Raw genomic sequence first — 104,626 nt, 5'->3', positions numbered from 1 at the left:
AGGGGTTTGGGGCGGGGTCTTTGTCCGGCGCGGACCGGGCAGAAAAACTAACGCCGCCCGGAGGCGGCGTTAGAATGTCGTGTGATAGGAAGAATCAGAACTCTTCCCAGCTCTGTTCGGCCGGAGCGGCATTGCCGCCGAAGGCGCGGGCGACCTTGGCGATCGCCCGGCGGGCGGGCGAAGCAACCGGCCTTTGCGGCTCGTTGCGGACGAGCGCCACAGGTGCCGGCGCATCATCCGACAGTTTGAAGCGGGCAATAAGGCGCACCAGGCCACCGGCTTCGGCTGAAAGCCTGTGCGTGGCGGCGGAGGTCTCTTCCACCATCGCGGCATTCTGCTGGGTCACCTGGTCCATCTGGTTGACGGCGGTATTGACTTCCTTGAGGCCGGTCGACTGCTCGGTCGCAGCGGTGGCGATCGAATGGATATGGTCGTTGATGGCGATGACGCGGGTGCCGATTTCGGCCAGCGCCTCGCCGGTCGCCTGGACCAGCTTGACGCCGACCTGCACTTCGTTGCCTGACTTAGTGATCAGCGCCTTGATGTCCTTGGCGGCCTTTGCCGAGCGCTGGGCGAGTTCGCGCACTTCCTGGGCGACCACCGCAAAACCCTTTCCGGCATCGCCGGCGCGGGCCGCCTCGACGCCGGCGTTCAGCGCCAGCAAGTTGGTCTGGAAGGCGATCTCGTCGATGACGTTGATGATCTGGCTGATTTCGCGCGAGGCCTGCTCGATGCGGCCCATGGCCTCGACGGCATTGCCCACGACGACGCCGGAGCGGCCGGCATTCTCCTTGGCTTCGGACACCATGATGGTGGCTTCATGCGCCCGCTCGGTGGAATTCTGGACGACGGCTGTAATCTCGTCGAGCGCTGCCGAGGTCTCTTCGAGGGCGGCTGCCTGCTGCTCGGTGCGCTTCGACAGGTCGTCGCTGGCATTGCGCAGCTCGGCGGTGTTGCCGTTCATCGCTTCTGTCGTCTCGCGCACTTCGCGCATCGTCGCCTGCAGGGTGACGAAGGTATTGTTGACGTTCTGCTGCAGCTCGGCGAAGGCGCCCTGGAAGTTGCCGCTCATCGTCTGGGTGAGATCGCCTTCGGCAAGGCTTGCGATGACGCGGCGGGTCTCGCCGATGCCGGCATCGACGCTCGATAGCAGCATGTTGATGTTGCCGGCGAACTGGTTGAGGTTGTCGTCCTCGTAGTCCTTGCTGATGCGGTGGCCGAAATCGCCGGCCGCAGCCGCAGCCACGACGACGGACATGCTCGACTGCAGGTCGTCGCTCTTGGCGCGCATCGCCGCCTCCTGGGCGTTCAGGCGCTTGACGGCCAGGCCGTTCGCTTTGAAGACCGCAACAGCTGCGGCCATCTCGCCGATTTCGTCCGGACGGCCGGCAAAGGGCACCTCGGCGTCGAAATTACCATTGGCGACTTCGTTGATCGCATGGGTGACGCGTTTGATCGGGCGGCTGAGATGGCTGGTGCCGATATAGAAGCCCATGCCGATGCCGACCGCAATGCCGATGCCGGTGATGCTGAGCACGAGCATCAGCACCCAAGAGCGGAAGCTCTCGATCTCGGCATTCACGGTCTCCAGCGCTGCCTTGTCGGTGGCGACGACGGCGTCGATTTCCGCCTGGAACGCCTTGCGGTTGGCGCGGTTGGCGTCGTTGTTGCCCTGTTGGCCGGCGGCTTCGGGGCCGACTTCCGTGCCGAGGCGGGCCGTTTCCGTGCGGAAGGTGCGGAATTCCGCGGCACGGGCGACGAGCTTGGCAAAATCGGCCTTCTGGCTCTCGGGAACGAGCGGCGCCCAGCCCGAGATGACCTTGTCGATCTCGTCGAGGCCGGCCATCAGCCCCTTGGCGAAGTTCGGCGTATCCTTGATCGTTTTGGCGGCATAGATGCCGCGCGCCTCCATGACCACCGCCGTGACGAAACGATTGAGGCGTTCGCCCGCATAGGCGCGGCTGGCGGCATGCTCATAAGCCGTCAGGTTGCGACTGTATTCGTGCATGGCGGACAACGCCGTTGCGCCGATCAGAAGTGCCACCGCGCCCATCACGCAAACCAGCAGGTTAATTTTGCCCCGGATCTTCAATGCAATGCTCCTAGCTACGCCACTGCCTGGAAAGCAAATTCCCAGTCGATGCATTGAATATCGGCGAAATTTATTAAAGTTAGATTTCTAATATTTACGATTGTGGCTTCGGAAGTGATCCATGCCGAATGCGGCGAGGACGCTTAAGCGCCTGAAAACCGGGGCTATCGATCTGCCTCGGCGAAATTTACAACCACTCGGGGCAGGGCCTAATTTATTAACACCAGAGTGCGAAAATACTTTCCGAGCCAGCAGCGCAGAGTGAAATTATCCAGCATAATTGACTTTTATGGGCTTCATCCTTATAAGCCCGCGCACGTCCGGTCACGCAAGCCTTTCATGGCCCGCCCGTTCGAAAAACAACGCTCCTTGCATTATGCAAATTCAAGAAGGGCCGCACTCCGCGGTGTTTAAAATAAATGAAGCGTACCTACCAACCATCCAAGCTTGTTCGCAAGCGTCGCCACGGTTTCCGTGCCCGCATGTCCACGAAGGGTGGCCGCAAGGTCATCGCAGCCCGCCGCGCGCAGGGCCGCAATCGTCTGTCGGCGTAAGCCGGGTTGCCCGGTAAAAGATGGCGGGCGAATTGACGATCAGTGAGAAGAAACACACTGTCGGGCGGCTGAAGAGCCGCCCGCAGTTTCTTGCCGTGCGCGAGGGCGAAAAACGCCGGGGCGGCTTCTTCCTTCTCGAAGTCCTCGACCGGAAGGAACCCGACAGCCAGGCACGCGTCGGTTTTACAGTCACCAAAAAACATGGCAACGCGGTCGAACGGAACCGTATGCGCCGCCGCCTGAAAGAGGCGGTGCGGCTTCATGCGGGGTTTGCAATGCAGCCCGGACACGACTATGTGGTTGTCGCGCGCAGGGACGTGCTTGACGCGTCCTTCCAGGAATTGGCCGCGGAACTGAAATCCCGCGTGGAAACCAGGCCGAAACACCGGCGCTCCGGAGACGGACGCCCCAGGAACGTATGATGGAAAACAACCGCAATTATTTCATTGCGATCGCTCTCTCGGTGCTGATCGTCCTCGGCTGGCAGTTTCTCTATATGAATCCGCGCATCGAGGCCCAGCGCAAGGCGCAGGAAGCCCAGAAGGCGCAGCAACAGACCGAGCAGGTGCAGCAGCCGGCAGCCGGCGGCGAGACGCCGGCCCAGCCGAGCGGTACGGCCCCTTCCGGCCAGGCAGCCGCGACAGCGACGCTCGAGCAGGCGCTGACAAAGACCCCGCGCGTCGCCATCGATACGCCGGCACTTTCCGGCTCTATCAACCTTGCCGGCGCCCGTCTCGACGATCTGAAGCTCAAGGGTTATCACGAGACCGTCGACGACTCGAGCCCGATCATCACGCTGTTCAGCCCGGCCGAGACCAAGGACGGCTATTTCACCGAACTCGGCTATATCGGCAGCGACGCGACAGGCGCCGTTCCGGGTGCCTCGACGCTCTGGACCGCGCCCGAGGGCGCCAAGCTCACCGAAAAGACGCCGGTGACGCTCTCCTACACCAATGACAAGGGCCTGACCTTCACCCGCACCATCTCCGTCGACGAACGCTACATGTTCACCGTCGCCGACAAGATCGAGAATACCGGCCAGGCGCCCGCATCGCTGTCTTCCTACGGCCGGGTGACGCGCTACAACAAGCCGACGACGCCCTCCGTCTACGTGCTGCATGAAGGCTTCATCGGCGTGATCGGCGACGGCCTGATCGAAACCAAATACAGCGCCGTCGAGGAGGAAGCCGTCACGCCGGCGAAATCCACCGGCGGCTGGCTTGGCATCACCGACAAATATTGGGCGGCGACGATCGTTCCACCGCAAAGTGCCGCCTATGAGGCGCGCTTCTCGCACTTTGCCGATGGCCAACCGCGCTATCAGGCCGATTACAAGGATGATGCCTTCACCGTTGCGCCGGGCCAATCGCTCGAGCTCAAGAACCTCGTCTTCGCCGGCGCCAAGGAAGTGCCTGTTATCGACGGTTATGAGGCCAGCTACTCGATCCCGAAGTTCGACCGGCTGATCGACTGGGGCTGGTTCTATTTCATCACCAAGCCGATGTTCAAGCTGATGGACTTCTTCTTCCGCTACTTCGGCAATTTCGGCGTGGCGATCCTGTGCACGACCATCGTCGTCAAGCTCCTGTTCTTCCCGCTCGCCAGCAAGCAGTACGCTTCGATGGCGAACATGAAGCGCATGCAGCCGAAGATGGAGGAGTTGAAGGCAAAATTCGGCGACGACCGCATGGGGCTGCAACAGGCGATGATGCAGCTCTACAAGGAAGAGAAGATCAATCCGATCGCCGGCTGCTGGCCGGTGGCGCTGCAGATCCCGATCTTTTTCTCGCTCTACAAAGTGATCTACATCACCATCGAAATGCGGCATGCACCCTTCTTCGGCTGGATCAAGGACCTTTCGGCGCCCGATCCGACGACGATCGTCAATCTGTTCGGCCTGCTGCCTTTCGAGGGGCCGGCGCTGCTGCACCTCGGCGTCTGGCCGCTGATCATGGGCGTCACCATGTTCGTGCAGATGCGCATGAACCCGACGCCGCCCGATCCGACACAGGCGATGATCTTCAACTGGATGCCGCTGGTGTTCATGTTCATGCTGGCAAGCTTCCCGGCCGGCTTGGTCATCTACTGGGCCTGGAACAACACGCTCTCGGTGGCGCAGCAGGGGCTGATCATGAAGCGCCACGGCGTCAAGGTCGAACTCTTCGACAATCTGAAGGGTCTGTTCCGACGAAAAGAAGCGCCGTCGAAATGACGCTTGCCAAGCCCCGCTCCGGCGGGGCTTTTCATTTCCGGGCGGCGGACGAAGGAAACAAGGCATGCCGCGCAGGCGCCCGTCAAAGCTTGACATCCGCCCACAAAACCACGAAGCCCGGTAAAAGACCGAACCCAGAGATTGCAGAACCCGCATGTCCGACATCGAAAAGCCGCTCTTCGGCCACCCATGGATCTTCATCCGCGGCGTGCCGTCCCTGAATTTCCTGCCGCCGGAAGGGCCGCTGGAAGTGGCTTTTGCCGGTCGCTCGAATGTCGGCAAGTCCTCGCTGATCAATGCGCTGGTCGGCCAGAAGGGCTTGGCGCGCACCTCGAACACGCCGGGACGCACGCAGGAACTGAACTATTTCGTTCCGGATGGTTATTCCGGCGAAGGCGGCGACCTGCCGCCGACGGCGATCGTCGACATGCCGGGCTATGGTTATGCGCAAGCACCGAAGGAGCAGGTCGACAAGTGGACCAAGCTCGTCTTCGATTATCTGCGCGGCCGCGCGACGCTGAAGCGCGTCTATGTGCTGATCGACAGCCGCCACGGCATCAAGAAGAACGACGACGACGTGCTTGATCTGCTCGACAAGGCCGCCGTCTCCTACCAGATCGTGCTGACCAAGACCGACAAGATCAAGGCGGCCGGTGTGCCGAAACTCATTGCCGAAACGGCGGAAAAGATCCGCAAGCGCCCGGCCGCCTATCCGGGCGTGCTGTCCACCTCGTCCGAAAAGGGCGATGGGCTGGACGAACTGCGCCAGGCGATCGCCGAAACCGTCGGCATCGCCCGCTGGAAATAGCTCTCTGGAAATAGAAGGGGCGCCCGGAAGAGCGCCCCAATGCGTCTGCCGATACGGGCGGGCTTACATTTTCGGCAACAGCACCTTGTCGACGACATGAATGACGCCGTTCGACTGCTTGACGTCGGCGATCGTCACATGGGAAACGCCGCCATTTTCGTCGGTCAGGGTGATCTTGCCCATGTTTTCCTTGGCTTTCAGCACGCAGCCGCCGACGGTCTTGATGTCGTGCTCGCCACCATCATCCTTGATCATCTTGGCAACGGTCTTGGCCATCGCATCGGCGGCAACGACGTGGCAGGTCAGAACCTTGGTCAGCGTCGCCTTGTTTTCCGGCTTCAGCAGCGTATCGACAGTGCCCTTCGGCAGGGCGGCGAAAGCGTCGTTGGTCGGCGCAAAGACGGTGAAGGGGCCCTTGCCCTCGAGCGTGCCGACGAGGCCTGCTGCCTTGACGGCGGCGACCAGCGTCGTGTGATCCTTGGAGTTCACGGCGTTCTCGATGATGTTCTTGCTGTCGAACATCGCAGCACCGCCAACCACCGGGTTCTTGGCGGCGGCAAAGGCGACGGCGGACATGGCAGTGGCGAGCGCGAAGCCGCGCAATACGGACTTGATCATGATTTTCTCCTCACCGGACACCATCCGCGGGCTTTATGCCTGAGCGTCGTCCGGACATTTCGAACTACGGAGAGCCGCGCCGAAGAGTTTCAGAAAGCCGAAGAGTTTCAGAAAGGAGACATGATTTATGGCCGGCACGATTACGGCCGGTGAGATTATGGCCGGTGCAGGGGGCCGCTTGCGATCACCGGACCAGTCGCCTGGCCGGTCGGCGAACCGCCGAAAGGTTCGAGGCTGACGGCAAGCGTTGCGCCATCGGCTATCATGCTGCGCAGTTCGGCGGGAATGACAAGTTCACCGCTTTCGCCCGGCTGGAAGACGCCGAGCGATCTCGTCATGCCGCTGCCCGGCACCAGCCAAAGTTCCAGCGACTTCTCCTCCGGCTTGCCGGCGGCGACCGGCACGATCTTCAGCCGGCCGCTCTGAAGCTCATAGGAGGCGAGAAGATTGATGGTGCTGTTCTGGCCCGAAAGCGAGGCTACCAGTGGTGCAGGCCCCTGCGGCTCCGGCACCACGCCGGAGGCGAAGATGACGGCGCTGGCGGCGACGACGATGCAGGCGAAGCTCAGCGAGCGCCAGAAAACGGCGGAATTCCAGAGCCCTTGCGAAAAGGAGGGGGGCTTCTGGCCATCGCCGAACAGCCGCGCCTCGATCTGCTTGAAGGTTTCCCGGTTCGGAGCAACGCCTTCGTACTCGTCGTTGAAGGCGGAGAGGTTGGTTTCCCAGCGGCTGACGATTGCAGCGAAGGGGCGGTCGTGGCGCATGCGCTCTTCCACCACCTGGCGATCCTGCAACGACAGGACGCCAAGCACATATTCGCCGGCGAGAACCTCGTCGCGGGAGCGGTCTCCCTTGCTTTTGTCGGGCGATGTCATCGTTCCATGCACTCTCTCAGTTTCAAGAGGCTGCGCCTAAGCCAGGTCCGCATCGTGTTCAGCGGGACACCAAACTGATCGGCCAGTTCCTGATAGCTCAGCCCTTCGACATAAGCCCGTTTCACCGCGACCGCACGATCAGCTTCCAACTCTTCCATGCAGGTGTCAATCCGCCTTCCTTCATCCTTGGTCACCGTCTGCATTTCCGGGCCGGGTCCGGCATCGGCAAGATCGTAGACCGTGTCCAATTCGTCGGCGACGGGCTTGCGCGCTCGCAGCGCATCGATCGACCGGTTGCGGGCAATTGCGGCCAGCCATGCCGAGGACGAACCCGAGGAGACGGAGAAGCTGCGAGCGCGTTGCCAGATGCTGATATAGACTTCCTGCAGGGCTTCTTCGGCTTCCGTGCGATCTTTCAGGATACGCAGGCAGATCGAGAAAAGTTTCGGTCCGGTCTGATTGTAGAGGGCCAGGAAAGCCCTGCGATCGCCGAGTGCGACGCGGCCGATCAGGTCTGCGATCTCATCGCCTTGCATGCCGTTCCTCATCTTAAGCTTGCCTGCGCCAGACGCTAACGACGTCCGGCTCCGCGACAGATACGAAAAACTATTGCCCTCTGGATTATTCCCTCTGTCAGAAACTTGCGATAAAAGGCCGCGAACAATTCTGCGGGGTTCCCATGAACGAAACCGAAAGCGAAATGCAGGCACGGCTTCTGGCCAAGGCACTGCCCTTCATGCAGCGTTACGAGAACAAGACGATTGTCGTGAAATATGGCGGCCACGCCATGGGCAATCCCGAGCTCGGCAAGGCCTTTGCCAGCGACATCGCGCTGTTGAAGCAATCGGGCGTCAATCCGATCGTCGTTCATGGCGGCGGCCCGCAGATCGGCGCCATGCTGAGCAAGATGGGCATCGAATCGAAATTCGAGGGCGGCCTTCGCGTCACGGACCAGAAAACGGTCGAGATCGTCGAGATGGTGCTCGCCGGCTCGATCAACAAGGAAATCGTCGCGCTCATCAACCAGACCGGCGAATGGGCGATCGGCCTTTGCGGCAAGGACGGCAACATGGTCTTCGCCGAAAAGGCGCGCAAGACCGTGAAGGACCCGGATTCGAACATCGAGCGGGTGCTCGATCTCGGTTTCGTCGGCGAAGTGGTCGAGGTCGACCGGACGCTGCTCGATCTGCTTGCCCGCTCCGAGATGATCCCGGTCATCGCGCCCGTGGCGCCTGGCCGCGACGGCGCCACCTACAATATCAACGCCGACACGTTCGCCGGCGCCATTGCCGGTGCGTTGAACGCCACCCGGCTGCTGTTCCTGACCGATGTGCCCGGCGTGCTCGACAAGAACGGCCAGCTCATCAAGGAGCTTTCGGTCGCCGAAGCGCATGCGCTGATCGCCGATGGCACGATCTCCGGCGGCATGATCCCGAAGGTCGAGACCTGCATCGATGCGATCAAGGCCGGCGTGCAGGGCGTCGTCATCCTGAACGGCAAGACGGCCCATTCCGTCCTGCTCGAAATCTTCACCGAGCATGGTATCGGAACGCTGATCGTTCCCTGAACGAGGCTGCACCCTTTACCAGCGTGAGGGGCGGATCTTGCTGACACGGGAACAGGGAATCGAGGACAGAAATGCGCCTGACAGACTGCTATAATTTTCACGATTTCCGGCGCATGGCCAAACGGCGTCTTCCCGGGCCGATATTCGACTATATAGACGGCGGCGCCGATGACGAGGTGACGTACCGGCGCAATACCGCGGCCTTCGAGGCCTGCGATCTGGTGCCCGACGTCTTGCGCGGTGTGGCCGATGTCGACATGTCGGTGACCGTCATGGGGCAGAAGCTGGCAATGCCGGTCTATTGCTCACCGACGGCGTTGCAGCGCCTTTTCCACCACCAGGGGGAGCGGGCGGTCGCGGCAGCGGCGGCAAAACACGGGACGATGTTCGGCGTCTCCTCGCTCGGCACGATCAGCCTGGAGGAAGCGAGACAGATCAGCAACGGGCCGCAGGTTTATCAGTTCTATTTCCACAAGGACCGCGGCCTCAACCGCGAGATGATGGCGCGAGCGAAAAATGCCGGCGTGCAGGCGATGATGCTGACGGTCGACAGCATCACCGGCGGCAACCGCGAGCGCGACAAGCGCACGGGCTTTGCCATTCCCTTCAAGCTCAATCTTGCCGGCATGACCCAGTTCGCGATCAAACCCTCCTGGGCGATCGACTGGCTGACGCATGAGCGCTTCCGGCTGCCGCAGCTCGAAAACCACGTCAAGATGGATGGCGGCGCGCTGTCGATCAGCCGATACTTCACCGAGATGCTGGATCCCTCAATGTCGTGGGACGACGTGGCGGAGATGGTGCGCGAATGGGGCGGACCATTCTGCCTTAAGGGCATCATGTCGGTGGAAGACGCCAAGCGCGCGGCCGAGATCGGCTGCAGCGGCATCGTGCTTTCCAATCATGGCGGGCGCCAGCTCGACGGCTCGCGCAGCGCATTCGACCAGTTGGCCGAGATCGTCGACGCCGTGGGCGACCGGATCGACGTGATGATGGATGGCGGCGTGCAGCGGGGAACGCATGTTCTTAAAGCGCTGTCGCTGGGGGCGAGGGCCGTCGGGCTCGGGCGCTACTATCTCTTCCCGCTTGCCGCTGCCGGACAGCCCGGCGTCGAACGGGCGCTGGAGACGATGCGCACCGAGATCGAGCGCGGCATGAAGCTGATGGGCTGCACCTCGGTCAGCCAGCTCAGCCGGAGGAATCTGCGCTTCCGTTCCTGAGCGGAACGGGACTTCATTCCGGGCCGCAGCCCTTTCGCACCAGATCTGCGGCCCTCGGACTTTCGACGTCAGAGCGGGCTATAGATCGCCGCCGCCTCCTGTTTCAGCTTTTCCATCATCGACCGGTAAGGCCCCGGACCATAACTGACGCGGCCGACACCGAGTTTTGCCAGCGCCTTCACGTCCGGGGCGCCTGTCCGCATCATGATATTGACCGGCAGCGGCGATGCGACGCAAATCTTCTCGATCAAGGCGGGATCGATCAAACCAGGCACGAAAAAGCCGCTGCCGCCGGCCGCCGCATAGGCCTTGCCGCGCTCGATCGCCTCGTCCACCAGACCGGCATGTTTGGAAAGATCGCTCTCGGCCAGGAAGAGATCGGTGCGAGCGTTGATGAAGAAGGGAATGCCCTTACCTTCCGCCATGGCTCGAATGGCGCGGATGCGGGCCGCCTGCCTCTCGGCCGGATAAAGCCCGCCACCGCCGAGCACCTGATCCTCGAAATTGATGCCGATAGCGCCGACCTCCACCAGCTTGGCGACGTTGGCGGCCGCACCGTCAGGCTCAGCCGAATAGGCGCCTTCGAAATCCACCGAAAGCGGCAGGTCGATGGCAGCGGTGATGGATTTCGCCGTTTCGACCAGCACCGACATCGGCAGCTTCTCGCCGTCGGCGTAACCATGGGCAGCGGCCACCGACCAGCTTCCCGTCGCAAGCGCCTTGGCGCCGCCATCGGCGACGGCCTTGGCCGTGCCGGCATCCCAGATATTGTAAAGAACAACCGGGTCGCCCTTCCGGTGCAGCGTGCCGAACAACTCGGCCTTTTCAGTTTGGTTCATGCCGTCTCCTCCATGTTGGGTGCTTGTGCTCCGATCTTCTCTTCATGCCGCAGCAGCCATTGCTTGCGCCAGAGCCCGCCGCCATAACCGGTCAACGAACCATCCGCGCCGAGGATGCGGTGGCAAGGCACGATGATGGCAAGCTGGTTGGCGCCGTTGGCGCGACCAACCGCACGCACGACTTCCGGCCTTTCCATCTCCCTTGCGAGATCGCCATAGGCGCGCGTCTGGCCGGCGGGAATCTCCATGAGCTTTGCCCAGACATGTTTTTCGAAAGGCGTGCCGCCGAGCGCCAATGGCGTCTTGAAGACGGTGAGCCGCCCTTCGAAATAATCCCGGATCTCCGCCGCGATCTGGTCGATCGCCGGGGTGCGGCCGATCGCGACCGAGGAGCGGACGCGCTTCTGCAGCGCCTCGAGCTCGGTCGGCAGCGCCTTACGATCGTGGAATTCGAGAAGATGCAGATGCGTCTTGTCGGCAACGGCCACCATCGGACCGAGCGGGGTGTCGAACCAGTCGGCAAAGAGCAGTTCGCGGTTCTGCGACAGCGCCGGCGCCTTGCCGACCAGCCGCTGGAAAGCCGCCCGGAAACCGCTTGGGGAGTCATATCCCGCATCGAGCTGCGCATCGATGACGCGCGCGCCGTCGGCCAGTTGCCGGGCCGCCTCGCCCAGCCGGCGATATCGCACTATATCGTGGAACGTCATGCCGAGCCCGCGTTTGAAGGCGCGGCGCACGGTCGAGGGATCATGGCCGCGGCGCACGAGCTCATCCTCGCTCCAGCGCAGCTGCGGCTCGCGGTCGAGTGCAGCAAGCAGTTCGTCGACGATCGGCTCCCTGCCCGGCTGCTCCAGCGGCCTGCAGCGCTGGCACGGGCGGAAGCCGGAATGCATGCAGGCGGCGATCGTATCGAAGAAGAGCGTATTTTCCCGCTTCGGCTTGCGCGCCGGGCAGGTCAGACGGCAGAAGATGCCTGTCGTCTTGACGCAGACATAGGCCTGCCCCTCATAATCGGCGCTGCGGGCGATCAGGGCATCGTAAAGCGTATCGTCATCGGGGCGTTCGAAAAGCATGGCCGGTTTCTAGCATCCCATGCCCGCGCCGTCCGCCGAAAATCGGGCGTCTATTCTTTCTTGCCGATTTCCTTGGCGGATAAGCCGTGCCATAAGACCGCCATGAACAAGATCGATCGCACGCCTGATAGAGCCGATTTCCAACACATCACCGACTGGGTCTTCGACCTCGACAACACGCTCTATCCGCATCATGTCAATCTCTTCGCGCAGATCGACAAGAACATGACCGCCTATGTTGCGGCACTCCTGCAGATGGAGCGGGAAGAGGCGCGCAAGCTGCAGAAGCAATATTACCTCGAGCATGGCACGACGCTGCAGGGCCTGATGATCCATCACGGCATCGACCCGAACGATTTTCTCGAAAAGGCGCATGCGATCGACTACACGGCGCTGACGCCGCAGCCGGAACTCGGCGAAGCGATCAAGGCGCTGCCGGGGCGCAAGTTCATCTTCACCAATGGCAGCGTCAAGCATGCCGAAATGACGGCGGAGGCGCTCGGCATCCTCGAGCATTTCGACGACATTTTCGATATCGTCGCTGCCGACTACGTGCCTAAGCCGGCGCAGGCGACCTACGACAAATTCACGGCGCTGAAGCGGGTCGAAACCACCAAGGCGGCGATGTTCGAGGATCTGCCGCGCAACCTGACGGTGCCGAAGGCGCTCGGCATGCAGACCGTACTGCTGGTGCCGCGCAATCTGGAAGAGACGGTCGTCGAATGGTGGGAAAAGACCAGCGGCGATGAGGATCACATCGATTTCGTCACCGACGACCTCGCCGCTTTTCTCGGCAAGATTACCGGCTGAAGCATTACGAAGTTTTCACTCAGCTTACCGATGTTTAACTGGGTTTTCCAGGGCTGCGGCCATATCTTCTTTCGTGAAGGGACACCTTACGAAAGGCAAGTACTATGTACCGCAACAAGCTGATATTGGCAGCGCTTTCCTCCACCCTCATCTTCGGCGCAGCCGCCGGGGCAGGCTTTGCCGCACCGGGCGACGGACCGCGCCAGCATGCCGGCATGGGCCGACCCGGTCCGGGCGCCGCTGCCTTCCGCGAAATCACCTATGTCCGCATGCTGAAGCAGTTCGACACCAACAAGGACGGGCAGATCTCCAAGGACGAGGCGACCACAGGCATCGACAAGATCTTCGCTGCGATCGACACCAACAAGGACGGTTCGCTGACACCGGGTGAAATCCGTACGCACCGGCAAACGCAGATGCAGGCGATGAGAGATCAGCGCAAGCAGGAGGCCGGCAAAAACAAGGATGCGAACGCCGCACCCACGGCACCTGAAACCGCCGACAACAATGACCAGGGACGGCCGCCGCGCGACGGCCACGACGGTCATCGCTGGATGCGCCATGGTGGCAACTTCATGCGCGCCTCGCTGATGATGCAACGGATCGACACCGACCAGAACGGCCAGATCTCCAAACAGGAAGCCGAAGCTGCCTTCGACAAGTTGTTTGCGCGAATGGACCGCAACAAGGACGGCGTCATCTCGATCGACGACATGCCGGACCGGCCGCTTCTGTAAGGCCGCACGAACCGTTCCTCCCGCTCCCTCCCCGCTCCGGTGGGAAGGAGCGGGAGGAATTGTGAATGCGTGTCGTTCGGCCGAAGCGCCCGCTTGAGCCCCTACTCGCGGTGTTCGTAGAAATCCTGCACGATCTTCCATGCCGCTTCTGCCGTATCGACGAAGCTGATCAGCTTGACATCGTCGGGCGCGATCGTGCCGAATTCGGCCAATGCCTCGAAATTGATGATCCTCCTCCAGAACGTCTCTCCGAAGAGGATCAGCGGCAGGCGCTCCATGCGGCCGGTCTGGATCAGCGTCAGGCATTCGAAGAATTCGTCGAGCGTGCCGAAGCCGCCCGGAAAGACCGCGATCGCCTTGGCGCGCACCATGAAATGCATCTTGCGGATGGCGAAATAGTGGAAGTTGAAGCTGAGCTCCGGCGTCACATAGGCGTTCGGCGCCTGCTCGTGCGGCAGCACGATGTTGAGGCCGATCGACGGCGCACCCTCGTCGGCCGCGCCGCGATTGCCGGCCTCCATCACACCGGGGCCGCCGCCGGTGACGATGACATATTCGTGGAAATTCAAGGTGGCCGAATATTTCGAGCAGAGCCGGGCGAATTTGCGCGCCTCGTCATAATAGACCGACGCCGCCTCCAGGTTGACGCGCTGGATATCGTTGCGGGCTGCCCAGGCGCTCTGGCCGGGAGCGGGAATGCGGGCGCCGCCGAACATGACGACGGTCGACGTGATGCCGCGTTCGGTCAGCATCATCTCCGTCTTCAACAGCTCGAGCTGCAGGCGGATCGGCCGCAATTCCTCGCGGCAGAGGAAATCCTCGTCGACATAGGCAAGGCGATAGGCAGGCGACAGCGTCTGCGGCGTCTTCGGCACGGCTTCGGCGCGCTGCCTGTCGGTCGAGCTGCTCTTCAGCGGGTCCCATACGCCATCCTTGCGCCGCGAACCGCCGTTTCGTCCCTTCGCCATGTCGAAATGCCTTTCAGTATTGCCGGCTACGAAGCCGGATATGTCGCTATAACGCCTTGAATCCAGATATGATCTTGTCGGAAAAATCATTCCGTTCTACGGGTTCATGCTGTAGAGCAGGATACATCCCAGCCAACCGCATTCTGGAGACCCCGCCGTCTCCACGATAAAGATCGAAGTTTAAGGAATTCTCATGAGCGCCACCGACCTCGCATCCCTCGAAAAGATCATCGAAGCCGCCTTCGACAATCGCGACAATGTGAACACGTCGACGAAGGGCGAGGTTCGCGATGCGGTCGAAGCAGCGCTCGATCTGCTCGATGCCGGCAAGGCCCGTGTCGCCGAACGCTCCGCCGACGGCGCCTGGTCGGTCAATCAGTGGCTGAAGAAGGCCGTGCTGCTGTCCTTCCGCCTCAACGACATGGACGTAGTCAAGGGCGGCTCGGGCAACTCGACCTGGTGGGACAAGGTTCCTTCGAAGTTCGAAAACTGGGGCGAGAACCACTTCCGCGCCGCCGGCTTCCGCGCCGTGCCGAACTGCGTCGTGCGCCGCTCGGCTTACATCGCCCCGAACGCGATCCTGATGCCCTCCTTCGTCAATCTCGGCGCCTATGTCGGCGAAGGCACGATGGTCGATACCTGGGCAACGGTCGGCTCCTGCGCGCAGATCGGCAAACATGTGCATCTCTCCGGCGGCGTCGGCATTGGCGGCGTGTTGGAGCCGATGCAGGCGGGCCCGACGATCATCGAGGACAATTGCTTCATCGGCGCCCGTTCCGAGGTGGTCGAAGGCTGCATCATCCGCGAAGGCTCGGTGCTCGGCATGGGCGTCTTTATCGGCAAGTCGACCAAGATCGTCGACCGCGCCACCGGCGAGGTGACCTACGGCGAAGTGCCGCCCTATTCCGTCGTCGTCGCCGGCTCGATGCCGTCGGGCAATGCGACGATGGGCAACGGCCAGCCGGCGCCGCATCTCTACTGCGCCGTCATCGTCAAGCGCGTCGATGAAAAGACCCGCTCGAAGACCGGCATCAACGAGCTGCTCAGAGATTGATGACACCGGGACGTTGATCCGGTAAACAGACGGCGTCTTTTTACGCGAGGCGGCCCCGCCTTGCCATGTCTTTGCCATTCCCGCCGGATAGTTCGACCGCCATGACCGCTACCGACCCCGTCGCCAATCTTCAGACACTGATTCGCTGCCCGTCCGTGACGCCCGCCGAAGGCGGCGCGCTGTCGGCGCTGGAGGCGATGCTTACGCCGCTCGGCTTTTCGGTCGACAGGGTGAAGGCGAGCGAAGAGGGAACAGCCGACATCGAAAACCTCTATGCCCGCCTCGGCAAGGACGGCCCGCATCTGATGTTTGCCGGCCATACCGATGTCGTGCCGGTCGGCGACGAAGCCGCCTGGACGCATCCGCCCTTTGAGGCCGAGATTTCGAAGGGCGAGCTTTTTGGCCGCGGCGCCGTCGATATGAAGGGCGGCATCGCCTGTTTCGTCGCCGCCGTCGCCCGCCATATCGAGAAAAACGGGCCGCCGGCCGGCTCGATCTCCTTTCTCATCACCGGCGACGAGGAAGGCCCGGCGATCAACGGCACGATCAAGCTGCTGCAATGGGCGGCCGAGCGCGGCGAGCGCTGGGATGCCTGCCTTGTCGGCGAGCCGACCAATCCGGACAGGCTGGGCGACATGATCAAGATCGGCCGGCGCGGCTCGCTGTCGGGTAAAATCACCGTTCACGGCGTGCAGGGCCATGCCGCCTATCCGCATCTCGCCGACAATCCGGTGCGCGGCATGCTGCAGCTGACGCACGCGCTGATGAACCCGCCGTTTGACGGCGGCACCGACGATTTCCAGCCGTCGAACCTCGAAGTGACCACGGTCGATGTCGGCAATCCGGCGACGAACGTCATTCCGGCCAAGGCCTCGGCAAGCTTCAACATTCGCTTCAACGACAGCTGGACGGTCGAAACGCTGCGTGCCGAAATCCTGCGCCGTCTGGAAGCCGCCGCAGGCAACGGCGCGTTGCGGCCGGGCCGCAAACCGGTGGCCTACGATATCGTCTGGGCCGACCGGCCGAGCCATGTCTTCCTGACGCGCAACAATGCGCTGATCGCCTCGCTGTCATCGGCCGTCGAAAGCGTTTCCGGTCAGTCGCCTAAATTGTCGACCACCGGCGGCACGTCGGATGCGCGTTTCATCAAGGATTATTGCCCGGTTGTCGAGTTCGGCCTCGTCGGCCAGACGATGCACATGGTCGACGAACGCGTCGCTGTCGCCGATCTGGAGACGCTGACGGCGATCTACGAAACCTTCATCGCCCGCTGGTTCGCCAATGCCGGGCTTTAGGGAGGTTCAATATTATCTTGCCGGCCTCTGGCTGCTGATCCGGCTGGATCCGCGCGGCTTCCGCTACCTCGACATGTCGGAGCGCGGCGTCAACCGTTCGTTCTGGGCGATGCTCTGGTGCCTGCCGCCGATGGGTATTTCCTGGCTCTGGTGGCGACAGGCCTTCCTGCGGTCGATGCCGCCGAAAGCCGATGTCGATTTTGCCTTCTATATCAGGCTCGGCCTCGTCGAGGTCGCCAACTGGTTCGTGCCGCTGATCTTTGCCGGGCTGCTGCTGCTTGCCTTCCGCATGGGCGAGCGTTTCGCGCCCGTCGTCGTCAGCGTCAACTGGCTCGGCGTGCCGCTTTCCTACATCAACGGGCTGCTGCTGGCGCTGGTGTTCTTCCTGCCGGGATCCGTCGGCCTCGTCTCGCTGCTGCTGCTCGCCTTCATGCTGGCGCAGGTCTTCGTGCTGGCGCGCATTCTCCGGATGATCTGCCATGGTCATGCGCTCATGACCGGGGCGCTGACACTGGTGCTGCTCGTGCCATCGATGATCCTTTCGGAATATCTGCAGCACTTCCTCGGCATCTATCCCGTCTGAGCAGGTTTACGAGGGATCGTCAGCATTCCCGTCATTGGCATCGGTATCGGCGACCAGTCTTCGGCGATCGGGGATGACGTCGGGATAATCCACCTGCATGAAATAGAGCCCGTCCGGCGGCGCCACGGGGCCGCAGGCCTTGCGGTCGCGCGCTTCAAGCGCGGCCTCAACATCATCAGGCGTCCATTTGCCTTCGCCGGCGAGCTTCAGCGTGCCGGCGAAGGAACGGATCTGGTTGTGAAGAAAACTCTGCGCCGTGGCGCCGATCTCGATCAGCTCGCCATTGCGCGTCACATCCAGCCGGTCGAGCGTGCGCACCGGGCTGTTTGCCTGGCAATGGGCGGCGCGGAAGGTGGAAAAATCGTGCCGGCCGACCAGCCTCTGGGCGGCGGCATGCATGACCTCGTGATCGAGCACCTTCGGCACCCACCAGGCCTTGCCGGCTTCGAGCGCCAGCGGCGCCCGGCGGCTGACGATGCGATAGAGGTAATGGCGCCGCAGCGCCGAAAAGCGGGCATCGAAGAATTCGGCAGCCGCCTCGACGTCGAGAATGGAGACGCGCTCGCCGGCAAGCCTCAGATGCGCGTTCAAGGCATTCTGCAGCTGGTAGGGCGACCAGTCCTTCGAAAGATCGGCATGGATCACCTGCCCCATGGCGTGGACGCCGGAATCGGTGCGTCCGGCGCCGCGGACCGACACCGTCTCGCCGGTCAGCGACAGCACCGCGGCCTCGATCGCTCCCTGCACCGAGGGACCGTTCTCCTGCCGCTGCCAGCCGACATAGGGGCCGCCGTCATATTCGACGGTCATGCGGAAACGCGGCATCAGGAAAGCCTCGTGCCCGCCGCAAGCGGCGTGCCCCTGAGGAAATCGGCCGCCGCCAGCGGCTTGCCGCCGGCCTTCTGCAGCCTGGTGAGCCGCACAGCGCCCGAAGCGCAGGCAACCACGAGATCATCCGTCAGCGATTGCCCGGCTGCACCCTGACCTTCAGCCAGTTCGGATCCGAGCACCTTTACCCGCTCCGGCTTGCCACCAATCTCAAGCTCGAACCAAGCGCCCGGGAATGGCGCCAGGCCGCGGATGTGATTGTGCACATCCCGCGCATCGCGGGCGAAATCGATGCGGGTCTCGGCCTTGTCGATCTTGGCGGCGTAAAGCACGCCCTCTCCCGGCTGCGGCGTCAGCGGCAGGTCGTTCATTTCGAGTTTCACCATGGCCTCCGCCATCGCCTTGGCGCCGACGAGCATCAGCCGATCGTGCAGTTCGCCAGCTGTCATGTTTGGGCCGATCTCGACCTCGCGGGTTAGTGCGACGGCGCCGGTATCCAGACCCTTGTCCATCTTCATCACCATCATGCCGGTCTTTGCGTCGCCCGCCATGATCGCCCGCTGGATGGGAGCAGCACCGCGCCAGCGCGGGAGCAGCGAGGCATGGCCGTTGTAGCAGCCATCCCTTGTGCCGTTCAAAATCGCCTCTGGCAGCAGCAATCCGTAAGCAACGACGACGCCGACATCGGCCTTCAGGTCCCGAAACCTCTCGCGCTCCTCGGGGTCCTTGAAATTGACCGGGGTGAAGACAGGCAGGCCGAGCAGTTCGGCCGCCTGATGCACCGGCGATTTCTGCAGATCGAGGCCGCGCCGCCCGCCCGGCCGTGGCGGCTGCGTATAGACCGCAACGATCCTGTGGCCGGCATCGACGAGCAGGCGCAGGGTCGGAACCGAGAACTCCGGGGTTCCCATGAAGATGATGCGAAGAGACATTTTATCTCGCCAACTGAGGATCAACCGTCTTCAAACGGGTTTACGAGCTTGAGATCAAGCCCCTCGAAATCTCGGCTATTGCGGGTCGCAAGCGTCGCGCCGTTTGCAAGGCAGATGGCGGCAATCATAGCATCCTTCGTTTCCATCGGCCGCCCCGCCTTTCTGCGTTCGGCGGCCAACAGGCCGTAGCGATGTGCAGCACTCAGGGAAAAACCGAGTATGCGGCCGGCAAATTCCGACTCGATTCGATTGAAGTCGGACACCAGCGCTGTCTTTCGCCTGCCATCATCAAGGAGTTCAAGACCGTAACGCATTTCCGCGACGGCAATCGTCGTCAGGAAAAGCGTCTCGACGTCGTAGGCGTCCAGCCAGTTCAATATCCGATCGCTGTGGGTCCTCCCCTGCATTTCGGAAATCACATTCGTATCGAGAACGATCATGGGTCGAAGCGCGGCGGTTCGCGGTCGCGTTCGTGCCGAGATGCGGCTATGGCCTCCACTTCATCTTCGCTCAATCTTTCGTCACCCATCAGCGAGCGCAGGCGCTGGCCGGCGGAAGCTCCTGAGCGCTGCGCCGCAATCTGTCGGCGCATGATTTCGATCGCCTCTTCCGAAAGGCTGCGGCCATTGCGCTGCGCGCTTTCCTGAAGTTGCCGCTTCATCGCATCCGGAACGTCTCGAATAAGCAGGTCGCCCATTTCGGTACCTCCATCATGATATCAGTGATATCATAGTGCCTCGCCGTTGAATTTTCAACGCAGCGTCAGAGCGCCTTGGACTTCGCCGCCTTGGTGAACTTCTTGATCACCATCTCCCGCTTCAGCCGCGAAATGTAATCGATGAAGAGCACGCCGTTCAGGTGGTCGATCTCGTGCTGCAGGCAGGTGGCGAGCAGACCATCGGCTTCCACGGTCTGTTCCTTGCCGTTCCGGTCGAGATATTTGACCGAGACGGTGGCCGGGCGCTCGACCTCGGCATAATAATCCGGAATCGAAAGACAGCCTTCCTCATAGACGGAACGCTCGTCGGAAGATTTGACGATCTCCGGATTGATGAAGACCTGCGGCTGCTTTTCCTCGCCCTCGCGCGCGATGTCGATGACGAGCATGCGGCGCGGCACGCCGACCTGGATCGCGGCAAGGCCGATGCCCGGCGCGTCGTACATGGTTTCCAGCATATCGTCGGCAAGACGCTGCAGGTCGGAATCCACCCGCTCGACCGGCTTGGACAGCTGGCGGAGAACGGGATCGGGAAGAATGATGAGTGGCTTGATGGTCATGGCGTTCCCATAACCCATCTTTTCCGACTATGGAATTATCCGGCAGCCGGGGAATACGCTTTTTTGCATCCCCGCCTGGAATTTCGCCATAGAGCCTCAGGCCGCCCGTCGGGCAGCACCGGCAGAACGGCCCTCCGGCCGGGCGCGGAAACGCCGCAGCAGCTCGATCAGGGTCTCCACCTCGTCCTTCAGGCGGCGGGTTTCCGCCGAGGAGTGCTCGACCATGTCCGAATTCTGCTGGGTGATCGCACCCATGTTGCGGACGGCGATACTGACCTCGTTGACGCCGGTCGCCTGATCGCGGGCAGCGGCGGCGATATCGGCGACGAACCGGTTGATGATGTCGATGCGGCTGATCATGTCGTTCAGCGCCTCGCCGGTGCTGGAGACGATGCCGACGCCCTGATTGACCTGGGTCGAGCTCTGCGAGATCAGGTTCTTGATCTCCTTGGCCGCTTCCGCGGTGCGCTGGGCGAGCTGGCGGACTTCCTGGGCGACGACGGCAAAACCCTTACCGGCATCGCCGGCACGGGCCGCCTCGACGCCGGCGTTCAGCGCCAGCAGATTGGTCTGGAAGGCGATCTCATCGATGACGCCGATGATCTTGGAGATCCCGGTCGAGGATTTCTCGATGCCGGCCATCGCCGAGACGGCGCTGGTGACGAGTTCGCCGGAGTTCTTCGCCTTCTGCTGCGTCTCGCGCACGGCGTCCGACGCCTTTTCTGCATTGGCGGCCGTCTGGCCGACGCTGACGGACAGCTGCTGCAGAGCGGCCGAGCTCTCCTCGACGCCTGCCGCCTGCTGGGCAGTGCGCAGCGCCAGATCGTTGGTCGCATTGGAAATGACATCGGCGCCGCTCATGATATGGCCGGAGGTCTCGCGCACGGAGGCAAAGGACTGGCTTAGCGCCCTGACGGCGCGGTTGTAGTCCTCGGCCATCTGCCGGAAATTGCCAGGCAGGTCGGACGGCAGGGTGGCTTCGAGATCGCCGTTCGACAGCGCTTCGAGACCGCGGCGCAGCTGCTCCAGCGCGATCGCCTGATCGGATTCGGCCTGAGCACGCTCCTCTTCCAAGGCACGGCGCTTGGCTTCGAGCGTCTCGAGATAGACCGAGATGGAATAATCCATGTCGAGCATGCCAGCCTTGATGACGGCCGACAGTTTCTCGGCCAATGCCTTGCCCTCTCGGCGCGCGAAGATCGACGGCCACTGCTTCTCCATGATGCCCTTGACGAGCTCGGACATGACGATGGCGTAACCGCCAATATACCAGCGCGGCTCCAGCCCGATGCGGGCATGGGTGCGGCCGACCGCGGTCACGCCGTCGACATAGCTCTCGTCGAACGCGCCGCCGGCAAGATTGGCCCAATGATCCTGCTGGCGCTTCTTGGCATGGCCGACATGGGTCTTATCGGCGAAGAAGCCTGCGACAGCCGGGGTCTTGGCGATCTTGGCGTAGAATTTATCGAGGGCGCCGCCGATCAGCTCTGATATGACAGGGCGCAGATCCCGCATCGACTTGCGCGCCGCCTCATCCAGTTCGATGAAATCGAGGCGCTGCCTGAGGGCACTGTCGGTCTGCTGGGCGGTCATGGAGATCTCTGTACTTGGCGCGACGCACGTGGGAAGGAATTTCTGCGCCGCAGGTTTTGGCCAATATGGTTGAGCAATCGTTAAATCGGACGGCGATTTCTTCTCCCCGAGCGAGGAAGAGCGGTCGCTTGCGAGGATAATGAGGGCGGCTCATTCCGTTCACGTTTTGATCTATATATCGCCATTTCTTCTGTTATGCTTGCGACATGACCGTCCATTCCGAATCGCTCGCCCTTGCCCTTGCCTCGATCAACCCGGCCATGCTGGCGCTTGTCGGCGGCGTTCTCGCCGCCCTCGCCCTGCTGGTAATCGTGCTTCTGCTGCGCGGCGCCAGCCTTCGCCGCGAGCAGGCGGAGGAAGCGAGCTTTCGTGCTCAGGAAAACGAAGCGCGCATGGCCGAGCTTTTGAAGATCCAGGTGGAGATGCAGGGCCGCATCGCGGCGATGACCGAGGTCTTCGGCGCGCGGCAGAGCGAGCTCAACCAGACGATCAGCCAACGCCTCGATGGCATGTCGCAGCGCGTCAGCTCGACGATCACCGAGCAGACCAAATCGACGCATGAGAACCTCCAGCGGCTGCAGGAGCGGCTGGCGGTCATCGATGCCGCGCAGAACAATATCCAGACGCTTGCCAAGGATGTCGTCGGGCTGCAGGCCATTCTGTCCAACAAGCAGACGCGCGGCGCCTTCGGCCAGTCCAGGATGGAAACGATCGTCGCCGACGGCCTGCCGATGGGCGCCTACGCCTTCCAGCAGACGCTCAGCAACGGTTCGCGGCCGGACTGCACGATCCGTATGCCGAACGGCGCGCCGCCGCTGGTGATCGACGCAAAATTTCCGCTCGAAGCCTGGAACGCGATCCGCGACGCCGGCAGCCCCGAGGCCGGCAAAATCGCCGGCCAGCAGTTCCGCCGCGACATGGAGGTCCATATAAGGGACATTTCCGAGAAATATCTGATCCAGGGCGAAACCCAGGATACGGCCTTTCTCTTCGTGCCGTCCGAATCGATCTTCGCAGAGATCCACGAGAATTTCGAGCCGGTGGTGCAGAAGGCGCACCGCGCCCGCATCGTCATCGTCTCGCCGTCGCTGCTGATGCTGTCGATTCAGGTCATCCAGGCCGTGCTCAAGGACCAGCGTATGCGGGCGCAGGCGCATCTGATCCAGGGCGAGGTGGCGATTCTGATGGACGATCTCAGCCGCCTCGACGAGCGGGTGCGCAAGCTGCAAGGCCATTTCGCCATGGCGCAGAAGGATATCGACATGGTGGTCACGTCAGCCGACAAGCTCACCAGGCGCGGCGCCAGGATCGAAGCGCTGGAATTCGAGGCAGGCGGCGGCGAGGCCAAGCCCACCCGCGACGGCGAAGCCGCGGCCAAGTCGGTGGAAAGCCGCACCGGTCTTCTGAAGCTGCGGGTGGTTGACGAGGAGTGACCGGTTCGGGCAGGGTCGCGCCCGCATGAAACAGTAGGAGCATGATTTCGCCCGCATGCTCCAGAACAGGATTCAGATTTTAGGCCGGGTCGGCCTCAAATCTGAATCCTGTTCTACATTGTATCGTTAGAGCATGATGTCGTCCGAAAACCGCTCACACTTTTCGGCATCATGCTCTAGAAGACAGGACACATTCATGATCACAGTTTTCGGGTCCATCAACATGGATCTCATCGCCACGACCGAGCGCCTGCCGAAGCCCGGCGAGACGGTGGCCGGCAACGGCTTTGCCACGGCCGCCGGCGGCAAGGGCGCCAACCAGGCGCTGGCAGCGCGCCGCGCCGGCCGCTACGTGCATATGGCCGGCGCCGTCGGCAAGGATGCCTTCGCTGCGGAGGCGCTGGCCCTGCTCGATGCTGCAGGCACCGACCTTTCCCTGATCAAACATGTCGACGGTCCGACCGGCACGGCGCTGATCCTGGTCGGCGGCGACGGCGAAAACATGATTGCCGTCGTTCCCGGCGCCAATGGCCAGGTCACGCCTGCCGATGCCGAGACGGCGATCGGCCGCATGAACGAAGGCGATATCCTGATGCTGCAGCTCGAAGTTCCGGCTGCTGCCGTCGAACGCGCGCTGTCGGCCGCCCGCGCCAAGGGCGTCACCAGCATCCTCAACCTCGCGCCGCTGATCCCCGATGCGCCGCGTCTCGGCCGGCTCGCCGATATCGTCATCGCCAACGAGACCGAGTTCGAACGGCTCGCCGGGCAGGAGGGCATGGACGCGCAAGCGCGCGAGGCCGCCCTTACGCGCTTGCATACGGAGACCGGCCAGACGCTGATCGTGACGCTTGGCGCCGATGGGGTCATCGCCATTCGCGACGGGGCGATTTCACGAGCGCAGGGTCTCAAGATCGAACCTGTCGATACGGTCGGCGCGGGAGACACGTTCTGCGGCTATTTCGCCGCCAGCCTCGACGATGGCCTCGATTTTGTCTCGGCGCTGCGCCGCGCGGCGGTTGCCGGTTCGCTCGCCTGTCTCAAGGCCGGGGCGCAACCTTCGATCCCCTTGAGCGAGGAAGTCGCAGACAGGATATGAAATCTTGAAGGGATGGACGGCGACAGGCGCCGATGTGTTGTTTCGTATAGTGATGGGACCGCGGAGACTGTGGCCTGATGGGTCAACGCGGTGCCGGCAGCTCATCCGCCTGCCGGCACCGGGTTTGCTCGACAAGTTCCGCTCAGTCTCTTCAATGCAAAAGGCGCCTGGGAGACCCGGCGCCTTTTGCATTCGAGAATTAATGCGTTATCGCGCGACGCGCGTCAGGCAGCGTTCGACGTCTGCTCCTCGTTAAGGAAGGCATAGATCGCCGAGGCGGAATCGGTGGCGCGCAGCTTGGCCACCAGATCGTGATCGCGCAGCACGCGGGCGATACGCGACAGAGCCTTGAGATGATCAGCGCCCGCGCCCTCCGGCGCAAGTAGCAGGAACACGAGATCGACCGGCTGGTCGTCCAGCGCCTCGAAATCGACCGGCTGCTCCAGCCGGGCGAAGATGCCGACGATCGAATGGATGTTTCCCAGCTTGCCGTGGGGAATGGCGATGCCGTTGCCGACTCCGGTCGAGCCCAGGCGTTCGCGCTGCAGGATGACGTCGAAAATCTCCCGTTCGGAAAGCCCGGTGATCCTGGAGGCTCTTGCAGCCAATTCCTGAAGCAACTGTTTCTTGGAATTTACTCTGAGGGCGGGAATGATCGCATCCTGATGGAGCAAATCTGCCAATGCCATTTCTTTTTCCTTCTGTCGCCGGGATCAAATCTAAGGAGCGGCGGCAATACCGCCGCTCACCACCCTGATCTCAGCCTTTGATACTGGCTGAATCGATCCAGCCAATATTTCCGTCGTGCCGACGGTAAACGATGTTCAGATGTTCCTTGCCGGGGCTGCGGAACAGGAGAAGCGGCTCGTCGGTCATGTCGAGCGCCATCACGGCGGTCGCGACCGACATGGTCTTCAGCTGCTTCGTGCTTTCAGCGACGATCGCCGGAGAGAAATCGTCGGCGATTTCATCATCGTGATCTGGAACGGAATCCATGACCGTGTAGGAGACCTCTGCAAAACCATTCAGATGGCTTCCAGCGTGATGGTCCTTCAGCTTGCGCTTGTATCGCCGCAGCCGTTTTTCGATCCGCTGGGAGGCGGCGTCGAAAGCCAATTGCGGGTCGGTCGCCTCGCCGGCTGCATGCAGCACTACCCCGCTGTCGAGATGCAGCTTGCAATCCGCTGAGTAACGAGAACTCGCCTTTTCCACGGTCACCTGGCCGGAATATCCCCCGTCGAAGTATTTCGTGATGGCCATACCAATTTGGTCCTCGATCTTTTGACGGAAGGATTCACCAATTTCCATATGTTTCCCGGATACACGCACACTCATGGAGTTTCCCTTCTTATGGTCGTTTGCGGGTATCAGTTTACGCCAAGCCTCAGGTTCATCCAAGCACTTCGCACAATCTCAAGCAAGATCGGCTTAGGCCTGCGGGTCCTTGGTGCCCTTCTGATGCTGGGGATAACTCCAGACGCCGTTCACGGCGTCGATTGCGGCGGGCTTCTAGCCAGAGCTTGCCGAAAAGTCAATAGGGCGCCAAATCACCATCGGCAGCACTCGGTAAACGTGTGGCGGATACCTTGTTGGCCAGGGTATACCGCCGATCGTCACCCCATCCACTTTACGCGTTTCGCGCTTGCGTTGCGCCCCTTCTTGCGGGGATCGTCATGGCGGCGACACCTGATATGACGCAGACGAGTCCGATCCAGGCTGTCGGGCTCAGCCTTTCGCCGAGGAAGACGATGCCGATCGCAACACCGATCGGCACTCTGAGATAGGCTTGCGCGGTAGTTCCGACCGAACCCAGCGTCTGGACGAGGCGGAAATAGATCGTAAAGGCAAGCGCCGTCGAAAAGGCGGAGAGGGCCAGCAGCGCCAGCAGCGATGCCGCCGAAGGATCGAGCTCCCACGGCCGATCGACGACGAGGCTCATCGGCAAGAGAATGACCGCGCCTGAAATCAACGAGCCGGCCGCCGGCACTGCGGGATCGAGCCCCTTGAAGTTCTTGCTGAAAATCGCGGCACCTGCATAACAGATGGTCGCCAGGATGATGGCAAGCTGCGCCATCAGGTTTTCACCGAGACCGCCGAGCGCTTCGACGCCGATGACGAGGCAGATGCCGGCAAGCCCGGCCATGACGCCGAAAAGCCGTCGCAGCGTCACCTGCTCATGGCGGGTGATCAGCACCGCCAGCAGGAAAGTGAAGATCGGCGTTGCCGAATTCAGGATGACCGCCAATCCGGCGTCGACGGACTGTTCCGCCCAGGCGATCAGCGTGAAGGGGACGACGCTGTTCAGACCGGCCTGAACGAAGAACCGCCGCCAGGTCGCACGATCGCGCGGCAGACGAACACGCCGGTGGCGCAGGACGGCCAGCAGAATGCCGCCGGCAATCAGCGTGCGGGCGGCGATCAACGTTATCGGCGGGATCGTTTCGACGCCGATCTTGATGAAGCTGTAGGAGGAACCCCAGAGGGTCGCCAGCACCAGCAGCAGGAAAAGCTCCCTGGCAAGGTTGGAATTTTGCGGCTTCATGGTCGGTATTTCGATCTTCGTTGAAGACAATTCAAAGGGTTGCAGCGCCATTGCGCGTCTGAAAAGACGCGCGGCGCTGGAGAGGAATAACGGGATTTGCGGGCCGGATGCTTCGATCGAGGTCGAAGCATTGCTGCGTCAGAAGCCTGCGACCTTGGCGAGCGCCCGCTTCTCGCGGCGGCGCTGGACCGAAGAGGCGATGTTCATTGCCTCCCGGTATTTCGCAACGGTGCGGCGGGCGAGATCGACGCCGCCCTTCTTCAACATGTCGACGATATCGTCATCGGAAAGCACCGCCTCCGGGCTCTCCTGCAGGATCAGCGCACGGATCTTGTGACGCACGGCCTCGGCCGAATGGCTGTCGCCGCCGGCGACGGCGCTGATCGAGACGGTGAAGAAATATTTGAGTTCGAAGAGGCCGCGCGGCGTCAGCATATATTTGTTCGACGTGACGCGGCTGACGGTGGATTCATGCATCTTGATCGCCTCGGCGACCGTTTTCAGGTTCAGCGGGCGCAGGTAATCGACGCCGTGCAGCAGGAAGGCGTCCTGCTGGCGGACGATTTCGCTTGCCACCTTCATGATGGTTTTTGCCCGCTGGTCGAGGCTGCGCGTCAGCCAGTTGGCGCTCTGCAGGCAATCGGAGAGGAAGGCGTGGTCCTCGCCGTTCTTCGTCACACGGGAAAAATAGGACTGGTTGACCAGCACGCGCGGCAGCGTATCCGGATTGAGCTCGACCAGCCAGCCGCCGTCCGAGGCGGGCCTGACGACTACATCCGGCGTGATCGCTTCGGAAACACCCGCTTCGAAGCCGCTGCCAGGCTTGGGATTGAGCTGACGGATCTCGCCGAGCATGTCGAGAAGATCTTCCTCGTCGACGCCGCAGAGCCGCTTCAGCGTGGCAAAATCGCGCCGGGCCAGCAGTTCGAGGTTTTCGACCAGAGCCTGCATGGCCGGGTCGTATCGGTCCTTCTGCCTGAGCTGGATCGCCAGGCATTCGGCGAGGCTGCGGGCGAAAACACCGGGCGGATCAAGGCTCTGGAGGGTGGCGAGCACGCGCTCGGCCTGTGCGAGACTCGTGCCCAGCCTCTCGCCCGCCTCGACGATATCGGCCTGCAGATAACCGCAGTCGTCGAGCTGGTCGACGAAATTCTGCGCGATCAGCCGGTCGGCCATGTCAGGCAGGACGAAGGGGATCTGCTGAGCGAGATGATCGCGCAGCGACACCTGGCCGGCGACGAAATCGTCGAGATCGTAGTCGGCGCCCTCGCCGCTGCCCGGCATCGACTTCCACTGGCTGACAAGCTCCGGCGCATCGAGGCGCTGCGGGGCACCGTCATCAGGAAAGACATTGGTGTAATTGGCGTCGAGTTCGTCGTTCAGCCGGCTGGTGCTGGCGCTGCCGCCATTGTCATACCAGTCGCTGGAGAGCGCCTCGGCGCGGTTGTCATAGCCATCGTCGGAGCCGGCATCCTCGGGCTGATGAGCATACTCTCCATCTTCGGCATCGCCGCGTTCGCCGCCCGCCTCGCCGTCATTCGACGGAAATTCGAGCAGCGGGTTCTTCTCCACTTCCAGGGCGATGAACTGGTTGAGTTCGAAATGAGTCATCTGCAGCAACTGGATGGATTGCATCAGTTGCGGTGTCATCACCAGGGACTGGGTCTGGCGCAGGAAAAGATTGGCGGACAGTGCCATGACGGACGCGAAACTCCCCTCGATTCCTCCGGGAAACCGCGTCCGATCAAGGCTTCAGGCCACGGAAATCCAAGTTGGCCCAAAAATTGCTTTTTTATTGTATTTGGTCAAGCGGAACTATGACGGCACGGTGAATTTCTGCCGATCCGGCCTAAAATCATCCGGATCCGGCGTCAGAGGCTGAAATTGTCGCCGAGGTAGAGCCGGCGCACTTCCGGATTGTTGACGATGTCGTTCGCCCGGCCATGGGTCAGCACCTCACCGGCATGGATGATGTAGGCGCGGTCGATAAGGCCCAGCGTCTCGCGCACATTGTGGTCGGTGATAAGAACGCCGATGCCGCGTGCCGTCAGATGGTGAACGAGATTCTGGATGTCGGCGACCGAGATCGGGTCGACGCCGGCAAAGGGCTCGTCGAGCAGCATGAAGGTCGGGTCGGTCGCAAGCGCACGCGCGATTTCGAGGCGGCGGCGCTCACCGCCGGACAGGGCGACGGCGGCACTTTTGCGCAGCTTCTGGATATGGAATTCTTCCAGCAGCTCGTTCAGCTTCTGCTCGCGCTCGGCCTTGTCCTTCACATGCACTTCGAGGACGGCGCGGATATTTTCTTCCACCGTCAGGCCGCGGAAGATCGAGGCTTCCTGCGGCAGATAACCGACGCCGAGGCGCGAGCGGCGGTACATCGGCATGGTCGTGACATCGTTGCCGTCGATCTCGATCGTGCCTTCATCGACCGGCACCAGGCCGGTGATCATGTAAAAACAGGTGGTCTTGCCGGCGCCGTTCGGGCCGAGCAGGCCGACGGCCTCGCCACGGCGCACCACCAGCGAGACGCCGTTGACGACGCGCCGCGTCGCATAGGTCTTCGTCAGACCCCGTGCGATCAGCGTTCCCTGATAGCGGCTCTTGTCGGCAGCGCCCGCAGCTTGTGGCCCGGGCTTGCCGAACATGGTGGATAGCGATGATAATTTCACGTGGGAGGCCGGCTTCTCAGTTCTGCTTCTGCTGCTGCGCATTCGGCTGCGATTTCGGATCGAGCTGAATCTGGACACGCCCGCCGCAGCTTTCAAGCTGCGCCTGGCCAGTCTGCATGTGAACCGTCAGTTTGCAGCCGGTGAAGACGTTCGGCCCGTCCGACAGAATAACTTTATTCCCCTCATCCGCCGTGAGGATGAATGTCTGCGAGGCCATGTCGAAATTGCCATCATCGGCAGTCGCCGTCTGCGTGCCCGAGCTCAAAAAGACCTTGTCCGTCACCAGGATCTTGTCGATATCGGCACTTCCCGATGCAAGCGAGGCCGACTGCTGCGGCTGCGCTGCGGGCTGCGCGCCGTCAGCGGCCGGCTTTGCCGCCTTGTCCTTGTAATAGACGGTCATCTTGCCGGACTGCATCGTCGTCGTCCCCTGGACGACCTTGACATTGCCGGTGAAGAGCGCGGTGTGTTCCTGGTCGTGGATCTCCAGCTTGTCGCTTTCGATCTGGATCGGCTGGTCGTTGGACAGCTTCATGCCCGGCATCGTCGCCGTCGCCTGCGCGCCGGCGCCCGTGGCCGTCAGAATAAGGGCAAATGCGCCGGCAATGAATGCCATGCCTGTCTTGCAAGTGGAAATGCGACAATCTTTTGTCATGGATGACCCGGCTGGTTAAGTGCCCTGTTTATGGATGGTGGATGGATCGACATTCATGCGAACATTCCCCTCGAATGTGATCACCCGCCCCTTATCTGTTATCTGAAGCGTCTTCGCAACAATGGAGGCATTGTCCTTGGTGATGGTGACGGGGTCGTCGCTCCGCATGTTTCCGCCCTTGATGTCGAGTTGCGCGGACTGGAAATTCGCATTGAGGCCGCTGCTCAGCACCAGAGTGAAGGGAGCCGTCATATGCAGGTTGTCGGTGGCGCGATTGTAATCGGCAGTCGAGGCGACGACGCGGGCGATCAGACCGTCATTCATCGGGACGGCGGCCTTGATGGTTTCGAGGGTGATGAGATCGGGATTGCGGATATCCTGCAGCGCCCTTTCGGCCAGCATCGAATAATTGATGCCGTCGGAATTGCGGCCTGATATCGCCGGCTTTTCCATCACGACCTTGCCGTTCTCGATCTTGGCGCCTTCCATCTTGATGTTCTCGGGCAGATAGATGCTGACCAACGCCACCGCGGTGAGGCTCGCCGCGATGATGAGGGCTGCCACAGGCAGCAATATCTTCAGCCGCCGCACGCGGGCGGAATGGAACAACGCATCGCCATAAGCACTCCTGCCGGACCCTGAATAGGCGGCATGTCCGTTGTTCTTCAGGGTATCGAGCATAAGCCTCGTCCATGTGCGGTGATCGCCGCGCCTCGATAACAAAGCCGGCCGCCAATCACAGTTCGTTTCGCATTATTACATTGGCTTGCCAATATGGAATTTTTTCTGCAACAAGCAACAAAATGGAAAAACATTGAAAAGTGGCATTCGTACGGGCCGCTGCCACCCTATTTCACCGGATCGATCGGCGGCATGCCGAAGCCGGTGCCAGCGCTGGAGGTTTCTATGGACAGTTCGATGATCGCCGATCGCCGGCGGCTGCGCCGCAAGCTTGGCTTCTGGCGCCTCGTCGCAGTGGCCCTCGTCGTGGCACTTGGTTTCGCCTTCTACCGCTTTGCTCTCGGCGATGCCGGGACGCAGCGCCCGCACATCGCCCATGTGACGATATCCGGGCTGATCGTCGATGACGACGAGCTTCTTGAGCGGCTGAAGAAGGTCGAGACCAGCGACCAGGTGAAGGCAGCGGTGATTTCGATCTCCTCGCCCGGCGGCACGACCTATGGCGGCGAAAAAGTCTTCAAGGCGATCCGTGCGATATCAGCCAAGAAACCTGTCGTCTCCGACGTGCGCACGCTTGCCGCCTCCGCCGGCTACATGATCGCCACCGCCGGCGATACGATCATTGCCGGCGACAGCTCTATTACCGGTTCAATCGGCGTCATCTTTCAGTATCCGCAGATCCAGCCGCTGCTCGACAAAATCGGCGTCTCGCTGCAGGAGATCAAGTCCTCGCCGCTGAAGGCCGAGCCCTCGCCCTTCCACGAGGCGAGCGAGGAAGCCAAGGCGATGATCCGCAATATGGTGGTCGACAGCTATAACTGGTTCGTCGACCTGGTCGCCGACCGGCGCAAGCTGCCGCGCGACGAGGTGTTGAAACTGGCCGACGGCACGATCTTTACCGGCCGTCAGGCACTGAAGGCGAAACTCGTCGATGCAATCGGCGGCGAGGCTGAAATCCGCGCCTATCTGACGTCACGCGGCGTCGACAGCGATCTGCCGATGGTGGACTGGGACAAGAAGAGCAATACGCCCTTTCTGCTCGCTGGGGCTGTTTCTCGGTTGATTACGATCTTCGGTTATGATGATCTCATGAAAACCCAGGATATCAATGGAATCCTGCCCCCAAAGTTGCTTCTTGACGGGCTGCTTTCAGTTTGGCAGGTTGGCCACGATTGATAAGAAATCAATAATTTAAGGGGGCGAAAGTGATCAAGTCCGAATTGGTGCAGATTGTTGCGGCACGCAACCCGCATCTCTATCACCGCGACGTCGAGAATATCGTCAACGCGGTTCTCGACGAGATCACGGATGCACTGGCTGCGGGTAACCGAGTCGAATTGCGCGGCTTTGGCGCCTTTTCGGTCAAGAACCGCCCTTCGCGCTCCGGCCGCAACCCGCGGACCGGCGATACCGTCTTCGTCGAGGAGAAGTGGGTTCCCTTCTTCAAGACCGGCAAGGAGCTGCGCGAGCGGCTTAATCCCGGCCAGGCCGACGAAGAGGATTGAGCCGTCGCTGCCTGCGGCGAAACCGCACTTGAACTCGAGGGCCGTTTTCCTATTCTGGTAGCGCATCGTGCTTTCCGCGTCTTACAAAGATGCGTGGCGCTGCAAGCATGAAACGCGCCCTTCAAAAAGACCGGCGCAATCTGCCGCGTGGAGACCTCAAATGGCCAAGAAGATCGTCAACCTTTTGATTCTGCTGCCGCTCGGCGTCATCCTCATCGTCTTCTGCGTCGCCAACCGGCAGAGCGTCACGCTCGCCTTCAATCCGTTCCGGCCGGAAGACCAGGTGCTTGCAGTTTCCGCGCCCTTCTTCGTCTTCCTGGTCGTCGCGCTGATCACAGGCATGCTGATCGGGGCGGCCGCCACTTGGTTCAGCCAGGGCAAACACCGCAAGCGCGCCCGCACCGAGGCCAAGGAAGCCATCCGCTGGCAAAGCGAGGCCGACCGCCACAAGAACCGCGCCGAGGAAATCGCCGGGCAGCTGCCGGCGCGGTAAAACTGGTCGGTATTCGATTGGCTCGGGTTCGGCGGCCGGCTTTCGGCGGCCGTCAAACCGGAAAAAAGCTCAGTTCCTCATAGTCGCCCTCCGGCGACGCGCCGTTGCCGGTCACGCGGAAACCGTGGGCGAGGTAGAACGCCTTTGCCCGCCGGTTCTTCACCAGGCACTTCAGCCGATACCGGTGCTGCGGCCATTCCGGCAGGGCGTGCAGCAGCGCCGTGCCTGCGCCCTGACCCTGGAATTCCGGTTTTAGGTAGAGCATGTGGATGAAATCGTCCTCCGGCCAAAGCGACAGGAAGCCGGCGACGCTGCCGCTTTCATGCGCGCAGACGAAGACCGTTTCGCCATTGGTATGGGCTGCGAAATCCTGGCGATGGAATTTGCCCGGATCGACCCAGACGAATGTTTCGCGGCGCACGGAAAGGTAAATCTCCGCAAGCACGTCTTGGTCTTCCGCCCGCGGCGGCCTGATGGTCCACATTATGGTGCCGATTTAAACAAACCCTCCGCCCGCGCCAAGCCTAACCGGCCGCCATCTTCGCGACGACGGCGGCATTGAAATCCGAAAAGAACCCTTCGGCGAGCTTCTGCGAGGCCGAATCGAGCAGGCGGGCGCCGAGCTGGGCGAGCCCGCCGCCGAGTTCGGCCTTCGACCGGTAGTGCAGGATCGTCTCGGCGCCCCTTTCCTCAAGCACGATGTCGGCGCTGCCCCTGGCGAAGCCGGCAAGACCGCCCTTGCCTTCGGCCGATAGCGTATAGCTCTTCGGCGCATCGACATTGGAAAGCGTCAGCAGCCCATGGAAGGTGGCAGAGAGCAGGCTGAACTTGACCTTGATCGTCGCCTCGAAGACATCAGGCGACAGCCGCTCGATGCCCTGGCAGCCCGGAATGCAGCCGCGCATGATCTCGGGATCGTTGAGCGCTGCCCAGACGACGTCCCGCGGCGCGGCGATGCGTTCTTCGCCGGTGAAATCCATTCGATGGCCCCATCTTCGATTCGCTCATCTTATCCCAGCGGGAAAGCGCTTTGCCAAGGCGGCACGGGATGTTATCTGCCGGGTTGCGATCTGACACACATCTGACACACATAGGGGATGGGCCGATGAACGACAAACTGAAGCCCTGGAGCGTGACGGCAAGCCGCATCACCTATGAGGATCGCTGGATCCGCGTCCGGAGCGACGATTGCATCACCGCCGATGGAACCGTCGTCGCGCCCTTCCATGTGCTCGACTATCCCGACTGGATCAACGTCATCCCTGTGATGCCCGACGGACGCGTGCTGCTGACGCGGGAATATCGGCATGGCCGCGGCGAAATCGTGCTCGGCCTCGTTGCCGGCGGCCTCGAACCCGGCGACAGCAAGACCCGCGATGCCGCGATGGCGGCGGCCCAGCGCGAACTCCGGGAGGAGACCGGCTATCAAGCCTCGACCTTCGTCAAGCTGCTCACCTCCTATCCGAATGCCGCCAACCACAGCAACGTGGTGACGAGCTGGCTGGCGCTCGGTCTCAGCCGAGCCGGCGAACCGTCTTTCGACCCCGGAGAGAAGGTTGAGCTGCTGTTTGCGGATCTTGCTGCCATCCTCGCCGAGTTGCAGTCCGGCGCGGTCATCATGCAGTCTATGCATGTGGCAGCCCTCTACGCAGCGGAAAGCTGGCTTCGCACACAGGCCTCCGAGAGCTTGAAATAGGCGCCGCGCCGGGAAAACCCTGTCCGCTTGCCCGGGCTGGCCGGCAGCGCAGTTGATCCGCCCCGCTTTTCTGGGCTACTGCATATTCAAAGTGCCGCAGCGCGCTTTGCGCGTTTCAAAAGACGCGCGGGGCCTGCAGCCGACGCAAAGCCGATAAGACACCCCGACAGAGACGCGGAAGAGCACGTTGAAACAGAGAGAAGGCCGGCCGGGCCAGAAGAAAACATCAGGTCCTTCCGGTGAAAGCCGCAGGGACGATAGGGCAGGCCGGCCGCCGAAGCCGGTCGCGCGGCCCGCGGCAACCCGTGAGGTGGTGCGCGAGGCTGCTGTGCCTGCCGCCGTCGCGCGTCCTCTAATGATACGCAGCGGCGAGCGCCCGACCGAGCGCGTGCCCGTCATCCTCGAATCGCTCGGGGCCGGCGACTTCCATCTGATCGACAGCGGCAACGGCGAAAAGCTCGAGCAATACGGCCCTTATCGCATCATCCGCCCGGAAGCCCAGGCGCTGTGGCGGCCTTCTCTGGCGCCCCAAGTCTGGGAAAAGGTCGATGCCGCCTTCACCGGCGACACCGACGAGGAAGGCACCGGCCGCTGGCGCTTCCCGAAGGAGGCACTCGGCGAGACCTGGCCGCTCAACCTGCTCGGCGTCGATTTCCTCGGCCGCTTCACCTCCTTCCGCCATGTCGGCGTCTTCCCCGAACAGATCGTCCACTGGAGCTGGATGAAGGATCAGGTCGAAAAGGCCGGCCGGCCGCTGAAAGTGCTGAACCTCTTCGGTTATACCGGCGTCGCTTCGCTGGTTGCCGCCGCAGCCGGCGCCGAGGTTACCCATGTCGACGCCTCGAAGAAGGCGATCGGCTGGGCGCGGGAGAACCAGGCGCTCGGGCGCATGGAGAAGCTGCCGATCCGCTGGATCTGCGAGGATGCGATGAAATTCATCCTGCGCGAGGAACGCCGGGGCAGCCAGTACGATATCATCCTCACCGACCCGCCGAAATTCGGCCGCGGCCCCAATGGCGAAGTCTGGCATCTCTTCGAGCATCTGCCGTTGATGCTCGATGTCTGCCGCGAGATCCTGTCGCCGAAGGCAGTGGGCCTGGTGCTGACGGCCTATTCGATCCGCGCCAGCTTCTATTCGATCCACGAGCTGATGCGCGAGACGATGCGGGGCGCCGGCGGTGTGGTCGAATCCGGCGAGCTGGTGATTCGCGAAGCCGGCACCGACGGCAAGACGCAGGGCCGCGCGCTTTCCACCTCCCTCTTTTCCCGCTGGGTGCCGAAATGAGCAAGGACTTCCACGATCAGGGACCGCGCAGGGTCGGACAGGTGAAGGAAGTCACTTCGCTCGCCAATCCGATCATCAAGGATATCAAGGCGCTGACGAACAAGAAGTCGCGTGAGGAAAGCGGTACTTTCCTGGCCGAAGGACTGAAGCTCGTCATCGATGCGATCGAACTCGGCTGGGCGATCCGCACGCTGGTCTATGCCAAGGCCGCCAAGGGCAAGCCGCTGGTCGAGCAGATGGCGGCAAAGACCGTCGCCTCGGGCGGGCTGGTGCTCGAGGTCAGCGAAAAGGTGATCGCCTCGATCACCCGCCGCGACAATCCGCAGATGGTCGTCGGCATCTTCGAGCAGCGCTGGACGCCGCTGAAGGGTATCCGACCGAGCGAGGGCGAGACATGGGTGGCGCTCGATCGGGTACGCGACCCCGGCAATCTCGGCACCATCATCCGCACGGCCGATGCGGCAGGCGCTTCCGGCATCATACTTCTCGGAGAAACGACCGATCCCTTCTCGCTCGAAACGGTGCGGGCAACCATGGGCTCGGTCTTTGCCGTTCCGGTGGCGCGGGCGACGCCTGAGGAATTCATCGCCTGGAGGAAATCGGCCGGCGTTTCCGTCGTCGCGACGCATCTTGCCGGCGCGGTCGATTACCGGACGATCGACTACCGGAAAAAGCCCGTCGTGCTGTTGATGGGCAACGAACAATCCGGCCTGCCCGAGCAGCTGGCCAGGGAGGCCGACGCGCTTGCCCGCATTCCGCAGCAGGGCCGCGCCGATTCACTGAACCTCGCCGTCGCCACCGCCGTCATGCTTTTCGAGGCGCGCCGCCATCTCCTCTCACTTGCCGAGGGCAAATGACCGAACAGACGCATGCACGCTCGGCGCTGTTTTCGCGCCCGGCACCGATCCTCTTCTTCATCGTCGTCGCCGTTCTGATCGACCAGGCCGTCAAGATCGCCGTTGATCATTACCTGCCGCTGCAGGAGGCGGTGCCCGTCGTTCCGATGCTGGCGCTCTACCGCACCTATAATCTCGGCGTCGCCTTTTCGATGCTATCAGGCATGGACGGCTGGTTCATCGTCGGCATGCGGCTCATCATCGTCGCCTTCGTCATCTGGCTGTGGTACCGCACGGCGAAGGATCGCTGGATCGCCCATCTCGGTTATGCGCTGATCATCGCCGGCGCGATCGGCAATCTCGTCGACCGCTTCGCCTATGGGCATGTGATCGATTATATTCTTTTCTACACCGAGAGCTGGTCCTTCGCGGTCTTCAATCTCGCCGACAGTTTCATCACCATCGGGGCCGGCTGCGTCATTCTCGACGAGCTGCTTTTGCCGAAAAAAGCCGGCCGCTAAAATCTTATCGAAATCCTGAAGGCATTCGGAACGGGCCTCATGTTAGCCAGATAGCATGCAGAACCTGGGACAGTTGCAGGAAAGATTGTCCGCCGCCTTCGGTGGACCCGCCGCCAAGCCGCTTGAGAAGCGGATGGAGGTCTTTTCCCCACGGCCCATCGCAGCCGCACCCCGGGGCGCCGATGACCCCCAGCGCGGGCCGGCACCGACACGGCGCCTGCTGTTCTACTGGCTTGGCGGCGCCGGGCTTCTTGCCGCAACGATCCTGATGCTGCTTGCCCATGCCGGCGATCCGTTGCTGCTTTCTGGCGGTCTCGTCGTTCTTGGCCTTGCCGTCATCGCCAGTTATGCCCTGCTGTTGGTTCACTCGCGCAGGGCCGGGCAGCGTCCCGGTCAACCCATGCCGGATTGGAACGCCGGCGCAAAGCTGTTCGCCGACGTGCACGACGTGCTCGGCGACATCACAGTTGGCCGCACCATGGACCGGCGCATCATCTCCGCCAACGACACTTTTCGCCGCCTGACCGGGCGGCTGCGTCCGGAAGGACGCACCTGCGAGGAGATCGGGATTGCCTTCCGCCCCGGCCCGGTACCGCATTGCTACGATGTCGAGATTTCGACGCCGGAGGGCCAGCGCATCTTCCTCTGGCGCGATGTCGTCACCCGCGACCCGGCGAACGGCCGCCTGCTGCTGCAGAGCGTTGCCCGCGACGTGACCGACGAGCGGCTGATCGCGCAGGGCCGCGAGGAGGCCCGCCAGAAGGCCGAGTATAACAGCGCCGCCAAGTCGAGGCTGCTTGCCACCGTCAGCCACGAGGTGCGCACGCCGCTTTCCGGCATCCTCGGCATGACGCATCTGATCGCCGAGACGCGGCTGACGCAGGAACAGCAGAACTATCTCGCGAGCATCCGCCAGTCCGGCCATGCATTGACGCAACTCGTCGAGGATCTGCTCGATTTCTCCACCATCGAGGTCGGCCGCTTCGCGCTGCACCCGCGCTCGGAATCGCTGCGCAAGCTTCTGGAAAGCGTCGTCGAGATGCTTGCCCACCGGGCGCATGAAAAGGGTATCGAGATCGGCGCCACCGTATCATCCGACGTGCCCGAAAATATGAGCTTCGACCCGGCGCGGCTGCGCCAGGTTCTGTTCAACGTTATCGGCAACGCCGTGAAGTTCACCCAGGTCGGCGGCGTCTTCATCCGCGTGTCGCTCGACGGCGACGACCTCTCGATCACCGTGACCGACAGCGGTCCCGGCATGACGGCGGAGGAGCAGGCGCGCGTCTTCGGCGAGTTCGAGCAGGGCGGGAGCGTAGCCGACAAGAGCAGCGGCACCGGGCTCGGTCTTGCCATCTCCGCCCGCATCATGCGCGAATTCAACGGCGCGCTGACGGTTGCCAGCGAAATGGGCAGAGGCAGCGAATTCACCATCCGCTTCCCTGTCGATATCGGCAGCGAGCGCCCCGACCGGCGAAATACGCTGCTTGCCGGCAACAGCGTCGTGTTGCTGGCGCCGGCGGGTGCGGCGCGCACTGCCATCGCCGAAACGATCACTGCGCTCGGCGGCCTCTGCCATCTCGTCGGCGACGGCGAGACGGCGCGGGCAACGCTGCTCGAGCTGGCAAAGGGCGGACGGCGGCCGACCGACATCATCATCGACCATCGCATGTCGGCGGAATTTTCCGCCCATCTTGCCGATCGCGCCGAAATCGCCGCACTTGGCCTGCGCAAGGTGCTGCTCGTCAACCCGGAAGAACGCAGCGCGCATCCGCTCGACCTCTTCGATGCCTGGCTGATCCGGCCGCTGCGCGAACAGTCGCTGATCGACGTGCTGCGCGGGCGCATGCGCGGCATGGAGAAGCGCGACGCGCTGAACGACAACCAGCCGGGTTTCGGGCTTTCGGTGGCGGAGACGCTGGTTGCCGCCAGCGGGCTCAGCATCCTGCTCGGCGAAGACGATCCGATCAATGCCATGCTGGTGCGTGTCGTTCTGGAAAAGGGCGGGCATAAGGTGCGCCATGTCGAAGATTTCGAGACACTGCTCGACTGCGCGCTCTGCGAGGCCAATGCCCGGCCCGATATCATCATCAGCGATCTCTCGATGCCCGGCGGCAACGGCATCGACATGCTGGGACGCCTGCGGGGCCACGAGCGGCGGCTCGATCTCGCCCCGGTGCCGGTGATCGTACTGACCGCCGACAAGAGCGACGAATCACGCCGCCAAGTCTTGCTCAACGGCGCCAATCGCGTCATGATAAAGCCGGTCGATCCGGTGCGGCTGCTGACCGAAGTTCAGGCGGTTGCCGCCCTTTCCGCCCGCCGAGCAGAGGCGCGATGAGTGCCTCGGAAACCGGCACGCTTCTTGCGCCTGGAAACTCAAAATGTCACTTTCCTGTCGTAGAGAAGTGTTTTATGGCGTCGATAAGCCGGCAACGGGAGAATCGTCATGTCCGCCATCGACATCCTGAATCGTGACACCACGGCGGAGGCTGCACGGCCCTCGACGGCTGCCGTGCAGAAGGACGGCGATATCCTCGGCCGCATCGGCAATCTGGAGACCCGCCTTGCCCGCACGGCACGCGAGATCGATGCCGCCCAGGCCGTGCGCTACCGCGTCTTCGTCGATGAAATGAAGGCGCAGCTGCCGCTGGACGCCATGCGCCGCCAGCGCGATGTCGACGCCTATGACGCCGTCTGCGATCATCTTCTCGTTCTCGACCGCTCGATCGAGGGCGACCCGGAAGACCAGATCGTCGGCACCTACCGTCTGTTGCGTCAGGATGTCGCTATCGCCAATGGCGGTTTTTACTCGGCTTCCGAATTCGAAATCGACGGCCTTATCGCCAAACATCCGGACAAGCGCTTCATGGAGCTCGGCCGCTCCTGCGTGCTGCCGGAATACCGCACCAAGCGCACCGTCGAGCTGTTGTGGCAGGGCAACTGGGCCTACGCGCTGAAGCACGGCGTCAGCGCCATGTTCGGCTGTGCCTCTTTCCCCGGCGTCTATCTCGAAAGCCACGCGCTGGCGCTGTCCTTCCTCTACCACAATGTGCTGGCGAAAAACGAATGGGCCGTCGGCGCCCTGCCGCATCTGGCCCGCAACATGGACCTGATGCCGGTCGAGGCCATCAACCCGAAGCGGGCGCTGATGGCTCTGCCGCCGCTGATCAAGGGCTATCTGCGCCTCGGTGCGATGGTCGGCTCCCACGCGGTCGTCGATCATGCCTTCAACACGACCGACGTGCTGATTGTGCTGCCGATCTCCAGCATTTCGGACCGCTATCTGAATTATTACGGCGCCGACGCAGGCCGCTTCGCGAGCTAAAAGCCGGGGCCTGTCAATAATTCAAGGTGTTGCGGCGTCCTTTGCGCGTCTGAAGAGCGCGAGGCGCTTCAGAGCATGATGCCGAAAAGTGTGAGCGGTTTTCGGACGACATTGAGCCTAAAATCATCCTGTTCTAGCGAAAAAGGCGGATCGGGCCGGGATAAAGCGCGACCGTCTTGTCCGTCGTCAGCAGCTGAATGCCTTCGACGATCGACTGTGCGACGAGGATCCGGTCGAAGGGGTCGGCATGGATCGCCGGCAACCGATGCACCGCCAGCGTATGCATGACGGTGATCGGCAATTCGCAATAATCGTTGTCGATGAGGGCACGGTAGAAGAGCGGCGGATCGAGATTGAAATCGTCGCGACCGACGGTGTGCTTGGCACTCAGTTCACCAAAGCTTGCCGGGCTGAAGAACAGCTGGTTGAGGGGATCGGCGACCAGCTCCCTCGCAGCACTCGGCAGTTTCGGCGAATCCTGCGCAAGCCAGATCAGCAGCAGCGTGTCGAGAAGGAGCTTCATCGCGGCTCTGAAAACCTTGCGACGTCCCGCAGATCCATGCCGTCGAAATCATCCGGCACTGAGATCCGCCCCCTCAGGAAACCGACACGCCGGATCTGCTGCGCACCGCCGGCATCGAGCGGCACCACCTTGACCAGCGGCTTGCCGGCCTTGGCGATCACGAAGACCTCACCGTTCGCCGCGTTTTCGACGAGCCGCGACAGATGGGTCTTTGCCTCATGGATGTTGATGATTCGCATCTCGGCTTCGGCATCCATAAACTTAGTTCAATCAACTTAGTTTATGGAGTTTGATTTCGCAAGAAACAAAATTCCCGTCGAATCAGTTCATTATCAGCAACTTAGCGTAAATCGCAGCTTATGCGAAGGCGTGTGAGGACAATCCACAAAAATGCTCCGACCGACCGACGCGCGGCCGGCCGGGCACGGAATGCCGTCTCATCTGCGCGGCGAGTTTACGAACCGCCGTAGGCGGCGATCGCCGCCATGTTGACGATGTCGCTGTCCTTGGCGCCCATCGAGGTGATCTGCACCGGCTTGTCGAGACCGACGAGGATCGGGCCGATCACCGTGGAGCCGCCGAGCTCCTGCAGCATCTTGGTCGAGATCGAGGCCGAGTGGAAGGCCGGCATGACGAGCACGTTGGCCGGGCCGGAAAGGCGGCAGAAGGGATATTGCTCCATCACCTTGCGGTTCAGAGCAACGTCGGCCGCCATCTCGCCGTCATATTCGAAATCGACGCGGCGCTTGTCGAGGATCTTCACCGCCTCGCGCACCCGCTCGGAGCGTTCGCCCGAGGGATGGCCGAAGGTGGAATAGGCGAGCATGGCGACACGCGGCGGATAACCCATGCGCCGCGCCAGACCGGCGGCCTCTTCGGCGATATCGGCAAGCTCTTCGGCCGTCGGCATGTCGTGCACCGCCGTATCGGCAACGAAGACCGTGCGACCGCGGCAGAGCGCCAGCGACACGCCGATAACGCGGTGGCCGGGCTTCTCGTCGATGCAGCGACGCACATCTTCGAGCGCCGTCGAATAGTTTCGGGTGATGCCCGTCACCATGCCGTCGGCATCGCCGAGCGCCACCATGGTGGCGGCGAAGTGGTTGCGGTCGTTATGGATCAGCCGCTGGGCGTCGCGGTGGAGATAACCGTGCCGCTGCAGCCGGGCATAGAGATAGTCGATATAGGCCTCGACCCGGGTCGAAAGCCGGGCATTGACGATTTCGAGGCCCGGCCGGTTGAGATCGATGCCGGCACGTTCCGCCGTCGCCCGGATCAGGTCCTCGCGGCCGAGCAGGATGGCGGTGCCGAGCTGCTGGTTGGCGTAGGACATCGCCGCACGCAGGACCTGTTCTTCCTCGGCCTCGGCAAAGACGATGCGCTTCGGACGGCGGCGGACGCGCTCGTAAAGGCTGGCGAGGGTCGAGGCGATCGGATCGCGGCGCGCCGAAAGCTCGCGGGCATAACCGGCCATGTCGGTGATGACCTTGCGGGCGACGCCGCTTTCGATCGCGGCCTGCGCGACCGCCACAGGGATCGCCGAGATCAGCCTGGGATCGAAGGGAACGGGGATAATGTATTGCGACCCGAAACGCGGCCGATTGCCCTGATAGGCGGCAACGACGTCATCGGGCACGTCCTCGCGGGCAAGGTTTGCCAGCGCGTTGACGGCGGCAATCTTCATCGCGTCGTTGATGGTCGAGGCACGCACATCGAGAGCGCCGCGGAAGATATAGGGAAAGCCGAGGACATTGTTGACCTGGTTCGGATAGTCCGAACGGCCGGTCGCCATGATGGCGTCGTCGCGGATGCGGGCCACCTCTTCCGGGGTGATCTCGGGATCGGGATTGGCCATGGCGAAGATGATCGGCCGCTCCGCCATCGAGCGGATCATCTTGGCCGAAAACGCGCCCTTCTGCGACAGGCCGAGAACGACGTCCGCGCCTTTCATCGCCTCTTCCAGCGTGCGCGTGTCGGTCTTTGCCGCATGGGCCGATTTCCACTGGTTCATGCCCTCGGTGCGGCCCTGGTAGATGACGCCCTTGGTATCGCAGAGGATAACGTTGTCAGGCGCAAAACCCATCGCCTTGATGAGTTCGACGCAGGCGATCGCCGCAGCACCCGCACCGTTGCAGACGAGCTTCGTCGTCTTCAGGTCGCGGCCGGTCAGTTCCAGCGCGTTGATCAGGCCGGCGGCGGCGATGATCGCCGTTCCATGCTGGTCGTCATGGAACACCGGAATGTCCATCAGCTCGCGCAGCCGGCTTTCGATCACGAAACAATCCGGCGCCTTGATATCCTCGAGGTTGATGCCGCCGAAGGAAGGACCGAGGAAGCGCACGCAGTTGATGAACTCGTCGACATTTTCGGTATCGATCTCGAGGTCGATGGAATCGACATCGGCAAAGCGTTTGAACAGCACCGCCTTGCCTTCCATGACGGGCTTCGAAGCCAGCGCGCCGAGATTGCCGAGGCCGAGGATCGCCGTGCCGTTGGAAATGACGGCAACCATGTTGCCGCGCGCCGTATAATCATAGGCGGTCTGCGGATCGGCGGCGATCGCCTTGACGGGCACGGCAACACCCGGCGAATAGGCAAGCGAGAGGTCGCGTTGCGTCGCCATCGGCTTGGTCGGGTTGATCTCCAGCTTGCCGGGCCGGCCCGTTGCGTGAAAATCGAGCGCCTCCTGGTCGGTAACCGAGGTCACCAGCCGGTCCTTCTTATCGATATCGGGCATAAATCCTCCAACGTCCTGTGGGCGACGCTTTGCTCTTCCTCAAATGCTGTTGTCATCTATAGCGGCGCGCGGATAGGGTTGGCACCTGTTTTTTTGGGAAAAACTCCACCTCCGTGAACGCACGAATAGACACAGGGAATGAAGCCTTTTCGGCTGCCGAGCTTGCCACGGCGGAAAGCCGTGCCTCGGCGACGCCGATGATGGAGCAATATATCGAGATCAAGGCGAACAATCCGGGTTCGCTTCTGTTCTATCGCATGGGAGATTTCTACGAGCTGTTCTTCGAGGATGCGCTGGAAGCCTCACGCGCGCTCGGCATCACGCTAACGAAGCGCGGCCAGCACATGGGCCAGGATATCCCGATGTGCGGCGTTCCGGTGCATGCGGCCGACGATTATCTGCAGAAGCTGATCTCGCTCGGCTTCCGCGTCGCCGTCTGCGAGCAGATCGAGGATCCGGCCGAAGCGAAGAAACGCGGCGCGAAATCCGTCGTCAAGCGCGACGTCGTCCGCCTCGTCACTCCCGGCACGATCACCGAGGAAAAGCTGCTTTCGCCCTCTGAATCCAATTATCTGATGGCGCTGACCCGCATTCGCGCCAGCGGCGAGGCCTTGCTGGCGCTTGCCTGGATCGATATTTCCACCGGCGTCTTCCGGCTTGCGGAGACCGAGGCCTCGCGACTGCTTGCCGATATCCTGCGCATCGATCCGCGCGAGCTTATCCTGCCCGACACGATCTTTCACGATCCCGAACTCAAGCCGGTCTTCGACGTGCTCGGCCGGACAGCCGTGCCGCAGCCTTCCGTGCTCTTCGACAGCGCCAGCGCCGAAGGCCGGATCGCGCGGTATTTCGGCGTCGCGACGCTCGACGGCTTCGGCACCTTCTCACGCGCCGAGCTGGCGGCGGCGGCCGCCGCCGTCGCCTATGTCGAGAAGACGCAGATTGCCGAGCGGCCGCCGCTTGGAAAGCCGGAACGGGAAAGTGCCGCCTCGACGCTGTTCATCGATCCCGCCACCCGCGCCAATCTCGAACTTGCCCGCACGCTCTCCGGCGATCGCAATGGTTCGCTCTTGAAGGCGATCGACCGCACCGTCACCGGCGGCGGCGCCAGGCTTCTTGCCGAGCGGCTGATGTCGCCGCTGACCGACCCCGCCCGCATCAATGCGCGGCTCGACTCGATCGGCTTCCTGATCGACGAACCCCTGCTCTGCGGCAATCTGCGCGACACGCTGAAACATGTGCCCGACATGCCGCGCGCCCTGTCGCGCCTGGCGCTCGACCGCGGCGGCCCGCGCGATCTCTCAGCGATACGCCAGGGTCTTGACGCGGCGAGCGGAGTTGCGGCGATGCTCGGCGAGGCGATGCTGCCCGAAGAGCTCGGCCAAGCGCTATCCGGGCTGCAGGCGCTTCCCGCGGCCCTGGAGAAGCTGCTTGCCGAGATGCTCGCCGACGAATTGCCGCTGCTGAAACGCGATGGCGGCTTCCTGCGCGACGGCGCCATCGCCGAGCTCGACGAGGTCCGGGCACTGCGCGACCAGTCGCGCCGCGTCATCGCCGGCCTGCAATTGCAATATGCCGAGGAGACCGGCATCCGGTCGCTGAAGATCAAGCACAACAACGTCCTCGGCTATTTTATCGAAGTGACCGCCGGCAATGCCTCGCCGATGACGGAGACGGCGGATGCGAAGGCCCGCTTCATCCACCGCCAGACGATGGCGAACGCAATGCGCTTCACCACGACCGAACTTGCCGACCTCGAAAGCCGCATCGCCAATGCCGCCGACCAGGCCTTGACGATCGAACTCGAAGCCTTCGACAGGATGACGGCGACCGTCGTTGCCGAAGCCGAGGCGATCAAAGCGGGCGCCCGGGCGCTTGCCGTCATCGACGTCGCCGCAGGCTTGGCGCTTCTCGCCGAGGAGCAGGCCTATTGCCGCCCGCAGGTCGACGGCTCGAAGATGTTTGCCATCGAGGGCGGGCGCCATCCGGTCGTCGAGCAGGCGCTGCGGCGGCAGGCGGGCGGCCCCTTTGTCGCCAACAATTGTGATCTGTCGCCAAGGACCGGCGACCGGGACGGGGCGATCTGGCTGCTGACCGGCCCGAACATGGGCGGCAAGTCGACCTTCCTGCGCCAGAACGCGCTGATATCGATCCTGGCGCAGATGGGCTCCTTCGTGCCGGCGACATCAGCCCATATCGGCATCGTCGACCGGCTTTTCTCGCGTGTCGGCGCCTCCGACGACCTGGCGCGCGGACGCTCCACCTTCATGGTCGAGATGGTGGAAACGGCTGCGATCCTCAACCAGGCGAGCGACCGTTCCCTCGTCATTCTCGACGAGATCGGTCGCGGCACCGCCACCTTCGACGGTCTTTCGATCGCCTGGGCCGCCGTCGAGCACCTGCATGAGGCCAATCGCTGCCGCGGCCTCTTCGCCACGCATTTCCACGAGTTGACCGTGCTTTCGGAAAAGCTTGGCCGGCTATCGAACGCGACAATGCGCGTCAAGGAATGGGACGGCGACGTCATCTTCCTGCACGAGGTCGGGCCGGGTGCGGCGGACCGCTCCTACGGCATCCAGGTCGCCCGCCTTGCCGGGCTTCCGGCCTCGGTCGTGGCGCGGGCTCGCGATGTACTGACGCGCTTGGAAGATGCCGACCGTAAGAACCCGGCGAGCCAGCTGATCGACGACCTGCCGCTCTTCCAGGTGGCGGTGCGCCGCGAGGAAACGACTCGCGGACCTTCCAAGGTCGAGGAGGCGCTGAAGGCGATGAGCCTTGACGACATGACGCCGCGCGAGGCCATGGATGCGCTTTACGACCTCAAGAAGAAGCTGAAATAGGAGTAGCGCGCCATGTTCATGGAAAAACTGGTTCGCGAAACCGAGCGCCTCTCGCTCATCTGCTCCATGCTCGATACGATGCGGCGCGCCGATAAGGACCGCAATGCCCGCGGCTGGACGTCGCCGATCGGCATGCTGAAAATCACCCGCTGCTGCGCTGTGATCTCAGAGCTCGGAACCTCGATTGCCAAGGCCGGCTATCGCGAATGCGACAGGCAGGCGCTCGAGGAGATCATGCGCGAGACACGGCAGGTGCTGCATCTGCTGAATGCGCGGGCCGCAGCCTGAGCATTTCGGGAACAGTCCCCGCCTTGCGTCAAAGCGCTCTCGCTTCTTGCCGCTTGGCAACACCATTTCGCCAAATTTAAAGGTTCTTGCAGTATGAAGGCCCGTGTCAATCGCCGGGCAAAGGGGCTATAGCGCATGCAGACGAAACAAGCGGCAGGCCGTGAACCGGCAGTCCGGCATGAACAGGAAACCGCCCCGGCGACAGCGATGCGCGACCTCGATTTCTCCAATATCCTCGACGTCGAGCTCTTGCAGAAGCAGTGTGACGCCGTTGCCGAGGCCAACCGCAACCGGCCCGACGTGCTGCGCGCCGATCTTCTGGCGGTGCTGAAGAAGGCAAGCACCGAAGGCCGGCAGAAGGCGCGCGAGGCCCTTATGGCCGACGGCGGCGGGCTGAATTGCGCCTACCGGATTTCCTGGCTGCAGGACCAGATCACCACCGTCCTCTACAATTTCGCCACCGCCCATATCTTTCCGCAGCAGAAGGACAAGTTCGCGGTCACCGCCGTCGGCGGCTACGGCCGCGACACGCTGGCGCCCGGCTCCGATATCGACCTGCTGTTCCTCTTCCTGCCGAGGCCGGCGGAAGAGACGCACAAGGCGGTCGAATTCATGCTCTACGTGCTCTGGGACATGGGCTTCAAGGTCGGCCACGCCACCCGTACGGTGGAGGAATGCATCGCGCTTTCCAAATCCGACATGACGATCCGCACCGCCATCCTGGAGATGCGCTATATCTGCGGCCTGCAGCGGCTGGAAACCGAGCTCGAGACCCGCTTCGATAAGGAGATCGTCACCGGCACCGGTCCAGAATTCATCGCCGCCAAGCTTGCCGAGCGCGATGAGCGCCACCGCAAGGCGGGCGATACGCGTTATCTCGTCGAACCGAACGTCAAGGAAGGCAAGGGCGGGCTTCGCGACCTGCACACGCTGTTCTGGATCTCGAAATATTACTATCACGTGCGCGACCAGGCGGAGCTGGTCAAGCTCGGGGTGCTCTCCAAGCACGAATACCGCCTGCTTGAAAAAGCCGACGATTTTCTCTGGGCGGTGCGCTGCCACATGCACTTCCTGACCGGCAAGGCCGAGGAGCGCCTGTCCTTCGATATCCAGCGCGAGATCGCCGAAGCCTTCGGCTATCACACCCGCCCGGGCCTTTCGGCCGTCGAGCGATTCATGAAGCACTATTTCCTCGTCGCCAAGGATGTCGGCGATCTCACGCGCATCCTCTGCGCCGCGCTTGAAGACCAGCAGGCGAAGTCGATCCCGGGCCTCACCGGCGTCATCAGCCGCTTCACCCATCGCAACCGCAAGATCGCCGGCAGCGTCGAATTCGTCGAAGACCGCGGCCGCATTGCGCTGGCCGACCCCGAGGTCTTCAAGCGTGATCCTGTCAACATCATCCGACTCTTCCACGTTGCCGACATCAACGGGCTGGAATTCCATCCGGACGCGCTGAAACGCGTTACCCGTTCCCTCGCTTTGATCGACAATGCCTTGCGGGAAAACGACGAGGCCAACCGGCTATTCATGTCGATCCTGACGTCGAAGCGGGATCCGGCGCTCATCCTGCGCCGGATGAACGAGGCCGGCGTGCTCGGCCGCTTCATCCCCGAATTCGGCAAGATCGTCGCGATGATGCAGTTCAACATGTATCACCACTATACGGTCGACGAACATCTGATCCGCACGGTCGACATTCTCTCCGAGATCGACAAGGGGCGCGCCGAGGATCTGCATCCGCTCGCCAACAAGCTGATGCCCGGCATCGAGGATCGCGAGGCGCTTTATGTCGCCGTGCTCCTCCACGACATCGCCAAGGGCCGCCAGGAGGATCATTCGATCGCCGGCGCCCGCGTCGCCCGCAAGCTCTGCGTCCGCTTCGGCCTGTCGCAGAAGCAGACGGAAATCGTCGTCTGGCTGATCGAAGAACATCTGACCATGTCGATGGTGGCGCAGACCCGCGACCTCACCGACCGCAAGACAATCACCGATTTCGCCGACCGCGTGCAGTCGCTCGACCGGCTGAAGATGCTGTTGATCCTGACGATCTGCGATATCCGCGCCGTCGGTCCGGGTGTGTGGAACGGCTGGAAGGGACAGCTTCTGCGCACGCTCTATTATGAAACCGAGCTGCTGCTCGCCGGCGGCTTTTCGGAGGTCTCCCGCAAGGAGCGGGCCAATGCCGCTGCCGAGGCGCTGCATTCGGCGCTCGCCGACTGGAGCCAGAAGAACCGCAATACCTATACCAAGCTGCACTACCAGCCCTATCTGCTCTCCGTGCCGCTGGAAGACCAGATCCGCCACGCCCATTTCATCCGCCAGACGGATAGAGCGGGCCAGGCGCTTGCCACCACGGTGCGCACCGACAGCTTCCACGCGATTACCGAAATCACCGTGCTGTCGCCCGACCATCCGCGGCTGCTCGCCGTCATTGCCGGCGCCTGTGCTGCGGCCGGCGCCAACATCGTCGACGCCCAGATCTTCACGACATCGGACGGGCGGGCGCTCGACACGATCCATGTCAGCCGTGAATTCACCGACGATGCCGACGAGCTGCGGCGGGCGGCGACGATCGGACGGATGATCGAGGACGTGCTGTCCGGCCGCAAGCGCCTGCCCGAGGTCATCGCCACGCGCGCGCGCAACCGCAAGAAGAGCAAGGCCTTCGTCATTCCGCCGTCGGTCAACATCACCAACAGCCTGTCGAACAAGTTCACGGTCATCGAAGTCGAATGCCTCGACCGGCCGGGGCTGCTGTCAGAGATCACCGCCGTACTTTCCGATCTGTCGCTCGACATCCAGTCGGCCCGCATCACCACCTTCGGCGAGAAGGTGATCGACACCTTCTACGTCACCGATCTGGTCGGCCAGAAAATTTCCGGCGACAGCAAGCGCGCCAACATCACCGCCCGGATGAAGGCCGTCATGGCCGAGGAAGAAGACGAGCTGCGCGAGCGCATGCCCTCCGGCATCATCGCACCCGCCGCCACCGCCCGGACCCCGCCTGCCAGCGAAAAAAAGGCCGGTTCCCCCATATGAGCTTGAACGCATGAGTCCCCACGCATGAGCCCAAACGCATGAGCCTCGTCAAGAAATTCGCGACCGTCGGCGGCGCCACCCTCGGCAGCCGCATCTTCGGCTTCGCCCGTGAAACGCTGATGGCTGCGGCGCTCGGAACCGGACCAATGGCCGACGTCTTCTACGCCGCCTTCCGCTTTCCGAATCTCTTCCGCCGGCTGTTTGCCGAGGGCGCCTTCAACGCCGCCTTCGTGCCGCTCTTTGCCAAGGAGATCGAGGCGAACGGCACGGATGGCGCCAAGCGCTTTTCGGAAGAAGTGTTCGGCGTCTTGTTTTCGGTGCTGCTTCTCATCACCATCGTGATGGAGCTTGCCATGCCGCTCCTGGTGCGCTTCGTCATCGCGCCGGGCTTTGCCGACGATCCCGAAAAGTTCTCGATCACCATCCGCATGGCGGCGGTGATGTTTCCCTATCTGATGTGCATGTCGCTGACGGCGATGATGAGCGGCATGCTGAATTCGCTGCATCATTTTTTCGCCGCCGCCATCGCGCCCGTCTTCCTCAACGTGGTGATGATCGGGGCGCTGCTTTATGCGCTTTACACCGGCGCCGACCCGCTGGCGACGGCCTGGTATCTCTCCTGGGGCGTGCTTGCCGCCGGCGTCCTGCAGCTTGCCGTCGTCTATGTCGGCGTGCTTGCGGCCGGCATGAGCATCGGCTTCCGCTTCCCGAAGATGACTGCGAATGTCAAGCGGCTGCTGATCCTGGCGGTGCCGGCGGCGGTGACCGGCGGCATCACCCAGATCAACCAGCTGATCGGCCAGGCGATTGCGTCGTCCCGCGACGGCGCGATCGCAGCACTGCAATATGCCGATCGCATCTATCAGCTGCCGCTCGGCGTCGTCGGCGTCGCCGTCGGCGTCGTGCTGCTGCCGGAGCTTGCCCGGGCGCTGAAGGGCGGCAACCTGCGCGAGGCCGGAAACCTGCAGAACCGCTCGATCGAATTCGTGCTGTTCCTGACGATCCCCGCCGCTTTCGCGCTCTGGATCCTCTCCGACGAGATCATCCGCGTGCTCTATGAGCGCGGCGCCTTTCATCAGGAAAACACCGCCGTCGTCGGCTCGATCCTGGCGATTTACGGCATCGGCCTGCCGGCCTTCGTGCTGATCAAGGCGCTGCAGCCCGGCTTCTATGCCCGCGAAGACACCAAGACGCCGATGCGCTTTTCGGCCATCGCGGTTGCGACCAACTGCGCCACGGCGCTGACCCTCTTCCCCTATATGGGCGCGCCCGGCATCGCCGTTGCCGAGGCCACGGCCGGCTGGATCAGCACCGTGCTGCTGTTTGCCACGCTTTTGCGCCGTGGCCACCTGACATGGGAATGGGCGCTGGCAAAGCGCACCACCCTGCTGATCGTCGCTGCGGCCGTCATGGGCGCCGCCATCGTCTTCCTCAAGCAATATTGGGCGCCATGGCTTGCTTCCGGCGCGCCGCTCCTTACCAAGGTCGGCACCCTCGGGCTGCTGATTGCGATCGCCATGCTGATCTATTTCGCCGCCGCCTTCCTGGTCGGCGGGGCAAATCTCGGCATGATCCGACGCAATCTGAACCGCAAGCCGGCGAAGACGGAAGGGTGAGTTTATTCGCCTCGATTTCGAAGTTGCGTCAGGATGGAAGCGCAGACGAAATCGAGGTTGTTTTCGACTTCATCGTTCCAAAAGCGAAGGATACGGAAGCCTTCAGCCTTGAAGCAATCGTCGCGAACTGTATCGGCTGCGTTCTCCGCGTGCTGCGAGCCGTCGACTTCGATGATGATTTTAGCTTCGAAGCAAACAAAATCGAGAATGTAGCGCCCCAGAGGCACCTGTCGTTTGAACTTGAAACCTTCGAGTTTCCGATCTCGAATGACCTGCCACAACATATTTTCCGCGCGCGTCGAATCCTTCCGCATCGCCTTGGCGCGGCTTCGGTTGATCGGCGGCGGTATGTGGCGCATCGCGTCCCTCCCTGCGTCGCGCTCGAGGATAGGGTATGATCCCCTCACCTGCAATTTCTAACACTTAGCTGAAGCTAAGATGTTGAAATTGCTTCCTCTCCCACAGCGGGAGAGGGGAATCGCGGCGCTCGCCTCGAAATACCTCTCCCCCTGTGGGAGAGGATACAAAATCAAGATCTTAGCCGAAGGCTAAGTCTTAGATTTTGTTGGTGAGCGGGTAGTTTCGGTGCGTGTCGACGCCTCCGCATTGCCTTACCCCGCGCTACGAGCCTTGCCTGTTCAATTGGCCAATATCATGATGGCTGCAATGGGTGGGATAAACAGAATGGGAAAACGCCGGCCGGATGGATCCTTTAGCAATCCACCCAGCGCCTCTGTGGTCCGACGTCGACATGGATGATGCCGTTGCAATAGCTGCCGATGCCGCCGATGCCCGGCGCGCTTCTTGCGGCAGCAATGATGGTGCGCTCCGACAGGCCGGGTATCCTGAAATCGGCCGCCAGACATTTCTCGTGCAGGGACCCATGGCGGCGGGGATGCGGCCTGTGGCCCGAGGTTATCACCGGGCGTCGGCCGGTCTTCGCAGCAATATGCGATAGGATCGTTCGCAGGCGCCCTGGAAAGCAGCCGGCACGAACGCTGACGGTCTGGACCGTGTAGGCGAGACGTGCCTGATGTTTTGGAAGATGAGCGGCGTGCCTTTTCATGTCTTGACCGACGGCACCCGTTGCTGATTGTAGGGCGAAAAGGCCTGCCATGGCGAGCAAAATTGCGTTCTGCATGGTCGCTCCGATCGGCTATCCAGCGACCCCAACGGCGCCAGCACCAGGCGCAGGATTTTCGGTTCAAAAAAAGCTTTTTTGTGAAATTTTATACTCAATTATGAGTAAGGCGGCTGATCAATTCGACTTAAAATTCGGGGAATTGCCACTCACAACTGGAATAAACATCTCAAACGCGAGGCAGCACATGACGATCCAGTCTCTTTTTCTCGTCACCCTCGTGGTCGACGATTACGACCGCGCCAAGGCTTTTTACTGCGATAGTCTTGGTTTCGATTGCCTTCAGGACGAGCTGCAGCCGGAGGGCAAGCGCTGGGTAGTTGTGAAGCCGAGGTGTGGGGATGGAGCCGCCTTTCTGCTGGCGCAAGCGGCAGACGAGACGCAGCGCGCGGCCATCGGCAATCAGACCGGCGGGCGTGTCGGCTTCTTTCTGAAGACCGACGATTTCGCCCGCGACCATGCCGCGATGCTGGCAGTCGGCGTGCGCTTTCTGGAAGAGCCGCGTCATGAGGTTTACGGTACGGTGGCGGTGTTTGCGGATCCCTACGGCAACACTTTCGATCTGATCCAGCACACTGCCGCCTGAACCCCTTGATTGCGACCGGTTGCCCGTGCATAAGCCGCGGCGTTAACAACATGGGCGAAAAGCCCTGCTGCATTCTGCAGCAATTTAAACTGTGACAGCGTGGGCCCTCCACCAGCCTATTGAGGACGACATGAACGAATTCAAGAAACTCGTATTCTCCGGCGTACAGCCGACCGGCAATCTGCATCTCGGCAATTATCTCGGCGCGATCCGCCGGTTCGTGGCGCTGCAGGAAGGCAATGACTGCATCTATTGCGTCGTTGACATGCATGCGCTCACCGCCCAGCTCGTGCATGAGGACATGCCGAGCCAGACACGCTCGATCGCCGCTGCCTTCATCGCCGCCGGCATCGATCCGGAAAAACATATCGTCTTCAATCAGTCGGCCGTGCCGCAGCATGCCGAACTCGCCTGGATCTTCAACTGCGTCGCCCGGATCGGCTGGATGAACCGGATGACGCAGTTCAAGGACAAGGCCGGCAAGGACCGCGAACAGGCCTCGCTCGGGCTCTACGCCTATCCGAGCCTGATGGCTGCCGACATTCTCGTCTATCGCGCCACCCATGTGCCTGTTGGTGAGGACCAGAAGCAGCATCTGGAGCTTGCCCGCGACATCGCGATGAAGTTCAACCTCGACTATGCCGAGCATATCAGCAGGACCGGCTACGGCGTCGACATCACCGTCGGCAACGAGCCGGTGCATGCCTATTTCCCGATGGTCGAGCCGTTGATCGGCGGGCCGGCGCCGCGTGTCATGTCGCTGCGCGACGGCACCAAGAAAATGTCGAAGTCGGACCCTTCCGATCTCTCGCGCATCAACCTGATGGACGATGAGGACGCGATCTCGAAGAAGATCCGCAAGGCCAAGACCGATCCTGACGGCTTGCCGAGCGAGATCGACGGGCTGCAGGGCCGTCCGGAAGCCGACAATCTGGTGGCGATCTATGCCGCACTCGCCGACAAGTCGAAGGCGGACGTGCTTGCCGAGTTCGGCGGCCAGCAATTCTCCGTCTTCAAGCCGGCGCTGGTCGATCTGGCAATCAACGTGCTGGCGCCCATCACCGGCGAAATGCGCCGGCTGATGGACGATACCAGCCATATCGACGCGATCCTGCGCAAGGGCGGCGAACGCGCCAGGGCACGTGCCGAAGTGACGATGCGCCAGGTGCGCGACGTCATCGGCTTCCTCTATTGAGATAAATCTCCTCTTCTCCCTGTCGCGGTAGAAGAGGATTTCTTCTGGGGCATCAGAGCAAAAACTGGACTTGCAAATTTTCCGCTTCGGGTGTCAGAGTCGGCGCCATGGTATCGAAGCGACTCTCACGGCTCGAAGGTCACCGCCGCAAATTCATGGCGGTGATCGACGGTACACCCGAATGCCAACGCGCCGTTCATTATGCCGGCCGGCGCGCGAAGAATTCCAATGGCGGGCTGGTGCTGCTCTACGTGATCCCCGACGGGGATTTCCAGCAATGGCTCGGCGTCGAAGAGATCATGCGGGCCGAAGCGCGTGAAGAGGCCGAGGCGGTGGTTGCCAAGATCGCCCAGATCGTGCGCGAGACCATCGGCATCGAGCCTGAGGTCGTCATCCGCGAGGGCGGTGCTGCCGAACAGATCAACGCCGTGATCGAGGAAGACCGCGATGTGGCGATCCTGGTTCTGGCCGCCGGTTCGGCGAAGGAAGGTCCAGGGCCACTGGTCTCCTCGGTTGCCGGCCGCGCGGCGGCGTTTCCGATCCCGGTCACCGTGCTGCCGGATACGCTGACCAACGAGGAAATCGACGCTCTCTGCTAGAGCATGATGCCGAAAAGTGTGAGCGGTTTTCGGACGACATCATGCTCTAACTATATAATGTAGAACAAGATTCAGATTTTAGGCCGAACAAGCCTGAAATCATCCTGTTCTGGCATTTCTTGAGTACAAGTCTCTTGATTAGAGCCGTCAATCGGCTTATCTTCTTTTGAAGAATTCTAAAGACGGCCGAAACCATGGACCGGCCGCATGGAGATCCAGATGTTCATTCAGACCGAAGCCACGCCGAACCCCGCCACGCAGAAGTTCCTGCCGGGCAAGGTGGTGATGGAAAACGGCACGGCCGAGTTCCGCAGCGCAGAAGAGGCTCAAGCCTCGCCGCTCGCTGCCCGCCTGTTCGAAATATCCGGCGTCACCGGCGTCTATTTTGGCTATGATTTCATTTCCGTCTCCAAGGACAATGCCGACTGGCAGCATCTTAAGCCGGCTATATTAGGCTCGATCATGGAGCACTTCATGTCCGGCAAGCCGGTCATGGGCGATGCCTCCATCCTTTCCGAAGACGCCGACGCCGGCGACGAATTCTTCGACGAAGGCGATGAATCGATCGTGCTGACCATCAAGGAGCTTCTGGAGACCCGCGTACGCCCGGCCGTTGCCCAGGATGGCGGCGACATCACCTTCCGCGGCTTCAAGGACGGCAAGGTCTATCTGAATATGAAGGGTTCCTGCGCCGGCTGCCCGTCTTCGACGGCAACGCTGAAGCACGGCGTCCAGAACCTGCTGCGCCATTTCGTTCCGGAAGTGGAGGAAGTGATTGCCGCTTAAAAATCTTGAATTCGTCCAGCCGTTCATCTCAGGTTCGGCCGAACGGATTTATCGATAGGCGACACTGGTTTATTCGGAAATTGATGGCATGATCATTCTGGCGCTCGACACGGCAGGTGTGGACTGCGCTGCCGCTGTCTATGACAGCGGCAGGGATACGGTGCTGGGGGAGGCATCGGACATGATCGGCAAGGGGCATGCTGAACATCTGATTGGTATCGTCGATCGCGCACTCGATCAGGCGGGACTGGTCCTTTCGGGTGTCGACCGCCTCGCCGTCACCATCGGTCCCGGCTCCTTTACCGGTATCCGCGTCGGCGTTGCCGCAGCCCGCGGTTTTGCACTTTCCCTCAATGTGCCGGCCGTCGGCGTCACCACGCTCGAAGTCATGGCATCAGCCCAGCGCGACAAGACGCCTCATCGCGCCGTGCTGGCGGCGATGGATGCCAAGCGCGACGAAATCTACCTCCAGTCCTTCGCGGCCGACGGTTCGCCCCTCGACGCGCCACGGGCAGTCAGCGTTGCGGAAGCGCAGGTTTTTGCCGCCGGCTTTGACGGCGAGATCACCGGTTCAGCGACGCCCCTCCTCAAGGCCGACGCCGGCGGCGATCACACCAACAGATTCCCGATCTCCGTCGTGGCGCGTCTGGGCGCTGCCGCCCACGCCGATGCCGGAAGGCCGAAGCCCCTTTATCTGCGCGGACCCGATGCCAAGCCGCAGGCCGGGTACGCGATTGCGCGACGAGTATGACGATGCTGGAAAGCTATCTGACGCTGAAACCGGAATTCGAGATCATCGCCATGGAGCGCGAGGATTGCCGCGATGTTGCCGCCCTGCACGGCGAGCGGTTCGCCCGGCCCTGGGGCGACGGTGAATTTCACGGCCTGCTGATGCAGGATACCGTTTTCGGCTTCGTCGCGCGCCAGACCAATGCCATCCTGAAAAAGCCGCTTCCGGGGTTCATTCTCGCCCGCCATGTCGCCGGCGAGGCGGAGATCCTGACGATTGCCGTGCAGGCGAAGGTCGCCCGTGCCGGGCTTGGCTGGCGGCTGATGCAGGCGGCGATGCGGGAAGCGCGCGCGCGCGGCGGCGAGAGCATGTTTCTCGAGGTCGACAACGGCAATACGGCAGCGCTTGGCCTCTACCGCAAGCTCGGCTTCGAAAAGGTCGGCGAACGTCAGGGTTACTACAAACAAGAAAACGGCGCCCTCTCCACGGCGCTTGTCATGAAGCGCGTTCTTCGGTAGTTCCCTGGCAGCGAGATAACATGCAGGCCGGCGCAAATGCCCCAGCGGCGTTGTCGAAACACGAATATCTCTATAGGCCGGCGATGACTGATGTAGCCAAGACCCTTGAGGAGCTTTGTACCGAACGCGGCATGCGCATGACCGAGCAGCGCCGCGTGATCGCGCGCATCCTGGAAGATTCGGAAGACCATCCCGACGTCGAAGAACTCTACCGCCGCTCGGTGAAGGTCGATGCGAAGATCTCGATCTCGACGGTCTATCGCACCGTGAAACTATTCGAGGATGCCGGCATCATCGCCCGCCACGACTTCCGCGACGGGCGCTCGCGCTACGAAACGGTGCCGGAAGAACATCACGACCATCTCATCGACCTGAAGACCGGCACGGTCATCGAATTCCGCTCGCCGGAGATCGAGGCGCTGCAGGAGCGCATCGCCCGCGAGCACGGCTTCCGGCTGGTCGACCACAGGCTGGAGCTCTACGGCGTTCCGCTGAAGAAAGAAGATCTCTGAAGCGATGGCAGCCCGGGAGACCAGCATTTGATCGCCTGGCTGCGCATCGCTTTCGCCGCGGTCGTCATCCTTGCCGTCAGCATCGTGCTCATGCCGCTGCAGGTCCTGGCGCTGCGGTTCGACTGGCGGCTGCGCCGCCGGCTTCCGTGCGCCTGGCACCGGATCGTCTGCTATTGCCTCGGCATCCGCGTCCGCGTCATGGGCAAGCTGGAAGATCGCCGGCCGCTGATGCTCTGTTCCAACCATTCCTCCTGGCTGGATATCATGGTGCTGTCAGCCGTTGCCGACGTCGTCTTCATCGCCAAGATCGAGGTGCGCGACTGGCCGATCTTCGGCACGCTCGCCAAGCTGCAGAAGAGCGTCTTCGTGGTGCGCGAGGAGCGGCGCAAGACCGGCCATCAGGCAAACGAGATCGCCGGGCGCATGGCCGACGGTGAGATCGTCGTGCTCTTCCCCGAAGGCACGACCTCGGACGGCAACCGGTTGCTCGAGGTCAAGTCCTCGCTGTTCGGCGCCGCGGCGATGGCGGTGCCTTATTCGCCGACGGGAACCGTCGTGGTGCAGCCGGTGGCGGTTGCCTATACCAGGGTGCACGGCATCGCCATGGGGCGCTATCACCGGCCGCTCGCCGCCTGGCCGGGTGATATCGAGCTGCTGCCCCACCTCCTCGACATCGTGCGCTGCGGCGCCATCGACGCCGAGGTTTCCTTCGGCGAGGCGGTCGATTATCGCGCCGAGACCAGCCGCAAGGAGGTGAGCGCGACGATCGCCTTGCGCATCCGCAACCTCCTGAATAGCCGCTTGCGCGGGCGAGAAATCTCCTAGCAGGCTGCTAAAACAAGATTTCGATTTTCTCCGGCGGCAAAAACCACTAAATAGCGCGCCATGACACAGGACAGCGCCCTTCTCCAGGCCCCCGAGGCAATTCCCAGCGAGAGCCTCCGCGACGGCAGCAACAGCCGCAAGGTCTTCATCAAGACCTATGGCTGCCAGATGAACGTCTACGATTCCATGCGCATGAGCGATGCGCTCGCCCGCGACGGCTATGAGCCGACCGAGGATATGGAAGAGGCGGACCTCGTTCTCCTCAATACCTGCCATATCCGTGAGAAGGCAGCCGAGAAGGTCTATTCGGCGCTCGGGCGGCTGCGCGAGATGAAAAAGAAGAAGGCGGCGGACGGACGGGAGATGATGATCGGCGTCGCCGGCTGCGTCGCCCAGGCCGAAGGCGAAGAGATCCTGCGCCGCGCACCCGCCGTCGACGTCGTCATCGGCCCGCAGACCTATCATCGCCTGCCGGAAGCGCTACGCCTGGCCAAACAAGGCCAGCGCGTCGTCGATACGGAATATGCGATCGAGGACAAGTTCGAGCATCTGCCGATCGCCGAGAGCCGAAGGATCCGCGCTCGCGGCGTCACCGCCTTCCTGACGGTGCAGGAAGGCTGCGACAAATTCTGCACCTTCTGCGTCGTGCCCTATACGCGCGGCTCGGAAGTGTCGCGGCCGGTTTCCCAGATCGTCGAGGAAGCCGAAAAGCTCGCCGACAGCGGGGTGCGCGAGATCACCCTGCTCGGGCAGAACGTCAACGCCTGGCACGGCGCCGGACCGCGGGACGAGGCATGGAGCCTCGGCGACCTGCTCTACCGGCTGGCCGAGATCCCCGGCCTTGCGCGGCTGCGCTATACCACAAGCCATCCGCGCGACATGGACGACCGGCTGATCAATGCCCATCGCGACCTCAGCGCACTGATGCCCTATCTGCACCTGCCGGTGCAATCGGGCTCCGACCGCATCCTGAAAGCGATGAACCGGCGCCATACGGCGGCCGAATATCTGGCGCTGATCGAGCGCATCCGCACGGTGCGGCCCGACATTGCGCTGTCGGGCGATTTCATCACCGGCTTTCCGGGGGAGACAGATGAGGATTTTGAGGATACATTGAGACTTGTGGAGGAGGTCCGTTATGCACAGGCCTTCTCGTTCAAATACTCGACACGACCGGGCACGCCCGGCGCGGAGCTGAAGGATCAGGTGCCGGAAGAGATCAAGGCAGAACGGCTGGAACGCCTGCAAATGCTTCTCCTGAAGCAGCAGCAGGAATTTGCCGAATCTTGCATCGGCAAAGAGATCGACCTGTTGCTCGAAAAGCCCGGTCGCATGCCGGAACAACTAATCGGACGTTCTCCCTGGCTTCAATCCGTGAATGTTGATGCAAAAGCATCGCAAATCGGTGACATTATCAAAGTGCGAATCACAGGGACCGGAACAAACAGCCTGTTTGCCGAACGCGCAGAGGCTGCGGTCTAACCCAAGGAGCCCGACCGCTTGAACGGACAAGAATTGGTTTCTTCTTCACCGCGCCACCCCCGCACGCCGAGCGATACCAATCACTTCGTCCTGACGTTCGAGAACAACCGGTTCGCCAGCGAGCTCTTCGGTCAATTCGACCAAAACCTCAAGCTGCTCGAGCAACGGCTGAACATCGATGCGCGGGCACGCGGCAATTCGGTCGTCATCACCGGCGATGTCGTGGCCACCAATCAGGCGCGGCGGACACTCGACTATCTCTATGAAAAGCTTCAGAAAGGCGGCAGCGTGGAACGATCCGACGTCGAGGGTGCAATCCGCATGGCGGTCGCCGCCGACGATCAGCTCAGCCTGCCGACGATGGAGCGCAAGGCCAAGCTGACGATGGCGCAGGTTTCCACCCGCAAGAAAACGATCATCGCCCGCACGCCGATGCAGGACGCCTATATCAGGGCACTGGAACGCGCCGAGCTTGTCTTCGGCGTCGGCCCGGCCGGCACCGGCAAGACCTATCTCGCCGTCGCCCATGCCGCCCAGCTGCTGGAGCGCGGCGCTGTCGAAAAGATCATCCTGTCGCGCCCGGCCGTCGAGGCCGGCGAGCGCCTCGGCTTCCTGCCCGGGGATATGAAGGAAAAGGTCGATCCCTATCTTCGCCCGCTCTATGATGCGCTCTACGACATGATCCCTGCCGACAAGGTCGACCGGGCGATCACCGCCGGCGTTATCGAAATCGCGCCGCTCGCCTTCATGCGCGGCCGCACGCTCGCCAACGCCGCCATCATCCTCGACGAAGCGCAGAACACCACGTCGATGCAGATGAAGATGTTCCTGACGCGTCTCGGCGAAAATGCGCGCATGATCGTCACCGGCGACCCGAGCCAGATCGATCTGCCGCGCGGCGTTAAATCCGGCCTCGTCGAGGCCCTGCAGCTTCTGAACGGCGTCGAGGGCATCTCGATCGTGCGCTTCACGGATACCGACGTTGTCCGCCACCCGCTGGTCGGGCGCATCGTCAGGGCCTATGATTCCACCTATGCCGTCGCCGAAGACGTCAGCCGGCAGGACTAATGGCCGAACTCGACATCCAGATCAGCGTCGAGGACATCGGCTGGCCCGGCGAGGAGACGCTGCTGTCGTTTTGCGAACGCGTGCTCGGTGCCGCCGCGGTCTATCTACGCGACAGCGAGAAGCAGCCATTCCCGACGATGCCGCCCGAGGTTTCGCTTGTTTTCACCGACGATGCCTCGATCCAGGACATCAACGCCGAATGGCGCGGCAAGGACAAGGCGACAAACGTGCTCTCCTTTCCGGCCTTTCCGATTCAGCCCGGCAAGATGCCCGGCCCGATGCTCGGCGACATCATCATCGCCCGGGAGACGCTGGAGCGGGAAGCGGCCGAGCTCGAAAAGAGTTTCGACGACCACCTAACCCATCTTCTGGTGCACGGTTTCTTGCATCTTCTCGGCTACGACCATATGAATAGTGCCGAAGCCGAAATTATGGAGGGGCTGGAGACTCGCATTTTGGCGCAGCTCGGCCTATCTGATCCCTACGAGGGTCAAGACCTTAAAATGGAACCATGAGCGACTTTACGACGAAGCCGGCGGCAGACGCCAAGGACTCCGAGCCTTCCTCCTCTTCGGACGAGGCAGGCAGTAGTAGTCGGCCATCCGGCCGATCGCAATCCTTCTGGTCGCGCGCCGCGCGCATCCTTCGCCCGCAGCAGGGCTCGCGACTGCGCGAGGATCTCGCCGACGCACTGATGACCGATGCGGCCGGCGACGACGCCTTTTCGCCCGACGAACGGGCGATGCTCAACAACATCCTGCGCTTTCGCGAGGTCCGCGTCGCCGACGTGATGGTACCGCGCGCCGATATCGAGGCGGTCGACCAGAACATCACCATCGGCGAACTGATGATCCTCTTCGAGGAATCCGGCCGCTCGCGCATGCCTGTCTATGCCGATACGCTCGACGATCCGCGCGGCATGGTGCATATCCGCGACCTGCTCTCCTATGTCGCCAAGCAGGCGCGCAACAAGCGCCGAGGCCCGACGAAACCGGCCGCTGTCGTGCCGGCGATCGAGGTTGCGCCCGAAAACATCCAGAAGACCACGCGTTCGGCCAAGCAGAATTTCGATCTCGCCCGCGTCGACCTGCAAAAGACGCTGGCCGAGGCCGGTATCATCCGCAAGATCCTGTTCGTGCCGCCGTCAATGCTGGCGTCAGACCTGTTGCGGCGGATGCAGGTGAACCGCACGCAGATGGCGCTCGTCATCGACGAATATGGCGGCACCGACGGACTTGCCTCGCATGAAGACATCGTCGAAATGGTGGTCGGCGACATCGACGACGAACATGACGACGAAGAAGTGATGTTCAAGCGCGTCGCCGAGGACATGTTCATCGCCGACGCCCGCGTCGAGCTGGAAGAGATCGCCCAAGCGATCGGGCCGGATTTCGACATCAGCGAGCAGGTCGACGAGGTCGATACGCTGGGCGGCCTGATCTTCTCCGCACTCGGCCGCATCCCGGTGCGCGGCGAGGTCGTCCAGGCGCTGCCAGGCTTCGAATTCCACATCCTCGACGCCGATCCGCGCCGCATCAAGCGGCTGCGCATCACCCGCAAGCGCCACGCGGTTCGCCGCCGCCCCAAGACGGACGGCGACATCCCTCCCGGCGCCGAGGCCGGCGACGACCGGCCGGCGAAATCGACCGCCAACTGACAGAACCCAACTGACGGGACAAAGAGCCGCTTTTTTGAAAGACTGCGGATGGGTTGATTCGCGGTTTGATGGGAGTGCGCATGGAGCGGCTTGCGGACAGGGTTATCCTCGTCTGGGGTTTCAAACGGTCGCTGCTGGCCATCGCCGCCGGGGCATTCGCGGTTCTGGCGCTGCCGCCCATCGGCTTTTTCGCAGCGATGTTCGTTTCCTTCACGCTGCTCGTCTGGCTGATCGACGGGGCGGCGGCTTCGCCTGAAAGCGGTCTGATCGGCAGGCTGTGGCCGGCGTTTGCCACCGGCTGGCTGTTCGGCTTCGGCTATTTCGTCGCCGGCCTCTGGTGGCTCGGCCATGCGCTGCTGATCGATCAGGAAGAATTCGCCTGGGCGCTGCCGCTGGCAATCCTCGGGCTGCCGGCCTGTCTTGCGATCTTCTACGGCCTGGCGGCCGCCCTTGCCCGCATCGTCTGGTCTGATGGCATGGGGCGGATCGCCGCGCTTGCGGCTGGCTTCGGGCTGATGGAATGGCTTCGAAGCTTCGTCCTCACCGGCTTTCCCTGGAACGCCATCGGCTACGGCATCATGCCGGTTCCGCTGATGATGCAGTCGGCGCATGTGATCGGGGCGATGGGCGTAACGGCCCTTGCCGTCTTCGTCTTTTCTGCGCCTGCCCTTGCCGGGACGCGGCAGGGCGCGCGACCGGGTATCGCGCTCGCCGTCCTCTTCTTTGCCGCCCATCTCGGTTATGGGGCCCATGCTCTCCATCTCGCGTCGCGGCCGGACACATTGCCTGAGGACACGCGGCCGGTGGTACGGCTGGTGCAGCCGGCGATCGATCAGACAGCGAAAATGGATAACGACGTCGACCGCGCCGCGATCTTCGAGACGCATCTGAAGCTGTCGGCCGAAGCGCCTGACAATGGCGGGCGCAAGCCCGATATCATCGTCTGGCCGGAAACGTCGATCCCCTTCATCCTGACCGACAACCAGGATGCGCTGACGCGGATTGCCGACACGCTCGACGACAGTCAGATCCTCATCGCCGGCGCCGTTCGCGCCGAGGAGATGGGACCAGGCACGCCGCCGCGCTACTATAATTCCATCTACGTGATCGATGGCCGCGGCCAGATTATCGCCGCCTCCGACAAGGTGCATCTGGTGCCCTTCGGCGAATATCTGCCCTTCGAGGACGTGCTCACCGAATTCGGCATCCAGAACGTCGTCGAGATACCGGGCGGCTTCTCGGCCGCCGCAAGCCGGCACCTGCTGGCGCTGCCCGGCGGGCTCAATCTCTATCCGCTGATCTGCTACGAGATCATTTTTCCCGGCGAAATGACCGGTGACATAAAAGATGCCAACGCGATCCTCAATATCACCAATGATGCCTGGTTTGGCGTGACGCCCGGCCCCTACCAGCATTTCCAGCAGGCGCGGGTACGGGCTGTTGAAACCGGTCTGCCGCTGATTCGCGACGCCAATAGCGGCATTTCAGCGCTGGTGAATGCACATGGGGAAATTATTGCGGGCCTCGATCTCGGAGAAACCGGCTTCGTCGATGCAACGCTCGATAGCATCAGCGATGGAGTCGGAACGACATTCCCCCGGCAAACTTACTTCTGGTTGACCGAGGCGCTGCTGATTTTGATTGCGCTAATTTCTCGCAGAGGTTTTATTTCCGGGTTGAATTGACCAAAAACCCCTAAAATTGCATAGTGATGTCAATCGGCGTTCTTAACGTATGTTTGAAGGTGGGTTCCTCACCGCTTGCAACGTGGCGTTTTGGGATGGATCAGGGGCATGCCGGTTAGAAACAGGTTGAAATTCTTAGCTAGGGCACGACCATGATTGAAAACAAGAAGAAGCCGAATCCGATCGACATCCATGTTGGCAGCCGTATTCGCCTCCGCCGTACGATGCTGGGCATGAGCCAGGAAAAGCTTGGCGAAAGCCTTGGCATCACCTTCCAGCAGATCCAGAAATACGAAAAGGGCACCAACCGCGTCGGCGCAAGCCGCCTGCAGAACATCTCGAACATCCTCAATGTTCCGGTGTCGTTTTTCTTCGAGGACGCGCCCGGCGAACATTCCAGTGGCGGCGGCGGCATGGAAGCCTCCAGCTCGAACTACGTCGTCGATTTCCTGTCGTCATCGGAAGGACTGCAGCTCAATCGCGCCTTCGTCAAGATTTCCGATCCCAAGGTTCGCCGCAAGGTCGTGGAGCTGGTGAAAGCCCTGGCCGCTGAAGCCGACGCCGACTGAACCAAGACCAGCGCAGAATTTGAAAGGCGGTCGAAAGGCCGCCTTTTTTGCGTTTTTGGGGCAAAATTTGTCACTTTGCCGCAGATATAAAGATATATTTATGTCCTTCTGCGCTTGTCATCGGCCCTCGAACTGAGTACCTACTAGCTGGCTTTTATTCTTTGAGGGGAATCCCGAAATGCGCGCGAATTATCTCTTTACCAGCGAATCTGTTGCCGAGGGTCATCCGGACAAGGTCTGTGACCGCATCTCCGACGAGATCGTCGATCTGGTCTACCGCGAAGCGGCCAAGACCGGCGTCAATCCGTGGGGCGTGCGCATTGCCTGCGAAACGCTGGCGACGACCAACCGCGTCGTCATCGCCGGCGAGGTCCGCCTGCCGCCGAGCCTGATGAAGAAGGACAAGGACGGCAAGGACGTTATCAATCCGTCGAAGTTCAAGGCTGCCGCCCGCCGCGCCATCAAGGATATCGGCTACGAGCAGGACGGCTTCCACTGGAAGAAGGCAAAGATCGACGTGCTCTTGCATTCGCAGTCGGCCGACATCGCGCAGGGCGTCGACAGCGCCGCCGACCAGCAGGGCGACGAGGGCGCCGGCGACCAGGGCATCATGTTCGGTTACGCCTGCCGCGAAACGCCGGACCTGATGCCGGCCCCGATCTATTATTCCCACAAGATCCTGCAGCTGCTCGCAGTCGCCCGCAAGAAGGGCGACGGCGAAGTCGCCAAGCTCGGCCCCGACGCCAAGAGCCAGGTGACCGTGCGTTACGTGGACGGCAAGCCGTCGGAAGCAACCTCGATCGTGCTTTCGACCCAGCATCTCGACGAGAGCTGGGATTCGAAGAAGGTCCGCGCCGTCGTCGAGCCCTATATCCGTGAAGCGCTCGGCGAGCTGAAGATCGCCGACGATTGCAAGTGGTACATCAACCCGACCGGCAAGTTCGTCATCGGCGGACCGGACGGCGATGCGGGCCTCACCGGCCGCAAGATCATCGTCGACACCTACGGCGGTGCCGCGCCGCATGGCGGCGGTGCATTCTCCGGCAAGGACACGACGAAGGTCGACCGTTCGGCCGCCTATGCCGCCCGCTATCTTGCCAAGAACGTCGTCGCCGCCGGCCTTGCCGACCGTTGCACGATCCAGCTCTCTTACGCCATCGGTGTTGCTCAGCCGCTGTCGATCTATGTCGACCTGCACGGCACCGGCAAGGGCGTTTTCGAGGATCAGGTCGAAGCCGCGATCCGCCAGAACATGGACCTGTCGCCGTCGGGCATCCGCCGTCATCTCGACCTCAACAAGCCGATCTACGCCAAGACCTCGGCTTACGGCCACTTCGGCCGCAAGGCCGGCCGCGACGGCTCGTTCTCCTGGGAGCGCACCGACCTCGTGAAGGCGCTCAAGGAATCCGTTAAGACCAAAGCCGCTGCATGACGGATATGGAACGCCGGGGGCGGGCGACCGAAGCCTTCTTCGGTCGCCGCAAGGGCAAGGCCCTGCGCGAACAGCAGGCCGAGACGCTGAACAGTCTGCTGCCGGCATTCCTGATCGATCTCTCGGCGGCTCCCCCGGAGCCGCTGACTTCCCTCTTCCCGGTTCCGGTCGAAAGATTACGGCTGGAAATCGGTTTCGGCGGCGGCGAGCACCTGATCCACCGCGCGCTGGAGACGCCTTCGACCGGATTCATCGGTGTCGAACCCTTCGTCAATTCCATGCAGAAGCTGCTGTCGCGCATCGGCGAGACGCGTGCCTCCAATATTCGCGTCTATAATGACGACGCGACGCAACTGCTCGACTGGCTGCCGGACGGCGCACTCGATCAGATCGACCTGCTCTATCCCGATCCCTGGCCGAAACGGAAGCACTGGAAGCGGCGTTTCGTCTCGAAAACCAATCTCGACCGCTTTCATCGCGTGCTGAAACCCGGCGGCCTGTTCTGCTTCGCCTCCGACATCGATACCTATGTGAACTGGACGCTGATTAAGTGCCGCGACCATGGCGGTTTCGACTGGATAGCTGACAATGCAGCGGATTGGCTGACTCCCTATGAGGGCTGGCCGAGCACACGTTACGAGGCCAAGGCGCGGCGCGAGAGCCGGTCTTCGGCCTATCTGACATTCAGGAAGATCTGAGGCTGCCGGCAAATCGGCAAACGCGCCCATGATGTTCCTCGCGTGAGCAATCGCCTGGGACGCTGGTCTGATGGTTTCCGACAGCGACAAAAAACCGAACTAAAGGAGCTGCGCCCTGCGTTGCGACGTGTGGAGTTCCGCCGTCGGACCGGTTGCCATTAGCGCTCACGCGGCTATTTTCTGTGCTGGCCACCCTCCTCTCAATGAAAGAGAGACAATGACCGGGAGCAAGTCATGTGCCGAAATATAAAACCCCTGTTCAATTTCGATCCGCCAGCGACGGACGACGAGATCTACGATGCCGCGCTCCAGTTCGTGCGCAAGGTGAGCGGAACGACCAAACCCTCGAAGCGCAATGAGGTCGCATTCGAGCACGCGGTCAATTCCATCGCGGCATGTGCCCGCGAGCTGCTCGATTCGCTGGAAACGTCTCAACCTCCTCGCGATCGCGAAGAGGTAGCGGCAAAGGCGCGCGCGAGAACGGCGGTCCGGTTCGCTTAAGGAAGCCCTGTCACGCACAGGAGATCTCAATCAAGGCTCAAATGGCCTTGACGGTCAGTGCAGGCTGACCGTCTTCAATTCGTCCTCGGCAGCCTTGAAGAAGGTGCTGGAGCGGTTGTCCGTCAAAAGGATCGGCGTGCCGTCGGCGCCGAAGAGTGCCCAGAGATCGACGTTCGGATCGATATCCGGCGCCTCGGGAAAGCACTTGGCGACCTCATCGGTGCGCATTTTTCTGATATAGGCGACCTCGCCGTTGCCGATGTGGGCAAGCTCGGATTTGGTCAAGTGAGACGTGGCTTCTTTCATCAACATTCCTGTTCCTCCGGGAGAAGGGACCAACGGTTCGACAAACCGTTGTGCTACTGTGAGACCGAAATGTTAATTTTCTTGACCATGCGCGCGGGTTCCGGACGAATTAGATCGACGGAGAGCAGACCGTTCTTCAGGGCCGCACCCAGCACCTGCATGCCGTCGGCAAGAACGAAAGTACGCTGGAACTGACGGGCGGCGATGCCGCGATAAAGATAGTCCCGTTCACCCTGTTCGACCTGGCGGCCGCGGATCAGAAGCTGGTTCTCCTCAATGGAGACGTCGAGTTCCTCCTCGCTGAAGCCGGCCACGGCAAGGGTGATGCGCAGACGTTCCGGCGCGCCGCTGTCGGCGCCGATGCGTTCGATATTATAAGGCGGATATCCGTCACTCGCCTTGGAAATGCGCTCCAGCGTCTTTTCCATGGCATCGAAGCCCAGAAGCAGCGGGCTGGCGAAAGGGGTAATGCGGCTCATTTCGTTTCAAGTCCTTGATGCAAGCGACCATCCCGGACCTCAAGTGCAGCATCCGGATGCCGCTAATATGGGGACAGAATCCCGGCGCCGCAAGGCATGGGCCGCGACGTGCCGGCGTCACCTCTCGATTTTAAGGTGATGGCGTCAGGCTCCTTCCTTGACAAAGCGCCTGCTGCCTCGCATCAAAACATGCCCGCGCGGATTGTGCTGATTTGTGACGGGACGTGAAGAAATCGGTGCATACTCCGATAACACGCAGTGCGAGGATGGAACGATCGGAATGGCAAGCGCAAGAAAGATCATCATCGACACGGATCCCGGCCAGGACGACGCGGCGGCGATCATGCTTGCCTTCGGCAGTCCCGATGAGCTGGAGGTGCTGGGGATCACGACGGTCGCCGGCAATGTGCCACTTTCGCTCACCAGCCGCAATGCACGCATCGTCTGCGAGCTCTGCGCCCGGACGGAGACCAAGGTTTTCGCCGGCGCCGTCGCGCCGATCGCCCGCAAGCTGGTGACCGCCGAACATGTGCATGGCAAGACCGGCCTCGACGGTCCGGATCTCGACGAGCCGACGATGGCGCTGCAGTCCGGCCATGCCGTCGACTTCATCATCGAGACGCTGCGCCGCGAGCCGGAAGGCACGGTGACGCTGTGTACGCTCGGGCCGCTCACCAATATCGGCATGGCCTTTCAGAAGGCGCCCGACATCGTCCCCCGCATCCGCGAACTGGTGATGATGGGCGGCGGCTTCTTCGAGGGCGGCAACATCACGCCGGCGGCCGAATTCAACATCTATGTCGACCCAGAGGCGGCCGATATCGTCTTCCGCTCACGCGTTCCGATCGTGATGATGCCGCTTGACGTGACGCATCAATTGCTGACCCGCAAGGACCGGGTGAAGCGCATGGCCGAGATCGGCACGGCGCCGGCAAAGGCCATGGTCGAGATGCTGGAATTCTTCGAACGCTTCGACATCGAGAAATACGGTTCCGACGGCGGGCCGCTGCACGACCCGACCGTCGTCGCCTACCTGCTGAAGCCGCAGCTTTTCAAGGGCCGGGACTGCAATGTCGAGATCGAGGTCCAATCCGAACTCACGGTCGGCATGACCGTCGTCGACTGGTGGCATGTGACCGAGCGCAAGCGCAACGCCAGGGTCATGCGCCATGTCGATGCGGACGGCTTCTTCGATCTGCTGATCGAACGCTTCGCCCGCATCTAAAGCTTCGGTTTCCCTTCCTCGCGAGGAGGAAGGAAACGATCTCAGGCGTCTTTTTCGTCGAAGGCAGAGTTGGTTTCGGCTTCGGCCGGCTTCGGGCCGCCCTTGGCGACACCGACCATGGCCGGGCGCAGCACGCGCTCGCCGATGGTGAAGCCTGCCTGCACGACCTGGACCACCGTGTTGTTCGGCACGTCCGGTTTCGGCACCTCGAACATCGCCTGATGGAAATTCGGATCGAACTTCTGGCCAACCGGCTCCAGCTTGCGAACGCCGTGGCGTTCGAGAGCCGACAGCATGGCGCGCTCGGTCATCTCGACACCCTCGATCAGCGTGCTCAGGCCGGTATCGGCAGCAGCCTTGGTTTCCGGAGAGATGGCGTCAAGCGCGCGGCGCAGATTGTCCGAGACGGCGAGCATGTCGCGCGCGAAACCCGCGACGGAATAGGACTTGGCATCCTTCACCTCGCGCTCGGTGCGCCGGCGCAGATTGTCCATCTCGGCAGCAAGGCGCAAATAGCGGTCGCGCAGCTCGCCGTTTTCGGCTTTCAGAAGCTCGATCGGGTCCGGCTGGGCGGGCTCTTGCTGCGCAGTTTCGTTCTCGACGTAGGCGGCAGCGTCGGCTGCGGCATCGGCCGCAGTTGCGTCAGGTCCGTTTTTCGTCGTGTCATCGGTCATGACGGTCTCCGGTTGGTGTCTTCAGATGCGCCCGATATCGAGGTTTGACCGAAAAAAATCAAGTCTGCGTGACAAAGAAGCGAAAATTCCGCGTGACTGATTGCTGCGCGTCAAAGCTGATTGCGCGAAAGGCGGGAGACGAGCTGGGCTGTATAGTCCACCATCGGCACGATGCGGGAATAATTGAGCCGCGTCGGGCCGATAACGCCGACGGCACCGACGATACGATCGTCATCGTCACGATACGGCGCGACGATGAGCGACGAGCCGGACAGCGAGAAGAGCTTGTTTTCCGAACCGATGAAGATGCGCACGCCCGAACCGCTTTCGGCGAGATTGAGGATCTCGATCAGGCTGTCCTTCTTCTCGAGATCGTCGAACAGCAGGCGCAGCCGGTCGAGATCCTCGGCGCCGGCCAGGCCTTCGAGCAGGTTGGCACGGCCGCGGATGATCAGCTGCGTCGGCTTCCCCTCGTCCGGGCTGCCGGCCCAGACAGCGATGCCGCGCTCGACCAGATCGCGCGACAGGGCATCGAGCTCGTGGCGGACGTCGTCCTTCAGCCGGCTTAATTGTTTGCGGAGCTCCGGCAGGGTCTGGCCGGACATATGGGCATTGAGAAAATTCGCCGCTTCCGTCAGCTGCGAGGAGGTGACGCCCGCCGGCAGCTCGATGATGCGGTTTTCCACCTGATCATGATCACCGACGAGCACGGCCAGCGCCTTTGTCGGTTCGAGCCGGATGAACTCGACATGTTTCAGCACCGGATCGCTTTTCGAGGTGATGACGAGGCCGGCGCCGCGCGAAATTCCGGATAACATGCGGCTTGCCTCGTTCATCATCGATTCGACGGGATTGCCGCCGCTTTCGGCACGCACCTGGCGGTCGATGCTGGCGCGCTCCTCGGCGGAGAGGTCGCCGACCTGCATGAAGGCATCGACGAAGAAGCGCAGGCCGATCTGGGTCGGCAGCCGGCCGGCACTGACATGCGGCGAATAGATCAGGCCGAGCTCTTCGAGATCGCTCATGACGTTGCGCACCGAGGCCGGCGACAGCGACATCGGCAGAATACGGGACAGGTTGCGCGAACCGAGCGGCTCGCCGCTCTCCAGATAACCTTCGACGATGCGACGAAAAATTTCCCTGGAGCGCTCGTCCAGCGCAGCTACGGCATCCGAAACCGACGTCGACCTGATGCCCATGAAGCTTTCGAACCCGTGCTGATGATACTTCCCGAAAATATAGTCAAACTAACACCCGTGGCAAAAGGGAATTTGCAAATGAGCGCCGCCAATCGTAGAAGCGGTCAAATAAACCCCAGGAGATAAGAATGCGGCCTTCAGGCAGAAAAATCGACCAGATGCGCAAGGTCTCGTTCGAGCGCAATTTTTCCAAGCATGCGGAAGGCTCCTGCCTGGTGAAGTTCGGCGATACGCATGTGCTCTGCACGGCGAGCCTCGAAGAAAAGACGCCGCCATGGCTGCGCAATACCGGCAAGGGCTGGGTCACGGCCGAATACGGCATGCTGCCGCGGGCGACCGGCGAACGCATGAAGCGCGAGGCCGCCGCCGGCAAGCAGGGCGGCCGCACCCAGGAAATCCAGCGGCTGATCGGCCGGTCGCTGCGCGCCGTCGTCGACCTGCAGGCGCTCGGCGAACGGCAGATCACGCTCGATTGCGATGTCATCCAGGCCGATGGCGGCACGCGGACAGCGTCGATCACCGGCGGCTGGATCGCGCTTTACGACTGCCTGAAATGGATGGAAAGCCGCAACATGATCAAGGTCGACCGGGTCCTGAAGGATCATGTCGCCGCCATCTCCTGCGGCATCTTCGCCAGCCAGCCGGTGATCGATCTCGACTACATCGAGGATTCCTCGGCCGAGACCGATGCGAACTTCGTCATGACCGGCACCGGCGGGATTGTCGAGATCCAGGGCACGGCCGAAGGCACGCCGTTCAGCGAAGGCGAATTCACCTCGCTGATGCAGCTTGCCAGAAACGGCATCGGTGAACTCGTGGCGCTGCAGAAGCAAGCCGTCGAAGGATGAACCCCATGCTGGAAGGCATGTTGGAAACGGCGCTCTATGCGCGGGATCTCGATAAGGCCGAGACGTTTTACGAAGACGTTCTCGGGCTTGAAAAGATCGCCCGCGCCGCCAACCGGCACGTCTTCTTCCGCTGCGGGCCTGGCGTTCTCCTGATCTTCAATCCCGAAGAAACGGTGAAGCCGCCGGCGCCTGAAGCACTGCAGGTACCGCCGCACGGCACGAGCGGCCAGGGCCATGCCTGTTTCCGGGTGTCCGGCCGCAATATCGATGCCATGGCCGAACGGCTGACGGCGGCGGGCGTGGCGATCGAATCCGAAGTGCGCTGGCCGAACGGCGGCCGCTCGATCTATTTCCGCGATCCTGCCGGCAACAGCCTGGAATGCGCGGAGGCTAAAATCTGGGGCATCGAATAGGACATCTGAATGCGCAAGCTTGAAACGAAGACCATCGTCGTCGCCAGCCACAATGCCGGCAAGATTCGCGAGATCCAGGAATTGATCGGGCCGCTCGGCTTCACCGCCAAATCGGCCGCCGAGCTGAATTTCGTCGAACCGGATGAGACGGGCACGAGCTTCGAGGAGAATGCGACGATCAAGGCAATCGCCTCGGCCAATGCCGCCGGCATGCCGGCGCTGTCGGACGATTCCGGGCTGGTGGTCGACGCACTCGGCGGCGATCCCGGTGTCTACACCGCCAATTGGGCGGAGACATCAGACGGCACGCGCGATTTCGACATGGCGATGGCGAAGGTGGAAAAGGCGCTGCAGGATGCCGGCGCGACAAAGCCGGAACAGCGCAGGGCGCGTTTCATCAGCGTGCTCTGCCTTGCCTGGCCGGACGGGCATACGGAGCTGTTTCGCGGCGAGGTGGAAGGCAGCGTCGTCTGGCCGCCGCGCGGCACGCAGGGCTTCGGCTACGATCCGGTCTTCCAGCCCGAGGGCTACGACATCACCTTCGGCGAAATGAGCGGCGAGGAAAAACACGGCTGGAACATCGGTAAGCCGCAAGCGCTGTCGCACCGGGCCCGCGCCTTCAAACTCTTTGTCGAAACCTGCCTGGAGGCATAAGGTCAGTCCGTGGACAATTTCGACCCGCCAAGCACCTCGCGCGATGCGGCCCTGCTGCCCGATACCGGCGAGCCGGGCTTCGGCGTCTATGTGCATTGGCCCTTCTGCGCGGCGAAGTGTCCCTATTGCGACTTCAACAGCCATGTGCGCCACCAGCCGGTGGATCAGGAGCGTTATACGGCCGCCTTCCTGACGGAGATGGCGGCGGTCCGGGCGATCAGCGGGCCGAAGACGGTGACGAGTATCTTCCTGGGGGGTGGCACGCCCTCGCTGATGAAGCCGGAAACGGTCTCCGCCATTCTCGACGGCATAACGCGGCACTGGCATGTGCCTGATGGCATCGAGATCACCATGGAGGCCAACCCTTCGAGCGTCGAGGCCGAACGCTTCCGCGGCTACCGGGCAGCCGGCGTCAATCGCGTCTCGCTCGGCGTGCAGGCGCTGAACGACCGGGATCTGAAATTCCTCGGCCGCCTGCACGATGTCGCCGACGCGCTGAAGGCGATAAGGCTGGCGCGCGACATCTTCCCGCGCATGTCCTTCGACCTGATCTATGCCCGGCCGGAGCAGACGGTCGAGGAATGGGAAAAGGAACTGAAGGAGGCGATCTCCTATGCGGTCGACCATCTTTCGCTCTATCAGCTGACCATCGAGGAAGGCACGCCCTTTTACGGCCTGCACAAGGCCGGCAAGCTGATCGTGCCGGATGGCGAGCAATCGGCATTGCTCTACGAGGCGACGCAGGAGATCACGGCGCGTGAAGGCATGCCGGCCTATGAGGTTTCCAATCATGCCCGGCCGGGCGCTGAAAGCCGGCATAACCTGACCTACTGGCGCTACGGCGATTATGCCGGCATCGGCCCGGGCGCCCACGGCCGGCTGACGCGTGGCCCGGAGAAGCTCGCGACGGCGACCGAGCGCAAGCCGGAAACCTGGCTCGACATGGTCGAACGTGATGGGCACGGCATTCTCGACGAGGAGCGGCTCGGCTTCGAGGAACAGTCCGACGAGCTGCTGCTGATGGGGCTGCGGCTGAGAGAAGGCGTCGATCTGGCCCGCTGGCAGCAGCTTTCGGGCCGTGACCTCGACCCGAAACGCGAGGAATTCCTGCTCGAACACAAATTCATCGAGCGGATCGGCAATTCACGCCTGCGCTGCACGCCATCAGGCATGCTGATCCTCGATTCCGTCGTCGCCGATCTCGCCTGCTGACACCCACACGATGCGTGGATTTGCAGCGCGAGGCCATTTCTCAGCCGTGGCTGGCCGCACCCGTCTTGAAGAGGCTGCCGGTCGGCGTCTTCAGGAACATCTCCAGCGGAATATGCTCCTGGTGCAGGAAGCCGGTCGCCGGCAGCAGACCGTCACGGACCATCTCGATGACGGCGACGACGGAGGCTGACGTCGTCCAGGCGATCGCCGTGCGGCGCGCCCCGGCAATCTCGATCGGGTAATAGGCGCGCACGAATTCCTTACGGCGCAGACTGCCATTCTCGGTGCCTTCGGCGGCAACATGGACATAGACGACATCGTCTTCAACCGGCGGCTTGGCATTGGTCAGGATCTCGCCGGCGAGCTTGCGCTTGTCGCGCATCAACAGCTCGTGGAAGAAGAAGTTCATCAGCTCCATATGGCCGGGATAACGCATGGTCTTGTAGTCGAGATTGTCGATCTTGCCGAGCATCGTGTCGCACATGGTGCCAAGGCCGCCCGAGGTCGTGAAGGCTTCAAGTTTGACGCCGCCGACATAGACGGTCTCGTGCCATTCCATCGGCGAGACGAGCTTGCGCACACCGCCCTCGATGACCTCGCAGTCGTTCAGATATTCGTTGACGACGCCCTCAGGCGACCAGTTGAAGGCGTAGCCGAGCAGCCCGGTCGGATGCTGCGGCAGGGCGCCGACGCGCATCCGGATCGACCGGCAGCGGTCGAAGCCATCGGCAAGGCTTGCGCCGACGATGCCGACGAAACCGGGCGCCAGGCCACATTGCGGCGCCATCAGGCCGCGTGATGTCTTCGACAGCTCGATGATGAAATTGGTTGTGGGAACGTCTTCGGTCAGATCGAAATAATGAATGCCGGCAAGATGGGCGGCGCGCGCCAATTCGATGTTCAAATGATAGGGCAGGCAGGAGAGCACCGCCTCGACATTCGAGAGCAGTTCGCCGATCACTTGCGGGTCGGAGATATCGCCGGTGCGGCACCTGAAGGGAACGTCGCTCAGCGGCAATTGCGCGTCGACCCCGATGACCTCGAAGCCGCCTTCATGCAACAGCGTCGCCGCCAGCCGTCCGACCTTGCCCAGGCCGAGAACGGCGATCTTTTCGAAACTCATTCATTCCTCCCACGCGCCGTTTTGGCGCTTCAGTCTTTGACATGCACTGGATGCGCCGGAGGTATAGAATAAAAAACTTATAAAGGAAAACGGCCGGAATCGCTTCCGGCCGTGGATTTTTCGGAAAAACTAGTCGATTATTCGTTGATCAGGCGCTTCAGAAGCTCGACTTCGTGCGAAAGCTTGGTGTCTCCCGAAATCAGCTCCTCGATCTTGCGCACGGCATGCAGCACGGTCGTGTGATCGCGCCCGCCGAACCGGCGGCCGATCTCCGGGAAGGAGCGCGGCGTCAGCGTCTTCGACAGATACATGGCGATCTGGCGCGGCTTGACGATGACGCGGGTGCGGCGGTTCGACACCAGTTCCTGGCGCGAGACATTGTAATGCCTTGCGACGATGCGCTGGATATCCTCGATGCGCACACGACGGGGCTCGCCGGAGCCGACCAGATGGGCGAGCAGTTCGTCGACACGCTCGATCGACAGGTTCGGCTCGAAGGAGCGGCGGAAGACCAGCTGGTTGAAGGCGCCTTCGAGTTCGCGGCCGCTGGCCGTGACGTTGCGGGCGACGTGCTGGAGCAGTTCGGCCGGAATGTCGAGCGACGGATCTTCGAGCCGGGCGACAGCCAGGCGACGCTTGAGGATTTCGAGACGCATCTCGTAATCCGGCGCGTCGAATTCGATCGCGACACCGCCCTGCAGGCGCGAGCGAACGCGGGGGTCGAGCGACTCCAGCTCCCAGGGCGCTCGGTCGGCGGCAACGACGACCTGCTTGGCACTGTCGAGCAGCATGTTCAGGAGATGGCAGAATTCATGCTGGATCATCTTGCCCTGCAGGAACTGCATGTCGTCGATGATCAGGAGATCGATGTTGCGCAGCGAATCCTTCAGCGTCAGCGCATCATTGTCGCGGATGGCAGTGGCGAAGCGCCACATGAAATATTCGGCCGTCAGATAGACGACGCGCAGAGCCCGCGGGTTCTGCACCGCGGCATTGGCGACCGCCTGCAGCAGGTGGGTCTTGCCGAGGCCGACGGTCGAATGGATGAAGAGCGGGTTGAAGCGCACGGCGCCCTGACCAGCTTCCGCGATGGTCTTTGCAGCCGCAAGTGCGACCCGGTTCGAGCTGCCTTCGACGAAGGTGTCGAAGGTGAAGCGGCTATCAAGTGGCGAACCGAAGAGCGGCGAGCCAAAGCTTGCTGGCCTTGCGGCGGCAACAGCCGAAACCGCCTGCTGGACGGCCTGACCGGCCGGCTGCGCGCTTGTCGGGCGGCGCATCTGCGTGGGGGCGGCTGGTTCCGGCGCGACCGCCTCATCGAGCGCCTTCGTGCCGTGACGCGTTGCCGTGCGCACCAGGACTTCGATTTTCAAAATTTCCGGATCCTCGGCCTGGAACAGACCGGTGATGAGATCGAGATAACGATTGTTGATCCACGACTTCAGGAAGGTCGTGGGAACCGAAAGGCGAACCACGCTCTTCGATACCGAATGCAGCTTCAATCTGGCAAACCAGCTAGCATAGACGTCAGGACCGACCTGGGCCTTCAAGCGCGCGCTGACGCGCTCGAACAAAATGCTCTGCTTCATTTCCGCCTTTGCTTCGCCCACTTCGAGGCGAATGGATCCGAACGTCTGCGGTGCCGCATCCCCATTGTCGAGCCCGCCCGTCGTCATCGTATTCATCTGCATAATGCCGCCTTTCAATTCCACCGGGCGGCATCCGCTAAAACAGCCGCCCGATCAATCCCCGCTTTGGCGGGCTGACGGATCCTCATGAGCCGCTCGCCTGCCGGTTCACTCAAAACACTAGTCCCTCAACGGGACCGACGCAGAACTCCGTTGCAGGGGCCACGTTCATGCGGCAACCTTCATCGGCCTTCCGTGTCAGGCTGGCGATCGAACCTCGTTTTCGGCCGACCAGCCCGAACCCAATATTACTTTAACCTTCTCCGGCGGCCTCGCCTTAAACGTGTGGCCACTGAAGGCACAAAACATCCCCGCTCCGTAACAGCCACGTTACGGCTCAAATCCGTCAAGTGCTTGAAAAAACGGAAGCGCAAGGCTCCGTAACAAAAGGCACAAACCCATCGCCCTGCCGACGTGGCAGTTAAAACCGAGCCTCTGCAGGTGATGTCCGCGCCCTCTGTTGGAAGCCATTTAGGCAGGATCAAACGGCAATATCAACGATGAATTTTACGCAAAATTAACAAGCGGCCATTGACTCCGCCTGCCCTTTTCGGGCGTCACACCACCGTCAAAAAAGAATCGCAGTTGAATCAAAGAGATTCCCCGTTCGGGCTATTTTGACACGCATTGAAAGAAAAAAAAATAAAATCCTCTTGACTCGCCTGTGGTCCCGGAAGCTTGGGGCAGAGTCGCGCGGTGCAAAAGCATCCTTGCGCAAGCCATTGTTTTTGAACACTTTTTCCTGTCATGGCGCTGACACGAAACAGTCGTGAGATTAACCATGCAGGGGCTGATCGGTTGAATCGAAAAAGCCCGGTAAAATTACCGGGCTAATCATAAAGAAGAAGTCCTTAACGGAAGATTACGCGGTCGTGGTGACCGAAAGAGCCTTCACACGAGCAGCCAGGCGCGAGACCTTGCGCGATGCCGTGTTGGAATGCAGCACACCCTTGCTGGCGGCGCGGGCAAGCTCGGGCTGAGCAGCCAGGAAAGCTTCCTTCGCCTTGGCGGCGTCACCGGATGCGATGGCCTCTTCGACCTGGCGAACGAAAGTACGAACGCGCGAGCGACGAGCCTTATTGACGTCGGTACGGCGGGCGATCTTGCGGGTCGCTTTTTTCGCCGAAGTTGTATTGGCCATGGATGCCTCTCTCAAGAATTCGAACAAACTCCGCCATTACCGCGGGCCCTGCGGCCACAAAATCCAGCAATGCGGGAGCAATCGCGGAAAACCAAACCGGCTTTCCGAACCGTGGGCGGGCATATAACTCTAAAGCCGGCCCACGTCAACGCGGATTTTCAAGCTTTACCACCGGCAAGCGCCTAAAAGCATTCAACGGTGCGTAAAAGCAGGTTTGCGCTTCTCGACGAAGGCCGCCATGCCTTCTTTCTGGTCGTCCGTGGCAAAGAGACTGTGAAACAGGCGGCGCTCGAAACGCAAGCCCTCCTCCAGCGTCGTCTCGAATGCGCGGTTGACCGCCTCCTTGGCCATCATCACCGAGGGGCGCGACAGCGAAGCGATCTTTTCGGCTGCGGCAAAAGCCTCGTCGAGCAGACGTTCGGGCGCCACCACACGCGAAACGAGTCCCGATCGTTCGGCTTCCGCCGCATCCATCATGCGGCCGGTCAGTACAAGATCCATTGCCTTCGCCTTGCCGACAGCGCGCGTCAGCCGCTGCGAGCCGCCCATGCCGGGAATGACGCCCAGGGTGATTTCCGGCTGGCCGAACTTCGCCGTCTCCGAGGCGATGATGAAATCGCACATCATGGCGAGCTCGCAGCCGCCGCCGAGCGCAAAACCGCTGACCGCAGCAATCACCGGCTTGCGCGCCTTGGCGACCTCATCCCACCCGCTGATGAAATCACTCTTATAGATATCGGCGAACTGGAGCGGCTGCATCTCCTTGATATCGGCGCCGGCGGCAAAGGCGCGCTCGGAACCGGTCAGCACGATCGCCCCGACCGCCTCGTCGGCGTGGAAGGCGGCATAGGCCTCCTTCAGCTCTTTCAGGACGGTGGAATTCAGCGCGTTCAGCGCCTGTGGGCGGTTCAGCGTGACGAGGCCGACATTGCCTCGGGTTTCGACGATCAGGGTCTCATAGGCCATGCTGTTCTCCCGGTTTCTCTCTTGCTTCTGGCGGGCTTACCTCTGGCAGGTGGCGCAATAGAAAGTGGAGCGACCCGCCTGGACGATGCGGGCGACCGTACCGCCGCAGCCGAGCGTGCGGCAAGCCTGACTTTCGTGATCATAAGCGGAGAAGGAATGCTGGAAATAGCCGAGCGATCCGTCGGTCTGGATGTGGTCGCGCAGCGATGATCCGCCGGCGGCGATCGCATCGGCGATGACGTCGCGGATCGAGGCGACGAGCAGGTCGAGCTGCGCCTTCGGCCGGCCAGTCGCCGTCACCAGCGTACCGGCGGCGCGGATCGGCGAAAGATGCGAGCGCCACAGCGCCTCGCAGACATATATATTGCCGAGACCGGCAATGTTCTTCTGGTCAAGCAGCGCACTCTTCAGCGGCTGCGCCTTATCCCGGAAGCGTTCGGCCAGATAGGCGGCGCTGAGCTCGTTTCCCGTCGGCTCCGGGCCGAGATCGCGGAAGAAGGGATGGGCGGCGAGATCGGCGCGTCCCACCATATCCATAAAGCCGAAACGGCGCGGATCGTTATAGACGACGCGGCGTGGGCCGCTGGCCGCTTGCAGATGGAAGACGACGTGATCGTGCTTCTCGTCCTTCGAGCGGGCATGGTGGAATTCGCCGGGCATGCCGGAGGCCGCACCCTCCTCGATGCGGCCCTCCTCGATGCGAAAGGAACCGGACATGCCGAGATGCGAAATCAGCGTGTTGCCGTCGTCGAGATCGACCAGCAGATATTTGGCGCGGCGGCCAAGGCCGACGATGGTGCGGCCGGAAACCCTTTCTGCGAAAGCGTCGGGAAAGGGGAAGCGCAGATCGCCGCGGCGCAGCTCCAGCCTGGTGACGCGCGTGCCCTCCATCGCCGGCGTCAGGCCGCGTTTCACCGTTTCGACTTCTGGCAATTCCGGCATCTTAACCCATCTATCTGTAACGTGTTTCAACCGACGACGATGTGCGCTATAGCGCCAGTGTGCCGCGGAAAACGCGGCCCATAGATAACGTCGCGCGCGGTCTTTCGCTATGGCCGTCGCGCCCGAATCGTCAGGAACGGAGCAGTCTGATGTCAGAAAGCCGCACTTCCGCCGATGGCGGCATGGAGACCTCCTATGGCTTCCGCCAAGTGGCTGACGGCGAGAAGCAGGGCCTGGTCAACCAGGTGTTCCACAAGGTCGCCAAGCGCTACGACATCATGAACGACGTCATGTCGATGGGCATGCACCGCGCCTGGAAGGATGCGATGATCTCGGCGCTGAACCCGCGCAAGGAGCCGGGCTACAAGGTGCTCGACGTGGCCGGTGGCACCGGCGACATCGCCTTCCGAATCGTCGAGGCGTCGGGCAGGCAGGCGCATGCCACTGTGCTCGACATCAACGGTTCGATGCTCGGCGTCGGCGCCGAGCGGGCCGAAAAGAAGAAGCTTTCCGGCAATCTCACCTTTGTCGAGGCGAATGCCGAGGAACTGCCTTTCGAGGCAGGCAGCTTCGACGCCTATACGATCGCCTTCGGCATTCGCAACGTGCCGAGGATCGATGCGGCGCTGTCTGAGGCCTATCGCGTCTTGAAGCGCGGCGGGCGGCTGCTGGTGCTGGAATTTTCCGAAGTCGATATGCCGCTTCTCGACAAGATCTACGATGCCTGGTCGTTCAATGCCATTCCGCAGTTCGGCAAGGCGATCACCGGCGATGCCGAACCCTACCAATATCTGGTGGAATCGATCCGCAAGTTCCCGAACCAGGAGAATTTCGCGGCAATGATCCGCCAAGCCGGCTTTTCGCGCGTCACCTTTACCAATTATACCGGCGGCATTGCCGCACTCCATTCCGGCTGGAAGCTCTGAGGGAATATGGGAAGTAAGGCCTTTCCTCCCTCATTCCTGTGCTTGTCACAGGAATCCAGCGCGCCCAAGTCCTTGGGCGCGGAATACTCCGTTATGTCTCCTGCTTCATTCACCGCGCCGACGCGCGGTGGCTGGATTCCTGTGACATCCCTCGGGCTAAGCCCGAGGAAGGGAATGAGGGGAGAGAACACGAATCTCCGTCAGCGGGGCACTGCAGCATGAGTACTTTCGGCGCATATTTCCGCCTTTGGCGCGTCGGTTGGGTGCTCGTGCGTGAGGGTGTCGTGTCAGCCCTTCCTTCCGAAGGGCTGCCGCCGCCGGTCGCGCTCGCCAAATCCTTCGTCACGATTTTCGAGCGAAGCAAGGCGCGGCATCAGAAGCGCAGCGACCGGTTGGCCCAGGCTGTCGAGCGGCTCGGTCCCTCCTATGTGAAGATCGGGCAGTTCCTGGCAACGCGGCCGGATGTCGTCGGCGTCGAATTCGCCAACGATCTGTCGCAGCTTCAGGACCGGATGGCCTTCTTTCCCTCGGCGGCGGCCAAGGCCAATATCGAAGGCTCGCTGGGGCGGCCGATCGGCGAACTTTATGCGAGCTTCGGCGATCCGATCGCCGCCGCCTCGATCGCGCAGGTGCATCCGGCCGAGGTCGAGAGTGCCGAGGGCCGGAAGAAGGTCGCCGTCAAGATCGTGCGGCCCGGCGTGCGCCAGCGCTTTGCCCATGACATCGAGGCGATGTATCTCGTTGCCCATATGCAGGAGCGTTTCCTGCCGTCCAGCCGGCGGCTGCGGCCGGTCGAGGTGACGAAGACGCTGGAGCAGACGACGAAGGTGGAGATGGATCTTCGCCTGGAGGCGGCGGCTCTTTCCGAGATCGCCGAGAATACCGAACGGGATCCCGGCTTCCGCGTGCCGAAGGTCGACTGGGAGCGCACCGGGCGCGACGTCATCACCATGGAGTGGATCGACGGCACGCGGATGTCCGATGTCGAGGGCCTGCGCGCGGCGGGCCACGACCTCAACCTGCTTGCCGATACGCTGATCCAGTCGTTCCTGCGCCACACGCTGCGCGACGGCTTCTTCCATGCCGACATGCATCCGGGCAATCTCTTCGTCGATGCGGGCGGCATGATCGTCGCCGTCGACATGGGCATCGTCGGGCGGCTGGGCAAGAAGGAGCGGCGGTTCCTCGCCGAAATCCTTTATGGCTTCATCACCCGCGACTATATCCGGGTTGCCGAGGTACATTTCGAAGCCGGCTATGTGCCCGGTCACCACAATGTCGAGAGCTTCGCCCAAGCGATCCGGGCGATCGGCGAGCCGATCCACGGACAGCCCGCCGAGACGATCTCGATGGGCAAGCTGCTGACGCTGCTGTTCGAAGTGACCGAACTCTTCGACATGGCGACGCGGCCGGAGCTGGTGATGCTGCAGAAAACCATGGTCGTGGTCGAAGGCGTGTCGCGCATGCTCAATCCGCGATTCAACATGTGGAAGGCCTCCGAGCCTGTCGTCGGTGACTGGATCCGCACCAATCTCGGTCCGAAACGGATCGCCACCGATCTCAAGGACGGGCTGAAGGCGGCGGTAAAGCTCGCCGAAGCCGTGCCGGAAATCGCAGCGAAGACCGAAAAATTCCACCATCAGCTGCTGCATATGAGCGAGCACGGCTTACGTTTCGACGCTGAGACGGCGGAAGCGATCGGCAAGGCCGAAGCGCGGCACAACCGCTCGGCCAAAATCGCCTTGTGGGTCATCGCCTTGACGCTTGTCTATATTGCCTGGATGCTGAGCTGATCGCCTGCCAAACACATGCTGTGTTCGGCATTTGGGATATCCCATGTGACGGATGGCTCGCTTAGTCTCGCGTTCCGAGCATGATGCCGAAAAGTGTGAGCGGTTTTCGGGCGACATCATGCTCTGAATCCTGTTTTAGGGAGATAGGCACATGAAGCACGAACGCCCTGGCATCGAACTTTCCGGACGGCCGCTCGGTTTTGCCGAGATGGTGACGATCGGGGCGGGCAAGGCTGCGATTTCGGCTTCGGCGACGGGCATGGCCCGCATCGCGATCGCCCGCGAGGTCGTCGAGGATGCGATCGCCTCCGGCATGCCCGTCTACGGCTCGACGACAGGCGTCGGCGCCATGAAGGATGTGGAGTGGTCGGCCGACGAACTCGACACCTTCAATCTCGGCCTGGTGCGTGCCCATCATTTCGGCACCGGCACCCCCTTTTCCTGCAATGTCGTGCGCAATGCCATGGCGATCCGCGTCAACACGGCGCTGACCGGCCAGGTCGGCTGCACGCCGGAGTTGATCCAGGCCTATATGACGATGCTCGATGCCGATTTGATCCCGGTCGTGCGCCGCACCGGCTCGATCGGCTGTGCCGATATCGGGTTGATGGGACAGATCGGCGCGGTGCTGACGGGGGTCGGCGAAGCGATCTATCGCGGCAACCGGATGCAGGCGGCCGAGGCTTTCCGGGCGGCCGGGCTGGAACCGGTGCGGATGGCGCCGCGCGACAGCCTCGCCTCGCTCAGCATCAATGCGGTGAGTTTTGCCTCGGCGGCGGAAACGACACGCAATGCTGCGGCCTCAATCCGCATCCTGCTGGCGACGGCGATGATGGCCGCTGGCGCGCTCGGCGCTTCCCGCGACCCGTGGAAGGCGGTCAGGCATGTCGGAACGGCGCGCGAGGCGCTGATCGGCGCCTGGCTCTGCAATGCCTCCGACGAATGGAATTGGCCCGTCGCAACACATGTGCAGGATCCGCTCAGCCTGCGGATGATCGCGCAGGTGTTCGGCGCGGTGATCGAGAACCTCTTATCGACCGGCCATAAGATCCTTGCCGCCACCGGCCGCTCGGACGACAATCCCGTCGTCGTCGAAGGCCGGGTGATGACGTCCGGGGGTTCGCTTCCGCTCGATGTGACGATCCTGCTCGAATCGGCAGCACTCTGCATGGCGCATGCGGCGCGCAACGCCTTCAACCGCTGCGTCATTCTCGGCAACGGCCAACGGCGCGACCTGCCGGTCAACCTCGTGCCGCCGGGGCGGATCGCCACCGGTTTCGGGCCGATCATCAAGCTTGCCGGCGAGATTTTCTCGCGCGTGCTGTCGATGTCCAATCCCGTGTCGGCCCAGTCGCTGGTCGTCGCAGCCGGGCTGGAGGACGAGGCAGCCTTCCTGCCGCTCGTCATCGAGCGCTTCGAACGGCAGATGCAAGCACTGAAGCGCCTTGCGGCGCTCGAGGCGCTGCTGTCTGCCCAGGCGATCGACATTCTCGGCGACGAACCGAAGGGCGTCGCGGGCATGCTCTACGAGGTCGTGCGCAAACATGCGGATTTCTATACGGTCGACCGGCCGCTTTCGGCCGAGGTGGAGGCGATCGAGGAGGAACTTGGTTCTGACGACTTCGTTACGAAGCTGACCGAGCAGGTTCCGATCGCCTCCTTCGACGATTTCTTCGCCCTCGGCTCGCTGGAGCGCATCGAGGAACGGCTAACCCATCACGAGCCGGCAGCGGTCTGATTTCCAGTTACGGAGGAAGCGGCATGGATTTCGATCTCGTTCTGCAGGGCACGGTGGTGCTGCCGGACCGGATTCTCGACGAGGGTTATGTCGCCGTGCGCGACGGCAAAATCGCCGAAGTCGGCCTCGGTGTGCCGCCTGGCGCGCGCGAACGGCACCTGCTCGGAAAAGCGCTGATCCTGCCCGGCGCAATCGACGCGCAGGTGCATTCACTTTCCCAGAAGGACCAGGAGGATTTCATCTGGTCGACGCGCTCGGCGGCGGCCGGCGGCGTGACATCAATCGTCGACATGCCTTATGACGAGGGCAATCTCGTTTGCTCGGCAGCGGCGGTGAAGCGGAAGATCGAACATGCCGGCCCGCAGGCGCGCGTCGATTTCGCACTTTACGGCACCGTCGATCCCGAAGAAGGCCCCGCACGGATCCGCGAAATGGTGGAGGCAGGCGTTGCGGCCTTCAAATTCTCGACATTCGGCACCGATCCCAAGCGCTTTCCGCGCATTCCGCCGGCCCTGCTCGACGCCTGCTTTGCGGCCATCGTGCCGACGGGACTGACGGCGGGCGTGCACAATGAAGACGACGAGGCGGTGCGCAGTTACATGGAACAGGTGAAGGCGAGCGGCATCACCGATTGGCGGGCGCACGGCCTGTCGCGGCCGCCGATCACCGAGCTGCTGGCGATGCATACGATCTTCGAGACCGGCGCCAATACCGGCTGCCCGGCGCATGTGGTGCACTGCTCGCTCGGGCGCGGCTACGATATCGCGCGTGCCTATCGCCGCGACGGCTTTGCGGCGACTGTGGAATGCTGCATTCACTACCTGACGCTCGACGAGGAAAACGACGTGAAACGCCTTGGCGGCAAGGCGAAGATCAATCCGCCCGTGCGACCGCGCGCCGAGGTGGAGACGCTCTGGCGGAAGGTGGCCGAGGGCGATGTCTGGCTGGTCTCGACCGATCACGTCAGCTGGTCGGAAAATCGCAAGACCAATCCCGACATGCTCGCCAACGCCTCCGGCGTTCCCGGTCTCGAGGTGATGGTGCCGCTTTTCGTCAAAGGCGCCGTCGAACGCGGCATTCCGCTGACATGGGCAGCCAGGCTGATGGCGGAGAACCCGGCGAAGCATTTCCGGCTCGACCATATCAAGGGCGCGCTGACACCGGGCAAGGACGCCGATATCGTCGTGCTCGAACCGCGCGACAGCGTCTATGATGCCGCCACGAGCGGCAACAATGTCGTCGGCTGGAGCCCCTATAACGGCATCCGCCTGCCCTGGACCGTTTCCGCCACCTACCTCAGGGGCGAAAAGATCGCCGAGGGCGCCAAGGTGCTGGCCAAACCCGGCACCGGCCGCTTCGTACGGCCGCTGCCGCGCCAGGCCATTGCGGGGGCTGAAGCATGAACCGCAATCTTCCCGTCAATGCCAGCCGGATCGCTGACGATATCGATACGCTGGCCGGGATCACCGAGCCGGGGCATCCCTGGACGCGACGGGCCTTCTCGCCGCTCTTTCTCGACGGCCGAGCCTATATCGAAGCGCGGATGAAAGCGGCGGGGCTGGAAACGCGGATCGATGCCGCCGGCAATCTGATCGGCCGGCGGACAGGCCGGAAACCGTGGCTCGGCACGATCATGGTCGGCTCGCATTCCGACACGGTGCCGGATGGCGGCCGCTTCGACGGCATCGCCGGCGTGATTGCTGCGCTGGAGGTAGCGCGGGCTCTTGTTGACCAGAATATCGAGCTCGATCACGATCTCGAAATCGTCGATTTCCTCGCCGAGGAGGTCAGCATCTTCGGCGTGTCCTGCATCGGCAGCCGCGGCATGACCGGCCAGCTGCCGGAGGCCTGGCTTTCGCGCGTCAGCGACGGGCGCGACCTGGCTGAGGGCATCGCCCAGGTCGGCGGCAGACCCGATGTGCTGATGCAGCAGAACAGGCCCGATATAGCAGGCTTTCTGGAGCTTCATATCGAACAAGGCCCGGTGCTCGAAGCCGAAAAGGAGGATGTCGGCATCGTCACCGCGATCTCAGGCATCACCCGCATCGAGATCACCGTCGAAGGTCGGGCCGACCATGCCGGCACGACGCCGATGGACCGGCGGGCGGATGCGCTGGTGGCGGCATCACAGCTGGTGCTCGACATCCGCAACGCCGCCGCCGAACTTGCCAAAACGCCGGGCCATTTTGCAGCAACGGTCGGGGAATTCAGGATCGAGCCGAACGCCGCCAATGTCGTGCCGTCGAAGGTGGTGCTGCTGATCGATGGCCGTGCCGAAGTCCGTGCCGACATCGAGGCATTCTGCCGCTGGCTCGACGGCCATGTCGAAAAGCTGGCAGGCGCCTATGGCGTGACGATCAAGACGCCGAACCGGGTTTCCGACAATCAGCCGACGCCTGCTGATGCCGGGCTGCTGTCGACCTTGGAGGCTGCCTGCGAACGGGTCGGCGCAAAACATCGGCGCATGGCCTCCGGCGCGGGGCACGATACGGCGTGGATTGCCAAGGTGGCGCCGGCGGCGATGATCTTCGTGCCTTGCCGCGAAGGCCGCAGCCATTCGGCCGACGAGTGGGCTGAAAACGACGATATCGCGCTCGGCGCGGCCGTGCTGTTCGAGGCGGTGCGCGCGATCGACAAAAGCTTGAATCAGGAGAAGGCGAATGGGACGCATACTCGTTGAGAAGGACGTGGAAGCTGCCGTCAAGGGCGGCTCCGTCTATGCCGCCGGCGGCGGCGGCTGGGCCGATCACGGACGGATGCTCGGTTATGCCGCCGTCAATGTCGGCAAGCCCGAGCTGGTCTCGATCGACGAGTTGAAGGACGAGGACTGGATTGCCACCGCAGCCGCGATTGGCGCACCGGCCTCCACGACGCCCTGGGAAATGCAGGGCATCGACTATGTGAAGGCTGTGCAATTGCTGCAGGAGGCGCTCGGCGAAAAGCTTTCCGGGCTGATCATCGGCCAGAACGGCAAATCCTCGACGCTGAACGGCTGGCTGCCGTCAGCAATCCTCGGCACCAAGGTGGTCGACGCGGTCGGTGATATCCGCGCGCATCCCACAGGCGACATGGGCTCGATCGGCATGGCCGGTTCGCCCGAGCAGATGATCCAGACCGCCGTCGGCGGCAATCGCGCCGAGAACCGTTACATCGAGCTGGTGGTGAAGGGGGCGACGGCGAAGATCTCGCCGGTGCTGCGCGCCGCCGCCGATCAATCCGGCGGCTTCATCGCCAGCTGCCGCAATCCTCTCCGAGCCTCCTATGTCCGCAGCCATGCGGCGCTCGGCGGCATCTCGATGGCGCTTGCGCTCGGCGAGGCGATCATCGCGGCGGAGAAGCGCGGCGGATCTGCCGTCATCGATGCGATCTGCAAGACGACGGGTGGGCATATCCTTGCCGAAGGCGTCATCACTCGCAAGGACGTCGTCTACACCAAGGAAGCCTTCGACATCGGCACGGTCACCGTCGGCACGGGCGAAAAGTCGGTGACGCTGCATGTGATGAACGAATACATGGCGGTGGACAATGCCGATGGCAAAAGGCTTGCGACCTTCCCCGCCGTCATCACCACGCTTTCACCGGAGGGCGAGCCGCTCAGCGTCGGCCAGCTTCAGGAGGGCATGCATGTCTTCATCCTGCATGTGCCGATGGAGATCATTCCGCTTTCGGCTAGCGTGCTCGATCCGACTGTCTATCCCGTCGTCGAAAAGGCGATGGGGATCGAGATCGCACGTTATGCATTGGCGGCGAAGGCCTGAGCGATGGCGCGCGATCCCGGTCTCGAAGAACTGATGCGTGAGGAACTCGGCGATCGGCCGGGCCTTGCCGAAAAATCGATGTTCGGCGGCTGGGCCTTCATGCTGAACGGCAATCTTCTCTGCTGCGCGCGCCATGACGGCATGCTGATCCGCCTCGGCAAGGGCAATGACGGCTGGGCCCTGGCGCTGCCGGGCGTGATCCAGATGCTGTCTGGCGAACGTGTCATGCATGGCTGGGTGCGAGGCGGTGCCGAGGTTTACGGCGACGATGCTCTCAGACGGCGTCTGCTCGATGCCGCGCTCGCCTATGTGGAATCGCTGCCGAGCAAATAACAAACGAGGAACCACGATGCCGAAGGCCAATCTACGTCATCCGAAATTTCCGATTCCCGGCGGGCCGGAGCTGCGCGCCAAGGGCTGGCGGCAGGAAGCGCTGCTGCGGCTGCTCGAAAATGTGCTTTCCGTCGGCGAGGACCCCGACAACCTGATTGTCTATGCCGCTCTCGGCAAGGCGGCCCGCAACTGGGCGGCGCACAGGGGCATCGTCAAGGCTCTGACCGAGATGGAGGAGGACCAGACGCTGCTCATCCAGTCCGGCAAGCCGATCGGGCTCGTTCGAACGCATGCCAAAGCGCCGCTCGTCATCATGGCGAACTGCAATATCGTCGGGCAATGGGCGAAGGCCGAAGTGTTCTACGAGCTGCAGCGCAAGGGGCTGATCTGCTGGGGCGGGCTGACGGCCGGCGCCTGGCAATATATCGGCAGCCAGGGCGTCATCCAGGGTACGTATGAGATCTTCATGCGCATCGCCGAGCGGCGCTTCGGCGGCGATCTCCTCGGCCGGTTCGTGCTGACGGCCGGCCTCGGTGGCATGGGTGGGGCGCAGCCGCTCGCCGGCCGCATGGCAGGCGCTGCGATCCTGTGCGTCGACATCGATCCGGAGCGAGCCCGCAAGCGCCAGCAGATCGGTTACCTCCAGGAAATCGCCCCCGATCTCGACACCGCGCTTCGGATGATTGATGCGGCGGTGAAGGACAAGCGGCCGCTTTCCGTCGGCCTCGTCGGCAATGCGGCGGAGGTCTATCCGGAGATCGCCCGGCGCGGCATCGTGCCTGATATCGTCACCGACCAGACCTCGGCGCATGACCTCGTCTATGGTTACGTGCCGAAGGGCATGAGCCTCGATCAGGTCAAGGGCCTGCGCGACGATGGGCAGGGCCAGCTTATGGCGGCAAGCCGCGCCTCGATCGTCGAGCATGTGACGGCGATGCTGGAATTCCAGAAGCGTGGCTCCGAAGTCTTCGACAATGGCAATCTGATCCGCACGCAGGCTAAAGAGGGCGGCGTCGCCAATGCCTTCGACATTCCGATCTTCACCGAAGCCTATCTCAGGCCGCTGTTTGCCCGGGCGATCGGTCCGTTCCGCTGGATGGCTCTGTCAGGCGAAGAGAGCGATATTGCCCGCATCGACGACCTGCTGCTCGAGATGTTTCCCGACAACAAGATCATCACCAACTGGATCCGGCTGGCGCGTGAACATGTGCCCTTCGAAGGGCTGCCGGCCCGCATCGCCTGGCTCGGCCATGGCGAACGCACGGCACTCGCCCGCCGCGTCAATGCGCTGGTTGCGAGCGGCGAACTCAAAGGCCCGGTCGCCTTCTCCCGCGACCATCTCGATGCCGGCGCCATGGCGCATCCGAATATCATGACCGAGCGGATGAAGGACGGCTCCGACGCGATCGCCGACTGGCCGCTGATCGATGCGATGATGCTCTGCTCGTCGATGGCCGATCTCGTCGTCGTCCATTCCGGCGGCGGTGGCTATGCCGGCTACATGACGAGCTGCGGCGTCACCGTCGTCGCCGACGGCACGGACGCCGCTGACGAACGGCTCGACCATGCGCTGACCAATGACACGGCGCTTGGCGTCATGCGTTACGCCGATGCCGGTTATGAGGAGGCGCTGGACGAAGTGGCGAAGAAGGACGTGCCGTATATCCGACTTGGTTGATCAAAATTTGCCGTATATCGTTGTCACATCTCATCGGGAGCCATGACATGGAAACAGCAAAGATCTTCTGGTCGGGGCGCTCTCAAGCCGTCCTGCTGCCCAAAGAATTCCGTTTCGACGGCGACAGCGTCGCCATTCGACGGCAGGGGCGTGCAGTCATTCTCTAGCCGATTTCCGATGATTGGGACTGGCTTGCCGACGTGGCCGGTCCGGTCGATCCCGATTTTGCAACAGCGGTGGAAGAACAGCCTGCTGGGCAGGAGTGATCCAGCCATCCAAAAATGCGCAGCGGTTTTGGACCGCGACAGGCATCAAGTAAAAGATAAGCGCGCGGCTTAGATCCAATTCGATGCACCACACTTTGGCTTCGCCACCTCAGGTGATCGAATTGGAGACTTCGAGAAGGTTGCCGTCGGGATCCCTGAAATAGACCGAGCGCAAACGCCCCGTCGCACCGGTGCGCTCGACCGGACCTTCTTCGATCGCAACGCTTGCGGCCTGTAGATCAGCGATGACATCGGCAAGCGGCGTCCCGGCGATGAAGCAGAGGTCGCCGGAGCCGGGTGTGGGATGTCCCGCCTTAGGATCGAATTCGTGGCCGGCCTGGTGCAGGTTGATCTTCTGCCGGCCGAATTTCAGTGCTTTTCGGCCTTCCGCGAAGGTTTCGACCGACATGCCGAGGATGCGGGAATAGAAATCGCAGGTGATGGCGATATCGGCGACGGTCAGCACGAGATGATCGAGATGGTCTATGCGGATCATGCTTTTCTCCTCGCGAGGTGCTGGGCGACACAGGCGGAGATAAAGGCCAGCGCCAGCATGGCAAGCGTGAAGATAACGACGGCGGCCCAGCCTTCAACCGCGAAGAACCAGCCGCCCGCCGAACCCATGAGGCTGGAGCCGACATAATAGGCGAGCATATAGAGCGACGATGCGTGGCCCTTGGTGCCATGCGCCAGCTTGCCGACAAGGCCGCTGGCGATGGAATGGCTCATGAAGAAGCCGGTCGTCAGCACTGTTATACCGAGGATGATGGCCGGGAGAGAGGCTGCAAGCGTCAGCGCGCTGCCGGCGGCGGTGAGCGCCAGACCGAAGAGAAGCACGGAAAAGTGCCCGATCCGGTCTCCTAGCAGGCCGCCGATCGAAGACGCGCCGATGCCGAAGAGATAGACGGTGAAGATCAGCCCGAGTTCGGTCTGGTTGAGGTCGTAAGGCGGCGCCACAAGGCGGAAACCGGCATAGTTATAGATCGTCACGAAGGAGCCCATCGCCAGGAAGGCGATAGCGAAGAGTAAGGGCAGCGCCGGATTTTTGAGATGGCCGAGCCAGGCCCTGAGATGAAAGCGCGGATCGAAGCCCGGTCGGCGGACGAAATTGCGTGACGGCGGCAAGAGGGCGATGAAGCCGATCGCGGCGGCAAGGCCGATGGCGCCGATGAGAAAAAGCGCCGGACGCCAGGTGAGATATTCGGCAAAGATACCGGTCAACACGCGGCCGGACATGCCGCCGAAGGCCGTGCCGCCGACATAAAAGCCCATGGTGGCGCCAAGACCGCGCGGATCGATTTCCTCGGCGAGATAGGCCATGGCGACAGCAGGCACGCCGCCGAGAACGAGGCCTTGGAGAGCGCGGATGACGAGCAGCAGATGCCAGTTCGGGGCAAAGGCGGTGGCGATGGTCAGCAACGCCGCCCCAACCAGCGATATCGACATCAGGCTGCGGCGGCCAAGACCTTCCGAAACCGCGGCGGCGCAGACGATCGCGACCGCCAGGAAGCCGGTGGAGAGCGAGAGCGACAGCGAGCTTTCGGCCGGACTCACGGAGAATTGCTGCGAGAAGATCGGCAGCAACGGCTGCACGCAATAGAGCAGCGAGAAGGTGGAGAAGCCGGACAGGAAGAGCGCCAGGCTGGCGCGGCGATAAGCGCCGGTGCCACGGGTGAGGTAGTGTTTTTGCCCTGGGATCGCGGCTGTCTCGGCGGTCTTCATTGCATGCGCTGACGTCGGCATATCTCATCCTTCCAGCCTCCGATCTAGTCAACGCCACTCCATTTGTCCAATATATGAAACTGGCGATTCCGATAGGTTTTGGAGATGACGATGGAGTTGCGGCACCTGAGATATTTCCTGGCGGTGGCGGAGGAAGGCAATTTCACCCGTGCCGCCGGCAAGCTCGGCATTGGGCAGCCGCCGCTCAGCCAGCAGATCCGCGATCTGGAGAGGGAGGTGGGTGCGGCGCTGTTTCACCGCGTGCCGCACGGCGCCGAATTGACGGCGGCGGGAGCGGCCTTCCTCGGCGAGGCAAAAGCGTCGCTCTCAGCTGCGGAAAAGGCAAAACTTGCGGCGCAAAGCGCTAATCGCGGCGAGACCGGCCGGTTGTCGCTCGGCTTCACCGCTTCCTCCGCCTTCAACCCCATGGTCAGCATGACGATCCGACGCTTCCGCGCGCGCTGGCCGGAGGTGCAACTTTCGCTGACGGAAATGAATACGCTGGCGCTGATGCAGAAGCTCGAACGCGGAGAGCTCGACGCCACCTTCATGCGCCCCAGCCTCGACGATCCCGCCGGTATCCGGCTGCGGCGGCTGCCGGATGAGCCGATGGTGATCGCCCTGCCCGCCAGCCATCCCCTGGCACGGCGCAGCAAGCTACCGCTTGCGGCGCTGGCGGCCGAACCCTTTATCCTCTTTCCGCGGCTCGTGGGCTTGAGCCTCTACGACGATGTCGTGCTCGCCTGCCGCAAGGCGGGATTCGAGCTGACCGTGGCGCAGGAGGCGCCGCAGATTTCCTCGGTCGTCAATCTGGTGGCGGCCGATCTCGGCGTCTCGATCGTGCCGGCTTCGATTTCGCAGATCAAGCTCGAAGGTGTGGCCTACCGGCCGATCGAAGGGCCGCCGGCCGTGGCGCGCCTGGCGCTGGCATTACTGAAAACACACCACTCCCCGGTCACCGAGAACCTGATGAGCCTGCTGAGTTAGCCCACCGGATCCCAATAGGGCGGATCGCCGAAGCTCTTCTTCAGATGATCGGCGATGGCGCGAAGCTTGGCGGAGGGATTGCGGCCTTCCGGATGGGCCATATAGATGAATTCGGCGTCCGGCTTGTGGCCGACATCGATTTCGGCAAGCAGGCCCTCGCGGATGGCCGGGCCGGCGATGAAGGCCGGCAGCAGCGCGATGCCGAGCCCGGCAATTGCAGCGTCGCGGAGCATGTCGCCATTGTTGATGCCGAGCGCCAGTTTCGCACGGACGACTATCGCACCGTCGGGCGTCTGGAAGCGCCAGTCGGCAACGCCGCGATTGGTGTAGAAGATGCCGCGATGGCTGTTGAGATTAGCCGGCGACGACGGAATGCCCTGGCGGGCGAGATAATCCGGCGAGGCGCAGAGAAGGCGGCGGCTATGCGCGAGCTTCCAGGCGACCAGCCGGCTATCGGCGATCGGACCATTGCGGATGATGGCATCATAACCGTCCGAGGCGGCATCGACGCGTCGGTCATCGATATCGAGGGTCAGTTCGATCTCGGGATGCTCGGCTAGAAAGGGATAGAGCGCCGGGCCGAGATGCATGCGGCCGAAGGTGACGGGAGCGGCGATGCGGATCGGGCCGGACAGCGTTCCGCGCCGCTCGGCCATGTCGGCCGCGGCTTCCTCGATCTCGCGCACGATGCGCGCGGCGCGCTCAAGGAAGACCGTGCCATCCTCCGTCAAAGTGAGCCTGCGCGTCGTTCGGTGCAGCAGCATGCCGCCGAGCGACTTCTCCAGTTCCGCCAGCCTTTCGCTGACGACGGATTTCGACAGCCGCAGGCGCCGGGCCGCCTCGCTGACCGAGCCCGCCTCGACCACGGCGACGAACGCCGCAATGCCTTCGATCCTGATCATCGTTCGGCTTTTCCGAATTCGAGTTCCCCTATCTGGAGACTAATCCGAACGAAAGGAAAATGCCATCTTCCCTTCATCGAAAGGGACGGCAGGAGCCGCCTCACCTCAAAACATCAGGAGATGGAACCATGAACCGCTTGAACAACAAGGTCGCGATCGTCACCGGCGCAAGCTCCGGCATTGGCCGCGCGACGGCAAAGCTCTTCGCCGCAGAAGGCGCCAAGATCGTCGTCGGCGCCCGCCGCGAGCGCGAACTCGACAGCCTCGTCGCGGAGATCAAGGCAGAGGGCGGCGACGCCATCGCCATTGCCGGCGACGTGCGCTCGGAAGACTATCACAAGGCGCTGGTCGCCGCCGCCGTGACGAATTACGGCAAACTCGACATCGCCTTCAACAATGCCGGCACGCTTGGCGAAGCCGGTGCGAGCACCGCCGTTTCGGAAACAGGCTTCAGCGAGGCGCTGGCGATCAATCTGACGGCCTCCTTTCTCGCCGCCAAGCACCAGATCGGCGCGATGGTGGAAAATGGCGGCGGCTCGGTCATCTTCACCTCGACCTTCGTCGGCTACAGCTTCGCCTTTCCAGGCGTTGCCGCCTATGCCGCCAGCAAATCCGGCCTGATCGGCCTGACGCAGGCGCTTGCCGCCGAATTCGGCCAGCAGGGCGTGCGCGTCAATGCCATCCTGCCGGGTGCCGTTGATACCGACATGTATCGGGACATGAACGACACGCCTGAGAAGCAGGCCTTCGTCACCAATCTGCATGCGCTGAAGCGTGTCGCGACACCCGAAGAACTCGCCCGCTCGGTTCTCTACCTCGCCTCCGACGATGCGAGCTTTGTCACCGGCACGGCCTCGCTGGTCGACGGCGGCGCTTCGATCACCCGCAGCTGAGACGGCGCGGCGCGATTATCCGCTGCGGGTTGGCGATCCTTCAACACGCCGGCTTATCGCGCCGCTCTTTTCGGAGCATTCTCCCATCCAACAACAACGGGCCGCGGCCCAAAATTCGATCAAAGGAACGTCATCATGTCACGCTTGCAGAACAAGACAGCCCTCATCACCGGCGGCACCAGCGGCATCGGTCTCGAGACCGCCCGCCAGTTCATCGCCGAGGGCGCCCGCGTCGTCGTTACCGGCAGCAGCGCGGCAAGCGTCGAGGCGGCCCGCGCCGAACTTGACGGCAAAGCCATCGTCATCCAGGCCGATGCCGGCAATGCGGCCGGCCAGAAGGCCGTCGCCGATAGTGTGAGAGAGACTTTCGGCACGCTCGACATCCTCTTCGTCAACGCCGGGGTTGCCGAATTCGGGCCGCTGGAACAGTGGAGCGAAGCCGCCTTCGACAAGTCGGTTGATATCAACGTCAAGGGACCGTTTTTCCTGATTCAGTCGCTGCTGCCGATTTTTTCGAAGCAGGCCGCGATCGTGCTTAACACCTCGATTAACGCCCATATCGGCATGCCGAACTCCAGCGTCTATTCGCTGACGAAGGGCGCGCTGCTGACGCTTGCCAAGACGCTGTCGGGTGAACTGATCGGCCGCGGCATCCGCGTCAACGCCGTCAGCCCCGGTCCGATCGCCACGCCGCTTTACAGCAAGCTCGGCGCTTCGGAAGCCCAATCCAAGGCGATGGCAGAGCAGATCAAGGCCCAGATCCCCGTCGGTCGCTTCGGAAATCCGAGTGAAGTCGCCAAGACGATCGTCTTCCTCGCCTCCGATGAGGCTGCCTATATCGTCGGCAGCGAACTCATCATCGACGGCGGGATGAGCAACCTCTGACCCCACGAGCGCGGCCGAGACCAGTTGCCGCGCTGCTTGCCGGCTTCTGACTGGCGATAGCGATCATCATGCGGCTGCCGAGCAGATCCTATGCATGTCGCCCGCGCGATTGCATGTTCTCCGCCAAAGGCTTAGGGTCGAGGACGGTCAGAAAAGGCGACGGGTAGAAGGCCATGGCTCTCAGCGGCAAACGCATCCTCCTCATCATCTCAGGCGGCATCGCTGCCTATAAGAGCCTGGACCTGATCCGCCGGCTGCGCGAGCGCGGCGCGAGCGTGCGCCCTGTGATGACCAAAGGCGCGCAGGAATTCGTCACGCCGCTTGCCGTCGGTGCGCTGGCGGCGGACCATGTCTTCCTCGATCTGTTTTCGCGTCAGGACGAACAGGATATCGGCCACATCCGGCTGGCGCGCGACTGCGACCTCGTGCTGATTGCCCCTGCCTCCGCCGACCTGATGGCGAAGATGGCGAACGGGCTTGCCGACGATCTCGCTTCGACCGTGCTTCTAGCGACGAACAGGCCGGTGCTGGCCGCACCGGCGATGAACCCCGCCATGTGGGCGCACCCGGCGACCCGGCGGAATGCGGCGATGCTGAGAGCCGACGGCATCCGCTTCGTCGGGCCGATGGCCGGCGAGATGGCGGAAAGCCGAGAAGCCGGGCTCGGCCGGATGGCGGAGCCGCTGGAGATCGTCGCTGCTGCCGAAACCATGCTCGACGATGGAGAAAAGCCGCTGAAGGGACGCAAGGCGATCGTCACCTCAGGACCGACGCACGAGCCGATCGATCCGGTGCGTTATATCGCCAACCGCTCCTCCGGTCGGCAGGGGCATGCGATTGCCGCAGCCCTGGCAAAGCTCGGGGCGGAGGTGACGCTGGTATCGGGACCGGTGACGATCGCCGACCCCGTCGGCGTCAGCACCGTGCATGTCGAGCGGGCGGAGGAAATGCGTGATGCCGTGCTTGCGGCGCTGCCGGCCGACATCGCGGTGATGGTCGCGGCGGTGGCGGACTGGCGCGTCGCCTCAGCGGCCGACCAGAAGCTGAAGAAACATCCGGGCGAATCCATCCCGACGCTGGCGCTGACCGAGAATCCGGACATCCTGAAAACAGTCGGCCATCACACGATGCGGCCGAGGCTGGTGATCGGCTTTGCCGCCGAGACGCAGGATGTGGAAAGCAATGCGAAGGCGAAACTCGAAAGGAAAGGCGCCGACATGATCGTCGCCAATGACGTTTCTCCTGCGACCGGCATCATGGGCGGCAGCCGCAACAGCGTCAAACTCGTTCGCCGCGACGGCGTCGAGCAATGGCCCGACCTGACGAAGGAAGAGGTCGCCGAACGACTCGCGGCACTGATCGCCAAGCAGCTCAGCTGATCGCGAGCGGCTCAGCTGATCGCGAGCGGCTCAGGCAGGAATAGCCACGCGCAGCGGCTTGGCGGCACTCCGCTTCTCCGGCCGGAAGTCGGCGACGTCGATGCCGTCTTTGCCGACGGTGACGGCGCTGCCATCCGGAATTTCGGCCCAGGCATCGCCATCGTCGTTCAACGGTTCCGACACAAGGCAATAGCCCGCGCCGACCGGAGAAGCATAGAGCGTCGGCGCCTTGCGATCTGTGGCATAACGGATTGCATAGAGCGTGTTGCCGTCGGAGAAGGCGGCGGTAAAACGCAGCAGGATCGAGCCGATGACGCTTTCGGCGAGTTCCTCTATCACGCCGATCATTTCCGCCATCGCGGCGACCGGCGCCTCGCGCAGGCCGAACTGCAGCGCCAGCAGGAACATCAGTTCGGAATCGGTCGTGCCGCCGCGGGCATTGAACAACTCGTCGTCGAGCATCGCCTCCATCGGCCGGCGCAGGCGCTCGAAGCCGGAGATCTGGCCGTTATGCATGAAGGACCAGGTGCCATGGGTGAAGGGGTGGCAGTTGTCGCGGCGCGTGCCGCCGCCTGTGGCAGCGCGGACATGGGCGAGGAAGAGCGGCGAACGGATCTGCCGCGCCAGGCTCTTCAGATTGCAATCCGACCAGGCCGGCAGGATATCGCGGTAGCGGCCGGGCTCGGGCCTATCGCCATACCAGGCAATGCCGAAGCCATCGCCATTCGTCGCGGTCTTGGCGCGGGTGGCACAATGGGACTGCTCGATCAGGGAATGGGCGGGCGAGGATACCAGCTCCTCGAGATAGAGGGGGTCTCCGCGATAGGCTGCCCAGCGACACATGGCTCTTTGCTCCGGAACCCGCCGCATCGGCGGAAATGCTAAAACGCAACTGAATTGTCGAATGTCGTCGCTAATAACAGCTTAACGCCCGGCCGGTTTGCAAGTGAAACATGACGATATCCTGACGCCTGACCTCTTCAAATTCGGCGAAACGCTGTGTTCTTTTGTGAACACTGCGTTGTCTGCCCCGCAGACTTCGCGCCCGGCAGCCGGGCGGCTATAGTCGCCGCCAAGTTGAACCTCTAGGAGGACGCCATGTCGATCCGCCCCGTCAAGCATGAAAGTACTGCCACACCGACCATGGAAGGCGCCGGCGTCAAGCTGCACCGCGTCTTCGGCTTCGGCGATCCCGCGATGACCGATCCCTTCCTGATGATGGATGATTTCCGCAACGACAATCCGGCGGAATATATCCGCGGTTTTCCCTGGCATCCGCATCGCGGCATCGAGACGATCACCTATGTGCTCGCCGGCACCGTCGAGCACGGCGACAGCTTGGGCAATAGCGGCCTACTCGGCGCCGGCGACATCCAGTGGATGACAGCCGGCAGCGGCATCATGCACCAGGAAATGCCGAAGGGCGATTTTGCCGGCCGTATGCACGGCTTCCAGCTCTGGGCGAACTTGCCCTCCTCGCTGAAGATGACGGCGCCGCGCTACCAGGACGTCAAATCCACCGATATTCCTGTCGTCGTCGATGATGACGGCACGGCGGTGCGGGTGATCTGCGGCGATTTCTGGGGCAAGGCCGGCCCGGTCGATGGCGTCGCCGCCGAGCCGATCTATCTCGACGTTTCGGTGCCGCCCGGCCGGAAGAAGCGCCTGCCGATCGATACCTACCGCAATGCTTTCGCCTATATCTTCGCCGGCTCCGGCACCTTCCGCGATGCATCGAAACCCTTCGGCGTGCGCGTCGAGAAGGAAGTCGACGGCGAGGAATTGAATATCCGCGACATGTCCGGCAACCGCACGCTCGTGGTCTTCGACAGCGGCGACGAAGTGACGGTGCAGGCAGGCGACCAGGGCATCCGTTTCCTGCTTGTTTCCGGCAAGCCGATCGAGGAGCCGGTTGCCTGGCACGGCCCGATCGTGATGAATTCGCGCGAGGAAATCATGCAGGCGATGCGCGAACTGGAGAACGGCACCTTCATCAAAGCTGCACACTGAACGCATTTCTCTCTTGCATCTGCGAAGAATCGGCCTAGTTTTAAGCCATCAGCAACAGAACGAAAGGAAGGTGATCCAATGTCTAATGAGATTTCGGACCTCGTAACAGGCATGGAAGTGGTGATGAAAGCGAGGCAGCCCTCGCACTAATCCCCGCCTTCCTGGGGCTGCATAGACAGTCCAGGCCAGTTTGAGGCCAAACTCATGGAAAGGGTCGCTGAGGCGGCCCTTTTTTTATTGTCTTGAGATATCAGGCGTTGACGAAAGATCGAAATCTCACTACTCATAAAGTCATCAGATGACTATATGAGTAGTGAGATGCGAGCGCTCAGCAAGACCAATCTCGCGGACGCGGCGATCGAGGCGATCCGCGGCGACATTCTCGGCAAACGCTGGGCGGTCGGCGAGAAATTGCCGAATGAAGCCTCGCTGTCGGCCATGCTTTCCGTCAGCCGCGGCACGGTGCGCGAGGCGGTTCGGGTCCTCGTCTCCCAGGGTTATCTCGAAACAAGGCAGGGTTCGGGCACCTATGTGCGCGCCACCAGCGATGCCGGCCGGCCGCTGACGATGGCGCGGCGCGCCAGCCTGCGTGACCAGTTCGAGGCGCGCTTGGCGCTCGACGTCGAGGCCGCCCGGCTGACGGCGATCCGCAAGACGCCGGAAACGGTTGCCGGGCTTCGCAGGCTGCTTGCCGAACGCGGCAATTACGACGGCGGCAATCAGGCCGCCTTCGTCGAACGCGACCTTGCCTTTCACAAGGCCATCATCGCCGCTTCCGGCAACCGGGCGATGATCGAGATCTACGATTTCTTCTCGGCCTCGATCGCCGATACCATCGCCGCGACGCTCGGCAAGGACATTCCGGAACCCGACATGCAGGCGCATGCCGATATCATCGACGCCATCGAAACCGGCGAACCCGACAGGGCGGATGTGGCGGTGCGCCGCTTCATGGCGCCGGTTCTTGCCGCGCTCGAGCGGATGATCCTGTCATGAACACGCCTGCCAGCGATGCCGTCAGCACGCTCGAGGCGGCCGACGAACTGCTGATCGATGCCGAGGCCGGCAGCCTTCCGTCGCCGCTGGCAACGCTGGTGCGGGGAGTTGCGGATCGTTTTCTGCTGGGCGCCAGCCTGGTGCTGATCGCCTTCAACCTGCGCCCGGTCTTCTCCAGCGCCTCGGCGCTGCTGCCGGAAATCCGCTCGGAGCTCGGCCTGAGCGCGCTGGGCGCCAGCCTGCTGACGACGCTTCCGGTCGTCTGCCTCGGCGCCTTCTCGCCGCTTGCGCCGCGTCTTGCCCAGCGCTTCGGCACGGAACGCACGCTGCTCGGCGTTCTCCTGCTTCTGGCGTTCGGCACCGCATTGCGCGGGCTTTCCTCCGTGCCGCTGCTCTTCATCGGCACGGCCCTTGCCGGCGCCTGCATCGCAGTCGGCAACGTGCTGCTGCCGGGGCTGGTGAAGCGGGATTTCGCCGGTTGCGCCGCGCTGATGACCGGCTTCTATACGATGGCGCTCTGCGCCGGGGCGGCCAGTGCCGCCGGGCTGACGCTGCCAATCGAGCACGCACTCGGCGGCTCTCTGGAGGGTGCGCTCGCCGCCTGGGCTCTGCCCGCCCTCATCGTTAGCCTGCTCTGGCTGCCTGAGGTTCTTCGCAGCGGCAGACAGGCAAGGCGAAACGGCTTTCGCGTCGAAGGTCTCTGGCGCGACCGGCTCGCCTGGCAGGTGACGCTGTTCATGGGGCTGCAATCCGCACTTGCCTATTGTGTCTTCGGCTGGCTGGTTCCGATCTTACGCGAACGCGGGCTCGACGGCGTCACTGCCGGGGCAATCGTTTCGCTGTCGGTGATGGTGCAGGCGGCATCCTGCCTGATCGTGCCGCATATCGCCGTGCGCGGCCGGGACCAGCGGCTGATCAATGCGAGCCTCTGCGGGGTTGCCGTCACCGCCCTACTCGGCTTGCTTTTCGCGCCGCTTTCGACGGTCTGGCTGTGGGCGGTGCTGCAGGGCATCGGCCAGGGCGGGCTGATCGCAGCGGCCATGACGACGATCGTGCTGCGCTCGCGCGATCCCGATGTCGCCGCCCATCTTTCCGGCATGGCGCAATGCGTCGGTTATCTGCTCGCCGCCATCGGCCCGCTCATCGTCGGCCTCATCCGCGGCTGGACCGACAGCTTTTCCTGGTGCGCCGCCCTCTTCGTCGCACTCGGACTGGGCGCGGCGATCAATGGCTGGAAGGCCGGGCGGGCGGTGGAGATCAATGTCCATGCGGTCGAAAAGGACGGCTGATTGGGTTGCTCACCTATCCATCACCATCTCTTGATGCCTGTCGTCGGCCGCGGATGCTACGCTATCTCAGCCTCTCATCCCGACCGCCGGAGGAAACATCTTGCGCATACGAACCCTGTTTCTGCTCGCCGCGTTTATGGCGTCGCTGGCACCTGCCCTTTCCCATGCGCAGGAAAGCGGTCCACCGAGGGCGAATAACCAGAGCGTCGCGCGCGACGGCGTGCTGAAGCTTCTGCCGGCCGATTCCGTCACCGAGCACGCGTTAACGATCGGCGGCCGGAAGATTGCCTATACCGCCACTGCCGGCACGCTGGATCTCTTCGGCCAGGATGGGGCGCAGACCGGCGCGATCTTCTACACCGCTTATGTGGCAAGGGATGGCGGGGCGAACCGGCCTCTGACCTTCGCCTTCAACGGCGGGCCGGGCGCGGCTTCCGCCTTCCTGCATCTCGGGCTGGTCGGGCCGAAAGTGCTCGATTTCGGGCCGAATGGACGCGACGGCGCCAATGCGAAACTCGTCGACAACCCGCAGAGCTGGCTCGATTTCACCGACCTCGTGCTGATCGACCCGATCGGCACCGGCTGGAGCCGAACGGCAAAGGCAGACGACGCCTCCAATTATTATAACGTCAGTGCCGATGCTGAGAGCATCGCCAAGGCGATCGCGCTCTATGTCGCGCACAACAATCGTTCCAATTCGCCGAAATATCTTCTCGGCGAAAGTTATGGCGGCTTCCGCGCCGCCAAGGTCGCCTCGGCGCTGCAGGAAAGCCAGGGCATCATCGTCGCCGGTGCGGTGATGCTGTCTCCCTTGCTCGAGGGTCAGCTGATGTTCAATGCCGATCAGTTTCCGCTCGGCGCAGCGCTGGAGCTGCCGTCGCTCGCCGCCGCCGAACTCGACCGGCAAAAGGCCTTTGACGAAGAGAAGCAGAAGGAGGCCGAGACCTTCGCGCTTGGCGACTATCTGACGACGCTCGCCGGGCCGCCGCCGACGGGTGCCGATGCCGCCGCCTTCTATGGCAAGATTGCCGGGCTGACCGGCATTCCCGAGGATATCGTCACCCGCAATCGCGGCTTCCTCGGCAGTTCCTACGTCAAACATTCAGATGAGGGCAGCGGCGAGGTGATGAGCTCTTACGACGCCTCCTTTGCAGCACCCGATCCCTATCCGGAATCGGATTACGATCGCGGCGACGACGCCATCCTCGACGGTTTCACCCGCGCCTATGGCGGGGCTTTCGCCGACTATGCCCGCAACGAACTCGGCTTCAGGACCGAGATGACCTATTCGCTGCTCGATGGCGATATCAGCCGGCGTTGGGAGTGGGGCGGCGGGCGCGGCGGCGGGTCGCGCTTCCAGGCCAGCGCCACCGACGACATCAGGCAGCTGCTCGCCGCGAACCCGGCCTTCCATCTGCTGATCGCGCATGGCTACAGCGATCTGGTGACGCCTTATGGCGTCAGCCGCTACGTCGTCGACCATCTGCCGCCCTCGCTCGCCGGCGGCCGCGTCGGACTGAAGCTTTATCGCGGCGGCCATATGTTCTATACAAGAGCTGATCAGCGGGCCGCCTTCACGACGGATGCGAGGGCCTTCTACGCCACACATTTGGCCGCTCAGCCGGCGGACTAAAGCGTCGCGATGTCTTTGTCGCTAAACCGCTGTACAGTTTTGCGCGACATGCTTTGGGGATTTGCCGATGCATATTACCGGAGGATGCCACTGCGGCGCAATCCGCTATCAGGCGGAGATCGATCCGGAGCGGGTCTCGATCTGCCATTGCACCGATTGCCAGCGGTTGACGGGTTCGGCCTATCGAATCACCGCGCCGGCGCGGCCGGGAAGTTTCACGCTCACGTCAGGCGAGCCGAGAGGCTACGCAAAATATGGCGACAGCGGTGGTCTCAGCCGGCAATTCTTCTGCTCGAATTGCGGATCGCCGCTCTACCGCACAGATGGCGAAGGCGGCGCGATCGGAATCCGCGTCGGCAGCATCGACCAGCGGCGGAAACTGGCGCCGAAGAAACAGATATGGTGCCGTTCAGCCCTGCCCGGGGTGGAGAATATCGAAACGCTTCCGCGCTTCGAGGGCGAGGACTAGAGCCTTTCCGGGTTAGATTGCAGCATTCTGTTGGCTCAAACGGAGTCGGATGGTCGACCGGCCGGCGCGCGTCGTAGCCCGGCTCTACGGCCAAGCCGGCCGGTCGATCAGCCGGCCCGTTTCAGCCAACCCGAAGGGCCGGGCATCTTTCCGCCAGGGCAGAGGCGATCGGCTCGGACGTACCTTGGGGTATGCCCTTCGCCAATCGCCTCTGCCCTGACGAAAACCTGCTCCGGCAGAATGCTTCAATCTAACCCGGAAAGGCTCTAGGTGTTTAGTCCCGGCATTTGATGGTGCATTATTTTCCTTAGAATGGAGGGAGGCACTATGGGCCAGGTTCTACACGGGAGCGCCACAACGACAGAGGCAATCCGTCGAGCAATACAAAATAGTGAA

The 104,626-nt window shown here is 62.5% G+C and carries 105 protein-coding genes and 2 pseudogenes; 66 read left to right on the top strand and 41 right to left on the bottom strand.

Annotated features, from left to right (window positions below; genetic code table 11):
• Positions 1 to 94 precede the first annotated feature (94 nt).
• Positions 95 to 2,092, bottom strand: a complete 1,998-nt coding sequence (locus GFM02_RS30095; protein ID WP_168273148.1) for a methyl-accepting chemotaxis protein — start codon at positions 2,090 to 2,092, stop codon at positions 95 to 97.
• 419 nt (positions 2,093 to 2,511) lie between these two features.
• On the opposite strand from GFM02_RS30095, the gene rpmH reads away from it, so the two are divergent.
• The 4 genes from rpmH (at position 2,512) to yihA (ending at position 5,666) form a co-directional block, all read left to right on the top strand.
• Positions 2,512 to 2,646: a 50S ribosomal protein L34 gene (gene rpmH / locus GFM02_RS30090; protein WP_003545006.1), complete on the top strand. Its 135-nt coding sequence runs from the start codon at positions 2,512 to 2,514 to the stop codon at positions 2,644 to 2,646.
• A 20-nt stretch (positions 2,647 to 2,666) separates the two neighbouring features.
• Positions 2,667 to 3,068 carry a ribonuclease P protein component gene (rnpA, locus tag GFM02_RS30085; RefSeq protein WP_020048241.1) on the top strand — a complete coding sequence of 134 codons (402 nt, stop codon included), beginning with the start codon at positions 2,667 to 2,669 and terminating at the stop codon, positions 3,066 to 3,068.
• Complete coding sequence (gene yidC / locus GFM02_RS30080) at positions 3,068 to 4,858, top strand: membrane protein insertase YidC (protein WP_168323673.1); 1,791 nt, start codon at positions 3,068 to 3,070, stop codon at positions 4,856 to 4,858. The genes rnpA and yidC overlap by 1 nt, the downstream gene beginning before the upstream one ends.
• A 154-nt stretch (positions 4,859 to 5,012) precedes the next feature.
• The gene (yihA, locus tag GFM02_RS30075) at positions 5,013 to 5,666 is read left to right on the top strand and encodes a ribosome biogenesis GTP-binding protein YihA/YsxC (protein ID WP_020048239.1); all 654 of its coding nucleotides are present in this window, start codon (positions 5,013 to 5,015) and stop codon (positions 5,664 to 5,666) included.
• Between the two features lie 63 nt (positions 5,667 to 5,729).
• Here the strand turns inward: yihA and GFM02_RS30070 are convergent, their stop codons facing one another.
• The 3 genes from GFM02_RS30070 to GFM02_RS30060 form a co-directional block, all read right to left on the bottom strand.
• On the bottom strand, positions 5,730 to 6,284 hold the full coding sequence (locus GFM02_RS30070; protein ID WP_168323672.1) for a fasciclin domain-containing protein: 555 nt from the start codon (positions 6,282 to 6,284) through the stop codon (positions 5,730 to 5,732).
• A gap of 155 nt (positions 6,285 to 6,439) precedes the next feature.
• Positions 6,440 to 7,159, bottom strand: coding sequence for an anti-sigma factor (locus GFM02_RS30065; RefSeq protein ID WP_168323671.1), 720 nt, complete (start codon positions 7,157 to 7,159; stop codon positions 6,440 to 6,442).
• Positions 7,156 to 7,695, bottom strand: a complete 540-nt coding sequence (locus GFM02_RS30060) for a sigma-70 family RNA polymerase sigma factor (RefSeq protein ID WP_168323670.1) — start codon at positions 7,693 to 7,695, stop codon at positions 7,156 to 7,158. The genes GFM02_RS30065 and GFM02_RS30060 overlap by 4 nt, the downstream gene beginning before the upstream one ends.
• A gap of 143 nt (positions 7,696 to 7,838) precedes the next feature.
• On the opposite strand from GFM02_RS30060, the gene argB reads away from it, so the two are divergent.
• A complete protein-coding gene (argB, locus tag GFM02_RS30055) occupies positions 7,839 to 8,726 on the top strand; it encodes an acetylglutamate kinase (RefSeq protein WP_020048235.1) in 888 nt (295 codons plus the stop codon).
• 71 nt (positions 8,727 to 8,797) lie between these two features.
• Positions 8,798 to 9,946, top strand: coding sequence for an alpha-hydroxy acid oxidase (locus tag GFM02_RS30050; RefSeq protein ID WP_168323669.1), 1,149 nt, complete (start codon positions 8,798 to 8,800; stop codon positions 9,944 to 9,946).
• 68 nt (positions 9,947 to 10,014) lie between these two features.
• On the opposite strand, the gene GFM02_RS30045 is transcribed toward GFM02_RS30050, so the two are convergent.
• Both GFM02_RS30045 and GFM02_RS30040 read right to left on the bottom strand, forming a co-directional pair.
• On the bottom strand, positions 10,015 to 10,785 hold the full coding sequence (locus GFM02_RS30045) for an isocitrate lyase/PEP mutase family protein (protein WP_168323668.1): 771 nt from the start codon (positions 10,783 to 10,785) through the stop codon (positions 10,015 to 10,017).
• Positions 10,782 to 11,858 (bottom strand): bifunctional transcriptional activator/DNA repair enzyme AdaA, encoded by a 1,077-nt coding sequence (locus GFM02_RS30040; protein ID WP_168273153.1) that lies wholly within the window; start codon positions 11,856 to 11,858, stop codon positions 10,782 to 10,784. The genes GFM02_RS30045 and GFM02_RS30040 overlap by 4 nt, the downstream gene beginning before the upstream one ends.
• 102 nt (positions 11,859 to 11,960) lie before the next feature.
• On the opposite strand from GFM02_RS30040, the gene GFM02_RS30035 reads away from it, so the two are divergent.
• Complete coding sequence (locus GFM02_RS30035) at positions 11,961 to 12,668, top strand: pyrimidine 5'-nucleotidase (RefSeq protein WP_020048231.1); 708 nt, start codon at positions 11,961 to 11,963, stop codon at positions 12,666 to 12,668.
• 104 nt (positions 12,669 to 12,772) lie between these two features.
• Positions 12,773 to 13,405, top strand: a complete 633-nt coding sequence (locus GFM02_RS30030) for an EF-hand domain-containing protein (protein WP_168323667.1) — start codon at positions 12,773 to 12,775, stop codon at positions 13,403 to 13,405.
• A gap of 101 nt (positions 13,406 to 13,506) precedes the next feature.
• Here the strand turns inward: GFM02_RS30030 and GFM02_RS30025 are convergent, their stop codons facing one another.
• Positions 13,507 to 14,373 carry an LOG family protein gene (locus GFM02_RS30025; RefSeq protein ID WP_026264837.1) on the bottom strand — a complete coding sequence of 289 codons (867 nt, stop codon included), beginning with the start codon at positions 14,371 to 14,373 and terminating at the stop codon, positions 13,507 to 13,509.
• Between the two features lie 193 nt (positions 14,374 to 14,566).
• Here GFM02_RS30025 and dapD point away from each other — a divergent pair, with 193 nt between their 5' ends.
• The 3 genes from dapD (at position 14,567) to GFM02_RS30010 (ending at position 17,305) form a co-directional block, all read left to right on the top strand.
• Positions 14,567 to 15,427 carry a 2,3,4,5-tetrahydropyridine-2,6-dicarboxylate N-succinyltransferase gene (gene dapD, locus GFM02_RS30020; RefSeq protein WP_003544968.1) on the top strand — a complete coding sequence of 287 codons (861 nt, stop codon included), beginning with the start codon at positions 14,567 to 14,569 and terminating at the stop codon, positions 15,425 to 15,427.
• A gap of 101 nt (positions 15,428 to 15,528) precedes the next feature.
• Positions 15,529 to 16,722 carry a succinyl-diaminopimelate desuccinylase gene (gene dapE, locus GFM02_RS30015; protein ID WP_168323666.1) on the top strand — a complete coding sequence of 398 codons (1,194 nt, stop codon included), beginning with the start codon at positions 15,529 to 15,531 and terminating at the stop codon, positions 16,720 to 16,722.
• Positions 16,709 to 17,305 carry a hypothetical protein gene (locus GFM02_RS30010; protein WP_168304448.1) on the top strand — a complete coding sequence of 199 codons (597 nt, stop codon included), beginning with the start codon at positions 16,709 to 16,711 and terminating at the stop codon, positions 17,303 to 17,305. Before dapE ends, GFM02_RS30010 begins: the two co-directional genes overlap by 14 nt.
• Before the next feature lie 6 nt (positions 17,306 to 17,311).
• Here GFM02_RS30010 and truA read toward each other — a convergent pair whose 3' ends face one another.
• From truA to GFM02_RS29980, 6 genes are all read right to left on the bottom strand, one after another.
• Positions 17,312 to 18,130 carry a tRNA pseudouridine(38-40) synthase TruA gene (truA, locus tag GFM02_RS30005; protein ID WP_168323665.1) on the bottom strand — a complete coding sequence of 273 codons (819 nt, stop codon included), beginning with the start codon at positions 18,128 to 18,130 and terminating at the stop codon, positions 17,312 to 17,314.
• Entirely contained in the window at positions 18,130 to 19,065 is a 936-nt protein-coding gene (fmt, locus tag GFM02_RS30000; RefSeq protein WP_168323664.1) for a methionyl-tRNA formyltransferase, read from the bottom strand. Before fmt ends, truA begins: the two co-directional genes overlap by 1 nt.
• A gap of 20 nt (positions 19,066 to 19,085) precedes the next feature.
• Complete coding sequence (locus GFM02_RS29995) at positions 19,086 to 19,505, bottom strand: type II toxin-antitoxin system VapC family toxin (protein WP_131662992.1); 420 nt, start codon at positions 19,503 to 19,505, stop codon at positions 19,086 to 19,088.
• Positions 19,502 to 19,762, bottom strand: coding sequence for a FitA-like ribbon-helix-helix domain-containing protein (locus tag GFM02_RS29990; RefSeq protein WP_020048222.1), 261 nt, complete (start codon positions 19,760 to 19,762; stop codon positions 19,502 to 19,504). Before GFM02_RS29990 ends, GFM02_RS29995 begins: the two co-directional genes overlap by 4 nt.
• Before the next feature lie 65 nt (positions 19,763 to 19,827).
• Positions 19,828 to 20,343 (bottom strand): peptide deformylase, encoded by a 516-nt coding sequence (gene def / locus GFM02_RS29985; protein ID WP_168323663.1) that lies wholly within the window; start codon positions 20,341 to 20,343, stop codon positions 19,828 to 19,830.
• Between the two features lie 96 nt (positions 20,344 to 20,439).
• Positions 20,440 to 21,936 carry a globin-coupled sensor protein gene (locus tag GFM02_RS29980; protein WP_168323662.1) on the bottom strand — a complete coding sequence of 499 codons (1,497 nt, stop codon included), beginning with the start codon at positions 21,934 to 21,936 and terminating at the stop codon, positions 20,440 to 20,442.
• Between the two features lie 206 nt (positions 21,937 to 22,142).
• On the opposite strand from GFM02_RS29980, the gene GFM02_RS29975 reads away from it, so the two are divergent.
• Together GFM02_RS29975 and GFM02_RS29970 are read left to right on the top strand one after the other, a co-directional pair.
• Entirely contained in the window at positions 22,143 to 23,369 is a 1,227-nt protein-coding gene (locus GFM02_RS29975; RefSeq protein ID WP_168323661.1) for a DNA recombination protein RmuC, read from the top strand.
• Positions 23,370 to 23,565: 196 nt separating this feature from the next.
• Positions 23,566 to 24,465: a ribokinase gene (locus tag GFM02_RS29970; protein WP_168323660.1), complete on the top strand. Its 900-nt coding sequence runs from the start codon at positions 23,566 to 23,568 to the stop codon at positions 24,463 to 24,465.
• Positions 24,466 to 24,689: 224 nt separating this feature from the next.
• On the opposite strand, the gene ptsN is transcribed toward GFM02_RS29970, so the two are convergent.
• From ptsN to lptC, 7 genes are all read right to left on the bottom strand, one after another.
• On the bottom strand, positions 24,690 to 25,154 hold the full coding sequence (gene ptsN, locus GFM02_RS29965; RefSeq protein WP_017995882.1) for a PTS IIA-like nitrogen regulatory protein PtsN: 465 nt from the start codon (positions 25,152 to 25,154) through the stop codon (positions 24,690 to 24,692).
• A 70-nt stretch (positions 25,155 to 25,224) separates the two neighbouring features.
• Positions 25,225 to 25,800, bottom strand: a complete 576-nt coding sequence (gene hpf / locus GFM02_RS29960) for a ribosome hibernation-promoting factor, HPF/YfiA family (RefSeq protein ID WP_020048217.1) — start codon at positions 25,798 to 25,800, stop codon at positions 25,225 to 25,227.
• A gap of 292 nt (positions 25,801 to 26,092) precedes the next feature.
• Entirely contained in the window at positions 26,093 to 27,007 is a 915-nt protein-coding gene (locus GFM02_RS29955) for a DMT family transporter (protein ID WP_205930526.1), read from the bottom strand.
• Positions 27,008 to 27,145: 138 nt separating this feature from the next.
• The gene (gene rpoN, locus GFM02_RS29950) at positions 27,146 to 28,705 is read right to left on the bottom strand and encodes an RNA polymerase factor sigma-54 (RefSeq protein WP_027666156.1); all 1,560 of its coding nucleotides are present in this window, start codon (positions 28,703 to 28,705) and stop codon (positions 27,146 to 27,148) included.
• A gap of 173 nt (positions 28,706 to 28,878) precedes the next feature.
• A complete protein-coding gene (gene lptB, locus GFM02_RS29945; RefSeq protein WP_003556077.1) occupies positions 28,879 to 29,655 on the bottom strand; it encodes an LPS export ABC transporter ATP-binding protein in 777 nt (258 codons plus the stop codon).
• Between the two features lie 40 nt (positions 29,656 to 29,695).
• Positions 29,696 to 30,334, bottom strand: coding sequence for an LptA/OstA family protein (locus tag GFM02_RS29940; RefSeq protein WP_168323659.1), 639 nt, complete (start codon positions 30,332 to 30,334; stop codon positions 29,696 to 29,698).
• A 15-nt stretch (positions 30,335 to 30,349) separates the two neighbouring features.
• Positions 30,350 to 31,015: an LPS export ABC transporter periplasmic protein LptC gene (lptC, locus tag GFM02_RS29935; RefSeq protein ID WP_017958730.1), complete on the bottom strand. Its 666-nt coding sequence runs from the start codon at positions 31,013 to 31,015 to the stop codon at positions 30,350 to 30,352.
• A gap of 225 nt (positions 31,016 to 31,240) precedes the next feature.
• Between lptC and sppA the strand changes: the two genes are divergently transcribed.
• The 3 genes from sppA (at position 31,241) to GFM02_RS29920 (ending at position 33,013) form a co-directional block, all read left to right on the top strand.
• On the top strand, positions 31,241 to 32,191 hold the full coding sequence (gene sppA, locus GFM02_RS29930) for a signal peptide peptidase SppA (RefSeq protein ID WP_168323658.1): 951 nt from the start codon (positions 31,241 to 31,243) through the stop codon (positions 32,189 to 32,191).
• A 29-nt stretch (positions 32,192 to 32,220) separates the two neighbouring features.
• Entirely contained in the window at positions 32,221 to 32,520 is a 300-nt protein-coding gene (locus GFM02_RS29925; RefSeq protein WP_003544934.1) for an integration host factor subunit beta, read from the top strand.
• A 160-nt stretch (positions 32,521 to 32,680) separates the two neighbouring features.
• Complete coding sequence (locus GFM02_RS29920; RefSeq protein WP_017958728.1) at positions 32,681 to 33,013, top strand: LapA family protein; 333 nt, start codon at positions 32,681 to 32,683, stop codon at positions 33,011 to 33,013.
• A gap of 52 nt (positions 33,014 to 33,065) precedes the next feature.
• Here GFM02_RS29920 and GFM02_RS29915 read toward each other — a convergent pair whose 3' ends face one another.
• Both GFM02_RS29915 and GFM02_RS29910 read right to left on the bottom strand, forming a co-directional pair.
• Positions 33,066 to 33,500, bottom strand: a complete 435-nt coding sequence (locus GFM02_RS29915) for a GNAT family N-acetyltransferase (protein WP_168268307.1) — start codon at positions 33,498 to 33,500, stop codon at positions 33,066 to 33,068.
• Positions 33,501 to 33,537: 37 nt separating this feature from the next.
• A complete protein-coding gene (locus GFM02_RS29910; RefSeq protein ID WP_168267698.1) occupies positions 33,538 to 33,993 on the bottom strand; it encodes an SRPBCC family protein in 456 nt (151 codons plus the stop codon).
• 68 nt (positions 33,994 to 34,061) lie between these two features.
• Between GFM02_RS29910 and GFM02_RS29905 the strand changes: the two genes are divergently transcribed.
• From GFM02_RS29905 to GFM02_RS29880, 6 genes are all read left to right on the top strand, one after another.
• Complete coding sequence (locus GFM02_RS29905; protein ID WP_168323657.1) at positions 34,062 to 34,709, top strand: NUDIX hydrolase; 648 nt, start codon at positions 34,062 to 34,064, stop codon at positions 34,707 to 34,709.
• Between the two features lie 187 nt (positions 34,710 to 34,896).
• Complete coding sequence (locus tag GFM02_RS29900) at positions 34,897 to 35,994, top strand: class I SAM-dependent methyltransferase (protein ID WP_168323656.1); 1,098 nt, start codon at positions 34,897 to 34,899, stop codon at positions 35,992 to 35,994.
• The gene (locus GFM02_RS29895) at positions 35,991 to 36,851 is read left to right on the top strand and encodes a TrmH family RNA methyltransferase (RefSeq protein ID WP_025392911.1); all 861 of its coding nucleotides are present in this window, start codon (positions 35,991 to 35,993) and stop codon (positions 36,849 to 36,851) included. Before GFM02_RS29900 ends, GFM02_RS29895 begins: the two co-directional genes overlap by 4 nt.
• The gene (gene lspA / locus GFM02_RS29890) at positions 36,848 to 37,351 is read left to right on the top strand and encodes a signal peptidase II (RefSeq protein ID WP_168323655.1); all 504 of its coding nucleotides are present in this window, start codon (positions 36,848 to 36,850) and stop codon (positions 37,349 to 37,351) included. Before GFM02_RS29895 ends, lspA begins: the two co-directional genes overlap by 4 nt.
• Before the next feature lie 55 nt (positions 37,352 to 37,406).
• Positions 37,407 to 39,689, top strand: coding sequence for a PAS domain-containing hybrid sensor histidine kinase/response regulator (locus GFM02_RS29885; protein WP_168323654.1), 2,283 nt, complete (start codon positions 37,407 to 37,409; stop codon positions 39,687 to 39,689).
• A 108-nt stretch (positions 39,690 to 39,797) separates the two neighbouring features.
• Positions 39,798 to 40,676, top strand: coding sequence for a GNAT family N-acetyltransferase (locus tag GFM02_RS29880; RefSeq protein WP_168323653.1), 879 nt, complete (start codon positions 39,798 to 39,800; stop codon positions 40,674 to 40,676).
• Between the two features lie 133 nt (positions 40,677 to 40,809).
• On the opposite strand, the gene GFM02_RS29875 is transcribed toward GFM02_RS29880, so the two are convergent.
• The 3 genes from GFM02_RS29875 to GFM02_RS29865 form a co-directional block, all read right to left on the bottom strand.
• Positions 40,810 to 41,199 (bottom strand): type II toxin-antitoxin system VapC family toxin, encoded by a 390-nt coding sequence (locus GFM02_RS29875; protein WP_168267711.1) that lies wholly within the window; start codon positions 41,197 to 41,199, stop codon positions 40,810 to 40,812.
• Positions 41,196 to 41,438: a type II toxin-antitoxin system Phd/YefM family antitoxin gene (locus GFM02_RS29870; protein WP_168267713.1), complete on the bottom strand. Its 243-nt coding sequence runs from the start codon at positions 41,436 to 41,438 to the stop codon at positions 41,196 to 41,198. Before GFM02_RS29870 ends, GFM02_RS29875 begins: the two co-directional genes overlap by 4 nt.
• 215 nt (positions 41,439 to 41,653) lie before the next feature.
• On the bottom strand, positions 41,654 to 43,936 hold the full coding sequence (locus GFM02_RS29865; RefSeq protein WP_168267715.1) for an NADP-dependent malic enzyme: 2,283 nt from the start codon (positions 43,934 to 43,936) through the stop codon (positions 41,654 to 41,656).
• A gap of 113 nt (positions 43,937 to 44,049) precedes the next feature.
• On the opposite strand from GFM02_RS29865, the gene mutS reads away from it, so the two are divergent.
• The 4 genes from mutS (at position 44,050) to murJ (ending at position 51,722) form a co-directional block, all read left to right on the top strand.
• Positions 44,050 to 46,776 carry a DNA mismatch repair protein MutS gene (gene mutS, locus GFM02_RS29860; RefSeq protein ID WP_168323652.1) on the top strand — a complete coding sequence of 909 codons (2,727 nt, stop codon included), beginning with the start codon at positions 44,050 to 44,052 and terminating at the stop codon, positions 46,774 to 46,776.
• 12 nt (positions 46,777 to 46,788) lie between these two features.
• Complete coding sequence (locus GFM02_RS29855; RefSeq protein WP_017958713.1) at positions 46,789 to 47,064, top strand: hypothetical protein; 276 nt, start codon at positions 46,789 to 46,791, stop codon at positions 47,062 to 47,064.
• A 135-nt stretch (positions 47,065 to 47,199) separates the two neighbouring features.
• The gene (locus GFM02_RS29850; protein ID WP_168323651.1) at positions 47,200 to 50,106 is read left to right on the top strand and encodes a [protein-PII] uridylyltransferase; all 2,907 of its coding nucleotides are present in this window, start codon (positions 47,200 to 47,202) and stop codon (positions 50,104 to 50,106) included.
• A gap of 38 nt (positions 50,107 to 50,144) precedes the next feature.
• Complete coding sequence (murJ, locus tag GFM02_RS29845) at positions 50,145 to 51,722, top strand: murein biosynthesis integral membrane protein MurJ (RefSeq protein ID WP_168323650.1); 1,578 nt, start codon at positions 50,145 to 50,147, stop codon at positions 51,720 to 51,722.
• A 2-nt stretch (positions 51,723 to 51,724) separates the two neighbouring features.
• On the opposite strand, the gene GFM02_RS29840 is transcribed toward murJ, so the two are convergent.
• Both GFM02_RS29840 and GFM02_RS29835 read right to left on the bottom strand, forming a co-directional pair.
• Positions 51,725 to 52,081: an endonuclease domain-containing protein gene (locus GFM02_RS29840; RefSeq protein WP_168323675.1), complete on the bottom strand. Its 357-nt coding sequence runs from the start codon at positions 52,079 to 52,081 to the stop codon at positions 51,725 to 51,727.
• A 353-nt stretch (positions 52,082 to 52,434) separates the two neighbouring features.
• Entirely contained in the window at positions 52,435 to 52,863 is a 429-nt protein-coding gene (locus tag GFM02_RS29835; RefSeq protein WP_168323649.1) for a YcbK family protein, read from the bottom strand.
• A gap of 187 nt (positions 52,864 to 53,050) precedes the next feature.
• Here GFM02_RS29835 and GFM02_RS29830 point away from each other — a divergent pair, with 187 nt between their 5' ends.
• The 17 genes from GFM02_RS29830 to GFM02_RS29750 all read left to right on the top strand — a co-directional run bounded on the left by GFM02_RS29830 (position 53,051) and on the right by GFM02_RS29750 (position 67,706).
• On the top strand, positions 53,051 to 53,449 hold the full coding sequence (locus GFM02_RS29830; RefSeq protein WP_168323674.1) for a VOC family protein: 399 nt from the start codon (positions 53,051 to 53,053) through the stop codon (positions 53,447 to 53,449).
• A gap of 130 nt (positions 53,450 to 53,579) precedes the next feature.
• Positions 53,580 to 54,644 carry a tryptophan--tRNA ligase gene (trpS, locus tag GFM02_RS29825; protein WP_011650195.1) on the top strand — a complete coding sequence of 355 codons (1,065 nt, stop codon included), beginning with the start codon at positions 53,580 to 53,582 and terminating at the stop codon, positions 54,642 to 54,644.
• A 107-nt stretch (positions 54,645 to 54,751) separates the two neighbouring features.
• Complete coding sequence (locus GFM02_RS29820) at positions 54,752 to 55,243, top strand: universal stress protein (protein ID WP_003544884.1); 492 nt, start codon at positions 54,752 to 54,754, stop codon at positions 55,241 to 55,243.
• A 219-nt stretch (positions 55,244 to 55,462) separates the two neighbouring features.
• Complete coding sequence (locus GFM02_RS29815; RefSeq protein WP_020665219.1) at positions 55,463 to 56,029, top strand: NifU family protein; 567 nt, start codon at positions 55,463 to 55,465, stop codon at positions 56,027 to 56,029.
• Between the two features lie 88 nt (positions 56,030 to 56,117).
• Entirely contained in the window at positions 56,118 to 56,780 is a 663-nt protein-coding gene (gene tsaB / locus GFM02_RS29810; protein WP_168323648.1) for a tRNA (adenosine(37)-N6)-threonylcarbamoyltransferase complex dimerization subunit type 1 TsaB, read from the top strand.
• Positions 56,777 to 57,277 (top strand): GNAT family N-acetyltransferase, encoded by a 501-nt coding sequence (locus GFM02_RS29805; protein ID WP_205930524.1) that lies wholly within the window; start codon positions 56,777 to 56,779, stop codon positions 57,275 to 57,277. Before tsaB ends, GFM02_RS29805 begins: the two co-directional genes overlap by 4 nt.
• Before the next feature lie 83 nt (positions 57,278 to 57,360).
• Entirely contained in the window at positions 57,361 to 57,789 is a 429-nt protein-coding gene (locus tag GFM02_RS29800; RefSeq protein ID WP_003544875.1) for a Fur family transcriptional regulator, read from the top strand.
• 27 nt (positions 57,790 to 57,816) lie between these two features.
• Positions 57,817 to 58,614 (top strand): lysophospholipid acyltransferase family protein, encoded by a 798-nt coding sequence (locus GFM02_RS29795; protein ID WP_168323647.1) that lies wholly within the window; start codon positions 57,817 to 57,819, stop codon positions 58,612 to 58,614.
• 60 nt (positions 58,615 to 58,674) lie between these two features.
• Positions 58,675 to 60,096, top strand: coding sequence for a tRNA (N6-isopentenyl adenosine(37)-C2)-methylthiotransferase MiaB (miaB, locus tag GFM02_RS29790; protein WP_131662965.1), 1,422 nt, complete (start codon positions 58,675 to 58,677; stop codon positions 60,094 to 60,096).
• A gap of 18 nt (positions 60,097 to 60,114) precedes the next feature.
• Positions 60,115 to 61,164, top strand: a complete 1,050-nt coding sequence (locus GFM02_RS29785) for a PhoH family protein (RefSeq protein ID WP_168323646.1) — start codon at positions 60,115 to 60,117, stop codon at positions 61,162 to 61,164.
• Positions 61,164 to 61,679, top strand: a complete 516-nt coding sequence (gene ybeY, locus GFM02_RS29780; RefSeq protein WP_168267737.1) for an rRNA maturation RNase YbeY — start codon at positions 61,164 to 61,166, stop codon at positions 61,677 to 61,679. Before GFM02_RS29785 ends, ybeY begins: the two co-directional genes overlap by 1 nt.
• Positions 61,676 to 62,821, top strand: coding sequence for a hemolysin family protein (locus GFM02_RS29775; protein ID WP_168323645.1), 1,146 nt, complete (start codon positions 61,676 to 61,678; stop codon positions 62,819 to 62,821). The genes ybeY and GFM02_RS29775 overlap by 4 nt, the downstream gene beginning before the upstream one ends.
• 80 nt (positions 62,822 to 62,901) lie before the next feature.
• Entirely contained in the window at positions 62,902 to 64,506 is a 1,605-nt protein-coding gene (gene lnt, locus GFM02_RS29770) for an apolipoprotein N-acyltransferase (RefSeq protein ID WP_168323644.1), read from the top strand.
• Between the two features lie 152 nt (positions 64,507 to 64,658).
• The gene (locus GFM02_RS29765; protein ID WP_020048186.1) at positions 64,659 to 65,075 is read left to right on the top strand and encodes a helix-turn-helix domain-containing protein; all 417 of its coding nucleotides are present in this window, start codon (positions 64,659 to 64,661) and stop codon (positions 65,073 to 65,075) included.
• 178 nt (positions 65,076 to 65,253) lie between these two features.
• Complete coding sequence (gene metK, locus GFM02_RS29760) at positions 65,254 to 66,507, top strand: methionine adenosyltransferase (RefSeq protein WP_020048185.1); 1,254 nt, start codon at positions 65,254 to 65,256, stop codon at positions 66,505 to 66,507.
• The gene (locus tag GFM02_RS29755; protein ID WP_168323643.1) at positions 66,504 to 67,205 is read left to right on the top strand and encodes a tRNA (guanine(46)-N(7))-methyltransferase TrmB; all 702 of its coding nucleotides are present in this window, start codon (positions 66,504 to 66,506) and stop codon (positions 67,203 to 67,205) included. The genes metK and GFM02_RS29755 overlap by 4 nt, the downstream gene beginning before the upstream one ends.
• Positions 67,206 to 67,439: 234 nt before the next feature.
• Positions 67,440 to 67,706 carry a DUF2277 domain-containing protein gene (locus tag GFM02_RS29750; protein WP_168323642.1) on the top strand — a complete coding sequence of 89 codons (267 nt, stop codon included), beginning with the start codon at positions 67,440 to 67,442 and terminating at the stop codon, positions 67,704 to 67,706.
• A 54-nt stretch (positions 67,707 to 67,760) separates the two neighbouring features.
• Here the strand turns inward: GFM02_RS29750 and GFM02_RS29745 are convergent, their stop codons facing one another.
• A complete protein-coding gene (locus tag GFM02_RS29745) occupies positions 67,761 to 68,018 on the bottom strand; it encodes a DUF1150 family protein (RefSeq protein WP_003544838.1) in 258 nt (85 codons plus the stop codon).
• Between the two features lie 47 nt (positions 68,019 to 68,065).
• Positions 68,066 to 68,491, bottom strand: a complete 426-nt coding sequence (locus GFM02_RS29740) for an Hsp20 family protein (RefSeq protein WP_012755762.1) — start codon at positions 68,489 to 68,491, stop codon at positions 68,066 to 68,068.
• 280 nt (positions 68,492 to 68,771) lie between these two features.
• Here GFM02_RS29740 and GFM02_RS29735 point away from each other — a divergent pair, with 280 nt between their 5' ends.
• A complete protein-coding gene (locus GFM02_RS29735) occupies positions 68,772 to 69,716 on the top strand; it encodes a nucleoside hydrolase (RefSeq protein ID WP_168323641.1) in 945 nt (314 codons plus the stop codon).
• Positions 69,717 to 69,757: 41 nt separating this feature from the next.
• Here the strand turns inward: GFM02_RS29735 and grpE are convergent, their stop codons facing one another.
• Positions 69,758 to 70,390, bottom strand: coding sequence for a nucleotide exchange factor GrpE (gene grpE / locus GFM02_RS29730; RefSeq protein ID WP_168323640.1), 633 nt, complete (start codon positions 70,388 to 70,390; stop codon positions 69,758 to 69,760).
• A 110-nt stretch (positions 70,391 to 70,500) separates the two neighbouring features.
• Positions 70,501 to 71,589: a heat-inducible transcriptional repressor HrcA gene (gene hrcA / locus GFM02_RS29725; RefSeq protein WP_012755759.1), complete on the bottom strand. Its 1,089-nt coding sequence runs from the start codon at positions 71,587 to 71,589 to the stop codon at positions 70,501 to 70,503.
• 128 nt (positions 71,590 to 71,717) lie between these two features.
• On the opposite strand from hrcA, the gene rph reads away from it, so the two are divergent.
• The 4 genes from rph to hemW are packed head-to-tail and all read left to right on the top strand — an operon-like array spanning position 71,718 to position 74,716.
• Positions 71,718 to 72,437: a ribonuclease PH gene (gene rph / locus GFM02_RS29720; protein ID WP_017958689.1), complete on the top strand. Its 720-nt coding sequence runs from the start codon at positions 71,718 to 71,720 to the stop codon at positions 72,435 to 72,437.
• Positions 72,434 to 72,850, top strand: coding sequence for a VOC family protein (locus GFM02_RS29715; RefSeq protein WP_168304479.1), 417 nt, complete (start codon positions 72,434 to 72,436; stop codon positions 72,848 to 72,850). The genes rph and GFM02_RS29715 overlap by 4 nt, the downstream gene beginning before the upstream one ends.
• 9 nt (positions 72,851 to 72,859) lie before the next feature.
• Positions 72,860 to 73,504, top strand: coding sequence for an RdgB/HAM1 family non-canonical purine NTP pyrophosphatase (gene rdgB, locus GFM02_RS29710; protein WP_168323639.1), 645 nt, complete (start codon positions 72,860 to 72,862; stop codon positions 73,502 to 73,504).
• A 9-nt stretch (positions 73,505 to 73,513) separates the two neighbouring features.
• Positions 73,514 to 74,716, top strand: a complete 1,203-nt coding sequence (gene hemW / locus GFM02_RS29705; RefSeq protein WP_168323638.1) for a radical SAM family heme chaperone HemW — start codon at positions 73,514 to 73,516, stop codon at positions 74,714 to 74,716.
• A 40-nt stretch (positions 74,717 to 74,756) separates the two neighbouring features.
• Here hemW and GFM02_RS29700 read toward each other — a convergent pair whose 3' ends face one another.
• From GFM02_RS29700 to mutM, 5 genes are all read right to left on the bottom strand, one after another.
• Positions 74,757 to 75,839, bottom strand: a complete 1,083-nt coding sequence (locus GFM02_RS29700; RefSeq protein ID WP_168323637.1) for a saccharopine dehydrogenase family protein — start codon at positions 75,837 to 75,839, stop codon at positions 74,757 to 74,759.
• 137 nt (positions 75,840 to 75,976) lie between these two features.
• Entirely contained in the window at positions 75,977 to 77,527 is a 1,551-nt protein-coding gene (dnaA, locus tag GFM02_RS29695; protein ID WP_017958684.1) for a chromosomal replication initiator protein DnaA, read from the bottom strand.
• Positions 77,528 to 78,386: 859 nt separating this feature from the next.
• Positions 78,387 to 78,665 carry a 30S ribosomal protein S20 gene (gene rpsT / locus GFM02_RS29690; protein ID WP_003544819.1) on the bottom strand — a complete coding sequence of 93 codons (279 nt, stop codon included), beginning with the start codon at positions 78,663 to 78,665 and terminating at the stop codon, positions 78,387 to 78,389.
• A 192-nt stretch (positions 78,666 to 78,857) separates the two neighbouring features.
• A complete protein-coding gene (locus GFM02_RS29685) occupies positions 78,858 to 79,631 on the bottom strand; it encodes an enoyl-CoA hydratase (RefSeq protein ID WP_168304484.1) in 774 nt (257 codons plus the stop codon).
• Positions 79,632 to 79,667: 36 nt separating this feature from the next.
• Complete coding sequence (mutM, locus tag GFM02_RS29680) at positions 79,668 to 80,573, bottom strand: bifunctional DNA-formamidopyrimidine glycosylase/DNA-(apurinic or apyrimidinic site) lyase (RefSeq protein WP_168323636.1); 906 nt, start codon at positions 80,571 to 80,573, stop codon at positions 79,668 to 79,670.
• A 149-nt stretch (positions 80,574 to 80,722) separates the two neighbouring features.
• Between mutM and ubiE the strand changes: the two genes are divergently transcribed.
• Complete coding sequence (ubiE, locus tag GFM02_RS29675; RefSeq protein ID WP_003544815.1) at positions 80,723 to 81,499, top strand: bifunctional demethylmenaquinone methyltransferase/2-methoxy-6-polyprenyl-1,4-benzoquinol methylase UbiE; 777 nt, start codon at positions 80,723 to 80,725, stop codon at positions 81,497 to 81,499.
• Between the two features lie 23 nt (positions 81,500 to 81,522).
• Here ubiE and GFM02_RS35780 read toward each other — a convergent pair.
• A pseudogene (locus tag GFM02_RS35780) lies at positions 81,523 to 81,678 on the bottom strand (tRNA lysidine(34) synthetase TilS); the annotation flags it as partial.
• Between the two features lie 39 nt (positions 81,679 to 81,717).
• Between GFM02_RS35780 and ubiB the strand changes: the two are divergent.
• The 8 genes and pseudogenes from ubiB to GFM02_RS35635 all read left to right on the top strand — a co-directional run bounded on the left by ubiB (position 81,718) and on the right by GFM02_RS35635 (position 91,065).
• Positions 81,718 to 83,292 carry a 2-polyprenylphenol 6-hydroxylase gene (gene ubiB, locus GFM02_RS29670; RefSeq protein WP_131662950.1) on the top strand — a complete coding sequence of 525 codons (1,575 nt, stop codon included), beginning with the start codon at positions 81,718 to 81,720 and terminating at the stop codon, positions 83,290 to 83,292.
• Between the two features lie 151 nt (positions 83,293 to 83,443).
• Positions 83,444 to 85,030, top strand: coding sequence for an aromatic amino acid lyase (locus GFM02_RS29665; protein WP_168323635.1), 1,587 nt, complete (start codon positions 83,444 to 83,446; stop codon positions 85,028 to 85,030).
• Positions 85,031 to 85,053: 23 nt separating this feature from the next.
• A complete protein-coding gene (locus tag GFM02_RS29660; protein ID WP_168323634.1) occupies positions 85,054 to 86,433 on the top strand; it encodes a dihydroorotase in 1,380 nt (459 codons plus the stop codon).
• On the top strand, positions 86,430 to 87,710 hold the full coding sequence (locus GFM02_RS29655) for a Zn-dependent hydrolase (protein ID WP_168323633.1): 1,281 nt from the start codon (positions 86,430 to 86,432) through the stop codon (positions 87,708 to 87,710). The genes GFM02_RS29660 and GFM02_RS29655 overlap by 4 nt, the downstream gene beginning before the upstream one ends.
• Positions 87,691 to 88,788 (top strand): DUF917 domain-containing protein, encoded by a 1,098-nt coding sequence (locus tag GFM02_RS29650; protein ID WP_168323632.1) that lies wholly within the window; start codon positions 87,691 to 87,693, stop codon positions 88,786 to 88,788. The genes GFM02_RS29655 and GFM02_RS29650 overlap by 20 nt, the downstream gene beginning before the upstream one ends.
• 3 nt (positions 88,789 to 88,791) lie before the next feature.
• A complete protein-coding gene (locus GFM02_RS29645) occupies positions 88,792 to 89,121 on the top strand; it encodes a TfoX/Sxy family protein (RefSeq protein WP_020052607.1) in 330 nt (109 codons plus the stop codon).
• 16 nt (positions 89,122 to 89,137) lie between these two features.
• Positions 89,138 to 90,799: a urocanate hydratase gene (locus GFM02_RS29640; RefSeq protein WP_168323631.1), complete on the top strand. Its 1,662-nt coding sequence runs from the start codon at positions 89,138 to 89,140 to the stop codon at positions 90,797 to 90,799.
• 47 nt (positions 90,800 to 90,846) lie between these two features.
• Positions 90,847 to 91,065 (top strand): annotated as a pseudogene (locus GFM02_RS35635) (antitoxin).
• Between the two features lie 109 nt (positions 91,066 to 91,174).
• Here GFM02_RS35635 and GFM02_RS29630 read toward each other — a convergent pair.
• The gene (locus GFM02_RS29630) at positions 91,175 to 91,561 is read right to left on the bottom strand and encodes a VOC family protein (RefSeq protein ID WP_168323630.1); all 387 of its coding nucleotides are present in this window, start codon (positions 91,559 to 91,561) and stop codon (positions 91,175 to 91,177) included.
• Entirely contained in the window at positions 91,558 to 92,808 is a 1,251-nt protein-coding gene (locus tag GFM02_RS29625; protein ID WP_168323629.1) for an MFS transporter, read from the bottom strand. The genes GFM02_RS29630 and GFM02_RS29625 overlap by 4 nt, the downstream gene beginning before the upstream one ends.
• Positions 92,809 to 92,898: 90 nt before the next feature.
• Here GFM02_RS29625 and GFM02_RS29620 point away from each other — a divergent pair, with 90 nt between their 5' ends.
• A complete protein-coding gene (locus GFM02_RS29620; protein ID WP_168323628.1) occupies positions 92,899 to 93,774 on the top strand; it encodes a LysR family transcriptional regulator in 876 nt (291 codons plus the stop codon).
• Here GFM02_RS29620 and GFM02_RS29615 read toward each other — a convergent pair.
• Positions 93,771 to 94,676 (bottom strand): LysR family transcriptional regulator, encoded by a 906-nt coding sequence (locus GFM02_RS29615; protein WP_168323627.1) that lies wholly within the window; start codon positions 94,674 to 94,676, stop codon positions 93,771 to 93,773. The two genes, GFM02_RS29620 and GFM02_RS29615, sit on opposite strands and share 4 nt — an antisense overlap.
• A 128-nt stretch (positions 94,677 to 94,804) precedes the next feature.
• Here GFM02_RS29615 and GFM02_RS29610 point away from each other — a divergent pair, with 128 nt between their 5' ends.
• The 3 genes from GFM02_RS29610 to coaBC all read left to right on the top strand — a co-directional run bounded on the left by GFM02_RS29610 (position 94,805) and on the right by coaBC (position 97,833).
• Complete coding sequence (locus tag GFM02_RS29610; protein WP_168323626.1) at positions 94,805 to 95,569, top strand: SDR family oxidoreductase; 765 nt, start codon at positions 94,805 to 94,807, stop codon at positions 95,567 to 95,569.
• 135 nt (positions 95,570 to 95,704) lie between these two features.
• Entirely contained in the window at positions 95,705 to 96,454 is a 750-nt protein-coding gene (locus GFM02_RS29605; RefSeq protein ID WP_168323625.1) for an SDR family oxidoreductase, read from the top strand.
• A 173-nt stretch (positions 96,455 to 96,627) separates the two neighbouring features.
• Positions 96,628 to 97,833 carry a bifunctional phosphopantothenoylcysteine decarboxylase/phosphopantothenate--cysteine ligase CoaBC gene (gene coaBC / locus GFM02_RS29600; protein ID WP_168323624.1) on the top strand — a complete coding sequence of 402 codons (1,206 nt, stop codon included), beginning with the start codon at positions 96,628 to 96,630 and terminating at the stop codon, positions 97,831 to 97,833.
• 30 nt (positions 97,834 to 97,863) lie between these two features.
• Here the strand turns inward: coaBC and GFM02_RS29595 are convergent, their stop codons facing one another.
• Positions 97,864 to 98,676: a class II glutamine amidotransferase gene (locus GFM02_RS29595; RefSeq protein ID WP_168323623.1), complete on the bottom strand. Its 813-nt coding sequence runs from the start codon at positions 98,674 to 98,676 to the stop codon at positions 97,864 to 97,866.
• Between the two features lie 255 nt (positions 98,677 to 98,931).
• Between GFM02_RS29595 and GFM02_RS29590 the strand changes: the two genes are divergently transcribed.
• From GFM02_RS29590 to GFM02_RS29570, 5 genes are all read left to right on the top strand, one after another.
• Complete coding sequence (locus GFM02_RS29590) at positions 98,932 to 99,843, top strand: pirin family protein (RefSeq protein ID WP_168267789.1); 912 nt, start codon at positions 98,932 to 98,934, stop codon at positions 99,841 to 99,843.
• A gap of 318 nt (positions 99,844 to 100,161) precedes the next feature.
• A complete protein-coding gene (locus GFM02_RS29585) occupies positions 100,162 to 100,839 on the top strand; it encodes a FadR/GntR family transcriptional regulator (RefSeq protein WP_168323622.1) in 678 nt (225 codons plus the stop codon).
• The gene (locus GFM02_RS29580; RefSeq protein ID WP_168267793.1) at positions 100,836 to 102,128 is read left to right on the top strand and encodes a CynX/NimT family MFS transporter; all 1,293 of its coding nucleotides are present in this window, start codon (positions 100,836 to 100,838) and stop codon (positions 102,126 to 102,128) included. The genes GFM02_RS29585 and GFM02_RS29580 overlap by 4 nt, the downstream gene beginning before the upstream one ends.
• Positions 102,129 to 102,228: 100 nt before the next feature.
• The gene (locus GFM02_RS29575; protein WP_168323621.1) at positions 102,229 to 103,761 is read left to right on the top strand and encodes a S10 family peptidase; all 1,533 of its coding nucleotides are present in this window, start codon (positions 102,229 to 102,231) and stop codon (positions 103,759 to 103,761) included.
• Positions 103,762 to 103,828: 67 nt separating this feature from the next.
• On the top strand, positions 103,829 to 104,230 hold the full coding sequence (locus GFM02_RS29570; RefSeq protein ID WP_168323620.1) for a GFA family protein: 402 nt from the start codon (positions 103,829 to 103,831) through the stop codon (positions 104,228 to 104,230).
• Positions 104,231 to 104,626 lie beyond the last annotated feature (396 nt).

This window comes from Rhizobium leguminosarum bv. viciae (assembly GCF_012276115.1).
Taxonomy (GTDB): domain Bacteria; phylum Pseudomonadota; class Alphaproteobacteria; order Rhizobiales; family Rhizobiaceae; genus Rhizobium; species Rhizobium leguminosarum_T.
This window is presented reverse-complemented; position numbering and strand designations above follow the sequence as displayed.

Excerpts from the sequence above, each read along its gene's own strand:
- rpmH (WP_003545006.1), top strand. The coding sequence starts at position 2,512 with ATGAAGCGTACCTACCAACCATCCAAGCTTGTTCGCAAGCGTCGCCAC.
- rnpA (WP_020048241.1), top strand. The coding sequence starts at position 2,667 with ATGGCGGGCGAATTGACGATCAGTGAGAAGAAACACACTGTCGGGCGG.
- yidC (WP_168323673.1), top strand. The coding sequence starts at position 3,068 with ATGGAAAACAACCGCAATTATTTCATTGCGATCGCTCTCTCGGTGCTG.
- yihA (WP_020048239.1), top strand. The coding sequence starts at position 5,013 with ATGTCCGACATCGAAAAGCCGCTCTTCGGCCACCCATGGATCTTCATC.
- GFM02_RS30070 (WP_168323672.1), bottom strand. The coding sequence starts at position 6,284 with ATGATCAAGTCCGTATTGCGCGGCTTCGCGCTCGCCACTGCCATGTCC.
- GFM02_RS30065 (WP_168323671.1), bottom strand. The coding sequence starts at position 7,159 with ATGACATCGCCCGACAAAAGCAAGGGAGACCGCTCCCGCGACGAGGTT.
- GFM02_RS30060 (WP_168323670.1), bottom strand. The coding sequence starts at position 7,695 with ATGCAAGGCGATGAGATCGCAGACCTGATCGGCCGCGTCGCACTCGGC.
- argB (WP_020048235.1), top strand. The coding sequence starts at position 7,839 with ATGAACGAAACCGAAAGCGAAATGCAGGCACGGCTTCTGGCCAAGGCA.
- GFM02_RS30050 (WP_168323669.1), top strand. The coding sequence starts at position 8,798 with ATGCGCCTGACAGACTGCTATAATTTTCACGATTTCCGGCGCATGGCC.
- GFM02_RS30045 (WP_168323668.1), bottom strand. The coding sequence starts at position 10,785 with ATGAACCAAACTGAAAAGGCCGAGTTGTTCGGCACGCTGCACCGGAAG.
- GFM02_RS30040 (WP_168273153.1), bottom strand. The coding sequence starts at position 11,858 with ATGCTTTTCGAACGCCCCGATGACGATACGCTTTACGATGCCCTGATC.
- GFM02_RS30035 (WP_020048231.1), top strand. The coding sequence starts at position 11,961 with ATGAACAAGATCGATCGCACGCCTGATAGAGCCGATTTCCAACACATC.
- GFM02_RS30030 (WP_168323667.1), top strand. The coding sequence starts at position 12,773 with ATGTACCGCAACAAGCTGATATTGGCAGCGCTTTCCTCCACCCTCATC.
- GFM02_RS30025 (WP_026264837.1), bottom strand. The coding sequence starts at position 14,373 with ATGGCGAAGGGACGAAACGGCGGTTCGCGGCGCAAGGATGGCGTATGG.
- dapD (WP_003544968.1), top strand. The coding sequence starts at position 14,567 with ATGAGCGCCACCGACCTCGCATCCCTCGAAAAGATCATCGAAGCCGCC.
- dapE (WP_168323666.1), top strand. The coding sequence starts at position 15,529 with ATGACCGCTACCGACCCCGTCGCCAATCTTCAGACACTGATTCGCTGC.
- GFM02_RS30010 (WP_168304448.1), top strand. The coding sequence starts at position 16,709 with ATGCCGGGCTTTAGGGAGGTTCAATATTATCTTGCCGGCCTCTGGCTG.
- truA (WP_168323665.1), bottom strand. The coding sequence starts at position 18,130 with ATGCCGCGTTTCCGCATGACCGTCGAATATGACGGCGGCCCCTATGTC.
- fmt (WP_168323664.1), bottom strand. The coding sequence starts at position 19,065 with ATGTCTCTTCGCATCATCTTCATGGGAACCCCGGAGTTCTCGGTTCCG.
- GFM02_RS29995 (WP_131662992.1), bottom strand. The coding sequence starts at position 19,505 with ATGATCGTTCTCGATACGAATGTGATTTCCGAAATGCAGGGGAGGACC.
- GFM02_RS29990 (WP_020048222.1), bottom strand. The coding sequence starts at position 19,762 with ATGGGCGACCTGCTTATTCGAGACGTTCCGGATGCGATGAAGCGGCAA.
- def (WP_168323663.1), bottom strand. The coding sequence starts at position 20,343 with ATGACCATCAAGCCACTCATCATTCTTCCCGATCCCGTTCTCCGCCAG.
- GFM02_RS29980 (WP_168323662.1), bottom strand. The coding sequence starts at position 21,936 with ATGACCGCCCAGCAGACCGACAGTGCCCTCAGGCAGCGCCTCGATTTC.
- GFM02_RS29975 (WP_168323661.1), top strand. The coding sequence starts at position 22,143 with ATGACCGTCCATTCCGAATCGCTCGCCCTTGCCCTTGCCTCGATCAAC.
- GFM02_RS29970 (WP_168323660.1), top strand. The coding sequence starts at position 23,566 with ATGATCACAGTTTTCGGGTCCATCAACATGGATCTCATCGCCACGACC.
- ptsN (WP_017995882.1), bottom strand. The coding sequence starts at position 25,154 with ATGGCATTGGCAGATTTGCTCCATCAGGATGCGATCATTCCCGCCCTC.
- hpf (WP_020048217.1), bottom strand. The coding sequence starts at position 25,800 with ATGAGTGTGCGTGTATCCGGGAAACATATGGAAATTGGTGAATCCTTC.
- GFM02_RS29955 (WP_205930526.1), bottom strand. The coding sequence starts at position 27,007 with ATGAAGCCGCAAAATTCCAACCTTGCCAGGGAGCTTTTCCTGCTGCTG.
- rpoN (WP_027666156.1), bottom strand. The coding sequence starts at position 28,705 with ATGGCACTGTCCGCCAATCTTTTCCTGCGCCAGACCCAGTCCCTGGTG.
- lptB (WP_003556077.1), bottom strand. The coding sequence starts at position 29,655 with ATGTTCGGCAAGCCCGGGCCACAAGCTGCGGGCGCTGCCGACAAGAGC.
- GFM02_RS29940 (WP_168323659.1), bottom strand. The coding sequence starts at position 30,334 with ATGACAAAAGATTGTCGCATTTCCACTTGCAAGACAGGCATGGCATTC.
- lptC (WP_017958730.1), bottom strand. The coding sequence starts at position 31,015 with ATGCTCGATACCCTGAAGAACAACGGACATGCCGCCTATTCAGGGTCC.
- sppA (WP_168323658.1), top strand. The coding sequence starts at position 31,241 with ATGGACAGTTCGATGATCGCCGATCGCCGGCGGCTGCGCCGCAAGCTT.
- GFM02_RS29920 (WP_017958728.1), top strand. The coding sequence starts at position 32,681 with ATGGCCAAGAAGATCGTCAACCTTTTGATTCTGCTGCCGCTCGGCGTC.
- GFM02_RS29910 (WP_168267698.1), bottom strand. The coding sequence starts at position 33,993 with ATGGATTTCACCGGCGAAGAACGCATCGCCGCGCCGCGGGACGTCGTC.
- GFM02_RS29905 (WP_168323657.1), top strand. The coding sequence starts at position 34,062 with ATGTTATCTGCCGGGTTGCGATCTGACACACATCTGACACACATAGGG.
- GFM02_RS29895 (WP_025392911.1), top strand. The coding sequence starts at position 35,991 with ATGAGCAAGGACTTCCACGATCAGGGACCGCGCAGGGTCGGACAGGTG.
- lspA (WP_168323655.1), top strand. The coding sequence starts at position 36,848 with ATGACCGAACAGACGCATGCACGCTCGGCGCTGTTTTCGCGCCCGGCA.
- GFM02_RS29885 (WP_168323654.1), top strand. The coding sequence starts at position 37,407 with ATGCAGAACCTGGGACAGTTGCAGGAAAGATTGTCCGCCGCCTTCGGT.
- GFM02_RS29880 (WP_168323653.1), top strand. The coding sequence starts at position 39,798 with ATGTCCGCCATCGACATCCTGAATCGTGACACCACGGCGGAGGCTGCA.
- GFM02_RS29875 (WP_168267711.1), bottom strand. The coding sequence starts at position 41,199 with ATGAAGCTCCTTCTCGACACGCTGCTGCTGATCTGGCTTGCGCAGGAT.
- GFM02_RS29870 (WP_168267713.1), bottom strand. The coding sequence starts at position 41,438 with ATGCGAATCATCAACATCCATGAGGCAAAGACCCATCTGTCGCGGCTC.
- GFM02_RS29865 (WP_168267715.1), bottom strand. The coding sequence starts at position 43,936 with ATGCCCGATATCGATAAGAAGGACCGGCTGGTGACCTCGGTTACCGAC.
- GFM02_RS29855 (WP_017958713.1), top strand. The coding sequence starts at position 46,789 with ATGTTCATGGAAAAACTGGTTCGCGAAACCGAGCGCCTCTCGCTCATC.
- GFM02_RS29850 (WP_168323651.1), top strand. The coding sequence starts at position 47,200 with ATGCAGACGAAACAAGCGGCAGGCCGTGAACCGGCAGTCCGGCATGAA.
- murJ (WP_168323650.1), top strand. The coding sequence starts at position 50,145 with ATGAGCCTCGTCAAGAAATTCGCGACCGTCGGCGGCGCCACCCTCGGC.
- GFM02_RS29840 (WP_168323675.1), bottom strand. The coding sequence starts at position 52,081 with ATGCGCCACATACCGCCGCCGATCAACCGAAGCCGCGCCAAGGCGATG.
- GFM02_RS29835 (WP_168323649.1), bottom strand. The coding sequence starts at position 52,863 with ATGCAGAACGCAATTTTGCTCGCCATGGCAGGCCTTTTCGCCCTACAA.
- GFM02_RS29830 (WP_168323674.1), top strand. The coding sequence starts at position 53,051 with ATGACGATCCAGTCTCTTTTTCTCGTCACCCTCGTGGTCGACGATTAC.
- trpS (WP_011650195.1), top strand. The coding sequence starts at position 53,580 with ATGAACGAATTCAAGAAACTCGTATTCTCCGGCGTACAGCCGACCGGC.
- GFM02_RS29820 (WP_003544884.1), top strand. The coding sequence starts at position 54,752 with ATGGTATCGAAGCGACTCTCACGGCTCGAAGGTCACCGCCGCAAATTC.
- GFM02_RS29815 (WP_020665219.1), top strand. The coding sequence starts at position 55,463 with ATGTTCATTCAGACCGAAGCCACGCCGAACCCCGCCACGCAGAAGTTC.
- tsaB (WP_168323648.1), top strand. The coding sequence starts at position 56,118 with ATGATCATTCTGGCGCTCGACACGGCAGGTGTGGACTGCGCTGCCGCT.
- GFM02_RS29805 (WP_205930524.1), top strand. The coding sequence starts at position 56,777 with ATGACGATGCTGGAAAGCTATCTGACGCTGAAACCGGAATTCGAGATC.
- GFM02_RS29800 (WP_003544875.1), top strand. The coding sequence starts at position 57,361 with ATGACTGATGTAGCCAAGACCCTTGAGGAGCTTTGTACCGAACGCGGC.
- miaB (WP_131662965.1), top strand. The coding sequence starts at position 58,675 with ATGACACAGGACAGCGCCCTTCTCCAGGCCCCCGAGGCAATTCCCAGC.
- ybeY (WP_168267737.1), top strand. The coding sequence starts at position 61,164 with ATGGCCGAACTCGACATCCAGATCAGCGTCGAGGACATCGGCTGGCCC.
- GFM02_RS29775 (WP_168323645.1), top strand. The coding sequence starts at position 61,676 with ATGAGCGACTTTACGACGAAGCCGGCGGCAGACGCCAAGGACTCCGAG.
- lnt (WP_168323644.1), top strand. The coding sequence starts at position 62,902 with ATGGAGCGGCTTGCGGACAGGGTTATCCTCGTCTGGGGTTTCAAACGG.
- GFM02_RS29765 (WP_020048186.1), top strand. The coding sequence starts at position 64,659 with ATGATTGAAAACAAGAAGAAGCCGAATCCGATCGACATCCATGTTGGC.
- metK (WP_020048185.1), top strand. The coding sequence starts at position 65,254 with ATGCGCGCGAATTATCTCTTTACCAGCGAATCTGTTGCCGAGGGTCAT.
- GFM02_RS29755 (WP_168323643.1), top strand. The coding sequence starts at position 66,504 with ATGACGGATATGGAACGCCGGGGGCGGGCGACCGAAGCCTTCTTCGGT.
- GFM02_RS29750 (WP_168323642.1), top strand. The coding sequence starts at position 67,440 with ATGTGCCGAAATATAAAACCCCTGTTCAATTTCGATCCGCCAGCGACG.
- GFM02_RS29745 (WP_003544838.1), bottom strand. The coding sequence starts at position 68,018 with ATGTTGATGAAAGAAGCCACGTCTCACTTGACCAAATCCGAGCTTGCC.
- GFM02_RS29740 (WP_012755762.1), bottom strand. The coding sequence starts at position 68,491 with ATGAGCCGCATTACCCCTTTCGCCAGCCCGCTGCTTCTGGGCTTCGAT.
- GFM02_RS29735 (WP_168323641.1), top strand. The coding sequence starts at position 68,772 with ATGGCAAGCGCAAGAAAGATCATCATCGACACGGATCCCGGCCAGGAC.
- grpE (WP_168323640.1), bottom strand. The coding sequence starts at position 70,390 with ATGACCGATGACACGACGAAAAACGGACCTGACGCAACTGCGGCCGAT.
- hrcA (WP_012755759.1), bottom strand. The coding sequence starts at position 71,589 with ATGGGCATCAGGTCGACGTCGGTTTCGGATGCCGTAGCTGCGCTGGAC.
- rph (WP_017958689.1), top strand. The coding sequence starts at position 71,718 with ATGCGGCCTTCAGGCAGAAAAATCGACCAGATGCGCAAGGTCTCGTTC.
- GFM02_RS29715 (WP_168304479.1), top strand. The coding sequence starts at position 72,434 with ATGAACCCCATGCTGGAAGGCATGTTGGAAACGGCGCTCTATGCGCGG.
- rdgB (WP_168323639.1), top strand. The coding sequence starts at position 72,860 with ATGCGCAAGCTTGAAACGAAGACCATCGTCGTCGCCAGCCACAATGCC.
- GFM02_RS29700 (WP_168323637.1), bottom strand. The coding sequence starts at position 75,839 with ATGAGTTTCGAAAAGATCGCCGTTCTCGGCCTGGGCAAGGTCGGACGG.
- dnaA (WP_017958684.1), bottom strand. The coding sequence starts at position 77,527 with ATGCAGATGAATACGATGACGACGGGCGGGCTCGACAATGGGGATGCG.
- rpsT (WP_003544819.1), bottom strand. The coding sequence starts at position 78,665 with ATGGCCAATACAACTTCGGCGAAAAAAGCGACCCGCAAGATCGCCCGC.
- GFM02_RS29685 (WP_168304484.1), bottom strand. The coding sequence starts at position 79,631 with ATGGCCTATGAGACCCTGATCGTCGAAACCCGAGGCAATGTCGGCCTC.
- mutM (WP_168323636.1), bottom strand. The coding sequence starts at position 80,573 with ATGCCGGAATTGCCAGAAGTCGAAACGGTGAAACGCGGCCTGACGCCG.
- ubiE (WP_003544815.1), top strand. The coding sequence starts at position 80,723 with ATGTCAGAAAGCCGCACTTCCGCCGATGGCGGCATGGAGACCTCCTAT.
- ubiB (WP_131662950.1), top strand. The coding sequence starts at position 81,718 with ATGAGTACTTTCGGCGCATATTTCCGCCTTTGGCGCGTCGGTTGGGTG.
- GFM02_RS29665 (WP_168323635.1), top strand. The coding sequence starts at position 83,444 with ATGAAGCACGAACGCCCTGGCATCGAACTTTCCGGACGGCCGCTCGGT.
- GFM02_RS29660 (WP_168323634.1), top strand. The coding sequence starts at position 85,054 with ATGGATTTCGATCTCGTTCTGCAGGGCACGGTGGTGCTGCCGGACCGG.
- GFM02_RS29655 (WP_168323633.1), top strand. The coding sequence starts at position 86,430 with ATGAACCGCAATCTTCCCGTCAATGCCAGCCGGATCGCTGACGATATC.
- GFM02_RS29650 (WP_168323632.1), top strand. The coding sequence starts at position 87,691 with ATGGGACGCATACTCGTTGAGAAGGACGTGGAAGCTGCCGTCAAGGGC.
- GFM02_RS29645 (WP_020052607.1), top strand. The coding sequence starts at position 88,792 with ATGGCGCGCGATCCCGGTCTCGAAGAACTGATGCGTGAGGAACTCGGC.
- GFM02_RS29640 (WP_168323631.1), top strand. The coding sequence starts at position 89,138 with ATGCCGAAGGCCAATCTACGTCATCCGAAATTTCCGATTCCCGGCGGG.
- GFM02_RS29630 (WP_168323630.1), bottom strand. The coding sequence starts at position 91,561 with ATGATCCGCATAGACCATCTCGATCATCTCGTGCTGACCGTCGCCGAT.
- GFM02_RS29625 (WP_168323629.1), bottom strand. The coding sequence starts at position 92,808 with ATGCCGACGTCAGCGCATGCAATGAAGACCGCCGAGACAGCCGCGATC.
- GFM02_RS29620 (WP_168323628.1), top strand. The coding sequence starts at position 92,899 with ATGGAGTTGCGGCACCTGAGATATTTCCTGGCGGTGGCGGAGGAAGGC.
- GFM02_RS29615 (WP_168323627.1), bottom strand. The coding sequence starts at position 94,676 with ATGATCAGGATCGAAGGCATTGCGGCGTTCGTCGCCGTGGTCGAGGCG.
- GFM02_RS29610 (WP_168323626.1), top strand. The coding sequence starts at position 94,805 with ATGAACCGCTTGAACAACAAGGTCGCGATCGTCACCGGCGCAAGCTCC.
- GFM02_RS29605 (WP_168323625.1), top strand. The coding sequence starts at position 95,705 with ATGTCACGCTTGCAGAACAAGACAGCCCTCATCACCGGCGGCACCAGC.
- coaBC (WP_168323624.1), top strand. The coding sequence starts at position 96,628 with ATGGCTCTCAGCGGCAAACGCATCCTCCTCATCATCTCAGGCGGCATC.
- GFM02_RS29595 (WP_168323623.1), bottom strand. The coding sequence starts at position 98,676 with ATGTGTCGCTGGGCAGCCTATCGCGGAGACCCCCTCTATCTCGAGGAG.
- GFM02_RS29590 (WP_168267789.1), top strand. The coding sequence starts at position 98,932 with ATGTCGATCCGCCCCGTCAAGCATGAAAGTACTGCCACACCGACCATG.
- GFM02_RS29585 (WP_168323622.1), top strand. The coding sequence starts at position 100,162 with ATGCGAGCGCTCAGCAAGACCAATCTCGCGGACGCGGCGATCGAGGCG.
- GFM02_RS29580 (WP_168267793.1), top strand. The coding sequence starts at position 100,836 with ATGAACACGCCTGCCAGCGATGCCGTCAGCACGCTCGAGGCGGCCGAC.
- GFM02_RS29570 (WP_168323620.1), top strand. The coding sequence starts at position 103,829 with ATGCATATTACCGGAGGATGCCACTGCGGCGCAATCCGCTATCAGGCG.